The organism is Parabacteroides sp. AF39-10AC (assembly GCF_003635405.1).
Taxonomy (GTDB): domain Bacteria; phylum Bacteroidota; class Bacteroidia; order Bacteroidales; family Tannerellaceae; genus Parabacteroides; species Parabacteroides distasonis.
In genome coordinates, this window is the sequence record NZ_QTLP01000003.1 from 57,672 (window position 1) to 173,014 (window position 115,343).

The 115,343-nt window shown below is 43.7% G+C and carries 86 protein-coding genes, 3 tRNA genes and 3 pseudogenes (2 of these 92 cut by a window edge); 32 read left to right on the forward strand and 60 right to left on the reverse strand.

Features of this window, described 5'->3' with window-relative positions; genetic code table 11:
• From DW033_RS03620 to DW033_RS03630, 3 genes are all read right to left on the reverse strand, one after another.
• A protein-coding gene (locus tag DW033_RS03620; protein ID WP_122382457.1) for a DUF6057 family protein crosses the window boundary here: on the reverse strand, window positions 1–1,409 show its 5' portion. 346 nt of this gene lie to the left of the window's left edge; the window shows 1,409 of its 1,755 coding nt (coding positions 1–1,409); the start codon lies at window positions 1,407–1,409; its stop codon lies off the left edge, out of view.
• Window positions 1,410–1,565: 156 nt separating this feature from the next.
• The gene (locus DW033_RS03625; protein ID WP_122144024.1) at window positions 1,566–4,040 is read right to left on the reverse strand and encodes an outer membrane beta-barrel family protein; all 2,475 of its coding nucleotides are present in this window, start codon (window positions 4,038–4,040) and stop codon (window positions 1,566–1,568) included.
• Between the two features lie 204 nt (window positions 4,041–4,244).
• On the reverse strand, window positions 4,245–6,704 hold the full coding sequence (locus DW033_RS03630; RefSeq protein ID WP_048928123.1) for an outer membrane beta-barrel family protein: 2,460 nt from the start codon (window positions 6,702–6,704) through the stop codon (window positions 4,245–4,247).
• Window positions 6,705–6,878: 174 nt separating this feature from the next.
• On the opposite strand from DW033_RS03630, the gene DW033_RS03635 reads away from it, so the two are divergent.
• Entirely contained in the window at window positions 6,879–7,520 is a 642-nt protein-coding gene (locus tag DW033_RS03635) for a SagB/ThcOx family dehydrogenase (protein WP_009016962.1), read from the forward strand.
• Between the two features lie 189 nt (window positions 7,521–7,709).
• Here DW033_RS03635 and DW033_RS03640 read toward each other — a convergent pair.
• Window positions 7,710–7,970, reverse strand: a pseudogene (locus tag DW033_RS03640) (ATP-binding cassette domain-containing protein); the annotation flags it as partial.
• Between the two features lie 213 nt (window positions 7,971–8,183).
• Here DW033_RS03640 and DW033_RS24835 point away from each other — a divergent pair.
• From DW033_RS24835 to DW033_RS03655, 3 genes are all read left to right on the forward strand, one after another.
• On the forward strand, window positions 8,184–8,432 hold the full coding sequence (locus tag DW033_RS24835; protein WP_369974666.1) for a transcriptional regulator: 249 nt from the start codon (window positions 8,184–8,186) through the stop codon (window positions 8,430–8,432).
• A 384-nt stretch (window positions 8,433–8,816) separates the two neighbouring features.
• Entirely contained in the window at window positions 8,817–9,911 is a 1,095-nt protein-coding gene (locus DW033_RS03650) for a metallophosphoesterase (RefSeq protein ID WP_048928122.1), read from the forward strand.
• Window positions 9,912–9,913: 2 nt separating this feature from the next.
• Complete coding sequence (locus DW033_RS03655) at window positions 9,914–11,092, forward strand: metallophosphoesterase (RefSeq protein WP_005859131.1); 1,179 nt, start codon at window positions 9,914–9,916, stop codon at window positions 11,090–11,092.
• A gap of 70 nt (window positions 11,093–11,162) precedes the next feature.
• Here the strand turns inward: DW033_RS03655 and DW033_RS03660 are convergent, their stop codons facing one another.
• Together DW033_RS03660 and DW033_RS03665 are read right to left on the reverse strand one after the other, a co-directional pair.
• Window positions 11,163–12,869, reverse strand: a complete 1,707-nt coding sequence (locus DW033_RS03660) for a S41 family peptidase (RefSeq protein WP_044546013.1) — start codon at window positions 12,867–12,869, stop codon at window positions 11,163–11,165.
• Window positions 12,870–12,917: 48 nt separating this feature from the next.
• A complete protein-coding gene (locus DW033_RS03665) occupies window positions 12,918–13,895 on the reverse strand; it encodes an adenosine kinase (protein ID WP_044546014.1) in 978 nt (325 codons plus the stop codon).
• 110 nt (window positions 13,896–14,005) lie between these two features.
• On the opposite strand from DW033_RS03665, the gene DW033_RS03670 reads away from it, so the two are divergent.
• The 3 genes from DW033_RS03670 to DW033_RS03680 all read left to right on the forward strand — a co-directional run bounded on the left by DW033_RS03670 (window position 14,006) and on the right by DW033_RS03680 (window position 14,301).
• Window positions 14,006–14,079, forward strand: a tRNA-Asn gene (locus tag DW033_RS03670).
• 31 nt (window positions 14,080–14,110) lie between these two features.
• Window positions 14,111–14,184, forward strand: a tRNA-Asn gene (locus DW033_RS03675).
• 43 nt (window positions 14,185–14,227) lie between these two features.
• A tRNA-Asn gene (locus DW033_RS03680) sits at window positions 14,228–14,301 on the forward strand.
• A gap of 102 nt (window positions 14,302–14,403) precedes the next feature.
• Here the strand turns inward: DW033_RS03680 and DW033_RS03685 are convergent.
• On the reverse strand, window positions 14,404–16,302 hold the full coding sequence (locus DW033_RS03685) for a glycosyltransferase 87 family protein (protein WP_048928723.1): 1,899 nt from the start codon (window positions 16,300–16,302) through the stop codon (window positions 14,404–14,406).
• 145 nt (window positions 16,303–16,447) lie between these two features.
• Between DW033_RS03685 and trmB the strand changes: the two genes are divergently transcribed.
• On the forward strand, window positions 16,448–17,206 hold the full coding sequence (trmB, locus tag DW033_RS03690; protein ID WP_122382458.1) for a tRNA (guanosine(46)-N7)-methyltransferase TrmB: 759 nt from the start codon (window positions 16,448–16,450) through the stop codon (window positions 17,204–17,206).
• A gap of 27 nt (window positions 17,207–17,233) precedes the next feature.
• A complete protein-coding gene (locus DW033_RS03695; protein WP_005859141.1) occupies window positions 17,234–18,343 on the forward strand; it encodes an Mrp/NBP35 family ATP-binding protein in 1,110 nt (369 codons plus the stop codon).
• Between the two features lie 117 nt (window positions 18,344–18,460).
• Here DW033_RS03695 and DW033_RS03700 read toward each other — a convergent pair whose 3' ends face one another.
• A complete protein-coding gene (locus tag DW033_RS03700; RefSeq protein ID WP_048928724.1) occupies window positions 18,461–19,615 on the reverse strand; it encodes an acyltransferase in 1,155 nt (384 codons plus the stop codon).
• Window positions 19,616–19,847: 232 nt separating this feature from the next.
• On the opposite strand from DW033_RS03700, the gene DW033_RS03705 reads away from it, so the two are divergent.
• Complete coding sequence (locus DW033_RS03705; protein WP_005867817.1) at window positions 19,848–21,017, forward strand: ATP-binding protein; 1,170 nt, start codon at window positions 19,848–19,850, stop codon at window positions 21,015–21,017.
• Window positions 21,018–21,159: 142 nt separating this feature from the next.
• Here the strand turns inward: DW033_RS03705 and hutH are convergent, their stop codons facing one another.
• The 30 genes and pseudogenes from hutH to DW033_RS03860 all read right to left on the reverse strand — a co-directional run bounded on the left by hutH (window position 21,160) and on the right by DW033_RS03860 (window position 52,541).
• Window positions 21,160–22,656 carry a histidine ammonia-lyase gene (gene hutH, locus DW033_RS03710; protein ID WP_005859147.1) on the reverse strand — a complete coding sequence of 499 codons (1,497 nt, stop codon included), beginning with the start codon at window positions 22,654–22,656 and terminating at the stop codon, window positions 21,160–21,162.
• Between the two features lie 3 nt (window positions 22,657–22,659).
• Window positions 22,660–23,283, reverse strand: coding sequence for a cyclodeaminase/cyclohydrolase family protein (locus DW033_RS03715; RefSeq protein WP_122382459.1), 624 nt, complete (start codon window positions 23,281–23,283; stop codon window positions 22,660–22,662).
• Window positions 23,284–23,318: 35 nt separating this feature from the next.
• Window positions 23,319–24,569 carry an imidazolonepropionase gene (gene hutI, locus DW033_RS03720; RefSeq protein ID WP_005859151.1) on the reverse strand — a complete coding sequence of 417 codons (1,251 nt, stop codon included), beginning with the start codon at window positions 24,567–24,569 and terminating at the stop codon, window positions 23,319–23,321.
• A 3-nt stretch (window positions 24,570–24,572) separates the two neighbouring features.
• Window positions 24,573–25,478, reverse strand: a complete 906-nt coding sequence (gene ftcD / locus DW033_RS03725) for a glutamate formimidoyltransferase (protein ID WP_036611367.1) — start codon at window positions 25,476–25,478, stop codon at window positions 24,573–24,575.
• Window positions 25,475–27,478 carry a urocanate hydratase gene (locus DW033_RS03730; protein WP_122369012.1) on the reverse strand — a complete coding sequence of 668 codons (2,004 nt, stop codon included), beginning with the start codon at window positions 27,476–27,478 and terminating at the stop codon, window positions 25,475–25,477. Before DW033_RS03730 ends, ftcD begins: the two co-directional genes overlap by 4 nt.
• Before the next feature lie 235 nt (window positions 27,479–27,713).
• The gene (locus tag DW033_RS03735; RefSeq protein ID WP_121961604.1) at window positions 27,714–28,748 is read right to left on the reverse strand and encodes a Fic family protein; all 1,035 of its coding nucleotides are present in this window, start codon (window positions 28,746–28,748) and stop codon (window positions 27,714–27,716) included.
• A 344-nt stretch (window positions 28,749–29,092) separates the two neighbouring features.
• A pseudogene (locus DW033_RS03740) lies at window positions 29,093–29,770 on the reverse strand (DegT/DnrJ/EryC1/StrS family aminotransferase); the annotation flags it as partial.
• Between the two features lie 95 nt (window positions 29,771–29,865).
• Entirely contained in the window at window positions 29,866–31,185 is a 1,320-nt protein-coding gene (locus DW033_RS03745; protein WP_005867804.1) for a DegT/DnrJ/EryC1/StrS aminotransferase family protein, read from the reverse strand.
• Window positions 31,186–31,215: 30 nt separating this feature from the next.
• The gene (locus DW033_RS03750; RefSeq protein ID WP_005867802.1) at window positions 31,216–31,809 is read right to left on the reverse strand and encodes a sugar transferase; all 594 of its coding nucleotides are present in this window, start codon (window positions 31,807–31,809) and stop codon (window positions 31,216–31,218) included.
• Between the two features lie 230 nt (window positions 31,810–32,039).
• Entirely contained in the window at window positions 32,040–32,768 is a 729-nt protein-coding gene (locus DW033_RS03755) for an SDR family NAD(P)-dependent oxidoreductase (protein ID WP_122382460.1), read from the reverse strand.
• Window positions 32,765–33,982, reverse strand: coding sequence for a fatty acid--CoA ligase family protein (locus DW033_RS03760; protein ID WP_005867799.1), 1,218 nt, complete (start codon window positions 33,980–33,982; stop codon window positions 32,765–32,767). The genes DW033_RS03755 and DW033_RS03760 overlap by 4 nt, the downstream gene beginning before the upstream one ends.
• A 5-nt stretch (window positions 33,983–33,987) precedes the next feature.
• On the reverse strand, window positions 33,988–34,209 hold the full coding sequence (locus tag DW033_RS03765; RefSeq protein ID WP_005867797.1) for an acyl carrier protein: 222 nt from the start codon (window positions 34,207–34,209) through the stop codon (window positions 33,988–33,990).
• Window positions 34,210–34,215: 6 nt separating this feature from the next.
• Window positions 34,216–35,262: a 3-oxoacyl-ACP synthase III family protein gene (locus DW033_RS03770; RefSeq protein ID WP_122382461.1), complete on the reverse strand. Its 1,047-nt coding sequence runs from the start codon at window positions 35,260–35,262 to the stop codon at window positions 34,216–34,218.
• 12 nt (window positions 35,263–35,274) lie between these two features.
• Window positions 35,275–36,021, reverse strand: coding sequence for an SDR family NAD(P)-dependent oxidoreductase (locus DW033_RS03775; protein WP_122382462.1), 747 nt, complete (start codon window positions 36,019–36,021; stop codon window positions 35,275–35,277).
• Window positions 36,022–36,026: 5 nt separating this feature from the next.
• A complete protein-coding gene (locus DW033_RS03780; protein WP_005867792.1) occupies window positions 36,027–36,251 on the reverse strand; it encodes an acyl carrier protein in 225 nt (74 codons plus the stop codon).
• 33 nt (window positions 36,252–36,284) lie between these two features.
• A complete protein-coding gene (locus DW033_RS03785) occupies window positions 36,285–36,929 on the reverse strand; it encodes a hypothetical protein (RefSeq protein WP_122382463.1) in 645 nt (214 codons plus the stop codon).
• A gap of 13 nt (window positions 36,930–36,942) precedes the next feature.
• Window positions 36,943–37,830: a hypothetical protein gene (locus DW033_RS03790; RefSeq protein WP_233554130.1), complete on the reverse strand. Its 888-nt coding sequence runs from the start codon at window positions 37,828–37,830 to the stop codon at window positions 36,943–36,945.
• 4 nt (window positions 37,831–37,834) lie between these two features.
• Window positions 37,835–38,740 (reverse strand): alpha-1,2-fucosyltransferase, encoded by a 906-nt coding sequence (locus DW033_RS03795; RefSeq protein ID WP_005867692.1) that lies wholly within the window; start codon window positions 38,738–38,740, stop codon window positions 37,835–37,837.
• A gap of 3 nt (window positions 38,741–38,743) precedes the next feature.
• Window positions 38,744–39,775 (reverse strand): glycosyltransferase, encoded by a 1,032-nt coding sequence (locus DW033_RS03800; RefSeq protein ID WP_122369007.1) that lies wholly within the window; start codon window positions 39,773–39,775, stop codon window positions 38,744–38,746.
• Window positions 39,776–39,788: 13 nt separating this feature from the next.
• Window positions 39,789–40,370 carry a maltose acetyltransferase gene (locus tag DW033_RS03805; protein ID WP_122369006.1) on the reverse strand — a complete coding sequence of 194 codons (582 nt, stop codon included), beginning with the start codon at window positions 40,368–40,370 and terminating at the stop codon, window positions 39,789–39,791.
• A 32-nt stretch (window positions 40,371–40,402) separates the two neighbouring features.
• The gene (locus DW033_RS03810) at window positions 40,403–41,266 is read right to left on the reverse strand and encodes a hypothetical protein (protein WP_233554131.1); all 864 of its coding nucleotides are present in this window, start codon (window positions 41,264–41,266) and stop codon (window positions 40,403–40,405) included.
• Between the two features lie 530 nt (window positions 41,267–41,796).
• A complete protein-coding gene (locus DW033_RS03815; RefSeq protein WP_122369004.1) occupies window positions 41,797–43,311 on the reverse strand; it encodes a lipid II flippase MurJ in 1,515 nt (504 codons plus the stop codon).
• Window positions 43,312–43,822: 511 nt separating this feature from the next.
• Window positions 43,823–44,935: a GDP-mannose 4,6-dehydratase gene (gmd, locus tag DW033_RS03820; protein WP_005867685.1), complete on the reverse strand. Its 1,113-nt coding sequence runs from the start codon at window positions 44,933–44,935 to the stop codon at window positions 43,823–43,825.
• 30 nt (window positions 44,936–44,965) lie between these two features.
• Entirely contained in the window at window positions 44,966–46,159 is a 1,194-nt protein-coding gene (locus tag DW033_RS03825; protein WP_005867684.1) for a GDP-L-fucose synthase, read from the reverse strand.
• 146 nt (window positions 46,160–46,305) lie between these two features.
• Window positions 46,306–47,373 (reverse strand): NAD-dependent epimerase/dehydratase family protein, encoded by a 1,068-nt coding sequence (locus DW033_RS03830; protein ID WP_005867683.1) that lies wholly within the window; start codon window positions 47,371–47,373, stop codon window positions 46,306–46,308.
• A 3-nt stretch (window positions 47,374–47,376) separates the two neighbouring features.
• Window positions 47,377–48,717: a UDP binding domain-containing protein gene (locus DW033_RS03835; protein ID WP_005867682.1), complete on the reverse strand. Its 1,341-nt coding sequence runs from the start codon at window positions 48,715–48,717 to the stop codon at window positions 47,377–47,379.
• Window positions 48,718–48,909: 192 nt separating this feature from the next.
• Window positions 48,910–49,392: pseudogene (locus DW033_RS03840) on the reverse strand (PD-(D/E)XK nuclease domain-containing protein); the annotation flags it as partial.
• A gap of 418 nt (window positions 49,393–49,810) precedes the next feature.
• Complete coding sequence (locus tag DW033_RS03850) at window positions 49,811–51,745, reverse strand: nucleoside-diphosphate sugar epimerase/dehydratase (protein WP_122382464.1); 1,935 nt, start codon at window positions 51,743–51,745, stop codon at window positions 49,811–49,813.
• Entirely contained in the window at window positions 51,742–51,978 is a 237-nt protein-coding gene (locus DW033_RS03855; protein WP_036617756.1) for a hypothetical protein, read from the reverse strand. Before DW033_RS03855 ends, DW033_RS03850 begins: the two co-directional genes overlap by 4 nt.
• Window positions 51,979–52,109: 131 nt before the next feature.
• The gene (locus DW033_RS03860; protein WP_005859229.1) at window positions 52,110–52,541 is read right to left on the reverse strand and encodes a hypothetical protein; all 432 of its coding nucleotides are present in this window, start codon (window positions 52,539–52,541) and stop codon (window positions 52,110–52,112) included.
• Window positions 52,542–52,673: 132 nt separating this feature from the next.
• Between DW033_RS03860 and DW033_RS03865 the strand changes: the two genes are divergently transcribed.
• Together DW033_RS03865 and DW033_RS03870 are read left to right on the forward strand one after the other, a co-directional pair.
• The gene (locus DW033_RS03865) at window positions 52,674–53,162 is read left to right on the forward strand and encodes a hypothetical protein (protein WP_005859232.1); all 489 of its coding nucleotides are present in this window, start codon (window positions 52,674–52,676) and stop codon (window positions 53,160–53,162) included.
• A gap of 172 nt (window positions 53,163–53,334) precedes the next feature.
• A complete protein-coding gene (locus tag DW033_RS03870; protein WP_121961494.1) occupies window positions 53,335–53,745 on the forward strand; it encodes an N-acetylmuramoyl-L-alanine amidase in 411 nt (136 codons plus the stop codon).
• Here DW033_RS03870 and DW033_RS03875 read toward each other — a convergent pair.
• The 4 genes from DW033_RS03875 to secDF all read right to left on the reverse strand — a co-directional run bounded on the left by DW033_RS03875 (window position 53,742) and on the right by secDF (window position 59,776).
• Window positions 53,742–54,131 carry a hypothetical protein gene (locus DW033_RS03875; RefSeq protein WP_048927193.1) on the reverse strand — a complete coding sequence of 130 codons (390 nt, stop codon included), beginning with the start codon at window positions 54,129–54,131 and terminating at the stop codon, window positions 53,742–53,744. The genes DW033_RS03870 and DW033_RS03875 overlap by 4 nt on opposite strands.
• Before the next feature lie 13 nt (window positions 54,132–54,144).
• Entirely contained in the window at window positions 54,145–55,242 is a 1,098-nt protein-coding gene (locus DW033_RS03880) for a transcription termination/antitermination protein NusG (RefSeq protein ID WP_122382465.1), read from the reverse strand.
• A gap of 503 nt (window positions 55,243–55,745) precedes the next feature.
• A complete protein-coding gene (locus DW033_RS03885; RefSeq protein ID WP_005859241.1) occupies window positions 55,746–56,678 on the reverse strand; it encodes a site-specific integrase in 933 nt (310 codons plus the stop codon).
• A gap of 98 nt (window positions 56,679–56,776) precedes the next feature.
• A complete protein-coding gene (secDF, locus tag DW033_RS03890; protein ID WP_122382466.1) occupies window positions 56,777–59,776 on the reverse strand; it encodes a protein translocase subunit SecDF in 3,000 nt (999 codons plus the stop codon).
• Window positions 59,777–59,948: 172 nt separating this feature from the next.
• On the opposite strand from secDF, the gene DW033_RS03895 reads away from it, so the two are divergent.
• On the forward strand, window positions 59,949–60,923 hold the full coding sequence (locus tag DW033_RS03895) for a DUF4468 domain-containing protein (RefSeq protein WP_122382467.1): 975 nt from the start codon (window positions 59,949–59,951) through the stop codon (window positions 60,921–60,923).
• Between the two features lie 20 nt (window positions 60,924–60,943).
• Window positions 60,944–61,498 (forward strand): DUF4468 domain-containing protein, encoded by a 555-nt coding sequence (locus DW033_RS03900; protein ID WP_122382468.1) that lies wholly within the window; start codon window positions 60,944–60,946, stop codon window positions 61,496–61,498.
• A gap of 10 nt (window positions 61,499–61,508) precedes the next feature.
• Here the strand turns inward: DW033_RS03900 and DW033_RS03905 are convergent, their stop codons facing one another.
• Genes DW033_RS03905 through DW033_RS03915 form a run of 3 tightly spaced genes read right to left on the reverse strand, consistent with a single transcriptional unit; the run spans window position 61,509 to window position 64,197 of the window.
• The gene (locus DW033_RS03905; RefSeq protein WP_008779258.1) at window positions 61,509–62,606 is read right to left on the reverse strand and encodes an endonuclease/exonuclease/phosphatase family protein; all 1,098 of its coding nucleotides are present in this window, start codon (window positions 62,604–62,606) and stop codon (window positions 61,509–61,511) included.
• Window positions 62,607–62,615: 9 nt separating this feature from the next.
• Complete coding sequence (locus tag DW033_RS03910; protein WP_008777894.1) at window positions 62,616–63,494, reverse strand: rhomboid family intramembrane serine protease; 879 nt, start codon at window positions 63,492–63,494, stop codon at window positions 62,616–62,618.
• Window positions 63,475–64,197, reverse strand: coding sequence for a rhomboid family intramembrane serine protease (locus tag DW033_RS03915; protein WP_005859254.1), 723 nt, complete (start codon window positions 64,195–64,197; stop codon window positions 63,475–63,477). Before DW033_RS03915 ends, DW033_RS03910 begins: the two co-directional genes overlap by 20 nt.
• Before the next feature lie 186 nt (window positions 64,198–64,383).
• On the opposite strand from DW033_RS03915, the gene DW033_RS03920 reads away from it, so the two are divergent.
• The 3 genes from DW033_RS03920 to DW033_RS03930 all read left to right on the forward strand — a co-directional run bounded on the left by DW033_RS03920 (window position 64,384) and on the right by DW033_RS03930 (window position 67,440).
• Complete coding sequence (locus DW033_RS03920) at window positions 64,384–64,656, forward strand: HU family DNA-binding protein (protein WP_005859256.1); 273 nt, start codon at window positions 64,384–64,386, stop codon at window positions 64,654–64,656.
• A 102-nt stretch (window positions 64,657–64,758) separates the two neighbouring features.
• Window positions 64,759–66,552, forward strand: a complete 1,794-nt coding sequence (argS, locus tag DW033_RS03925) for an arginine--tRNA ligase (protein ID WP_022192004.1) — start codon at window positions 64,759–64,761, stop codon at window positions 66,550–66,552.
• Window positions 66,553–66,561: 9 nt separating this feature from the next.
• Entirely contained in the window at window positions 66,562–67,440 is an 879-nt protein-coding gene (locus DW033_RS03930) for a VIT1/CCC1 transporter family protein (RefSeq protein ID WP_022192003.1), read from the forward strand.
• 76 nt (window positions 67,441–67,516) lie between these two features.
• Here the strand turns inward: DW033_RS03930 and topA are convergent, their stop codons facing one another.
• Window positions 67,517–69,865: a type I DNA topoisomerase gene (gene topA / locus DW033_RS03935; protein ID WP_008772731.1), complete on the reverse strand. Its 2,349-nt coding sequence runs from the start codon at window positions 69,863–69,865 to the stop codon at window positions 67,517–67,519.
• Between the two features lie 161 nt (window positions 69,866–70,026).
• On the opposite strand from topA, the gene DW033_RS03940 reads away from it, so the two are divergent.
• Window positions 70,027–70,290, forward strand: coding sequence for a tetratricopeptide repeat protein (locus DW033_RS03940; protein ID WP_005859264.1), 264 nt, complete (start codon window positions 70,027–70,029; stop codon window positions 70,288–70,290).
• Between the two features lie 284 nt (window positions 70,291–70,574).
• On the opposite strand, the gene DW033_RS03945 is transcribed toward DW033_RS03940, so the two are convergent.
• The 13 genes from DW033_RS03945 to DW033_RS04005 all read right to left on the reverse strand — a co-directional run bounded on the left by DW033_RS03945 (window position 70,575) and on the right by DW033_RS04005 (window position 88,518).
• The gene (locus DW033_RS03945) at window positions 70,575–70,871 is read right to left on the reverse strand and encodes a hypothetical protein (protein ID WP_229040593.1); all 297 of its coding nucleotides are present in this window, start codon (window positions 70,869–70,871) and stop codon (window positions 70,575–70,577) included.
• A 113-nt stretch (window positions 70,872–70,984) separates the two neighbouring features.
• Window positions 70,985–72,148, reverse strand: a complete 1,164-nt coding sequence (locus DW033_RS03950; protein WP_005859268.1) for a PP2C family protein-serine/threonine phosphatase — start codon at window positions 72,146–72,148, stop codon at window positions 70,985–70,987.
• 11 nt (window positions 72,149–72,159) lie between these two features.
• Entirely contained in the window at window positions 72,160–73,011 is an 852-nt protein-coding gene (locus DW033_RS03955) for a sensor histidine kinase (RefSeq protein WP_005867658.1), read from the reverse strand.
• 2 nt (window positions 73,012–73,013) lie between these two features.
• Window positions 73,014–74,144, reverse strand: coding sequence for a sensor histidine kinase (locus tag DW033_RS03960; RefSeq protein WP_048927188.1), 1,131 nt, complete (start codon window positions 74,142–74,144; stop codon window positions 73,014–73,016).
• 15 nt (window positions 74,145–74,159) lie between these two features.
• Complete coding sequence (locus DW033_RS03965; RefSeq protein ID WP_057326177.1) at window positions 74,160–75,260, reverse strand: sensor histidine kinase; 1,101 nt, start codon at window positions 75,258–75,260, stop codon at window positions 74,160–74,162.
• Window positions 75,261–75,277: 17 nt separating this feature from the next.
• Window positions 75,278–77,086, reverse strand: a complete 1,809-nt coding sequence (locus DW033_RS03970) for a TonB-dependent receptor (protein ID WP_122382469.1) — start codon at window positions 77,084–77,086, stop codon at window positions 75,278–75,280.
• Window positions 77,087–77,095: 9 nt separating this feature from the next.
• Window positions 77,096–80,095, reverse strand: coding sequence for a tetratricopeptide repeat protein (locus DW033_RS03975; protein WP_048927185.1), 3,000 nt, complete (start codon window positions 80,093–80,095; stop codon window positions 77,096–77,098).
• A 96-nt stretch (window positions 80,096–80,191) separates the two neighbouring features.
• Entirely contained in the window at window positions 80,192–80,713 is a 522-nt protein-coding gene (locus DW033_RS03980; protein ID WP_008772740.1) for an NUDIX domain-containing protein, read from the reverse strand.
• Window positions 80,714–80,816: 103 nt separating this feature from the next.
• The gene (locus tag DW033_RS03985; protein WP_005867650.1) at window positions 80,817–81,803 is read right to left on the reverse strand and encodes an ROK family protein; all 987 of its coding nucleotides are present in this window, start codon (window positions 81,801–81,803) and stop codon (window positions 80,817–80,819) included.
• Between the two features lie 168 nt (window positions 81,804–81,971).
• On the reverse strand, window positions 81,972–82,349 hold the full coding sequence (locus DW033_RS03990) for a VOC family protein (protein ID WP_005867648.1): 378 nt from the start codon (window positions 82,347–82,349) through the stop codon (window positions 81,972–81,974).
• Window positions 82,350–82,397: 48 nt separating this feature from the next.
• Complete coding sequence (locus tag DW033_RS03995) at window positions 82,398–83,120, reverse strand: MBL fold metallo-hydrolase (RefSeq protein ID WP_057326178.1); 723 nt, start codon at window positions 83,118–83,120, stop codon at window positions 82,398–82,400.
• Between the two features lie 125 nt (window positions 83,121–83,245).
• Window positions 83,246–85,093 (reverse strand): RagB/SusD family nutrient uptake outer membrane protein, encoded by a 1,848-nt coding sequence (locus tag DW033_RS04000; RefSeq protein ID WP_057326179.1) that lies wholly within the window; start codon window positions 85,091–85,093, stop codon window positions 83,246–83,248.
• Between the two features lie 44 nt (window positions 85,094–85,137).
• A complete protein-coding gene (locus tag DW033_RS04005) occupies window positions 85,138–88,518 on the reverse strand; it encodes a TonB-dependent receptor (RefSeq protein ID WP_122144944.1) in 3,381 nt (1,126 codons plus the stop codon).
• A 559-nt stretch (window positions 88,519–89,077) separates the two neighbouring features.
• On the opposite strand from DW033_RS04005, the gene DW033_RS04010 reads away from it, so the two are divergent.
• The 6 genes from DW033_RS04010 (at window position 89,078) to DW033_RS04035 (ending at window position 101,050) form a co-directional block, all read left to right on the forward strand.
• Window positions 89,078–92,482, forward strand: a complete 3,405-nt coding sequence (locus DW033_RS04010; protein WP_057326181.1) for a TonB-dependent receptor — start codon at window positions 89,078–89,080, stop codon at window positions 92,480–92,482.
• Between the two features lie 47 nt (window positions 92,483–92,529).
• Window positions 92,530–94,383, forward strand: coding sequence for a RagB/SusD family nutrient uptake outer membrane protein (locus DW033_RS04015; protein ID WP_048927181.1), 1,854 nt, complete (start codon window positions 92,530–92,532; stop codon window positions 94,381–94,383).
• A gap of 153 nt (window positions 94,384–94,536) precedes the next feature.
• Complete coding sequence (locus DW033_RS04020; protein ID WP_048927180.1) at window positions 94,537–96,276, forward strand: DUF6057 family protein; 1,740 nt, start codon at window positions 94,537–94,539, stop codon at window positions 96,274–96,276.
• A gap of 9 nt (window positions 96,277–96,285) precedes the next feature.
• A complete protein-coding gene (locus DW033_RS04025) occupies window positions 96,286–97,755 on the forward strand; it encodes a PD40 domain-containing protein (RefSeq protein WP_048927179.1) in 1,470 nt (489 codons plus the stop codon).
• A gap of 36 nt (window positions 97,756–97,791) precedes the next feature.
• The gene (locus DW033_RS04030; RefSeq protein ID WP_048927178.1) at window positions 97,792–99,564 is read left to right on the forward strand and encodes a DUF6057 family protein; all 1,773 of its coding nucleotides are present in this window, start codon (window positions 97,792–97,794) and stop codon (window positions 99,562–99,564) included.
• Between the two features lie 7 nt (window positions 99,565–99,571).
• On the forward strand, window positions 99,572–101,050 hold the full coding sequence (locus DW033_RS04035; RefSeq protein WP_048927177.1) for a PD40 domain-containing protein: 1,479 nt from the start codon (window positions 99,572–99,574) through the stop codon (window positions 101,048–101,050).
• Window positions 101,051–101,404: 354 nt separating this feature from the next.
• Here DW033_RS04035 and purT read toward each other — a convergent pair whose 3' ends face one another.
• Window positions 101,405–102,586, reverse strand: a complete 1,182-nt coding sequence (gene purT, locus DW033_RS04040; RefSeq protein WP_048927176.1) for a formate-dependent phosphoribosylglycinamide formyltransferase — start codon at window positions 102,584–102,586, stop codon at window positions 101,405–101,407.
• A 431-nt stretch (window positions 102,587–103,017) separates the two neighbouring features.
• Here purT and DW033_RS04045 point away from each other — a divergent pair, with 431 nt between their 5' ends.
• From DW033_RS04045 to DW033_RS04085, 8 genes are all read left to right on the forward strand, one after another.
• On the forward strand, window positions 103,018–103,701 hold the full coding sequence (locus DW033_RS04045) for an ABC transporter ATP-binding protein (protein WP_005867634.1): 684 nt from the start codon (window positions 103,018–103,020) through the stop codon (window positions 103,699–103,701).
• Window positions 103,694–104,968, forward strand: coding sequence for an ABC transporter permease (locus DW033_RS04050; protein WP_005867632.1), 1,275 nt, complete (start codon window positions 103,694–103,696; stop codon window positions 104,966–104,968). Before DW033_RS04045 ends, DW033_RS04050 begins: the two co-directional genes overlap by 8 nt.
• A 20-nt stretch (window positions 104,969–104,988) precedes the next feature.
• Complete coding sequence (locus tag DW033_RS04055; RefSeq protein ID WP_008772754.1) at window positions 104,989–106,248, forward strand: ABC transporter permease; 1,260 nt, start codon at window positions 104,989–104,991, stop codon at window positions 106,246–106,248.
• Between the two features lie 33 nt (window positions 106,249–106,281).
• Entirely contained in the window at window positions 106,282–107,403 is a 1,122-nt protein-coding gene (locus tag DW033_RS04060; protein ID WP_005867627.1) for an efflux RND transporter periplasmic adaptor subunit, read from the forward strand.
• Window positions 107,404–107,415: 12 nt separating this feature from the next.
• On the forward strand, window positions 107,416–108,774 hold the full coding sequence (locus DW033_RS04065; protein WP_122382470.1) for a TolC family protein: 1,359 nt from the start codon (window positions 107,416–107,418) through the stop codon (window positions 108,772–108,774).
• 417 nt (window positions 108,775–109,191) lie between these two features.
• Entirely contained in the window at window positions 109,192–112,407 is a 3,216-nt protein-coding gene (locus DW033_RS04075) for a TonB-dependent receptor (protein WP_121960642.1), read from the forward strand.
• A gap of 30 nt (window positions 112,408–112,437) precedes the next feature.
• Window positions 112,438–113,958, forward strand: coding sequence for a RagB/SusD family nutrient uptake outer membrane protein (locus tag DW033_RS04080; RefSeq protein WP_048927167.1), 1,521 nt, complete (start codon window positions 112,438–112,440; stop codon window positions 113,956–113,958).
• An 87-nt stretch (window positions 113,959–114,045) separates the two neighbouring features.
• Window positions 114,046–115,343 carry the 5' portion of a prolyl oligopeptidase family serine peptidase gene (locus DW033_RS04085; RefSeq protein WP_122368988.1) on the forward strand. The gene runs 1,120 nt beyond the window's last position, so only the first 1,298 of its 2,418 coding nucleotides appear in the window; the start codon lies at window positions 114,046–114,048; its stop codon lies off the right edge, out of view.

Sequence of the window (115,343 nt, forward strand, 5' to 3'; positions counted from 1 at the left end):
GCCAATGCGTTCGGAAAGATCAAGGTCAGGTCCAAAGGATTATCGGTAATCGGAAGCATCGCCCGTTTTGCCGCTATCCAATCTTCTGACGCACAAGCCACGGAGTCCAATAATGGACGTTGAGCGGTTGCCCAATCCCGGTAATGCGGGTTCGATTCCAGTATCTTGATATATTTCTCCGCCGCACGATATTCGCCGGTTACCAGATAAGTCTCCACCAAACGCTTCATCAAACGAGGTTGCACGCAACGTTGTGAACTTAATACCCCCACAAAGGCGAAACGTTGGGCGGCGTTCACTTGCCCGACTTGCCAAGCCACCTCACTCGCCTCGATCAATCCCATCCGGCTTTTCGGATCGTGCGGAATAAAACCACCCTCACCGATCTGGGGGAAACGCATCAAATCGGAAGTAAAACGTCCGGTTTTCGACAAAGCCAAATTCAGATAAATCAAGGCATCCATATCCCGCACAGAATGCGCACGAGCGTGCGAGACAATCTTCTGCCATTCTCCCAGCCGTGCATAGTAATCATACCGATAGGCCTGCTCCATCGGATCTTTCTTATAGAGAATCCCGGCGACCATCGCTATCAAAAGAAAAACGTAAGAAACGATTCGTTTCCAAGATTCCTTACGGATGAAAACCCGGCTCCTTACATAATAAAGAATGAAAGCGATCAAAGGATACGCAAGCATGATATATCCTAAAGAATTAGGTATCGGATATTCGGGATGGCATAGATGTTTGCTGAAAAAAGCTTCCCGCATCGGAAGAATATAAACCGTACGCATGGCGATCAACGGTAGCAAACCTCCCCAAGCGATAGCGATAATGGCTACTCCAAAACGAGCCTTATCCTCTTTAGCACAACACTCATAAACCGCGATCAATAAGGCCAACAATAAATTAGCGGGTGCCGCAAAAAAATAAGAGCCCCCCAAAAACAAGAAGCCAAAGAGATAACGAAGCCAATCAATCTTGATTGAAGTATACAAATACGCAAGAACCTGCACGAAAGCGAGCATCGTCAACAAGGCGATTGACTCCTGCGGATAGATCCAAATTAAAAAAGAGGGAAGAATAGCCGCCAACATAGAGGCACGCACCCCACAAGCTTGTAAGTAAAGGAAAAAACAACCGGAGATCAGTCCTAATAATAAAGCGATCACTACCGAAGCCCCATAAGGATGGATAAACGCAAGCGATAAGAACTCAGTCACATATTCATTCAATCCACCCGGTTCGGCCAATCGGTCTTGGAAATAACTACCGGTAGTCTGAAACATCATATACTGCTCCAGAAAACGATACCAATACCGAAAATTCAACTCTATGAATAGGAAACTACCTATAATAAAAAGGAATAGTATAATGGTATTATTGTTAACAAATAGTCTATTCTTCATTCTCCAACTGTTTTTCGGATCGTAAAGATAGAAAGTATATAGAAGACGGCAAAAGAAAAGGTTTAATTATTATATTGAACACGGAATACACGAAACACACGGACTGATACTATATACCTCAGTGTATCGCTGTGTGTTCCGTGTTCAATCCTGTACTTACATCTGCTGCTCGCCGCCGCCAGAGCCGCCGCTCTTCACATCATCGTTATTGATACCGCGTTTTACTTTCTTGATAGCATCTTTCAAGGTACCGAAACGATAGGATACGCTAACTTGTAACATGCGCATCGTTCGGTAATTGGTCTCACGGCGGAAGAACGTATCGTCTGAAGAAGTGTTTTCCATCTTCATTCGTTTCCAGAACGGGTTCTGGAAAGACAACTGAACCGAGAGCTTTTTCTTCAAGAAATCCTTATTTACGGAGATTCCCGTAAAATAGAATGGAGAACGTTTACCCTGCAACTGAATCCAAGGAGAGAAATATCCTCCATGCAAGTTCAAGCGAAAATCCATCGGGAAATTAAACTGCGTACCGGCGAATATACGTCCGCTGAAACCACTGTTCGCCATATCATTCATATCGCTCTTCAAATCCGTATAATCCACACCTCCATTCATATAAATACGGAACAAAGGAACCGGGTTCCAATTTGCGTATACGAACAAGCCCGTAGATTGTTTCTTTCCTATATTACCATAAGTAGTCTGGAAAATACCCGGGTTCTTCGGATCGATAAAGGTATATTGCTCGATCGAATTATTCACGAACGTATAAGTAGCACTCGCGTTAATGCTGAATTTCTGGGCGAACATACTATAGTTCAAGTTAATATTATTACTTTTCTCAGAGTCCAGATTCGGGTTACCGAAGGATATATTCTGCGGGTCCGCATTGTTTACATAAGGATTCAAATACCAGATACCCGGACGCTGGATACGCATATTATATCCCAAGCGAAGCTGTTGCGCCATGCTCAGTTGATAAGAGATCGTAGCGTTTGGCACCACGTCAAAATAATGGGTGTCAAAATTCATATCGGGAGCCATCTCGTATTTCACATCCAAAGAAGTTCCTTCCGCACGGACACCCGCTTTCACGCCAAACTTATCAAACTTCATCGAATAGCCCAGATAAGCGGAATAGATATGTTGGGTATGACGGAAATGGCTATCCTTGGAAGTAACATCTTCCCATATATTCAGCGAATCGTTGAAAGCGGTACGATCTGTATTACTCCGGCTCTGGCGAAATATGTATTTCGCGCCAACCTCCAAGGTCTGGTCCTTCCATGTAGGAGTCGTATAATCCACCTGTCCGGTGTGCTCATTCGTAGAAGCCTTATTGATATTATTTTGCGGATAGCCGAGCCAAGGATTGTAATTCACGACATTCTCTAATTCCGTATAATCCTTACTATCATTCGGAGAATGGCTGAAACGGTAAGAGACCGTCAGCAACTCATCTTTCTTATGGGTAGAGTGCTGGTAATCCACGTTCACGTCCGTAGAACCAAATGTCTCTGTCGTTTCCGAGTTACGGTTATAACTGTAGACCGGATTATGATTGATATCCTGCATATTCACGTTATACTCCGAGAAACTTTTCATCTCGCCACGGAATAAGTTCGCGCCAACGGTCAATAGATTCAAAGAGTCGATCTCATAACTTCCCTCCAAATAACCGAATTGGAACGGTCCACGGCTCTTTCTACGTCCATTTTGTGTCAAGAAGTGTTCCCCGTCATTTTGCAAATCTTCCCGTACGGAGTTAGCGTCATTCCATGGGTCCCGCTCCCGATTATAGTTATAGTTGGCGGTAAGTCCTAATTTTCCGGCTTTTAGAGATACATAACCACCACCGCCGACACGCCCCAACGAACTACCGTTCACACGAACCGTACCAGTATATCCTTGTAAAGCATTTTTCGTTGTAATGATATTAATAATACCACCGATACCCTCGGCGTCATACTTAGCGCCCGGGTCTGTGATCACCTCTATGTTTTTCACGGAATTGGCCGGCATACTCTTTAATACCTCAGCAGGATTATTACTCAACAGGTTAGAGGGTTTACCATTCATGTAGATCTTGAAGTTCGTGGAACCTTTCAATTGGATTTGGTCATCTCCATCCACGGTTACCATCGGCACTTTGCGCAACATATCCAACGTATTGTTGGTCTGTGCCTCGGGGTCATCTTCCAAGCTATAGGTAAGTTTATCGATCTCAGCCTTCACCAAAGGTTTCTGCGCCGTAACCGTCACTTCCCCCAGCCGCTGGTTATCCTCCTGCATATATAACTTACCCAAATCCAAGTTCCTCTGTTTATCCGAGATCGTAAATGTTTTCTCGGCAGGAGCTTTTCCTATCGATTGCATAGAGATGATGTATTTGCCGGCACTGCTTAAAGGTGTCTGAAACTTACCATCCACATCACACGCTAAAAGCTTGACCGGCTTATCGGGGGTTTTCGCTAAAGCAATTCTCAACGTCGCATAGGGTACGGACTCGTTACTCAGCGAATCTAACACCTGTCCCTTAATTGAATAGGAACCGGTTTTATCAGCCTGCGCATACAGAGGAAGCGCAAGGAACAGTACCCAAAATAAGGCAAACAATTTTTCTTTCATACGTTCATCATCTATTACATAATACTATACTTATCTCTCAACTTTTTGTACTAAATCACACTGTTTACGATTGATTCGTACAAATAAAGACATTAATATACGTTCGTAAGCATTTTTTCCTCACAAAAAGTCTGAAAAAACTTTATTTTCATACAAAGACGAGCTTTGATACCGATAAGTTGCATATTTCCTCATCTATATCCTTTATGAACCGCTCTCCAAAGCCTTTACATCATCGTTCTTTATACCACGTTTCACCTTCTTGATAGCGTCTTTCAAATTACCGAAACGATAGGAGATGCCTATACCAAATGTACGCGTCGGAGAATAGCTGATATCTTGCCTATGGAAAGTATCGTCGTAGATCGTAGCCTCCATTTTCCTGCGTTTCCAAAACATATCGTAAAAATAGAGGGATACGGACAGTTTCTTCTTCAAAAAATTCCTACTCACATAGACTGTAGCGAAATTCAACGGCGAACGCCTCCCTTGCAGCTGTATCGCCGAAGAGATAAAGCCTCCATTCAGATTCAACCGGATATCGAGTGGTAAGTTAAACTGAGCCCCGGCGAAGACACGCCCGCTAAAGCCACTGTTCGCCATGTCATTCTTTTCGCTCCTCAAATCCGTATAGCTCAAGCTTCCATTCAAGTTAACGCGGAACAGGGGGATCGGATTCCAACTACCGTAAACAAAAAGGCCGGTAGTCTGCCTCTTCCCGATATTCCCGTAAGTAGTCCGGAAAATTCCTGGATCCGCCGGATCGATAAACGTATACCGCTCGATTGAGTTATCTATAAATGTATAAGAGATACTTGTATTGAAACTGAACTTTTGGGCGAATATACTATAATTCAGGTTCACACCGTTACTCTTCTCCGAATCCAAGTTCGGGTTACCATAAGAGATGTTCTGCGGATCCGCATTGCTCACATACGGATTCAGGTACCAGATACCCGGTCGTTGGATACGCATATTATATCCCAGACGAAGCTGCTGGCTCATACTAAGCTGGTACGATACGACAGCGCTTGGCACCACGTCGAAGTAATCGTTCCCGAAATTCATATCCGGTGCCAGCTCATACCTCACTTTCAAGGAAGTCCCTTCTGCCCGCGCACCAGCTTTCACCCCGAATTTCCCAAATTTCATCGTATATCCCAGATAGGCGGAATAGATCTGTTGCGAATGATCGAAATGGCTATCTGCGGGAGTCGCCTCCTCCCACATTTGCGATGTCTGGTTGAAGGCCTTACGATCCGTATTACTCCGGCTCTGACGGTAGATATACTTTATGCCCGCCTCCAAGCTCTGATCTTTCCAAGTAGGTGTAGTATAGTCAAACTGCCCGGTATGCTCGTTCGTCGATGCCTTATTGATATTATTTTGCGGATAGCCCAACCACGGCTCGTAGTTACGAATATCCGTCAACTCCGTATAATCCTCGTTATCGTTCGGGGAACGACTGAAACGGTACGAGAGAGTGAGTAGTTCGTCTTTCTTGCGCGTGGAACGCTGATAATCCACATTCATGTCAGCTGAGCCGGACTTGCGGCTCGATTCCGAATTACGATTATAACTATAAACGGGGTTCCGGTCGGCATCCAGCATCTTCACCGCATATTCCAAGACGCTCCTCGTGGTTCCGAGGTACAGACCAATCCCTACAGTCAATAAGTTCAACGAATCGATCTCATAACTACCTTCCAGATTCCCGAAATGATAAGGGGCTCTCGATTTACTACGTCCCACCTGATTCAGATAATGTTCTTCCTTATTATTCAGATCCTCACGCATGGAAGAAGCATCGTTCCAAGGCGTATTGTCACGGTCACAGTTGTAATTGGCAGACAATCCGAACTTGCCGGCTTTCAGCGACAGGTAGCCGCTCCCGAAGATACGCCCATTGGTGATGGTGTTCAAACTTACCGATCCCGTATAACCCTGCAAGGTGTTTTTCACCATGATGATATTGATAATCCCCCCAATTCCCTCGGCATCATACTTCACACCCGGCTCCGTGATAACCTCGATGTTCTTCACCGAGCTTGCCGGCATGCTTTTCAACACTACCGACGGATTATTGCTTAACAAATTCGATGGCTTACCGTTCATGTAAACCTTAAAATTTGAAGACCCCTTCAACTCAATCTTATCCTCACCGTCCACGGTAACCATCGGGACCTTACGAAGCATTTCAAGCGTATTATTGGTCTGTGCCTCAGGATCATCCTCCAGACAGTAAATGATCCTGTCGATCTCTGCTTTCACCAAAGGTTTCTGCGCCGTGACCGTAACCTCTTCCAAACGCAGGTTATTATCCTGCATAAACAGCACGCCGAGATCCATGACTTTCCGTTCATCCGAAAGGGTGAATACCTTCTCTGCCGGAGCCTTCCCGATAGATTGCATAACGATAATATACGTTCCGATGTTATTCAGCGGAGTCTGGAACTTCCCATCTATATCACACGCCAACAGCTTGATTGGCTTCTCCGATGTACTCGCCAAAGCGATTCTCAATGTGGCATACGGTACGGATTCATTTGTCAGTGAATCCAGCACCTGGCCTTTAACCGTAAAAGAACCGGCTTTATCCATTTGCGCATACAGCGGAAGCGCAAGGAACAGTACCATAAATAAGGTTAACAACTTTTCTCCCATACATGCGTCACTTATTACAAAACACAATATATTCCACTCATAACACTGCGTTTACGATTTATTCGTACAAATAAAAACATTATAAACATTCGTTGGCTATTATTTCTCACAAAAAGTCTAAAAAAAGAAATATATCATTATTTTTGTACATCTAATTTTCTAAATAACAACATTATGAGAACTATTTTTTGTGTATTAGCCACTTTGATGTTAGGCATAGCCGGTATGCAGGCCCAGAGTTTAAAAGCCATTAAGTTGAATGCTCCCGACAAGACCCGAGGCGCTTCGGTGATGAAAGCCTTGGCAGATCGTCATTCCGAGCGTGAGTTCGCCAACAAGAAACTCAGCCAACAAGATCTTTCCGATTTGATATGGGCCGCTATCGGTATCAACCGGGAGGATGGGAAACGTACCGCCGCTTCCGCTTTGAACAAGCAAGACATAGATGTCTATGTACTTATGGAAGAGGGCGCTTATTTGTATGATCCAAAGGCCCACCAACTAAACCCGGTAGTGGAAGGTGACCATCGTCCGTTAATCGGTGGCAAGCAAACCTCCGTGAACTCTGCCCCTGTTTGCCTGTTGATGGTTTCTGATATTTCTAAGTTCGGCAACGTGGGCACACCGCAAATGCGCGAGCGCTTTGGAGCGTTAGACGCAGGATTGGTCTCTCAAAACATCGCCTTGTTCTGTTCCGGATGTGGTTTGGTTACGGTTCCCCGAGGTAGCATGGAGGCTGATGCTTTGAAAAAAGTGTTGAAGCTATCCGACTCCCAAATCCCAATGATTAATCATCCCGTGGGTTACGCTAAATAACAGGGGTATCCCCATCGCCTCACGGCAGTAGTCCCATAAGCCAACACCACTACTGCCGTAGGCTTACGCCACTACTCCTTATGGGGCATGCCAGTAGTCACATTAAAAACACACGCTCCAAGCGAAGATCAAAGCCAGCAACGCAAAGATCACCACCAAAATCGTATTCCCCCAGCGAATCAGGAAAGAGGGTAAACGCTCGATAAATCCCTCTATATTAGCGATACGGGCTGCCAATAACAAGCGAGATTTATCAATCTCACCGTCATCCACGGCGATATTGCGTGCGATCGACTCTGAGAACAGATAACCGTCTTGCATCACTGCGCCACATTGGTCACGCCACCATAAAAGGCTGAAAGATCACAAATCATCTCCACCCACCCGGATATCGCCTTCTACCGGATTATAGTAGCCCAATAATAACTTGATCAAGGTTGTTTTCACCGTAAAAGAAAGTCTTGTTATAAATAGACTCTTCGATTTGAGACAGCAGAAATATCCAAAAAACATTTTTAGCGGTAGAGCCTATAAATGAGTTTCCCAGCAAAGGATACAAGGTTTGTTACGCCAACACGTTAAGCGGTATTCAAGACATATATCATATCTATTGGAGATTATCAGCTGGAACTTTCCACACATCAATTATTCTATAAACAAGAGCTGTTAAAGGTATTAAGCCCCAAAGATTTCAAGTTACTCTATCAGTTATCCGAACCATTGAATCAACCGGTAAGCAGAGAAAAGCTTTTCCAAGAAATTTGGGAAGGGAAAGAAACTCATGACAGCTTGAATAATAGTATCTCACGTTTACGTAAGTTATTGGAAAGGGATATCACGCTTTCAATAGATGCCGTAAAAGGAGTTGGCTATATATTACAAAAAAAGACCTATTCCCCTCATCGCAATTAAGGGAGGCTTATTGTAGATTTCTTTATACGTTCTTGTTCCCTATCGCATGATTCGGGAAAAACACGTATGACTTTTTTGAAAAACACGTACGACTTTTCCCGGAAACACATACGTGTTTTGAAAGAAAGATAGCAATGTTTTAAACATACTAATTCTCAACACATTATACACCTATGTCATTCGCTTGCTTATTGTCTGGAATTTGTCTTGGAATACAACGCATCCTTACTTGCCCTGTATTTACATCCACGTAGAGACGCAGCACGCTACGTCACTACAATTAGAGGACATAATGCGGTGAAAATCGAGCAGAAAAAGTCTTTCGCAAATCATACCATTTGCCGCATAAAGAGTTTTCATTATCTTCGCGGAAAATTAATAGAAATGTTATCGTTCTTTATCATACTTCCAATCCTGTATCTTGCAGGGAATATTTATATTTATCTAAAGGGAAAACAGGCTTTGAAAAGCCAGTCTACCGGAGTTAAAGTATTGTTATCCATTGTTTTTTGGGGAGGAGTTTTGTCATTCTTCAGTAGTTTTCTATTCAGGAACCTAGATATGCCGGCTTCTTTCGCTCAAACAGTTTCTCAAGTAGGAACAGGATGGCTCGTGTTCACTTTATACATGGTATTGGCCCTGTTGGTATTTGATATCTTACGACTTTTCCACCTACGTTTCAAATACTCATTCTATTTATCCTTATTCTTAACACTCAGCTTATTAGGATATGGAAACTATAATTACCAACATCCTGATACACGAGTTATCAACATGGTTATCAACAAACCGGCCGATACCGATGGACAGTCGCTGAAGGTCGTAGCCATTAGCGACATACACTTAGGATACGCTACCAACAAGACGATGCTTGCCGGATATGTGGATATGATAAACGCCCAACGCCCGGACATCGTTCTTATCGGTGGAGACATGATAGACAACAGTGTCGCACCTCTGCGATACGAGCATATGGAAGAGGAACTGTCCAAGATATACGCTCCATTAGGCGTTTATATGGTACCGGGTAACCATGAGTATATCAGTGGCATAGAGGAGAGCGAGAAATTCATAGCGCAGACGCCCATCGTACTTTTAAGGGATTCCGTGGCTATCTTGCCCAATCAGATCCAACTCATAGGACGGGACGACCGGCATAACAAAGGACGGAAAACTTTAGGTCAGCTTACCGCGAACCTTGATAAAAGCAAACCTGTTATCTTACTAGACCATCAACCCTACGATTTAGAGAAAACGGAAGAGGCTGGCGTAGACTTACAGTTTAGCGGACATACACATCGAGGACAAGTATGGCCGATGAACTGGATCGTGGATCATCTGTTCGAATTAAGTTACGGGATTAAAAAAATCGGAAATAGTACGATTTATGTCTCATCCGGCTTATCTTTGTGGGGACCGCCTTTCCGTATCGGGACGGACAGCGAAATGGTGGTGTTCAATATTACATTCAAAGAGTAAAGATGAAAGTATTTATTCAATCGATCGTAGCGCAGCTATTACTAAATCCGTATATTTTCTGGAGAGGATATCAAGCGCTTCCTCCTAAGAAAAGTTGCCGGATTCCTTTTATCTTGTTTTTCGTACTCGAACTATCGCTTTATTTTTTCGGATTTATTTTTAGGAATGAACTACCTGATAACGTGATAATCACGATCCAATACATCTGTAACACTTGGTATATAGCGTCCATTTATATCACTTTATCTCTCTTGGTACTTGAGTTGATCAGGCTCTCCCAACGTATCAAGCCATGGTTCCCCAAATGGATGAAAGGGCATTGGCAACAAACCAAGCTAACCCTGTTTTTTCTTATCGTATTCGGTGTTACCGGTTTAATGATTCACGCATACCATACGGTAATGAATCCGATTGTTAAGAACGTATATATCACGTTGCCCAAAGCCGCGGGGGATCGGGATAGCCTGACTATTGTCATGATGAGCGACTTACATATCGGAGAGGTTATCGGGAAGGACTTGGTACAAAAATATGTGGCACTCAGCAACGCACAGCATCCGGATATGGTGGTATTAGCGGGGGATATTATGGATTATGAATCCCGATTCGCGGAAAACGCCCACATCGAGGATGATTTAAAACAATTAAAAGCTCCGTTGGGCGTATATATCATTTACGGGAATCATGAATACCGGGCAAACCGGAACGCGAAATATCGTTGGTTGCAAAAGACCGGAGGTACGCTACTAATAGACTCGGTGGTCCAACCGGACTCAACTTTTTATTTGATAGGGAGGGATGATTTCATCCATAAGAAACGAAAATCGCTTCATTCGTTAATGGAAGGGGTGGATACCGGCAAACCGATTATCGTTTTGGATCATCAACCTTGGTCGTTCGCCGAGATGAATATGAATGGGGTGGATTTGGGACTGCACGGACATACGCATAACGGGCAGTTATGGCCTTATCCCCTGCTGATGAAACTTGTGTATGAATGCCCGTACGGATATTATAAGAAAGGACCTACGCAATTCTATGTATCTTCCGGCATTGGTATAGCAGGACCTCCTTATCGGGTGGGAACCGTCTCGGAATTGGTCGTATTGCATATCCGCTTCAAAGCCCCCAAACAGACTGGCGAAAGAGGGAAAAGCACGATGCCCATTCAAGGGAGCTGACAATGGGCATCGTAAGCTCGCTTGAATGGGCATTGTAAGGCCCTTTGAATGGGCATCGGCAGAAACCCGCCTATTCGGTACCCTTGGTGGCCGCTTCCAACTCAACCGGCACGCTCAATGTACGCCTGTATAAATCCGGATCGCCCAATACCTCCAACGCTTTCTCCAATACAAGATCATCTTTCAAGCTTTCTTGCAACTCTCCTCGTTGGTAATAATAACGTTTTACGATCTCGGCGGCCATTACTCGTTTCACCTCATCCTTGAAACGATCGAAATCTCTTTCCAGATTCGGAGTCAGCTTAGCCTCTAATTCCTTGAACGCAGTAGAATCCTCCTCCAGATACCCCTCGAACTCAGCCACTTCTTTCAAGTTCTTCAATACTTTCTCGCTTTGGCGGTCATACGTGAAATTCTTGGACTTGGCGTATTGCTTCAAAGCTTCGAAATCCTCATCGGAAACCGTAAATTCCTCGATGGGAGCGATTGTCTTATGCTTTTGTGCCCAATCCGTAACGAAGTCGAACAAGACCGTATCCGCCGCCAAATAATACATCATGGTAGGCACTTTCGGCTCCTTCACCTCAAACTCCGGACGTACGCCACCCCCATCACGAACCGGACGCTTCTTGGACGTATAGAATACGGAAGTCAAGCTATCCGGAATAGCCGCCACGCTACCATCCTCTTTCCGGTGCGAATAATCGATTTGCTGGATGCAACGACCACTCGGGATATAGTATTTACTCATCGTGATTTTCACTTTCCCATTATAAGGCAGGTCACGAGGAGCTTGCACCAACCCCTTACCAAACGAACGTTGTCCCACCAACACGGCACGATCCATATCCTGCAAAGATCCCGATACGATCTCAGCGGCGGAAGCCGTACCTCCATTGATCAATATAGCCAACGGCATTACCGTATCCAAAGGCTCCGTAGAGGTTCGGTACGTACGATCCCATTGCTTGATCTTTCCTTTCGTTGAAAGCACCTCGCTGCCTTTCGGTACGAACATACCTACGATTTGTACGGCACCTTCCAGCACGCCGCCGCCGTTACCGCGCAAATCCAGTACCAAAGACTTAATATTATGATTTTTCTTTAAATCCAAGAATGCCTCTTTCACCTCTTGAGCACTCTTGATAGTAAATGCCTTTAGATAAATATAACCGATACTGTCATTCTTAACCCCGTAGTAAGTAACTTGAGGTGTCGTGATCTGCTTACGGGTAATCTCGAACTTCCGGGGTTTCTTCTCGCCCGGACGTTGGATCGTCAAAACCATCTTCGTATTCGGAACACCTTTCAACAACTCGCTGACCCGGGAGTTTGTCGCCTTGGAAACATCGATCGTATCGATTGCCAAGATCAGATCGCCCGGCTTCAGACCCGCTAAATCGGCCGGCATTCCCTCGGTAGGCTCGGCAATCATCACGCCTCCCTCGTTGTTACGCTGACGGATCAAGGAACCGATACCTCCGTATTCGCCGGTCGTCATCAGACTCAATTCCTCCGTTTTTTGCTCAGGATAGTATTCCGTATAAGGATCTAAACCAGCCAACATTGCCTCGATTCCCCGCTGAACGGTTTTATCCACATCCACTGAATCCACGTAGAACATCTCTACTTCTTTCAATAAAGAATTGAAAATGTCTAGGTTCTTACTCACCTCAAAGCGGTTATCTTTTTGCGCCCATCCCGGCACTACGCTACTTGCGACGAACAGCAAGCAAAATAAACCTATAATTCCTCTTCGTTGAACCAATCTGTACATACAATATTTAGTTAATTAACGGCATAAATGTAAGGAATAATACGCCGCCTAAGCCAATATCCCTTTTACTTTTAACTTTATTTGTTCCCATTTATTATACGGAATCTCCGGGCCAACCACGTCGATCACATAGCCCGCCAACATCGATCCGATGCGTGCGGATTGTACCAAAGACGCTCCTATGGATTGACCGTACAAGAATCCGGCGGCGAAGTTATCACCGGCGCCTGTCGTATCAACAGGTTTGCCCCCCTCAGCCGGGACAGAATAAAATTGACCATGACTACCGATCAAGGCACCTTCCTTTCCCAATGTAACCAATGAGACCTCTACCAACTCAGACAAGGTATGTACGGCCTCAGCAGCCTTCTGCCCGGTAAAAGCCTCAGCCTCACTCTCATTAGAGAACAAAATATCCACATATTTAGGAATGATATCCTCCAGCATTCCTTTAAAAGCATTCACGATATTGAAGTTCGACAAATCCAGCGCTACTTTCAAGCCCAACTTTTTAGCCTTCTCCATCGTAGAACGAACCAACGGCTCGTTTACGAGCAAGTAACCTTCTATATAAATACATTGATATTTACTTAGCATCTCCTCGGTGATCTCATCCGGGGTTATTGTCGGGGCCGGGCCAAGGAAAGTCCCCATCGTACGTTCCCCATCCGGAGAAATCATCACCGTACAGCTACCTGTAAGTCCATCCGTCTTGATAAAATAGGAAGTGACACCCGCTTTTTCCAACGCATCCTCATAAAATCCGCCGATCGAATCATCCCCGATCTTACCGATAAAACCGGAATTCGCCCCTAAAGAAGACATCGAACGCATCGTGTTGCAGACAGATCCTCCCGGGGTTTGCGTACGTGGCAAGCCGGCTAAAGTTGTACGGATAGCGATCATTTGTTCCCTGTTAATCATATCCATAGCTCCTTTCTGTATCCCGATTTCCGATAGGACATCATCATTTTCAAGCCTCAATAAAACGTCAACCAAAGCGTTTCCTAAACCTATTGTATTCATTTTTTCGTAATTTTTTTCGCAAAGATATTGCATATTTCGAAAATACCCCGTACTTTTGCAGTGCAATTTCAGAAAGGGGTTACGGAATAACCTTTGAAAGAGCGAAAAATTCTTCCTTAGCTCAGTTGGTTAGAGCATCTGACTGTTAATCAGAGGGTCCTTGGTTCAAGTCCAAGAGGAAGAGCGAAAAGACATCGGGAAAGACTGAAAAACATTCTTCTTTAGCTCAGTTGGTTAGAGCATCTGACTGTTAATCAGAGGGTCCTTGGTTCAAGTCCAAGAAGAAGAGCGAAAAGAGTTTTCATATAGAGATTAAAAAGTTAAAAACTGATTCTTCCTTAGCTCAGTTGGTTAGAGCATCTGACTGTTAATCAGAGGGTCCTTGGTTCAAGTCCAAGAGGAAGAGCAAAAAGAGAGATACCTATTAATAGGTATCTCTTTTTTCTTTTGTTCTTTTTCCGTTATTCACAGGGTTTTCAACAGGGTTATTAACAACCCTGTAATCCTCCTACCCTCTCCAAGCGATTAAAAATAAGTTCTTTAATTCTTCCGCAAGGACTCCACGACGCATATTGGGAAGATGAACGTTATCCCGCAAATCAGCGGGCATGTCTTTAATAAGTACATCCGACTCCTGCGAAGCCTTATAAATAAACTCCGTATCAAATAAAAAGCGATTCACCTGAGTTGAGGCCAAGAACGATTTTCCCCGCTGGTTAAAACCTTTCAAACCTCCTTGAGCATCCGTATGCGTTAATCCTAGAAGCGTAAAATTCAATATACGGGAAGCATAACTCATAATCTTTCTTCGAGTACTTAAATGGGTATAATAAGTATGATTCCGCACGGCGATAACAACATCATATCCCGATTCCAACCATTCTACCATCCGGCAGATAGAATCCGTCTCATACGGAAAATCATAATCCGTATATAAAGTAATGGATGAAGTGGAATGAGACAAGCCAGCCCTAACAGCGGCTCCTTTTCCCTTATTCGTATCATAACTTACGATCATCGTATCAGGGAGAGCCTCCAGAAGACGTCCCACCGCATCCTTCGTAAATCCTCTCTTCGAAGCGTCATTCACGACGATAAAACGAAGTGAGCGACCTTTAAGCATCTTTACCAATTCCGCATGTTTCTCGATCATCAAACGTTCCCAGCCTTCTTGTGGGTTATAACAAGGCAAGATAAGGTCGATCGCCTCCTCTTTACCCGGGAGAGTCTTCGGCCGATGAAGCGGCTCTGAAAAATCCAATGTCAATTGCTCCCATACGATCTTAAACCAGATCAACACACAAGGTAGTGCTTTCAACGCATAAGGAATAACATACGTTTTCCGGATATAACAGGGAAATATATCTGTAGGGGAAAGGGATGTAAGAATAAAACAGAAAACGAATAGTACCGTATTCAAGACAGGAGTCGTCTTACGGGTAGGCGTACCTATATACCAAAGGCAGACGGCTATCATGGCTCCCAAATATCCGCTATTCTCTGTTCCGGAGCTAAAAAGAACCATGAACAAAAGAGTAGAGCAAAGAAAATGCATGCGGAACCGCCGGTTATCATATTGATTTATCCTAAAATAAGGAGCAATAAATAAAAGTAGCCCGGGGATAACCAACCAGAGATCACTATACGTATTGACTCCCAAAATCTTACGAACCATCCCCAACAAAGAGATATTTGTATAAGGAGTAAATAAATTCTCTACATTCTTATCGAGAAGTACCTCATACCATTTCACGTATTGACTTGCCACATATTGAGGAGACGTATATAACATCGGAAGAACATACAAGACTATGCCCCAGAAAATAAGTCCTTTCAAAAAGGCGATCCGGCGTTTTGAGAATAGCAGGAAAGCAAGACCGACAATGCCATAAATCTTAGTCATCGTACCCAAGACAATCATTAGCGCCGCCCAAAACTCCTGTTTCCGCTCAATAAAAATAAACGAGAATAAAATCATGCCGGCTATGGCTATGTTAAATTGCTGCATAAGAACACACGTAAATAACTCATTCAAGCATACCCAAATGACAAACGCCTGTTTCCAATCCGCCAATCCGAGTTTACGGATAGCCATATAAAGCAGCAAGCTATTCGCGAGACACCATAGCAACATCCCGATATAAGGAGAGAAGAGGGAGAAAGGCGCTATTATAGCCGTAAAAGGGATCCCGTATAAAAACCGGTCGTGGTATTCATTCGGATAATATATATAAAGGTCTTTCAACTCTAACGCATGGAAAAAGGAAGCCCTATAAATCATAAAGTTATTATAAGTCCTTCCCACAGGTAATTTCAATAAGCAAGCGACAAGGGCCGTCGCAAACCAAACAAATCCGACAAACCTCGGATTCTTAAATATCGGGCATCTAAAAAATACTCTCAACATATCCTTTTTTATTCGTTACAACTCCACTTTCAAATAAAACTTCTGACAGCCTATATGTTCAAAAGACTCGCCAACGCATAAAAACCCCTATCTAAAACAGTAGAAAAAACGTAAAAAGCATTTTTTTAAGTATTATCTTCGCGACATGGGAAAGAATAAATTAGCTAAGTTTGACGATATGGCGGGCTATCCGCACGTATTCCAATACCCTTTCGCCGCCCTACAAGAAAAAGGGTTTGATATGAAAGGACAGTGGCATGAACGTTTTTTCAAGAACGACCATCCTATTGTTTTGGAATTGGGATGTGGAAAAGGGGAATATACCGTAGGTTTGGGAAAGCTTTTCCCAAATAAGAATTTTATTGGTGTCGATATCAAGGGAGCACGTATGTGGACCGGAGCGAAAGAATCGCTGGAAGCCGGGATGAATAACGTGGCTTTCCTACGTACCAGTATCGAATTGATTTCCTATTTCTTTGCTCCGGGCGAAGTAGCCGAGATCTGGATCACATTTCCGGACCCTCAAATGAAAAAGGTCAATAAGCGTCTGACCGGAACCCGTTTCATGAAAATGTATCGGGAAATCCTTTCCGGAGATGGTATTATCCATTTAAAAACGGATAGTAACTTTATGTATACCTATACGTGCGAGATGGTAAAAGCGAACCATTATCCCGTATTGTTCAGTACAGACGACCTATATCATTCCAATCTGGCGGATGAGATCTTATCCATCAAGACCTATTACGAGCAACAATGGCTGGATCGTGGATTAAACATCAAATACATCAAGTTTGTTTGTGAGGAAAGGGAACGATTGGTGGAACCTGACGTAGAAATAGAGTTAGATCCTTATCGTAGCTTTAATCGCAGTAAACGAAGCACTTTGGCTTCCGGTAAATAAAAGAATGACTTAAAAAAATCAACAGATATGACAATCTATCCGAATCTGATTATTGAGGCGTTGAAGAACGTTCGTTACCCGGGTACCGGAAAGGACATCGTTTCCATGGGCCTCGTAGAAGACAACATTCGTATCGATGGTATGAATGTCACCTTCTCGTTATTATTCGAGAAACCGAATGATCCGTTTATCCGCTCCGTAGTAAAAGCTGCGGAGACAGCTATCTTAACCTATGTAAGCCCGGAGGTGAATATCAAGGGAAACATCACGGTAAAAGCCCGTCAGTTAGCTCGCCCGGAACCGGATAAATTATTACCGCAAGTAAAAAATATTATCGCCGTATCTTCCGGTAAAGGAGGAGTTGGTAAAAGTACCGTTGCCGCTAATCTAGCTGTCGCATTGGCCTTACAAGGATATAAGGTAGGATTGCTGGATGCCGATATATTCGGGCCGTCCCAACCCAAGATGTTCAACCTAGAAGAGGCTCGCCCTTATATGGAAGAGGTAGAGGGCAGGGAACTGATCAAGCCGGCCGAAAATTATGGTGTCAAGATGTTATCCATCGGCTTCTTCGTAAATAAAAACGACGCAGTCCTATGGCGTGGAGCAATGGCTAGCAACGCATTGAAGCAATTGATCGGCGACGCCAACTGGGGTGAGCTTGATTATTTCTTAATCGATTTACCTCCCGGAACGAGTGATATCCATTTGACAATGGTACAGACACTAGCGATAACCGGAGCCGTGGTGGTAAGTACGCCGCAAGAGGTTGCTTTAGCGGACGCTCGTAAGGGTATCAGCATGTTCACTGGAGATAAGGTTAATGTCCCTGTTTTAGGATTGATCGAGAATATGGCTTGGTTTACCCCAGCGGAATTACCGGAAAACAAATATTATATATTCGGAAAGGAAGGTTGTAAACGCCTAGCTGAGGAACTGAACGTGCCGTTACTGGGACAGATTCCTATCGTACAAAGTATCTGCGAAGGAGGAGATCAAGGTAAGCCGGTAGCGTTGAACCCGGACTCGATCACAGGAAAGGCATTCCAAGAATTGGCCGAGAATGTAGTCAAGCAAATAGACTATCGCAACGAGCATCTGGCTCCGACAGAGCGAGTGATTGTAACCAAGAAATAAAGATGATTTATACGTATATACGTGTGGTCTCGCACGTATATACGTATCGTCCTACACGTACGCTCGCATTGGCCTACGCCTATATACGTATCAGCCTATGCGAACGTACGTATAAATTCAGCCCACAATATACTTGGCTTTCTTACCGCAAATCTTCCTGATACCCAATACGATCAACCAAGATACGGCGAATGCTACCACAGAAGCGGCAGGAATCTGTAAACCCAAAGGGATATTCAAGGCTCTCGCCAACAGCACGCTGGGTCCCGTAAAGAAATAATGTACCATATAGATACCGAAACCGCATATGGTTAAGTTCGCCAACATTCGCTTAATCGTATCCGACTTAACATTTACCTTCTTCGCCAGCAAGAAGATAGGAATCGTCATCATCACCACATTGGGAGAACAATAATAGAAGAATAACTCTAACTGTTCCTCCGTGTAAGCAGGCAAAGCGGTCGTATAGCGGAAACCGAAGAAAGTAATGGCATAGCCTACGACAAACATAGGAATGCCTATCCCAACGATCTTTCCTGACGACCAATCATGATTCCGCAGATAATGCCCCAATAGCAAGTAACCGTTAAACCCGGCGAAATAATAAAGCATACTGAATTCATTCCATGAGCATCCACCCCAAATGTAAGGAGATACGAATTCCCGATAATAAGGAATAAACAAAGTCACTCCCCAACCTGCCAGAAACCATAATTTCGCCTTATCCGAAACTTTCTCGACCCAAGCGGAGAAGATCGGCAAATAAAGATATAAACCTATCAGTAAATAGATATACCACATATGTACATCCAACAATGAGAAATTGAACGGTATCTGGGCGATATAGCCTAAAGACACACTCAACGATTGACGAGTCACCTCTTCTCCCGAATAAGGGAAGAAATCAAGAATAAGTTCCGGCCTCAAACCAAGCAGTCCCGTAAACCAAGGAAATAAATTATAAATAACAGACCAAATCAAGAAAGGCCAGAATACACGCAATATCCTTTTCTTATAGAAAATAGAAGTCTCTTCCCGGACCGGTAGCAACAAGGCTCCCGTAATCATAACGAACAGAGGTACACAAGGACGAAGAAAAGCCCCATAGGCAGCTCCCCAAAACTTAATATCCCCAATAATCGGAGAATCTCCGGGATAGAAATTAAACGGGTCTGTACAATGACAGCAAACAACAGTAAACATCGCGATCAGGCGAACAACGTCCAACCATACGACATGAGTTTTCACGGTAGAGATTTGCTTTTGTTCCATATAAATAACTGTTTCATTCGTAATAGTTGGCGAATATACAAAAAAAGGAATAGTCATACATCGTATCCACGGCTATATAGCTCCGGCTCTCGCTCTTCACCCGACAGAACGGGTGATCGCAACCAAGAATCAAGAAAAGATAACATAAATTGCACCGCAAGTAGTGCAATTCTTTACGAAAAATGCACTATTCACAGTGCAAATTAGTATATTTGCGAAAACATTATAATATATGGATAAGTTACAAACAAGTTTCGATGCGATGTTACGTACTACACCTACCTCATTCCATCGATATATGTTCGACCGCATTAATTGGAACAACCGGCTATTGGGCTTAGTAGGTCCGCGTGGCGTTGGGAAAACTACTTTGATGTTGCAATATGCCAAAGAAAAACTGAACAGAAATACGACCTTGTTCGTCAACGCTGATGATTTGTACTTTTCCAGCCACCACTTAGTGGATTTAGCTGATGACTTCGTCAAGCGAGGAGGGACCCATCTTCTTATAGACGAAATCCATAAATACAAGGACTGGGCCCGCGAGCTAAAACTGATGTATGACTATCACGCAGATCTAAAGATATTCTTCACAGGTTCCTCCATCCTTGATATCAACAAGGGATCGGCAGACCTGAGCCGACGGGCTATCGTCTATTCTATGCAAGGGCTTTCATTTCGCGAATATCTTAATATGTTTCACAACATAGAGATCCAGACCCATACACTAGCCGATATCGTAGAGCACCGCATAGAACTCCCCGAGAAATTCCGTCCTTATGCCTATTTCCAATCCTATCTAGAGAAAGGGTATTATCCGTTCTCGAAAGAAGACCAATTTCATATACGCTTACAACAAGTAATAAACACGACGTTGGAAGTTGATATACCGCAGTATTCAGAAATGAGCATATCAACAGCACGAAAACTAAAGCAATTGCTCACCATCATTGCCCAAAGCGTACCATTCAAACCGAATATGAGTAGCATAGCGATTATGCTAGGAGTGAGTCGCAACAATTTATCCGATTACTTTCTTTATCTCGAGGAATCCGGATTAATCTCCCAACTACGCGATGGAGTCGGTGGCATCAGAGGGCTAGGCAAAGTAGATAAAGTTTATCTGGATAATCCTACTCTTATGTACAATTTGGGGAAGGAAATATCCAACATCGGGAACATCAGAGAAACATTCTTCTTGAATCAAACACGTGTGGAGCAAGAAGTCATCACCTCCCCTATATCGGATTTTCAAATAGCCGACTATACTTTCGAAGTTGGAGGGAAAAATAAAAAGCAAAAGCAACTGCAAGGAATAGAGAACGGCTTCGTTGTAAAGGACAATATCGAACAAGGATACATGAATGTAATCCCTTTGTGGCAGTTCGGGCTCAATTATTAAATCCGCTCATTTAGTTTCATTCGTAATAGTTGGCGAATATACAAAAAGAACACGGAGCACACAGGATACACGGCATCGCACAGATCAATATTACATATCGCAAAACAAATCCGTGTATTCCGTGTGCTCCGTGTTCCTAAAATTAATATACAAAGTCTTTCCTACGAATAAACGCCACCGTACGATGTATTTCCGTGTACATAATAATATCCTCATCGATAAATGGCACCTCTTTCCGGTAATCCTTCAAGAACTTCTCCAACACAGGGGAGGTCCTAGCCGGACGACGGAACTCGATTCCTTGTGCCGCATTCATCAGCTCGATCGCCAAGATATGATCCAAGTTGTCCATGATCTTAAACAATTTCGTCGCCGCATTCGCCCCCATACTCACATGATCCTCTTGTCCATTACTAGACACGATAGAATCGCTGCTCGCCGCATAGCAATACATCTTATTCTGGCTTACCATACTGGCGGCCGCATATTGAGGGATCATGAAACCGGAGTTCAAGCCGGGATTAGCGACCAAGAACTCAGGCAATCCCCGCAAACCCATGATCAATTGAGCGACACGACGTTCCGATATATTTCCTAACTCAGCCAAGGCAATCGCCAAGAAATCATAAGAAATCGCCAAGGGCTGACCGTGGAAATTACCGCCGGAAATAATCTTATCCTCCTCCGGGAAGATCGTCGGGTTATCCGTCACGGAATTTACTTCGGTAAGCAGGACATTCGCCACATAATTGATAGCGTCTTTCGTAGCCCCATGCACTTGAGGGATACAACGGAATGAATACGGGTCCTGAACATGTTCCTTTTTCCGGGCGATTAACTCACTTCCCTCCAATAGCCGTCGAAAAGCGGCCCCGGTCTCGATTTGTCCGGGATGCGGACGCATCTGCTGGATACAATCCATGAAAGGATCGATACGCCCATCGAAAGCCTCCAAGGATAAAGCGGCGATCAGATCCGCTTTCTTGGACAGGCTAAACGCACGCATCAAGGCGAATACGCCATTGGCGCTCATAAATTGCGTACCGTTCAATAAAGCTAACCCCTCCTTGCTTTTCAGCTTCACAGGCTTCCAAGCGAACTCGTCCAATACGCTGATCGCTTCCCGTTTGCGGCCCTTATAATAAACATCACCCACGCCGATCAGAGGCAGGAACAAATTCGCCAGAGGTGCCAAATCACCGGAAGCGCCTAAAGAGCCACGATCATACACGATCGGAAGCACGTCATTATTGAAAAAGTCCAGAATACGTTGTACGGTGATCACCTGTACGCCACTATGCCCCAACGAAAGGGCATGCGCCTTCAATAACATCATCAAACGGACGATCACCGGACTTACCTCATCCCCTACGCTACAGGCATGACTTTTCACCAAGTTCTCTTGCAAGGTGCTCAATTCGTCCGGAGAGATATTCTTATTACATAAGGACCCGAAACCGGTAGTAATCCCATACAAAGGCCCCTCTTGCTGCTCGATCTTATGATCCAAGTAATCCCGGCAACGCTGGATGCGCTCCTTCACCTCGGGTGAAAGCTCCAACTTCATATTTTGAGTAAGTATCCGTTCGATTCCCTCAAAAGAGAGAGGCTCGGAACCCACATAATAAACATTACTCATATGCTATAATTTAGTCTTCACCCAATCCAATAACTTTTGCTCTACACGGATAGCGTTCGCCTCCAGTTCATCCGCTTTCTTCCGCATCATTCCGACGAACACCTCGTCTTGGATGGACGTTAAGTTAATTCGGACATTCAATAAAGCCCCCAATACACAAGTACGGGCAGCCATCATCGCCACGCAAGCATCCGTGACGGCATTCTGATTACCTTTGTGAGCCACATAGATAATCGTCTCCATTACGGAACCGATCTCCTCCGCCACCCTCATCGGAACAATAGCCGCCTCTTTAGTAGCGCTCTGTATCGCATTCGTACGGATCACCTGTTCGTCAGGCGTTTCTTTCGGTAACTTAAAAGCGGAGAATACACGATCATAAGCCTCGCTGTCCTTATCGATATATTCAGTAAGACGCTCACGGATCAAAGCCGCCTCGGTAGCGATCGTCTTCATTTGTCCTTCCACTTCCGCATATTTCTTTTTGCCAACAGTCAGATGGGCCACCATCTCTGTCAAAGCTGCCGCTATAGCGCCATTCAAGGCAGATATACTTCCACCACCGGGAACGGGAGCACTACCCGCCGTTTCCGCCAAAAAATCTTTAATTGTCAAGTCTGCTAACATAGTATTTTGATTTAAATGATTCAACAATTCTTATCTTACATCATATAAAGTTCCCCATCCTTAATTACGGTATCCACGAGATTCATTCCCACATGATAAGGTAGGAACTTATAAGACGGGTATTTCAGCAAGATCACGTCCGCACGTTTTCCCACGCTGATACTTCCAATCTCGGAGGCACGTCCCACAGCTGCGGCTCCATTAATGGTCAATGCCGTTACCGCTTCTTCAGGGGTCATCTTCATATAGATACAGGCCAAGGCTATCATCATCGGGATCGAGGCGGAGAAACAACTTCCCGGATTTAGATCGGAAGCTAAAGCCACCGCGCAACCGGCATCTATCATTTTCCGGGCAGGCGCATACGGCTCATTCAAGGAAAAGGCAGTCAGCGGAAGTAAGGTAGCTACGACACCCGCTCTTGCCAGACGTTTGATGCCTGTATCCGATATATGTAATAAATGATCAGCACTTACACACTTCAAGGAGGCCGCCAGTTCCGCCCCTCCGAAAGGAACGATCTCATCCGCATGCATCTTCAATTTAAAACGATGATGACGGGCGGCACGAAGCAAGCGCTCACTCTGTTCTAACGAGAAAACGCCTTTCTCACAAAACACATCACAAAACGTAACCGTATGTTCGGCTCGTATGGCAGGAAGAACTTCCTCGATCATATAATCCACATAATCGTCCGTACGACCGGCAAATTCAGGAGGAACAGCATGAGCTCCCAAAAAGGTCGATACGACATCCATCGGATGAGACTCATTCAGGTCCGACATGACACGAAGCTGAACTAATTCTGTTTGCAAATCCAAACCATAACCACTTTTCCCCTCCACCGTGGTAACACCCATGGAGAATAACTCATCCAAACGTTCTTCCCCTCTGTCCCATAGTGTATCGAAATCACTTTCACGGGTAGCTTTCATCGTATTCACGATACCTCCACCACGCTCCATGATCGACATATAACTATCTCCCCGCAATCGCCAAGAGAACTCCTCCTCCCGGTAACCGCCAAAGATAAAATGCGTATGGCTATCTACAAATCCGGGTAACACCGCTTGGTTCTCCGCCCGAATCTCCAAATAATCCTCCGCATGGATGTTTCGAAGTACCTCCTCCGTAGGTCCTACATGCGTAATAACCCCATCAGACATCGCTACGGCTCCATCCTCGATAACGCCTAAATCAGACATCTCCGCTCCCCGTCGTGCCTTATCCCCATGACAAGTGACGATCTGGGCAGCATTCCTGATTAATATCTTGCTATTCTCCATACGCTATTCCATAATACGGGCTTCCAATACTTGATTCATAGAGAAGTCCTCTAATCCCAAATAGTAAGAGGCCGTATCGATCAACGCCTCCATAGGAACCAAGCCGATAATCTCGCTCCCCACCACCGGAACACCATATCTGCGAGCCTCGATACGAACTAACTCGAAGGCCCGGTACAAGGCCGTACGGGTATAATCGGTCATATTAATAGAGACCTGTACGATACCACGTTCCTTCAACTCAACCCCCATCGCTTTACAATAACGTAAACCTCCGCCGATGAAACGGATTTTCTTCGCTATATCCGTAGCGATCTGCAATTGATTCGTTCCTAAGTTCACATTATAGGCGACCAAAGGCATGCGGGCACCTATGGCGACCGTACCGGCTGTCGGATGTCTTTCGGCCGGACCAAAATCAGGTTTCCACTCCGGTTGATGGATTTTCTCTGCCATCCCTTCAAACTCTCCTTTACGGATCGCCGCCAGATTCTCCCGGTAAGGGGCGGAAGCCGATTTTTCATATAAGAAGACCGGCACGGCATAACGAGCGCCCACTTCCTCCCCTACTTCCTTAGACAAGGCGATCGCCTCTTCCATCGTACATCCGCGAATCGGTATAAAAGGAACCACATCTACGGCCCCCATTCGAGGATGTTGACCGCTATGCTTGTTTAAATCGATCAGCTCAACGGCAACTCCAATGGCCTCCAATACGGCTTGTTTTAAAGCGACTGGCTCCCCTACCACGGTAACAACCAAGCGATTGTGATCCTCATCATTACTATAGTCCAACAGTTTAACACCCGTCTTAGCCCGGAAAGGCGCTACGATCTTATCTATCTTCTCCAGATCCCGTCCTTCACTGAAGTTAGGGACACATTCCATAATCTTATTCCAAGTACTCATACCTTTTTATTTAATGATGTTTGTACGATTTCATGAATAAACGCCCTCTCCGGGATATACGGGAGGGTAATATGATACTGTTCGCCACGGTTCTCATTGAAAGTAGCGCTCGTACGCATCGCATTCGGGTTACGGGCCCATGAGCGACGAGCGACACCCCCCATCACGTCCCATATCATAGCAGAGCGAAGTATCTCGTCCACCCGCTCACTACCATCGAGAACCATACCGAAACCTCCGTTTATCGCCTTACCGATACCAACCCCTCCACCATTATGAAGAGCGACCAAGCTCATACCCCGGGCGGCATTTCCAGCGAAGCACTGCACCGCCATATCAGCCATCACATTGCTTCCGTCCCGTATATTAGAGGTCTCACGGAATGGAGAATCCGTACCGCTCACGTCATGATGGTCTCGTCCCAACATAATCGGGCCAACCTCCCCATCACGTACCATTCGGTTAAACTCAAGGGCGATCTTCAAGCGCCCCTCAGCGTCTTGATATAAGATCCGGGCTTGCGTACCCACCACCAAACGGTTCTTCTCCGCGTCACGTATCCAATTATAATTATCCATATCCTGCCCTCTTCGAGTCGGATCGATACACGCCATAGCCGCATGATCCGTGCGAATCAAATCTTCCGGCTTACCGCTTAAACATACCCAGCGGAAAGGACCGTACCCATAATCAAATAATTCCGGCCCCATGATATCTTCCACATAAGAAGGCCATATAAAACCATCTTTCTCGTCCACACCGTTACGGGAAATCTCATGTACACCGGCATCATAGATCGCTTTCATGAAGGAGTTCCCATAGTCAAAGAAATAGGTACCCCGGGCAACCAGACGCTTGATCACCTCGAAATGTCGTTTCAACGTTTTATCGACCAAAGCACAAAAATCTTCCCGGTGATGAGCCAATAATTCCGTACGTTCCTCAAACGTCACGCCTGCCGGACAATAACCACCTTCATAGACCGCATGACACGAGGTCTGGTCACTCAATAGGTCGATGGAAAGACCCTGTTTATCGGCATATTCCAATAAATCCACGATATTGCCATGAAAAGCGATAGAGATCGGTTCTTTCTTACGAATCGCCTCATCGGCTAAGGAGAAAGCTTTCCCCATATCATCCGTCACATGCTGGACCCATCCTTGGCATCGGCGTGTCTCGATACGGGAAGCGTCTACCTCGGCGATTATACTGGCAGCACCGGCAATCACGGCGGCTTTAGGTTGAGCGCCACTCATTCCTCCTAAACCGGAAGATACAAACAGATAGCCTCGCAAATCCTTATCTTGTGGAATCCCTAATTTCTTACGTCCGGCATTCAACAATGTATTAAACGTACCGTGTACAATACCTTGCGGGCCAATATACATCCAACCTCCGGCCGTCATCTGTCCATAATTAGCGACTCCCATCTGGGCGGCGACATGCCAATCCTTTTGGTTATCGAACATTCCCACCATCATGGAGTTCGTGATAATCACCCGTGGGGCATCCGGCTTGGAATGAAACAATCCCAGAGGATGCCCGGATTCGATCACCAAGGTCTGCTCCTCGGTCAGCTCCTCCAAATACTTCTTAATCAAACGATATTGCATCCAATTCTGGCAGACCTGCCCAGTCTCGCCATACGTAACCAACTCGTAAGGGTACAAAGCGATATCAAAGCAAAGGTTATTATCGATCATTACTTGAAAGGCCTTTCCCTCGATACATTTACCTTTATATTCAGAGATAGGCTTCGCTTTCAAGTCTCCCTGCGGACGGTAACGATAACCATAGATCCGTCCCCGGGTCAATAATTCCTCCATGAACTCAGGAGCTAGCTTCTCATGTAATTCAACAGGGATGTAACGAAGCGCATTCATCAATGCCGTTTCTGTTTGAGCGGGCGTAAGCGAATAGCCGCGATCGGGAGCACGGCGAATACCGGAAACGAAGGAAGGATATTCCGGCAAATAGTTATCAAGATGTATTTCCATAACGTGAATGATTTAGTAGGTGCTTACAATCTGCAAGGAATTTCACGGATTCAGCGCCGACAAGTTAGCGATTATCCAAATCCCAGCCAATTATCATTCCATGTTTAGAAGCATAAAAAAGCCCCCGTCTCTCTCATCCTCCCTAAGGGAAAGAAAGACGGGGGCATAATTATAATTGTTCAGTAGTAGAAGTTGTTTCGTAAATACGATAGTCCGTTAGTTTTCACAAAAGAAATCAAAAATAAGTTTTGACAGCAAATTCAAATTGTTCTATGAATATCTTCTTGAAAGCGGCAATGTTATTCTGTTCATAGAATATCAGCATGGCTTTTTTGTAGTCTATGGAATCAACCGTTCTGAATGAGATTGGGCAATAACCATTAGCTATCAGTATGGCATTGCTTGTGATACGGGCAGTACGTTTGTTTCCATCCGAAAATGCCTGAATATAAGAAAGGAGAACCAGTGCAAGTAATGACTTCTCAAAGATATTGTCTTTGCCATTGATAAGTTTACAGGTATCTTCCAATGCCTCACGAATCTGGAACTCGTTATCAAGGGGACGATAGTTCGTACCTGTGATACCCACACGTCGGCGTCGTATGTTTCTTTCCACACCTAAGTCCTTGGTCAGTAAAGAATGGATGTCCTCTATGCGGTGGACGGATATTTCCTTAAGATAGTCGGGCACATTGAGAACAAAATCAAGCGCATCCTTGTGATTGAGCAGCATGATAGCTTCTTCCCTTGTCTTACCAGTAGCTTCCTGTCTTTCTTTCAGCAGGCGCTCCGTTTCTAGCAGGGAATAAGTATTGCCCTCGATTTGTGAAGATTTCCACGACAGGTCAACACCCAGTCTTTCCATCTCCTTTTTGTAATCTGTTTCAGAAAGTTCTTCAAGGTGGGTTCTGAAAGTGGACTGAGCTTTATCCAAACGTTTACATTCCTCTTCTGTGAAAAGTGAAACCTTTGGCAGAATCTGTTTTATGAGTTCGAAATTGAAATTTTCCTGCACAGTACGATCATCCATTTCATTCTTGAAATAGGTATCAATATCCAAAGGCATCGTTACCTGAGCTTGTGGAGTAAGCGAGTATTTGGTAGCAGGTCCTTTTCCATACACTTCTATAAGACCTTTGCTGACAGCATCAGCCAAGAGTCTTTTCATGGTGCTGTCGCTTGGTGCATTTACCAGCATGGAAGCTATCGCTCCTCTATTTGATAGCGGATGATAGTGCAATACCTGTAGGATTTCTGTTTCGATAGTCATAACATTCCTTTCACTAAATCGGCTCAAAAGTACTAATTTTCCTTCAACTATCGGCTCAAATTGAGCCGATATTCGTATCTTTACCGCAATATTTGAGCCGATTTGCAATATTTTCCCAATACCCAATGCGTAGGAACACGATCCTAGCTCTCTCACACATGGTCATAAACTCCGCTCTCGAATAGAGTAAGACTTTGGGGCGAAGGAAAAGTTCAGCTAAAGAACACAAAAAGGGTACATCAAAAAATGACACACCCTCCTCGTAACAAAAATAAAATCTTTATGATTAGCCTTTACTTAGGCCTACGTATTGAAACGAATTTAGCTCATGAAAGCTGTTAAAATCAACGCTCAATCAAGCCCCTTATACCTCCAACAATATACTCAATATCCCGATCCGTCACATACGGGCCGGAAGGCAGGCACAACCCAACCTTAAACAAAGATTCGCTCACCCCATTCACGTAAGCCGGACAATCCTTATAAACAGGTTGCTTATGCATCGGTTTCCACAAAGGACGGGATTCTATACCCATCGCGTCAAGTCCCACACGCATCGCCTCAACATTGGCATTCGGCTCGCAATCCGTATGTGCGTTAACCGCCGCATGAGTCACACCACCCGCACCACCAACAGCACCTTGTACCGTTGCTTGATAAGCATTCTCCTGCCCTTTCACCCTCAATAAAGGATCCAAGACAATCGTATTCAACCAATAATTACTATCAAAACGACCGGAAGGATTCTCATGCAAGGTGATTCCTTTCACATCTCTCAACAATTCCCGATATAAATCACACGCATGCTTATGATGAGCCACATGAGCATCAGCCACCGTCATCTGACCACGCCCGATACCCGCACAAATATTCGACATCCGATAATTATACCCGATCCGCTCATGCTGGTAATACGGATAAGCCTCCCGAGCCTGCGTAGCGTAGAACATGATCTCCTGCTTAGCCTCCCCGTCCGGACAAATCAACGCACCACCACCACTGGTCGTAATCATCTTATTCCCAATTCTATAAATTTTGTTCGCAGCGAAGATATATCTTCCAATTAATAGCCATTTTTGACTGCTTACATAATTAAATCTACGTTAAACTGTTTCAATTATTTAGGAAGGCAACATAGAAGGTTCTCGATAATGTACTCAACGTCTTCCTCAGTCATCTTTGTGTTCAGAGGAAGTGTAATCTCGTTCTCAAAGAATTTGTATGCATTAGGATAATCCTTGATATCAAGGCCCTTTGCTTTATATGCGGTCATCATCGGGAGTGGCTTATAGTGTACGTTGGTTGCGATACCACGCTCTGCCATCTGCTCAATGATGCTGTTGCATTGCTCACGTGTTTTACCAGGAAGACGAGTGATGTAAAGATGACCACTACCAGCCCAATCTGCACCATAATGCTTCAAGCCTACAATGCCATATGGAGCCAGAGCTTCGTCATAACGCTCAATGTACTTCTTACGCTTAGCCAACATCTCAGGATAACGCTCGAACTGGATAAGCCCCAGAGCAGCCATAATGTCAGTCATGTTGCACTTGTACCAAGGGCCAATGATATCATACTCCCAGGCACCCAACTTTGTCTTAGCCAACGCATCCTTATTCTGACCATGGAGCGAGAAGAGCTGTGATAGACGATAGATGAATTCATTCCAAGTCTCACCCTCTATGAAAGGTACAGGACTTCCGCAATACACTTGCTGGCGTTCCACCTTCTCGTTTCCGAAAGGCAGGTTCCATGTCATTGCGCCACCCTCTGCAGTAGTGAAGTTCTTAACAGCATGGAAAGAGAATGAAGAGAAGTCCGCAATCTCACCAGCCATCTTACCATGGCGAGAGGCACCAAATGAGTGGGCACAGTCGTTAGAAACCACGATACGTCCCATCTTAGCCTGAATGTCATTAGCAGGACGATAGAGCGCCTTGATCTCTAGGCGGTTCACCACTTCAAAAATCTTCTCTACATTAGCGCATATACCAGCCAAGTCAACAGGTACAATTACCTTCGTACGCTCAGTGATTGCTGCAGCCAGCTTCTCGTAGTCCATCTCAAAATCCTGATGATCGTTACCATCATTCTCTGCATAAGCCGCCGGACGGATATCCACCATCTTTATGGTAGCACCCACATGATCAACCACCGAAGCAGATGCTGTATAGGTATATGCAGGCATAATCACCTCGTCACCAGGACCAACGCCCATCACATGGAGCACCATCTCCATGGCAGCCGTAGCCGAGTTCAAACATACAGTTTTCTCCGTATGAACATATTCCGAAATTATCTTCTCCAACTTCTTTGTACGAGGGCCAGTAGTTATCCAACCACTAAGGATTGCGTCACGAACCTCGTGGGCTTCAGCCTCCGTCATATCTGGGGGTGAAAAGGGAATTTTCCTTCTTTTCAAATCAGTACTCATTATACTTGTTTTTAAAAATTAATCTCGTATTTATCTCTCAGTAATAATCTCTTTAAATGTTTGGAAAATAAGTTTGATATCATACCAGAATGACGCATTCTGCACATATTCCAAATACAGCTTTATCTTCTCCTGCATAATCACGTTGATATAATAGTCCTCAGGATCTTTTGCTTTTTCCATCAACTCATTCTCATTGCGGAATTTAATTGAGGCAGGGTCGGTGATACCAGGACGAACATCCAAAACATGCATCTGTTCCTCTGTCCAGTAGTTTACATAGTGACGAACCTCTGGACGAGGACCGACAAGACTCATCTCACCAAGAAACACATTAATCAATTGAGGGAACTCGTCCAACTTATATTTTCGTATAAAATATCCAGAACGAGTAATTCGAGGGTCTCGACCTCCAATAGTTACCAAAGAGCCCTTATCTGAACCTACACGCATCGAACGAAACTTAAAAATACGGAAATCATTATTATTTCGTCCTACACGAACCTGACGATAGAACACAGATCCCTCGGAATCCAACTTAATCCAGATTGCCATAATGAGGAATATGGGACTTAATACCAGTAAACCGCAGCCACTGGCAAAAACATCAAATAGCCGTTTCATATATACGTTTGATTATTCAAAAAAAAGAGATGCTTTTCGGTTAATATTAAGGTCATCATTGTACAAAGTAAACGCTATCCAGTTCTAATATACAACAGTTGGAAGAGAACCTGTCATTGTGACTATAGCTTCATTATCAAGCGTCCACTTACTCCTAACTATGAATGTACTCAATGAATGTAAGTATTGGAGTTGAATACACTATTGACTATTTTGTCAACTTGTATCACTTATATCGTACCGTTATCAACGTGAATATTCTGACCAGTGATACTCTCTGCCTTCTCGCTTACAAGGAAAGCAACAGTTTCTGCAACTGAACGGATACTAGTAGCTGCCTTGAGTGACGTACGGGCATAAATCTTGCCTCTTTGTTCCTCTGTAAGAGTAGAGCTCATAGCGGTTGCCATGAAGCCAGGAACTACGACATTTGAGCGGATGCCGAGGGATCCCCACTCGCGAGCAGTATCCTTTGAGAATGCTTCGAGTGCACCCTTAGAAGAGGCATACATTGCCAATCCCTTGTAGCCTGTGTGAACAGAGATAGAAGAGATATGTACAATAGATCCCTTCACCTTGTGAAGAATCATGTTGCGAATAACATTCTTGGTCATCATCATTGGAGTGAAGACATTCACGTTGTACATAGCCTGAAGTCGCTCCAAATTGAGGTTGGTCACAATGTCATCGTATGCAACAGCTGCATTATTTACATAACCGTCAATCTGTACCTTGTTGCTACAAAAGCCTTTGAAGACATTATGGCGTACGTTTTCACAATCAGCAAGGTCAACACTCTTGAAGAAGACGTGATCAGGGCACTCTGCTTCCAGAGCCTTGAATTCATCGGTATAGCTACGAGCAATACCATATACGTTGTTGCCTTGTTCGAGTAGGACACGACAAATTTCGAGACCTACGCCACGAGAGCAACCTGTAACAATAATATTTTTACTCATGATCGTTTGAGTTTACCGGTTCTTGTTAATTCGAATTGTTCTACAAACTTAATTCTGCGTGGAATCTTGAAATCCTGCAGCTGTGAGGTAAGCGCCTTCTTAATATCAACATTGGTGAGTTCAGAACTATCTTCCAATTGGATGTCAGCACAAAGCACGCTACCGAGGACTGAATTTGCCCTACCATAGACAAGCACTTGCTTCACGCCATCGATTGCTCGAAGGACATTCTCCACTTCTCCTGGATTGACCTTGTAGCCTCCCACATTGATGAGCTCGTTCTTGCGACTCTTGAAGCGGAACAGTCCTTGCTCCTTGTCTACCCACTCGATGAGATCACCAGAGTGATAGTAATTACCCTCGAACTTGAAACTGTCGGAACGTCCAAGAAGTGACTTATGGATAAGCAGCTCGTCATCAACAACTGTAAACTTATCGCGAATCTTCTCTGGTATCTGGAAGCAATCGCCCTTGGCTGCGAACAACGATCCTGCCTCGGTTGAGGCATACACGTTATTAATCTTTGCCGTTGGGAAGATCTTCATAATGGAGTCATACAGATGCTGCTCAGACTTCTCGCCACCCAAAGTGACACGAATCACGCTCTCGTATGCATGCTCGAAAGGGAGGAGCAAACGATAGAATGTAGGAGTAGCTGACACATGAGTAATCTGATACTTGCCAATCAGCTCGTAAACATCAGCCCTCTGCTTGTTGAACACGTTGATGAGGGTATTCTGGTTCTCGAATGCTTGAAAGAACACCTGTAGACCTGCCATGTGAGTAGGGTTGTAGGCATACGCCCACACCTGGCCCTTGTACTTATCGCCAAGACGAACGCTACGAGTCAAGGTGTCAACGGTATGCACCACCTTCTTAGGCTGACCAGTAGTTCCTGAGGTGAAGATGGTGATCTCTGATGAAGACTGCTGAAGCGAAGCCACCACATCGTCCATCGAAGCAAATGATTTCTGCTCGATAACTTTTGTCTGGTTCACCTCATTCTCGTCCACACCATCAATCTCCGAAGGATTCAAGTCCGAATCCAATAGAACCAGAGGTCTATTTGCAGTCAGAGCACGGATTAGGTTAACGAAATAGACGTATACATCCCTAGTCTTGAGCAAAGGACAATATTCTATCGCATGATTAAGCGAGCAGAACAAGTCCTCGTATGTATAAGTCTTATCGTTATCTACAAGAAATACTGCCATTGCATTTAGCTAAGTTTTGCATAAATCTCACCAACAGTATTAACGAGACCATCCTCGAAGATGTCAATATCGAACTCATCCTCGATGCGAACGGTAAGTTCTGCAAGATCGAATGAAGTAAGGCCTAGATCGTCACGGAGCTTATCACCCTCGTTGAGGGTTACAACAGCTTCCATATTCTTAGAAGCACGAATATCATTAATAACTTCTAATACTTTAGTCTGCATAATGTTTTATTTATTAATTGGTTCATAGAATTTTGTTTCAGAAAGGTCAGCAGCGACACTACCCCAAGACAGCCCCACACCAAAACCACACATAATGGTCTTCTTGAGGTCATATTGTTTCTGACTGCAAACATCACTCAGCAGAAATGGTATGGTAGCAGGTCCAGTATTGCCATAGTCCTTGCAGTTGGCAGGGGCCACTTCAACAGCAACTTTTAGTTTTTTACGAACATAGTTTACCATAAATTCATTTGCCTGATGAAGGGCATAGAATCCTACATCTTCCTTTGCCCAATCCATGTACTCAATTAGTGAGTTCACATTTTTATGTACCTCGGTTATTGCAAAATTAAAAATGGCCATACCATCCATGAAAAGGTCATTCATAGTACGGCCATTCTTGTCCTCATCCCACTTTAGAACGCTTGTTTCCTCAGAAACTGGCAAACGGAAACCTCCAGCAGGAACTATCAAACGATCAGCTCCACTTCCATCACTTTGAATATGGAAGCCCATAGAAGTATTTCCTACAGTTACAAGGCTCGCGGTACCGCAATCACCGAACACCATACGAAGTGATTTATCATTAGGATTCATCATGCGTGATGTCGTATCACCAGCCAATACGAGTACATTCTTGCAAGCACCGATAGTTATCCAAGAAGCAGCCTGAAATAAACCATAAATAAAGCCAGAGCAACCATAATGAATGTCAATACAAACAGTGTCCTTTGACAAACCTAAACGGTCTTGAAGTGCAATAGACGTTGAAGGCAGAATCCAATCACACGTCTGGCTAACGAACACAAGTCCGTCAATCTCATCCTTATTGATTCCATCCTTTTCCATTAACGCTTCAGCTGCCTTCTGGCACATGTCAGAAGAACACATGTCTTTGTCAGCAATGCGAGCACGTTCTACACCTGTTGCCTTCATTATGTTGGCTACCTCCGTATCACCATACTCTGCACCAAGAGAAACCATTTCTAGAATATTCTTTGGCAACCATGAAGCCACGGCCTTAACCTGAACATTGTTAAGAATTACTTTCATAATTATTCATGATTATTGAAGGGTAAAACCACCATCTATCACAAGATTTGTGCCTGTAGTGAACGAAGAAGCGTCACTTAGAAAATAGATAATGGCATGTGCTACCTCTTCTGGTTTGCCAAATCGCTTTAAAGGGTATTTCTTCATTTCTTCAGAAAGTTGCTCCTCTGAAATAGTTCCTGCATCCCAAATATGTGTATTTATTATACCTGGACATACCGCATTTACTCTAATATTTTTACTTGCAAGATCCAATGCAGCATTCTTAACAAAACCACACACGGCAGCCTTAGATGTAGAATACATAACGTTGCCAACTCCTGCAATAACAGGTCCAGAAATAGACGAAGTAAATACAACAGATCCATTCTTTCCTAGTTTTTTCTTTTTCAATAATTGCTGCATCAAAAGAATTGGTGCCAAAGTATTGACAGACATTACCTGCTCCATTTTATCACGAGTGATAAAATGAGTCGGTAGTATGATGGAAAGTCCCGCATTATTGACAAGTCCATCAATTGATGGGCATTTCTCAACAATTGTTGAAATATCAACATCACATGATAAATCAGCCACAATCATTAAATGACCATTTCCCATCAATAAATCATAGGTCTGCTGTAATTTGGTCTCATTACGACCAGTCAATACAACCTTGGCACCCATCTTAGAACACTCAATGGCTGTAGCTTTTCCTATACCAGAGGAGGCTCCTGTCACCAAAATAGTTTTACCCTCAAGTGAAAAAGGATTATACATACAGTTCACTTCTTTGAAGATATTAGTTCAAAGAGTTCCTGGATAGTGTTGGTCTTGCGCATTTCGTCAGCCCTAAGCTGTACCTCATACTCATCATCCACCATTGCCATCACGCTAAGAGCAACCATGGATGACCATCCGTCTAATTCTCGGAAGTTTGTTTCAGCACTAATTGTTGAAGCATCAAGATCGTCAAACTGATCTGCAAAATTCACAATAAAATCTTTCATTGATGCAATTTTTAAATGTTAATCGTAATTTTATTATATAAATCTGAATTTTATCTTTGTTAAATCATATACCATCTCTGTTCTTTCTCTGCCGTCAGGGAGTGTAAATGTAGAAACAACCTTAGCTCCATTAATCTTATGAAATTTAAAGATCTGCTTATTAATTGTATCTACTTCAATAAATAAATCTTTCACTCCCAATGTTTTCATAATCGACATGAACATGTCATTCATAGAAATTGCGGCTTCAGGATCTTTTCTATTTGGCAACCATCCCCAATATTCACCTCGGGCACCTTTAGAAGAGACATAATGATTATTTGATTCACCTTTAGTTGATTTGAATCTATCAATTGCTGCCTTAATTAATTTCGGGTTTGATATTGCAGAGGTAAATAATGGCCACAGAAATGAAAATTTGTTATCACGCATTGATTTCATCTGCTTACTTACATCTAGTGAACCGCTGCTAAAACCTACTATCAGTCCGTTCTCATCTTCTGCACAAACTATAACTTCGTTTGGATCATTAAGCATTACCTTATAATATTGCTTAAGGAAAGAATAATTTACCTGCGCAAAAAAACCTTGGTCATATTTATCTCTGATGTGCAAGTGAACATAAGCAATTTGCTTTGCATCACTTGGCTTAGCTAATCTAAATCGAATATTTGCCATATATCAAAATATTTTACCAATAACAACCACCCTCTACCGCAAAAGCATTCTTAGGTCTATCTTTGGCATCAGGATAAACGAAATACTCATTGATATAAGGCTTAAATTCATCATTCTCTTCATATCGCTTGCAAGTTATTCCAAATAGAAACTGAAGCACACCTCCCATGTGAACAGCCTTTTTGCCCATACGTTTGATATGAGCAGCCAGCGGAAGGGCGTATGCGCCACATCCTAGCAGAGCAATATCAAAATCCTTCTTGTCAATTTCGCTTTTCATCCAGTCAAGTGCATCGAACCAAGTGTCAAAGCCAACAGGATTGCCTGCAATTGACTGCACAGCCTTAATGGTCTGCAATGAAGTAAACTCAGGCAACACCTCGCTGTTCTTGAATAGTTTCTTCTTTTTGTTTTTGTACTGACTCTCGATGGTCTCAGAAAAAGGATGCACTACAAGAATCTTTTTCCCTTTTAGAGAATAGGTCCAAGGATGTTGCTGGGAAAAAAACGAATCCAAAGTTGACTTATGGACATATTTTTTATGATTAAACCAATTACTAAAAAATAGTTCTTCGATTCGCCACCTTACGAACAAGTCTATATCTTTGCAATCTTCTTTATAAAGAAGATAAAACTGTTTAAGTGTTCTCATTGAAACTGGGAAAAAACCGGCATTCATTCTCATATTTCTCTTTGATCTTGACAATAATGGAAAACTCAAAGGAAAATATCGGATTAAAAATAATGCTTGAAACTCAACACTTCCTATTCTTGATATCATGCTTGGATTCTCAGATTCGAGCAGCCGAGATATTTCTCTGATATCAGTCTCTAAATCATGTTTTCTGGGTCCTAAGAATTCATGAATACGATCTGCAAATTCAAATGTTCTATACTTCACAATATTAAATTTTAATCCATGTAGGCAAATACAAATCAGAATATTCCAACGTATTATGCCATTTATGTGGGCATATAATAAAACAATTTTTACGCTGGTTCAAGTATGCACCCCACCAAGAGAATGAACTGTTTGCCAATATGTTGCATCTAGCGATGGACAGGAGTTGCATATCGCGATAACTATCGGCACCTCGGTTGTGTGCAATAAAATGAACCTTTGCATCACCAAACTCATTCCTCATATTTTCCATACACCATTTCTGGTCATTTGAGAAAATAAAGAACTCTGGGCTAGTAATCAAGTTATAGGCCTCACGTATTGCATTACGATAATAATCAAGTGTGCATATACCTCCAAAAGAGGAAGATCCGACATAATCACCACGACGAATGTGTACAGTCACAGAGTTATCTTGTTTGAGAAGAGGTTCCAATTCCAAATTCTCCTTTGTATCGAATGGACGAAAAGTAAACTCTTTAAGAATCCTATCACGATATTTATCAAAGTAGAGTGGAGTCATCCAGTAACCATCAAAATAGCAGTCATCTATTACAGACAAAGCCTCTGGTATAAACACATACGGCTGCTGATCTGTCACAAACTCTGTCTTTCGCTTTGGAAATATGCGACGAACAGCTCGAGCAAGAACTTGATTAGGAATATAGAACGAAACCTTCATCAAATCCTTCGGTCTGGCAGGTTCTAAAGTCGCATTCGGGAATACCTTGTCTATCTCATAACCATTATGATAAAAGTTATTGCCATGATAAACCTTAATGAAAGCATTTTTATAATGTTGAGTATCAATAAAAACCTCCTCATTGGGATATTTCGCCTTCAACGCTACAGCAAAAGCATACTGAAACATCTGGTTACCTAGACCTCCTATGATATTTACGATTTTCATATACTAATCTTCAAAAATTTTTAATCTTGCAAAGGCTTCATCTAGTATCATTTCTACATCATATTCCCTTGCTGTAAGAATTGCATTTTTCCTTAATTTTTTGCGCAAATCAATATCTGAAATAAGTCTATTCATTGCGGTAGATAATGCTACTGCATCCTTAGGGGGAATAAGCAATCCATTATAACCATCAACAAGGACTTCACCATTAGCATGGAAGTCTGACGCAATAACTGGCACACCAGCTATGAATGCATCTAACAATGTTCCAGGAAAACCTTCACCCTTGAAATATGTAGGGAATAGTAAAACATCATACTCGGATAGTTGTTTATAACCATCTTCTACACTCACATCAAGAAAGCCTTTATAATTAATATTTAGGTAATAAAAATCCTTAAAATAGCCTTCATCATATGGAGGCACTAAAGTTCCGTAAATATCTAAACAAATGTTTTTATTACCTAAAGACTTAAATGCTTGGATTATTTCTTCGATTCCTTTTTGTATTAATACTCTTGAAAAATACACAAAACGTATTTTCTCAAAAATAGCTTTATCAATTGTTGGTTTAAATATTACTGGTTTAAAATTCGGAACCATTGCACAGTTAGTAATTGATAATTCCTCTAGGTCACGTTTCAAATAATTACATTGAACTACTACTTTAGTAAACACATCATATACTCTTCGGTTTTTAAGAGATACGTTTTTGAGATCTATTGCCAAATCTCCTCCTGCAACCCAATAGAAAATTCTCCGTTTTAGATGAGTTAAATTTAGTATTTTTGCTATATAATAAGCACCTCTAGTTGATATTGACAGAATGATTGGCTCACTTCTTTTAGTTCTTACAATATATATTAGAGACATAATTAACGACAATACGGATTTTTTTTTCCAAGTATCAAAGACTCTACAGTCAACATTTTTAGAGAGTATATATCTCAAAAAATGCTGATTCTTTGTTTGCACACCACCACCTGTACTTGGGCTATTTAATTGAATACTTCCTATAAAAGTTAATCTATTCATACTTTTTTCCACCTTAATTTGTTGACAAAGTAAATCCAATTTGCTTTGCAGGAACACCTGCTACTATTACATTATTAGGGATATCCTTATTTACAACAGATCCAGCCCCAATAACAACATTGTCGCCAATTGTTATAGGTCCCAAGATTATTGCTCCGACAGAAATATAAACATTGTTTCCTACATTGATACTACATTTAGAGCCAAAATTCATAGCATTACGTTTTCCAAATAAAACATTAGGAAGAACTGTGCAATTTTCTCCAATATGAATCCAACTATCACAACGAAGAAAACCTAGATGTACAATCATGACACCTGGCCCAAAAGTATTAGGAGCAACAAACATATTTGATTTTATTCTGCTGTGATTGTATCTATATTTCCAATACAACAGAAATACCCTCTCCAATAGAGTACGTTTTTCTAAATTTAGGTAAAATTCATAATGCCTCAATACACGAAAAAATTCATATATATAATAATTTTCATATCCTCCCAATCTTTTTATCATACGCTTATAAAAAGTCTGGGAACCAAACCCTAGATTATCTCGCTTTAAATATTCTTGCAGATCTTTTCTTGTAAATATCATAAACGTGATGTTTAGTTCTGCTTATTAGGGGGTTATCGCAAGAACCCCCGATAATTGATCTTTATATTAGATAATCGAGAATATATGTAGGCTGATGGAATAAACATATAATACATATACCTAAAGAAATTCACAGACTGTGATCTCACCAATGAGAAAAAAATGCATCCCATAATTGCGAACATAAATCGATTAAATCTTTCATTATTAGTTAAAATAAAACGATTCCATATTGACAATCCTAAACCTATCACCAATCCATTATATACAAACCCTAAAAAGCCACAAAAGATATAACCTTCAGCAAAAGGATGAAAAGCCCATCCCTGAGAGGCGCTTACTTGAGAACTAGGAAAAAGAGAATCTGCAATCAAAAAATATAACCAATCACCTCCCAATAATGGAAATGTTTTTATAATCTGAGAATTAATAACCATTAATGGATCAATAATATTTTTGCCAATAACACCAACCAAATTATACGCTGGCGCTGTATAATCTTGTTTAAGTAAAATTTCTTCCAATGTCCCCTCATTAACACCTCCTCTTAACGAATAAGTAAAACTCGCTAAATATAGAAACGTAATAGCGATAAAAGACAAAACAAAAACTTGTTTAATCCTTATCTTACGTCCATATATCCATAAAAGTACAAGTCCCAATACAACTGCAAGGATATCAGAACGAGATCCTGATAGAATATTATAGATAGTATAAAGTAGAATATTATATGCAGTAAAAACTTGCATATACCATTTTTTCTGTTCCATAGCAACCATTGGGAATATCACGAAAGCAGGCAACCACTTAAACATTTGGTCAATTATAGTCATCAAAATATTCTCGTTTCCCATCGATCCATTTTCCACTAAGGATTGGTAAGAAATTTTCACCATATTGGTAACTAATAAATATGAACTTAAAAAACTAAACACAAGAACAAAAAAATAAACTATTGATTTTGAATTTCTCCTCCTATAATATACAACATTATAGACCTTATGAATTTTGGATGTATGATTTAGGACTATAAATAACGTAATCAATGAAAAGTTAACAAACCAATACAATTCACACCAAACATCTTTTCCCCAGTATGCATCATATAGATATGGAAAAAATCTATAAGTAATTTCTGTCGGTAATAAATACAAATAAAGAACCATACAAAAAATGGCATAAAATCTATTCCTATTCCATAACTTCAATATACATGATACCCATACAAAAACTTGAAAACACAACAATATTATATCCATATTAATATCATCCATAGGATTAAAAGTTTAGCAATTAATCGAATTCCAATATATATAATTAACTAAGCAAAAACATTGTACATTATCATCAACACAAGCCATTCATCACTAACAATTACAATTAGATAATCATAGCCAAACACCAATAAAATATCATCAAAAAACTTTCAAAAAAGTTTACTTTTTATCACATGTGCAATTTTTTCATTGACAGACAAAATCATTTCATTAACTAAAATCTTGCATAAAAGCAAATCTGCTAAAACTGTATACAAGACTCCACTTATCAGTAAACAAACTATATTATTCAAATAATAATTGAGAATATTTTTATAAAAGAGATACAAGAATATTGCAATTAAAATTAATAAAACAATTTGACTAAGCAACTTTACTATATCTTTAAACCAAAACACTTTTGCTAATGAATTTATATAAAATAGAGAAATCAAAGCAAACAATCCCATAGATATAGTCTCAACAAATCCAACAAAGATATAATTTACTTGTGTTGAAAATATAATCGAAGAAAAAAAGAAAATAAATGTTACTAACCCACTAAAAACCGCAAATATTTTTTGCTTATTTAATGAATAAAAAACATTCCTCGTCAAATTCATTATTGCAATCAGCACTCCATTCACAAGATATATAGGAAGAACTGAAGATAATCCAATAACAGCTTCATTATCAAATTCCCCTCTTAAAAAAAGAACACTTATTATTGGGCAAGCAAATACGGATGCAAAAACAGCAACAAATGTTGAAAAAACAACGACGGCTTCTATTTGTTTCCAAAAATTAATAAATCCTTGGTTAACTATTTCCTTATTCTTTGAAGAAAGAGACCTAGCAAGATCAGGGAAAGAAACGGTTGACAACCCCATACTTGCAGCAACAGAAAGAAAACCGCAAAAACTATGAGAATAACCTAAAAGCGAAACGCCACCTTCATAATCTAGTTGTCCGGCCCACAAATATGCAATTGAAGCAAACGAATGGAATGGAAAAAAAGATATAATTATTAGTATAATATTTTGGACAACTACAAAAGAGTCCATTTTGGTATACGATTGGGATTTCTTGAATAAATTACCATAATATCGATTTACTATATAAGAAATAAAGGCTGAAAATAGCATACCAAAAGCAATAGAATTTACTCCTATAACCTGATGAAGAATAAGCACAAATAATATGATAAAAATGTATACTAGTAACTGAGATAAAGATACAATTAAAAAATTTTTGAAATAATTTTGAACAGAAGAAAGAAAACCATTAACGATTGACATGTATGCATTAATCCACAATAAAAAAGCCAACAATAAAGAAAGATTATAATATGTTTTTTCTATGGGACCAACAATGTAATCCATATTAAAATATGTAATTACAAAGCCAACAACAGCTATAAGCAATGCTATTTTTGATACACACTCTTTTATAGTCCAAATATAAGAATCTAACTCAACTGAATCTATTCGAGCAAAAATAGGGAAAAACAAAGATGAAAAAACAGCACCAGACGCACCTGTTATAATCGCAGGAATGGAGAGCAACGAAAAATAAATATCCATCTCTTTCCCTGAGCCAAAGAAATAGGCATACAACAATTGGCAAACAAAGCCTAATATACCACAAACAATAAAAATAAGACTAATAACGAATGTTTTTTTCATACATTTACATATGTCAACCTTCAGAACATCGTATTACAAATTCCTAAATCCGACAGAAACAATGAAATTTTACTTTGAAAGAAATGTTCCGATACTAAACAGTAACATGCATATCATAAAGATCCAATATTGAGGAGTACTTTCAAGAGTCTCCCTTTTATTCATTACGCATGAAAAAAATCTTTGGAATTCTTCTTTTTCTGTAAATAAATTCTATCGCTTATGATATAACTTCATCATATCTAGGAATGGCAAAGTTCTGATTGATATTATTGTCTTCGAACATGAAGTTCTATGGCTTCTCGATGATTATGGCAAAATATCTTACTGTCTAACACCACAAGTGCCTAGTATCTACCTCCACCGAAACCATGCATTTTCCACGCAAACACGTCATATCCTTGCCTTCTATGACAGAACAACCCTCCTTTTAAGGAGCTATTTGAAGCCGTTGGTGGTATGAACCACATACAAATGTACTACCTATACAACGACTTTCCAAATTGGAATATTACTTTACGATACCTTTTTCAAGATACTCAGCAAGGTTCATCTTGCGAACACCTTCAGCAGCATGATCAGCAGCGACTTTAGCCATATCATGCTTAACCATGAGCTCGACGAGTTGCTCGAAGGTGGTGGTCATAGGATTCCAACCAAGTTCATTCTTAGCCTTGGTTGGATCGCCCCAGAGATTCACCACATCGGTAGGACGATAGAAATCTTCAGATACGGCTACAACGACCTTGCCTACAAGAAATTCAGGGCCAGATATTACAATACCTTTCTCATTAATGCCTTCACCTTCCCAACTAAGTTCTATACCAGCGTGATGGAAAGCGAGAGTAGCAAACTCACGAACAGTATGCTGTACACCTGTAGCAATAACGAAATCTTCTGGCTTATCGTGCTGGAGGATAAGCCACATACACTCAACATAATCCTTGGCATACCCCCAGTCGCGAAGGGAGTCTAGATTGCCAAGGTAGAGGCAATCCTGCTTACCCTGGGTAATGTGTGCAGCAGCGAGAGTTATCTTGCGGGTTACGAATGTCTCGCCTCTACGCTCAGACTCGTGGTTGAAGAGGATGCCTGAGCAACAGAACATATCATATGCCTCACGATACTCCTTCACAATCCAGAAGCCATAGAGTTTAGCGACAGCATATGGTGAATATGGGTGAAATGGGGTATTCTCGTTCTGGGGAACCTCCTCTACCTTACCATAGAGCTCAGAAGTTGATGCCTGATAAATCTTACAGCTCTTCTCAAGGTGATTGGTACGGACAGCCTCCAGTATGCGAAGAACACCTGTTGCATCTACCTCTGCAGTAAACTCAGGAGCATCGAAAGACACTTGAACGTGAGACTGAGCAGCCAAGTTATAAATCTCTGTCGGCTGCACCTTGTCCACAAGCTTCACAAGCGACATAGAGTCGGTGAGGTCAGCATAATGCAGGTGGAAATTTGGAGTTCCTTCGAGGTGCGCGATACGCTCACGGAAATCTACTGATGAGCGGCGGATGATACCATGGACCTCATAGCCCTTGGCCAAAAGAAATTCAGAGAGGTAGCTACCGTCCTGTCCAGTAACACCTGTGATAAGTGCAATATTCTTTGACATAATTGTATTTTTTGCGTTATTGAATTGTTTTCAACTTATGCTCTCCTCGTACCATTCGAAAAGCTTCTGAACACCATCTTCAATATCAACCTTATGTGTCCATCCAAGAAAATGAAGCTTGCTGACATCTATGAGCTTACGCATAGTACCATCAGGTTTAGCGGTATCAAACTCAACTGTTCCGGTGAAACCTACTGCCTTGACTACAAGTTCTGAAAGCTCGCAAATGGTGATTTCCTTCCCTGTACCCACATTGATGTGACAGTTGCGGATCTCGCCAAGGCTTGGGATTGCGCCACCACGACCAGTTGAGTGGTTGCGATCAACTACACCATCCGCTTTGTTGCCGTAATGGACTGATGAGTATTTCTCGATACCAATGATGTCGGAGAAGTTAACGTTGAGAAGAACGTGAACTGATGCGTCTGCCATATCCTCACTCCAGAGGAACTCACGAAGAGGCTTACCTGTGCCCCAGAGGTTCACCTTGTTGTGCTCTATACCATAGAAGGAAAGGACTTTGAGAATCTCAGCTTCTGAACTGTTGCCATCAATGACATAACGATTTTCCTTGATATTTGCTCCTACAGGACGAATATTGAGGTCTTTGCGAATAGCTTCCCAATTACCATCGTTGATGAGCTTTGCGAGATAAACCTTACGCATCATGGCTGGCATAACGTGCGAATTCTCCAGATGAAAATTGTCATTAGGACCATAGAGGTTGGTAGGCATTACGGCAATATAGTTGGTACCGTACTGGAGATTGTACGACTCGCACATCTTGAGACCAGCAATCTTGGCAATGGCGTATTCCTCGTTGGTGTATTCCAATTCACTAGTGAGGAGGCAGTCCTCCTTCATGGGCTGAAGCGCATTCTTAGGATAGATACAGGTAGAGCCAAGGAAGAGGAGTTTCTTCACATCATGAGCATATGCCTCGGAAATAACGTTGCACTGGATCTTCATATTCATCATCAGAAAGTCAGCACGATAAAGACTGTTGGCCATGATGCCACCTACAAAGGCAGCTGCTAGTACTACAGCATCAGGCTGCTCCTCATCGAAAAACTTTTTTACAGCATACTGATCTGTGAGATCAAGATCCTTGTGAGTGCGACCTACGAGATTGGTGTAGCCTCTCCGCAAGAGGTTGTTCCAAATTGCGGAACCTACGAGGCCCCTATGGCCTGCAACATATATTTTGCTTGATTTATCTAACATATGATTAATTTGAAAATAAAAAAGCGTGTTTCACTCTGAATTATTTTTATTGTGCGGAATAATCATTGAACCCACAGATCCACATACTATAATGCAGATTCAAATAAAATAATATATCAATTACTCTTTAAGGAATGCACAAATGGTCATTTATCAACGCATATATAATATGTTGAATACCATTCTGCAAATGCTCTAAGACCATCACGCAAAGAAGTTGATGGCTTAAATCCAAAATCTTGTTCAAGAGGTGTAGTATCTGCATATGTTACAGATACGTCACCAGGCCGCATTGGGACAAGTTCCTTGTGAGCCTCAAAATCGTAGTTCTGCGGTAGCACCTTGGCACGGATGAGCTCCTCCTGTAGGATAGAGACGAAGTCAAGAAGGTTTTCAGGTGAATTGTTACCGATATTATATACTTTGTACGCTGGGATTGGAAGTCCATCTTCTCCATTCTGCTTCTCGGGAGCGTGCTGCATGATGCGAACTACACCCTCGACGATATCATCGACATAGGTAAAGTCACGCTTGCAGTTTCCATAGTTAAAGATCTGGATGGTCTTGCCATCACGAAGCTTGTTGGTGAATCCGAAGTAGGCCATATCAGGACGGCCTGCAGGTCCATATACAGTGAAGAAACGAAGACCTGTTGATGGGATATTGTAAAGCTTCGAATAAGCGTGTGCCATAAGTTCGTTACTCTTCTTGGTGGCAGCATACAGGCTGACTGGATTATCCACCTTGTCATCTGTTGAATATGGAACCTTCTTATTAGAACCATAGACTGATGATGATGATGCATATACCAAATGTTCAACTTCATGATGACGGCAAGCTTCAAGAAGGTTGTAGAAACCGATAAGATTGCTCTCTATGTAGGCATCAGGATTGGTGATAGAGTAACGAACTCCTGCCTGAGCTGCGAGATTTACGACAACAGCTATCTTGTTGTCAGTAAATATCTTCTCGACAGCAACCTTATCTGAGATGCTTGCATGAACAAACTCCCAATCTCGGTTAAGAGCCTCTATTTCTTTGAGACGCTCGTACTTGATGTTGACATCGTAGTAGTCTGTGATGCTGTCAATACCGATTACCTTGATATTCTTTATATCCTTAAACAAACGCTTAACGAGATTAGATCCGATAAAGCCTGCTGCTCCAGTAACGAGAACGGTCTTGCCCTCAAGATTTACATTATACTGTACCATGAGTTAATCACGCTTAAATATGTCACGAGTATAAACCTTCTCAATCACATCATCGAGGCATGAGTCATAGCGGTTGGCGATGATGGCCTTTGACTTCTGTTTGAACTCCTCAAGATTGTTGATTACCAGAGAGCCGAAGAATGAAGTACCATTTTCAAGAGTTGGCTCATAGATTATGACCTCTGCGCCTTTGGCCTTGATACGCTTCATGATACCCTGGATTGCAGACTGGCGGAAGTTGTCAGAGTTAGACTTCATAGTCAAGCGGTACACACCGATAACACATTCATGCTCTTTAGCGGCATCCCATACAGCATTTTCATTGTAATAGCCAGCCTTGCGAAGTACGGCATCGGCAATATAATCCTTTCGGGTACGATTAGACTCCACAATCGCAGACATCATAGCCTGTGGCACGTTTTCATAATTGGCAAGAAGTTGCTTGGTATCCTTTGGGAGACAATAACCACCATAACCAAATGACGGGTTATTGTAGTGAGTGCCAATACGTGGATCGAGACCAATGCCATTAATAATTGCCTGTGAATCGAGCCCCTTTACTTCCGCATAGGTATCAAGCTCATTGAAATAAGAAACTCGAAGAGCGAGATAGGTGTTGGCAAAGAGTTTGACAGCCTCTGCTTCCTTCATACCCATGAATAGAGTCGGAACGTTCTCCTTGATTGCACCCTCTTGAAGAAGATTCGCAAAGATCTTGGCGTAATCTTCCGCATTTGGATTGCCAATAGCTGCAATTGCCGCATTCTCCTCATCCCAGTTTCTATCTTGATCAGAGGGGAGTACTTTAGGATAGCCCACGATAATTCTCGAAGGTTCCAAATTATCAAGTAAGGCCTTGCTTTCACGAAGAAACTCTGGAGAGAATAGAAGATTGAAATAATGTCCCTTAAGAGATGGATCTGTCATAAACTTGAGAGCATACTTCACATAAAGCGAACGGCAATACCCAACAGGAATGGTTGATTTAATGACCATCACGGCATCCGGATTGACGTTCAATACCAAATCGATCACATCCTCTATATGATGTGTATCGAAGTAATTCCGCAGCGGATCATAATTGGTGGGAGCCGCAATGACTATGAAATCGGCATCACGATAAGCCGCCTCGCCATCAAGCGTAGCTCGCAGGTTCAAATCTTTCTCAGCGAGATATCGCTTGATATACTCATCTTGAATCGGTGATTTCTTACGGTTGATAAGATCCACCTTCTCCGGTATCACGTCCACCGCTGTCACCGGATGATGTTGTGCCAGCAAGGTAGCGATACTCAATCCCACGTAACCGGTTCCGGCCACGGCGATCTTGATTTCTTTATTCATATTGATTATTTTTTTTTTAGCCCTAAAGTACTTTTCATCTTTCTGATTTTCAAAAAGATGATTCACAGTTAAGTTGTTTGTTTTATACCAAAAGTAACAGGTAGTAAGTATTCAATTTAGGACATACTCCTCATTAAGACACTTCAAAAGTGTCTTAACCGAGTTCAGTAAAAAATATTGCGTTTACCTTCTTTATTCAATCACCCAATCCCCCAACGTTCGCTTCTCCGTATCGAAATTGATCCCAACCTTTACGATGGGTAATCCGCAAAGGGCGAAGCGCTCCGGGTAATTGCGCAAATGGATTTGCTCAAGGGCTGTATCCGCGGTTTTATTCAACTTTAATTCCACGACATAGAGGGTGGTCGGGGTGCGCATCACCATATCCACACGGCCTTTGGGGGTACGGACCTCTACGTCCACATAATTGCCTATCAACGTAAAAATCACATAAAGCAATTGTTGGTAATGTCCCTCGTAATGCGTATTCTCGCAATAGGGGATCGTGGAGAGAACCGTGCGCATCAAAACTAAAGCGTCGTCCATATCGCCATTATAAATCTTCTCCGCCACCAACGTATTCAACTCGGCGGGGCGTTGCACATAGTTAGGCAACAAGCTGCGCATCAAGCCGATCCGAACCTCCTTGTTCGGGATATCCAACTGATACAGGCCGCTGAAACGGGGATGCCGAAGCACCGTCTTCGGTGTTTCTTTTTAATCATATAAAAGATTTTTTATAGGCGGATTTCAAGAGCGACGTGATGTCGGTTTTGTCTTCCGCCTGTATTTTTGCTATCGAAAAAAATACGATTCATTCAATTGATATAGAAGTTTTTAGGTGTAATAATACTAAAAAAGCACTTCGACTGTCCGAGTGGCAGCATCATGAAACATCTAAGAGAGTTCGTAACTTCAGTACCTGAATACCGTAGAACCGGGAAAGGCAATTTCAAGCATAAACTTGAAGACATACTTATGCTTGTCATATTGGGCAGGCTCAGTAAGTGCATTACCAAAACCGAGATACTCGAGTTTGGCAAACGTTATCCTATATGGATAATTAATCGACAGGATGAGATGGCGAATCAATTCAATCCAACTCCTCAAACTGGGAGTTCTGGCTCTTGAACTCAGGGACGAAGGCTTTCATCTCCTTCACCATCAAAAGGATTTGGACACGGAGAGACAATTCGGTTAATACATTAATATGTTCTACTACATCCTTATAGATATACTCACGAACCGCCGCTACTCGAATCTTCTCGTGAGGGGTCTCTTTCGTGTTCTCCTTGTTGTTCAGTAGCTCTTCATACAATTTCTCGCCGGGGCGAAGACCAGTATACTTGATCTCGATATCCTTGTCTACCTGCAACCCGGACAGTTCAATCATGCGCTTCGCCAAATCCGCTATCTTCACCGGCTCACCCATATCGAAGATAAAGATCTCACCGCCCTTACCCATTGTACCGGCCTCTAATACCAGACGACAAGCCTCCGGGATGGTCATGAAGTAACGGATGATATCGGGATGGGTGACCGTCACGGGACCTCCTTGAGCGATTTGTTCACGGAAACGGGGGATAACCGACCCATTGCTACCTAGAACATTGCCAAAGCGGGTCGTAATGAAACGTGTCTCGCCTTTCACCTCTCCTCGCTCAATCGCAAGGCTCAGACTCTGTACGTAGATCTCGGCCAAGCGTTTGCTACATCCCATGATGTTCGTGGGGTTCACCGCCTTATCCGTACTGATCATCACAAATTTCTCCACGCCATAGCTTACAGCGGCATCTGCCATCACACGAGTACCGAACACGTTTGTTCGGATCGCCTCGCAGGGGTTCTCTTCCATCAAGGGGACATGCTTGTAGGCCGCCGCATGGAACACCACTTGGGGGTGCCAGTTGCGGAACACATAATCCACACGGTCCGGGCTGCGAACATCGCCGATCACCGGAACAAAGTTCAGTTCCTTGTATTTCTCTTCCAATTCCAAACGAAGATTATGCATCGGGGTCTCAGCGGAGTCGAAGCAAACCAACTTCTTAATCGGAAAATGAGCCAGCTGGCGACAGATCTCGCTACCGATACTGCCGGCGGCTCCCGTGACAAGCACGGTCTTCCCTTCCAACAGATTGCCGATCTCATCCAGATTGATATGGATCTCCTCACGACCTAGCAAATCCTCGATACGGATCTCTCGAACAGAACGCTTCGCCTCACCTCCACGTAGCTCCTCCATCTCCGGGACTACCAATGTCTTCAAGGAGGCCTGCTCGCAATAACGGATCAAACGGTCACGCTCCTGATGGGCAACCTTTATATTGGGGAAGAGAACGCCATCCAAGCTGTTGCGAGGGATCAAGCGATACAGATCCTCCACGTTCTCGATCTGGTAGACCGGTAACTCCGCGATCCGGATGCTTTTCTTGGAATTGCCAAAGGAAAGGAAGCCCATGATGCTATAATTCTGCATGAATACCTGACGGTTCGCCGAGGTAGCGATCATCACGCTCTCCTCCTCCGTGCCAAAGACCAGTACCCGCTTGCGTTTCTTGCCGAGTTGCAGGAGGACGCTGTTATAGACATTGATCACGAAGACACGCAACGTGACCAACATCACGATCGTCAACGTACTGTCCATGATTCCACCCAACCAATAGATAGAAGGGCTGAAACGGGCTTTCAACAGCCAAAGCAGCAGGAACATTAAGAGCGACTTGCCGATCGCAGCACCACCGATCCGCCACAAGCCACGCAGCGTGGAATGGCGAATAACCCCATGATATGCTTTGAACAGCAAGAACGAAACGATACTGCCCACAAATGAGGAGAGGCCTACTTTCAGCACATCAGACTCTCCTATACGTATATGCAGAATGGAGAACATTCCTAGTACGCCCAGCAACGACACGGAGAGCGAAACGAAAAGGTCCGCACTAAAAATGATCCAACGGTTGATATACCGCAAATTCACCAGACGGCCTAAGGCCAATCGCCATCTGCCCTTATGAAAATCCATCATTTGTATTTTGTTTGTTTTATATTCAGTGCCCTAACTTTTCCCAACGGCGGCGCCTGTGACTCGTGGCGTCCCGAAGCGGCGGGCGTAATACAGCTTTCCGTCCGCAAGATCGTACCATCACCTTGGTGGATGATTTGGATCGCATGGGTTGCATTGGGCAGGATCTGCACATTACAACCGTAGATATGGAAGACGAAACGTGCTTGTTCCGCCCGCTCATGGTTTTCTGTCATATCGTAATTTTTTCAGTAAGGTTATCACTTTTCGTTTCCCTTGGAAAACGAGGTATATATGAATTGCCCTGTGAAATATATATCAATTGCCTAACGCAGTATATATCCTCGGGCATATGCAGTATATCTTCTCAAAAACGGCCAGTTGAGCGGTGTCTGAGACGACTGCTCCACGCATCGTTGATACGGGCACGGATGTTGCTGACGCTTTTACCCTTCGTGATTCGGGGGGTGATGGGTAGAAAGAGGCGGATGAAACGCTCTTTGACCATCTCCTCGGGGGTTATTTTCAGCTCGTTCTCTTGCATGACCAGAATGACTTGGGCCAACTCGGTAACTGTCCGGCACTCGACGATCTGCGCAAGATAGCGTTCCAGATCCTCTTCTTTATTTATATAGGCACGAAAACGGATCGTTTCAGGCATGAGACCGGATCTACCGTCCCCCTCTTCTAAGGAGGTCTCCCCGCAATATTCCCCCACATAGAAGTTCTGGATGGCTTCCGTAGCGTTGGGGAGTATCTGGTTATTGCCGCCGTGTATGGTAATTGTTATATCAGACATAAGGTATATATGAATCGTTTGTCAATGAAAAGTAAACAGTTTGTCAACGGTTATCAACGGATTTGATTTCGCTATCCGGGGGTTGTACTTTCGCATTGTCAACAATAAGTTTAATCTTTTAAAAAAAGAAGTATGATTAATTATTCAACTTACATGTGGAAAAGTCCACTGGATGAGACCGCAAAGGAACAGGCGTACGCCAAGAACCAAGTGACGAAAGTGATGAGTTTCGATGATTTCGTGAAGCACATCTCAGATCACAACGGTGTTTTCACACGCGGCACGGTAAAAGGCGTGGTAAGCGACACCTGCTCATGCCTAGTGGAACAATTGCTGAACGGCTACAAGGTACAATTCGGCGAACTAGGAATCTTTAGCATCTCCATTACCTGCGAGCCGGCCGCTACACTCAAGGACTTCTCCAGCGATAATATCAAGGCAGTGAACATTCTATTCAATCCGGGTATAGACTTCGAGAACCTACGTTCTAAGGCAGAATTCAACCTAGTAACCAGCCGTGCGATCCAAGCCGCCTCGCTGAAGGCGGTAAAGGAGAATAAAGACACGGTAGACTTGGCAGCGTTGAAGAAAGGAGACTCAGAATCTCCCGATGAGATCTAAATCCTACCATTGAGAAATACGGCTCTTAAACCATGAAGCTTATTTTATTCATTTATTTAAAGACTACAAGTATGAAAAAAACAAATTGGAAGAGCGTCTTGCTCTACATCATCCGTATTGTCGAACTGGTCATCACCGGTGCCGCCGGTGGAGCCGCTAGCGGTTGGATCGGATGAGAACCATCACGCTGATTATCGTGCATTGCTCTGCCAATAGGCAGGGCAGCACTTTACGGATGATGGACATCGACCGCCTGCATCGCTCACTCGGCTGGAAAGGTTGCGGATATCACTTCGTTATCCCGACCGATGGTACGATCGAGACCGGTAGGCCCCTTGAACAAGTGGGCGCTCACTGTAAGAACCACAATCGGTACAGTATCGGGGTTTGCTATATCGGAGGACTCGCCAACGATGGAAAGACTCCCATGGATACCCGAACGGAAGCCCAACGAGAAGCCCTACAGGGTTTGCTTCGTGAATTGCATCAGCGATTCCCCAAAGCCCTAATCGTGGGACATCAAGACTTGGACCCGTCGAAATCCTGTCCCTGTTTTAATGTAGTGAGCGAGTTTTCCGATTAGTTTAACGCAGGGAGTCCCTTCACCTCCCTCGTATGCCATGCTTGGTAGGCGGGAGCGGAGAGTTCAGGTACAGTCAATAACTTGTAATCCGCCCCGTTCTGCTTAGCTATATGTTTTCGTTCATACAAACGAAGGGAACGATCCGTTACAGAAACCATGACAACCGGAAAAGGATAAGCGTACAGGCGCATCGGCGTGATCTCACTATCCGGAAAGGCACGACGCAATTGATAAGCGGAACGTTCGAACGCAACCCAATAAGATCCCGTACAATATAAATGGATCGAGGTCTGATTCGCACACTCACGATCCATGATCTCTCTCAAATGCCCTTTCAGCAATAGCATCAAACGGATACCGGAGGGAGTTTCGCTTTCCTTTCTCATGACAGTCTACTATTTAATGTTTTAACCAAATATCGTAATCGTGTAAACGCTGTATCAACAAGGCCTTGCTTCTCTTAGGCGAAGGGTCATCCCGCCAGGGATCTACCAGCTCATGCGCCATATGGTAATACAGGTTGCTATTCGTGCAGCCGTAAAGCGTGACGAGCAGTAAGGCACGAGAATTCACTGCCTTAACCAATGGAAGCATATTGCGTAGGGTGGAATGCAAGCGTTCAAACTCCTCTTCCTGAGCCAACAGCTTATAGGCCGGAAGGAGTAATGAGTAAACCTTGCAACGCATCACATCGGTCTCCACACGAAGGGAGGCGTAGCCCTTCAGTACCTCATGAGCCAAAAGCTCGTCTTCCTTTCCCAATTTGCCCGAGAGATAATAACGCCCCAATGCCTTATGCATACCTTCCGATAAACGATCGTTATCCAAATGGGTATAAACGTGCTTGCCTTTCGTATTCAACTCGATCAGCTCATACTCGCCTTGCCTTACCTCAAATAGAGGAACCCACATACAGTCAAGGATACGTACCATGACATCCTTATGACCTCCACCCGGTTGCACCACCACCTCAGCCTCCATCCCCATGAAAGAACCCGAGGTGATACGTACACGGTCACCTTTCAGCAAGCGACCGCTATCCGGTACGTACACCGGAAGCTCATTGGAATAAGATTCAGCCATCCAGCGTAAGGTCTCCATCTCATGATCTGACAGGTAAGGAAAATAAGAGTGTTCGCCCACGGATACCCGAGGAAGAAGATTATATAAGGGCATGATACGTTTCAAACGGAAAATCTCATTCTCCGAAGCATGGATAAACACATAGTTGTATAAAAGAGGCTTCCTCGTATTGACCATCTTGCCTCCCACCTTGCGAGCCTCGACATACGAGGGGGCAAAGTACTCGAACAAGGGTTCCCCACAACGTTTACGACGGGAAAGCTCGGCATCTAATCCTTTTGACGAATAGATATTATCACGTCCCCCTATGGCGGTAGGAAACGTCAGTACGTACCAGCGTACAGCCTCCTGACTACGGCGATTGCGTATATGCACCATAGCTCTATCAGAGCTATTACTTGTCATGATATTCATTGAGGAAGATAATTCAGAGCCTTATCAAGATATTCTTGTAATACCCTGATAAATAAATACTTATGTGAAAACAAAAAAGGAATTACTGAAAATTTGCATCCCTTCAATACTCATGCTACTTGGCGAGTAGCGTTCATTTCATGCCGCAAATGTAGTAAAAAATAACATAACACAAGCAAACATTAGGCTTTGTTTGTGTTTCAACCTTAATTCTCTTTAAATCTTCGTTCTTATTTCTGATGTATAGACATGGCAATAGAAACGAAATGGCCTCGTTATTCCCGAAATCATCACGTTATCCGAAGTAAATTCCATATAACATCATGTAGAGATGGAGCGTGCTCCGTCTCCCACCGCCTGATAGTAACTAAAATACCATTGTAAGGGGATGAAACGGGACACGCTCCGTCTCTACAACTAAGGAATATCCTTTCACTCCTCTTGTTAAGGCTACTCGCCAAGTAGCAGTCAGTTTGGCTACTCGCCAAGTAGCGTACTTTTCTTCACCCTACTTTCGGCGCATAATTATACACACTCTCGAAACAAAGTTTGTTTACGGTTGAGAGTTTTTCTAAAGAGAAACTCTTCAAGTATATTTGCGTAGTCTTGATAGATTTATGCCCTAACAGTTCACTGATCATCTCAATCGGTACGTTTTGCTCCTTCAAGGTCGTGGCGAAAGAGTGACGAATCGTGTATGAGGTAACCCGAGTATGAATGCCAATGGATTCCGACAGTATTTTCAATCTGCGGTTAAAACCTCCTAATACGGTATTATATTCCTTGTAGGCATCCTCACCGGTCTTCATTCCCTCTAAAAAAGGAAACAGATAGGGCGAATCCTCGGTTGTATCGGCTGCCAACTCATTCAGCAGCCCTTGTGCCTCCGCTGGGATCTCCACCTGTATAAGGGATCCGCTTTTCTGCCGATAATAAGACAAGATCCCTTCCTTGATATCCTCCTTTCGCAAATGCGCCAAATCCACGAAAGCCATCCCGCAAAACAAAAACATCAGGCAAAAGGCTGATTGGGTCCTCTTCTGTTGTGGATCTGTCACCGGGCTTGTCATCAGCAAGCGTAAGCTTTCCGAAGGCAACGCCTTTTTACGTTTACTCTCAACCCCCGTAAACACATGCTTAAACAAATGAGGAATATAGGCAGCCTCACCCACCTCTACCGCTAAATTATAGATGTGACGAATCCGGCGCATATAAGTAGATACCGTGTTACGAGCACATCCCTTGGCCAACAGCCAAGATTGATAACGCAAAAGTGTATCCCGATTAATATACGCATAAGGAATCTCTTCCCGGCCACAAAAACATTTAAACGACCTCAACGCATCTTGATAACTCTTCGCCGTGGAATAACGCTTTTTCTCACGCAGGCAGGTGATATACGTAAGTACACCCACCACAAAATCATTCTCATTCATACTTTATCTCCTTAAGAATTAATACATAAAAAAATCCTCTATCTCTCCGTTTACACAGGAAAGATAGAGGATCTTCATAAAATCCTTAAAGAAATATATTATTTTCCGGCTTTCTCAGCAGCAGCTTTCTTATTGATCTTCTTCTTCTGCAACTCGTAAGCGATCGGAGTAGCGACGAACAAAGTAGAGTATGTACCGATAATGATACCTAATAAGATAGCGAACGTAAAGCTTCGGATCGTGCTACCGCCCAAGATGAAGATACACAATACAACCACCAACGTAGTCAATGATGTATTAAATGTACGACACAAGGTAGAGTTCAACGCATCATTGATCACTTGATAACGATCACGCTTCGGATACAAAGCGATCGTCTCACGGATACGGTCGAATACAACCACGGTATCATTGATAGAGTAACCGATAATCGTCAAGATAGCTGCGATAAACGTCTGGTCTACCTCCATTGAGAACGGAAGAACCTTCCATAACAAGGTATAGAAAGAAATGATACACAATGTAGTCGTAGCAACAGAGGCGAACGCACCCACAGAGAATGACACATCACGGAAACGAAGCAGGATATAAGCGGCCATACAGATCATGGCGAAGATTACCGCTAAGATAGCGCTATTCTTGATATCGTCTGCCATGCTAGGACCCACCTTCTGCGAACTCTGTATGAAAGTAGTCGTGAACTCATCTAATGTAGTTCCTTCCGGAAGTAAGGATTTCACGCCCTCAAACAATTTATTCTCGATCTCTTGATCTACCGTAGGATCGTTATCATTGATCTTATAGTTGGTAGACACACGTACTTGATCAGCTGTACCGATCTGGATAACACTAACAGAACCGTCTAACTGAGCGTCCAGCATATTACGAACATCGTCAGTCTTCACCTCTTGATTGAAACGGATCACGTAATTACGTCCACCCGTGAAATCGATACCATTATTCAAGCCGATCGTCATAAAAGAGATAGCACCTAAAACGATGATTGCCGCCGGAATTAAATAACCGACTTTGCGAGCACCCAAGAAATTGATCTTCGGGTTTGTCAACAAGTCTTTCGTAATAGAAGTCGTGAATGTCACGTTCTTCAATTTATCTTTCGCTAACAATGCCTCATAAACGATACGAGTCAAGAACACGGCTGTAAGGAATGAAGCGAACAAACCGATGATCATCGTCGTAGCGAAACCACGGATAGGACCCGTACCGAAATAGAACAATACGATACCGGTAATGATAGATGTCAAGTTTGAGTCGAAGATAGCGGAGAACGCATTGCTGTAACCGTCGGCGATAGCCTTTCCTAAAGACTTACCGGCACGAAGTTCCTCTTTCGTACGCTCATATATCAATACGTTAGCATCGACTGCCATACCCAGCGTCAACACCATACCGGCAATACCCGGCAAGGTAAGAACGGCTTGGAAAGAAGCAAGGATACCCATCGTGAAGAAGATGTTCAATACCAAAGCACCGTCGGCGATCAATCCCGGAATCAATCCGTAGAATGCGCACATATAAACCATCAACAGCACCAATGCCAAAACGAAAGAAATCACACCGGCATTGATAGCCTCTTGTCCCAAAGACGGACCAACGACATCTTCTTGAACGATATGTACGGAAGCAGCCATCTTACCCGATTTCAATACGTTCGCTAAGTCCTTCGCCTCTTCCGGTGTAAAGTGACCGGTGATTTGTGAACGACCTCCCGTGATCTCATCGTTTACGTTCGGAGCGGAATAAACCATCTCATCCAAAACGATAGCGATCTGGCGACCGATATTCTCTTTCGTCAAACGAGCCCAAGCCTTAGAGCCTTCGGCATTCATAACCATGTTAACCATTTGCTCTGAACGACCGGCTTGTTGCATAAAGTCAGCGTTAGCATCTGTTACTACGTCACCACCTAAAGCGGGACTTCCGTCACGGTTCGTTACCTTCAAGGCATATAATTCATAGAACTGCTCCTTATCATCGATCGCCTTAACACCCCATTTCAAAGCCAAGTTACGAGGCAATACCTCTTTCACTTGTTTCATGTTCAGGTATTCGCTGATCTTATCCATATCTTTCGCATGAGCGATACCTACCGTAGAACCCGGAGACAACTGACCGTTGTACTGACTAATCTGCAATAAGGCGAATAATGGATGTTGCTTAGCGAACTCTTCCATGCTTTGGTTAGCCTCAGTCTCTTTATTATCTTGACCAAGCTCTGCCAATAAAGAATCGGCCTCACTTACATTCGCATCAGCGGCATCAGCGATTTTCTCAACATTATCGGTAGCAACAGAATCAGCGGAAGCCTCCTTACTTAGGATAGTAGCCAATACATTATCAGCGGCAACCAATTGTTGATAGATTTCCGGCAACTTATAAGTTTCCCAGAATTCCAAGTTAGCGCTACCTTGAAGCAACTTACGAACACGTTCCGGTTCTTTCACACCCGGCAACTCAACCAAGATACGACCCGCTGTCTCCAAACGTTGGATGTTCGGAGAAACCACACCGAAACGGTCGATACGAGTACGCAATACGTTGAATGAGTTATCAATCGCACTCTGCAACTCTTGTTTCAAAACAGAAACAACCTGAGCGTCTGAGCTCTGGGGCGTGATTTTATCTTTTAACTCGAATGTACTGAAAATAGCGGAAAGACGTGCGCCGCTATCCAACTTCTTATACTCCTCAGCGAAAAGGTCGATGAAATCTTTTTGGCTAGTCGCTTGATGCGCGTAAGCTAAATCCAACGCCTTGTTGAAATTCTCGTCTTGGTTGTTGTTAGACAACGAACGGATTACATCCGCCACGTTCAACTCAAGGACAACGTTCATACCGCCCTTTAAGTCAAGACCTAAACTAATTTCCATTTCACGGCATTGCTTAAGCGTATAGCCTAACCATACCTTCTGAGTAGATAGTGAGTCTAAATAAGCACTCTCTTTCGCAGGATCTCCACCCGCATACTCAGCGGCTTTACTGTTGTAATGTTGCGTCACGAACGAGAACGACAAATAGAACAAACAGACAAGCGTAAGTAACACCGCGAAGACCTTTACAAATCCTTTGTTTTGCATCTGAATCTTAGGTTTATGTTATTACATTATTTATATTCGTTTTTTCACAGGGTGCAAATATAGACTTTTTTTCTTTGATAAAGAGCAATTAGTATAATTATTTGTCACGCTCATAGTTTATTTCAAACGCAAATGTATATCTTTGGGGCTAAAATAATAAGGAAAATATACCATGAAACAGTTATTATTCGCTCTGTTATTTATCCCCGCCCTGCTATTCGCGCAAGAGGATCAACACTATCTGGCAGGGGCCGTTCCGGTTGCAGACGGTAAAGTCGTTTTTACCCGAGAGATTAATGCCCCCTCTTTAAGCAAGGCACAAATCTACCAACAACTATTAAAATGGGGACAAGAAAATTTTAACACAAAGGACAGTAGAGTAGCTTATCAAAATGAGGCAAAAGGCGAGATCGCCATTATCGGGGAAGAATATATAGTATTCTCCAGCACAGCTTTATCCCTCGATCGGGCGATGATGAAATACCGTATTATCATTGAATGTAAGGAACATGCTTGTACCCTGCAACTTGCGGGCATCCGATATGAATATAACGTGTCTTACCAGAACGAGCCGGAGAAATACCTAGCCGAGGAATGGATCACGGACGAGTATGCCTTGAATAAGAGCAAGACGAAATTGAACCGTATCAGCGGTAAGTTCCGTAAGGCCACGATTGACTTTGCGGATAAGACGTTCGATAGCGCAGCCAACGTATTAGGCGCACAGTTACTGACAACCGCAACTGTAGAGCCAGTATCCGCTCCGCAACGGGAAACACGACCTGTGGCACCGATGGAAGGTTTCGTAGCGTTCCAAGCTGACAAAATACCTAGCACGATCCTCCAGATGTTACCGGACAACGCTTTACAGATCAAAGCCGTAAAAGGAAATACGACCGACGCAAACGTTGAATGGAAAGGCATAGGCAATATGTTCGGTAAAACGATCAGTACAATCTCCATATCCAAAGATAGTCCTGCTTATAAAGCGATTGGCAATAACGACGTATATCGATTATCCTTCTCCAAGCCCGGCACATCTGCCGATGCGCCATGGATTATTATCGAGTGCCGTAAACAAGGCGAGACCTCCGAAAGACAGCAAACGATGTTAATCGGCGAGATTACGAATGTATGGATTAAATAACGAAAAAGAGAGTTGCATTTATGAAAAAGATTCTATTATTAATATATATGATGTTCCCTGTGCTAGTCATGGCGCAGGGGCATAAAGGCGAGGTAGACGAATGCGCCCCCATGAAAAACGGGAAGGTATGCTATAGCGATGATGTAGAGATCGAGAATACCTCTAAACTAGAAATATTCAACGCTATTAACGCATGGGCTAAGAAATCTTATGGAAAAGATGTCTTCTTATCCAACGTAAACTCGAACAAGAACAAAGGGACCATCTTCGTAAGCTCTAAGGTTGAATTATTGTTGAATGATACAGACAAGACCATCATTAAATATAAAATGCGTATCACCTGCTTCGACAACCGATACACGATCGAGGCGAGCGATATCGTATATCAATACGATCCGCTAAACGATAAAAAGTACAAGACCTATAAAGCGGAAGATGTGATCGCCAATAATGGGGATAGCAATACGATAGCGCTGATCAAAGATCCTAAGCTATTCTGTAACGCTACCTTCTTCTTTGTCGAGAACTTGTTCGCCGACGTATTTGACGCTACGCAGAACGCAGAATCCGAGTGATGAAACCCTTTTATTCAAGTTTCAGATAACACCATAACGGGTAGTGGTCTGAATAAGCGACCTTATCCACGGAACAATTCATAGAGGTCATGTTCGGGGAATGCAGGATATTATCGATACGGAACCAGAAGAAATTTTGATTATAGGTAATACCCATTCCCCGGCCAGACTCGGCAAAGGCATCCGTCAAATCCCCTTGGATCGTACGGTGCGCATAAGAAATAGGCGTATCATTAAAGTCACCGCATACCAAGACATAATCTCCTTTAGCGTTCTTAATCTCTTCTGATACCGCTTCCGCTTGCTTAGCCCGAATCCGGAAAGCAGGTCCTAGCTTTTGCTCGAACGCTCCTTTCAAATCGTCCAACCCATCCGAGCTAAAGCTCTTTATAAGGGATGAATAACGGGTCCGATCCTCCATCGTCAGTTTAAACGATTCCAAATGGTTATTAATCAAGGTCAACTTCTTTCCCTTGATGTTCACTTCATGTACGGAAGAGCCGTTATAATCCGAATCGTATTTCACCATCCGGGAATTCGACAGCGGATATTTGGAGAACACAGCGATGCCGAAACTCTGGAATTTCGTGGAGCTTTGATAAAATACGGAACGATAAGGATACATGCTCAACGCATCATAGATCTTAGAGGCAGTAAGGCTCTTCTCTGACTTAGCCGTGGCATATTCCTGCAAACAAACAATATCCGCGTCCGAGTTAGCGATATATTGGATAATCTTGTTCGGAGCTATCTTCGTATGATTCTTGTACCCAAAAGCCATCACATTATAAGTCAGCACCTTCAGTACCTCTTCCCGAGGAACATCCTTATGCGAGTGAAACGGAAAATAGCGTTTCACGGGACCCCAACATAACAAGAAGGAGAATATGCCGATCAATAAGAACTTCCATTCCCATAAGAACAGCCAATAGATAATAAAGCAAAGATTGACTACACATAAGACTGGAAAGGCTAATCCCAGATAAGATAACGTCATACTCGTCTCAGGAGACACCCGATCCGAATAAGCCGAGACTATCAACAATACGACAGCCACCACATTCGCTACGACGAATAAGAATTGAAGAAAAATCCGTAGAGTTTTCATAAGTATCTGTTATTTCTTACTGGCGTCGAAAAGTCGCTTTTTCTCTTCAGCGGAAAGGCTCTCATAACCGGAACGTTTCAATTTATCCAGTATAGTATCTAGATCCACCGACTCCTGATGTTTGCGTGCGTTATACTCATAATCCGTTTCGTTACGTTTATAAGTCACACGCATCTTCGGTTTCCGTTTGCCCAAATTCACGAACCAGTCGATCAACCGATTCATTGGAGCGGTCAAGTCCTTTCCATTACGAATACGGGAAGCGAACCACATACCAAACAAAGCCCCGCCGATATGGGCGATATGTCCTCCCGCATTATCAGAAGTCATCGCCAACAAATCGATCACCAGCGTAAAGATAGCCAAATAAATTAATTTGATCCTTCCGATCAAGAATAAATTAATCTCCAAATCCTTCCGGTAAAACGACACGGCGAAAACGATCGCCATAACAGATGCCGAAGCCCCCATCAAATAGCTAAAAGAAGCCACGTTCTGGAAATAAGGGAAAATATTATAAGCAAGGACAAACAATACCGCACCGGCAAGACCTCCCAATATATACAAGCCTCCCAACTGCCGCTCACTGAAGAAATTCAAGAACAATCCCCCGAACCAATACAACCAAAGCATATTGAACAAGATATGCAAGAAGTCAAAATGAGTGAACATATAAGTAAACAACGTCCACGGACGGAAGAGCAAAAGTTCCGGAGAAGCCGGTAACTGCAAATACTGCAAAAAAGGTACCCCTTGCACATTAAAGAGCATAAACAATACGCTGGCCAAACGTATCAAGATAAACAAGCCTACATTTATATATATCAGTTTCGACAGGATATTACCCGACTGAAACATACGCTTCAAATTAGTAAAAATACCGTCCATTGTCTGCATCTTTCTTTTTCCAATAACGAATTAGGAAATAACCGAATAACATACCCCCCAAATGAGCGAAATGCGCTACCGTATCGCCACCAAAACTAGCCACACCCATAAATAGTTCGGCAAGACCATAAAATATTACGAAATATTTGGCTTTAATCGGGATCGGTATGAACATCAAGTACAAAGGAACATTCGGAAAGATCATCGCGAATGCCAACAAGATTCCGAATACGGCACCCGAAGCGCCAATGGTCACGAAATAATTCAAGAACTCGCTTTTGCTGATAATCTGGGCTCCATTCAAGTTTATCATGTCTTGGCTAGCGAAGATCACATCCCGCAAATTAAAGAACCATACCACCTCTTGTACCAAACCGGCGCCTATACCCGTCACGAAGTAAAAAATCAAGAAACGTTTGGGGCCCCATACGTTCTCCAATACCCGGCCGAACATATAAACGGCGAACATATTAAAAAACACATGCGCGAACGAATGGGTATCGTGCATGAACATATAAGAAACGATCTGATAAGCCTTGAAGTCGGTAGCACCCGGGAAGTGAAGCCCTAATAAATCCACCAAATCGATGCCGACTTTCGGCAGTGCAAGGCTGGCTACCCAAAATAGCAAGTTTATAATGATAAGATTTTTCGTTACCGGCGGGATACTATTCAAGAACCCCGAATTTGTCTGATTCATCATATACTACGTTAATTTAGCGGCAAAGGTAAATATATTTTAGCCGTTTTTGCCCATAATAATACTAAAACATATGTAAATCGGTAAAAAAAGTAGGTTTTTCTTTTGTGATATTTCAAAATAAAACTACATTTGGAGCCGTCTATCGGTTATCATAGTTTTGTTTAATATATTAACAGTCAAACCATCATGAACAAATCAGAATTTATTAGTGCAGTCGCTGAAAAATCAGGTCTCAGCAAAGTGGATGCTAAAAAGGCAGTAGAAGCTTTTGTTGACACAGTTTCTAACGAATTAAAAGAAGGCGGTAAAGTCGCTCTACTTGGCTTCGGTTCATTCTCTGTGTCAGAGAAGGCCGCTCGTAAAGGTGTTAACCCGAAAACTAAAGAAACCATTGAAATCGCAGCTCGCAAGGCCGTGAAGTTCAAGGCTGGTGCTGAATTGAACGAGCTAATCAAATAAGAAACACCATTATTCTCTATAGAAGAAGGATACGATGCAAATTGTATCCTTTTTTTGTGTACCTTCGCGTGCAAATAAAATCCGAATTATAGTTAGACGAATATGGTTATCGAACAACAGATTACCGGAGCTATCATAGCCGGCATCAAAGAGCTGTACGGAGCGGATGTCACCGCTAGCCAAGTGCAGTTACAAAAAACGAAAAAAGAATTCAAGGGGCACTTGACCCTAGTCGTATTCCCATTCCTTCGCATGTCGAAGAAATCTCCGGAGCAGACCGCTCAGGAAATCGGTGAGTACTTGTTGAGAAACGAGCCAGCGGTAGCTGAATTCAATGTAATCAAAGGATTCCTTAACCTGACGGTCGCTTGCTCTTGCTGGATCGATTTACTAAACTCGATCAATGAGCAGCCCGCTTACGGTATCATTCCGGTTACCGAGCAGTCGCCTTTGGTTATGATCGAATATTCTTCTCCCAATACAAATAAACCGCTTCACTTGGGCCATGTCCGCAATAACTTATTAGGATACAGCTTATCGAAGATCATGAAAGCGAACGGTAACCAGATCGTAAAGACGAATATCGTAAACGATCGTGGTATCCATATCTGTAAATCCATGTTGGCTTGGCAGAAATGGGGAAATGGAGCTACCCCAGAGTCTACCGGAAAAAAGGGCGACCATCTGATCGGTGACTTTTACGTATTATTCAGCAACAAATTAAAAGAGGAGACCCATGCGTTAGAAGCGAAAGGCCTTACCAAGGAAGAAGCCGAGGCTCAATCCACCTTGATGGCGGAAGCCCGTGAGATGCTTCGTAAATGGGAAGCCGGAGACAAAGAGGTGCGTGCGCTTTGGGAAATGATGAATAATTGGGTATACGCCGGGTTCAACGAGACTTATAAGATGATGGGCGTAGATTTCGATAAGATTTATTACGAGTCTCAAACGTATCTGGAAGGAAAAGGCAAGGTGATGGAAGGCCTAGAGAAAGGGATTTTCTATCGCCGTGAAGACGGCTCCGTATGGGCTGATTTGACGAAAGACGGGCTGGATGAGAAATTATTGCTTCGTGCGGATGGAACTTCCGTCTATATGACGCAGGATATCGGTACCGCCAAGCTGCGCTTCGATGATTACCCGATCAATAAGATGATCTATGTGGTAGGGAACGAGCAGAATTATCACTTCCAAGTATTATCGATCTTATTGGATAAGTTAGGCTTCGAGTTCGGCAAAGGATTGGTCCACTTCTCCTACGGAATGGTAGAGCTACCGGAAGGTAAGATGAAGAGCCGTGAGGGAACGGTCGTAGACGCCGATGATTTGATGGCCGAGATGATCAGTACCGCACGCGAGATTTCCCAAGAATTAGGGAAATTGGACGAGATGACTCCGGAAGAGGCTGAGAATATCGCCCGTATCGTAGGTCTTGGCTCCTTGAAATATTTCATATTAAAGGTAGACCCTCGCAAGAATATGACGTTCAACCCGAAAGAGTCTATCGACTTCAATGGGAATACGGGACCATTCATCCAATATACCTACGCCCGTATCCGTTCCGTATTGCGCAAAGCGGCGGAACAGGGCATCGTATTACCGGAGCAGTTACCGCTTACTTTCGCCATTTCCGAGAAAGAAGAGAACCTGATCCAAATGATCGCCGATTATGCGGAGATCGTGAAAGAGGCAGGTAAGCTATACAGCCCGGCCTGTGTCGCCAACTATATTTATGATCTGGTAAAGGAATACAATCAATTCTATCACGATTTCTCCATCCTTCGCGAAGAGAATCCGGAATTGAAGAACTTCCGTTTAGTCTTATCCGCCAATGTAGCTAAGATCGTGAAATCCGGTATGGATTTATTAGGCATCGAGGTTCCGGAAAGAATGTAACGATAGAAGATGAACATAAACGAGAAAACAAGAAAGGCTCTCCTTCGATTTCAACAAAATGAAATCACGGAGAGCCTTCTCTATACGCAACTCGCCGCTATCGAGAAAGATCCAAGCAATAAGGAAGTATTACTACAGATAGCGAATGACGAGAAAGGACATTATACGATCCTGAAAAAGTATACGGGGCAAGAGATCTCCCCGAATAAATTACGCGTCACCAAATACTACTGGTTGGCACGTATCTTGGGGATTACTTTCGCCATTAAGCTAATGGAAGATAGCGAGGAAAGCGCCAAGAATGATTACGCCTCTTATGATGAGTATCCGGATTTGCAACAAATCGCACGTGACGAGGATGAGCATGAGCAGAGGTTGATCGCCTTGATCAATGAGGAACGGTTGGAATATATGGGTTCTGTCGTACTGGGGCTAAATGACGCTTTGGTAGAATTTACAGGTGCTTTAGCTGGCTTTACCCTTGCCTTGAGCGACTCTAGATTAATAGCTTTGACCGGAAGCATCACTGGAATAGCCGCTGCATTATCCATGGCTTCCTCCGAATATCTATCTACCAAGTCCGAGAATGGAAATGAAAACGGGAAACATCCTGTTAAGGCATCGATCTATACGGGAATAGCTTATATCTTTACGGTAGTCGCCTTGGTCGCTCCATTTATCTTTATATCAAACGTATTAATGGCTTTAGGGCTTATGCTCATCATAGCGTTGAGTATCATCGCCCTTTTCAACTATTATTATTCCATAGCGAGAAGCGAGAGTTTCCGGAAGCGTTTTACCGAGATGGCAGTACTTAGTTTTAGCGTGGCCGCATTAAGCTTCTTGATCGGATATGCGTTAAAAGAATTTACGGGCATCGATGTCTAAAAAATCATAGTTATGTTTTGAAAAATTCATAGTTATGAGTTTAGTAAATCATAACTATGAATTTTTAGAGCTATAATCAAGCCTTTTTCCGTGTCGTACGTTTCTTCGTTGCGGCTGGTTTTTCTCCCGCCTCGGCGATTATCTTCTGGCATTCCTCCAAGGTCAAGTTCTCCGGTTTCTCTATCGTCTTAGGGATTCTGTAATTCTTTTTCTTATAAGAGATATAAGGGCCGAAGCGACCATTCAAGATCTCCATTTCCGGGTCCTCATCGAACTTCTTGATAAATCGTTGCTCATCCTTTTGCTTTTTTGCCTCGATCAACTCGATAGCTTCCTCGGCTGTTATCGACAAAGGATTCAAGCCCTTCGGTATGGATACGAACTTTCCGTCATGACGGATAAACGGGCCAAAACGTCCGACAGCGGCAACCATGACCTTACCTTCATATTCACCGATCGTACGGGGTAGATCAAACAATTTCAAGGCTTCTTCCAAAGTAATCGTCTCGATAGACTGCCCTTTCATCAAGGTAGCGAACTGAGGTTTAGGAGCCTCTTTATCCTCCGGGTGCGCCTGCCCGATCTGTACGACTGGGCCATAACGACCTATCTTCACGAAAACAGGTTTGCCGCTCTTCGGATCGATACCCAATTCACGCTCACCCACTTTATGCTCCGTACGGACAGAGGCTGCCTCTTCCACGATCGGATGGAATAGTTTATAGAATTTATCGATCGCGTCCGTCCATACCATCTCGCCTTCCGCTACGGCATCGAATTCCTTCTCCACGCTCGCCGTGAAGTTATAATCCATAACGCCCGGGAAATACTCCATCAAGAAATCATTCACGACCGTACCGATATCGGTTGGCATCAACTTATTCCGGTCCGCCCCTACGATCTCCGTCTTTTGGACTTCCTTGATCGTATGCTGAGCCAAGGTTATGATATTATAAGTACGCTCCGTTCCTTCCTTATCCCCTTTCACGACATACTCTCGATTCTGAATCGTCTGGATCGTAGGCGCATAGGTAGAAGGACGACCGATTCCCAATTCCTCCAAACGGCGAACCAAACTTGCTTCCGTATAGCGGGGAGGACGTTGCGTGAAACGTTCGGTAGCGACTATATCCTTCATACTCAATACCTCGTTCAAGGTAACCGGAGGAAGAAGGCCGTTTTCCTGTTCCTTCTCATTCTCGTCATCAAAACTCTCGCGGTACACCTGAAGGAAACCGTCGAAAGTAATGACCTCACCGGTAGCCACGAACTTCTCTTTCTTGCCGCCGATGCCTACGGAGATCGTCGTACGCTCCAACTCGGCGTCCGCCATCTGGCAAGCGATCGTACGTTTGCGGATCAATTCGTATAATCTCTTTTCCTGAGCGGTCCCGCTTATCTCATCATTGCTGATATAGGTCGGACGAATCGCCTCGTGCGCTTCTTGCGCTCCCTTGCTCTTGGTATGATATTGACGGAATTTATAATATTTCTCACCGTAGGTATCCAAGATAGCTTCTTTTGCCGTCCCCAAAGCCAAATCACTTAAGTTCACGGAGTCAGTACGCATATACGTGATCAATCCGGACTCATACAGGCGTTGGGCGATCATCATGGTCTGCGAGACCGAATAACCCAACTTACGGGCGGCCTCCTGCTGCAAGGTAGATGTCGTAAAAGGAGGGGCTGGTGTCTTGCGCACCGGCTTTTTCGAGATATCATCGATCGTGAAAGAAGCGTCCTTGCAAGATTCAAGGAATGCCTCCACCTCTTCCTTATCTTTCAAACGACGGTTCAGCTCTGCCTTGAGGATTGTCGTACCATCCGGCAAGATAAAGCTGGCGATCACACGGTAAGCGGCCTCCGAGACAAACTCGTTGATCTCTCGCTCCCGCTCTACGATCAGACGTACGGCAACCGATTGCACGCGCCCCGCGGATAAAGCCGGCTTCACCTTACGCCAAAGAATGGGGGATAGCTCGAAACCCACGATACGGTCTAAGATACGACGGGCTTGCTGCGCATTCACCAAATCGATATTGATATCTCTCGGCGTCTCGATCGCATGTAATATAGCGTTCTTGGTAATCTCATGAAAAACGATACGTTTCGTATTCTCAGGTTTCAATCCTAATACCTCATATAAATGCCAAGAGATGGCCTCTCCCTCCCGGTCCTCATCGGAAGCCAACCAAACCTGCTCGGCTTTCTTCGCTTCGTTCTTCAATTCGGTCACGAGTTTCTTCTTGTCAGAGGGAATCACGTATTCCGGGGCATAATTGTGTTCGAGGTCTATACTGAAATCTTTCGTTTTCAAGTCGCGGATATGACCATAGCTAGACATAACCTTATAGTCCTTTCCGAGGAACTTCTCGATGGTTTTTGCCTTGGCGGGTGACTCCACTATTACCAAATTCTTTTGCATATCTATTTTTTGCTGGTTAGAAATCGGGTGCAAACTTACACAAATAATTAACGTACGCGGTATATCGGTCACTAAAAAAGCGTTTTTTCCTATACATTATATATATAGTCACTCGTTTCTATTTACCTTCGCGAGACAAAATCAAAAGGTTATTCAAAAATATGGAAGAGATAAAGCGACTTATTTCAGAGAATAAACTAGAAGAAGCGATCCGGCTCTTGGACGCTTACCTCACGGAGCAACCGAGATCCGACGAGGCTTGGTTTCTCCTCGGAAAAGCTCATTATAAACTAGGCAACGTACGCCTAGCCCTCAACAGCTACCTACAAGCGATAGAGATCAATCCGGAAAGCCCGGCACAAGCGGCCTACGATATGGCGATCAAGGTGCTGGACTTTTATAATAAGGATATGTACAACCATTAAGAAGACAGAGCACCCGCACCCAAATAAATTCCAGAAGTACAAGTAGCCCTACTTTATACGTTTATGAAGTTAGTTGTTATTGATATAGCGTTTATTTGTATAATGCTCATTTACAACCTATAACGTAAGCTCTTCATAATAGGCATCGTTAAAGGCTTACAATGGGCATTATAAAGTGCTTATAATGGGCAATGTTAGGTGCTAAGAATGCCCATCGTAATTTGTAGAGACGGGGCGTGCCCCGTCTCTACAAGATATACAATGAATTTATGTTTCTTTAGATTTCAATCTTCCATGGGAGTAATCGTATAGTCATGCAGACAGAAGAATTCCTCTGTCAACATAGTTGGTGGAATCTTTCCCTCTTCCAAGGAATAGCCCACTCCACTGAAACGAACATTCAGCCCTTCCTGCTGATAAGCCATCGGCATATCCTCCACATAGTAATTACCCACGAAATCGATTGGTTTGGAACAAACTATGGCCCATAGATTCACCCGATCGTCCCAACGAATACGACCAAACTCATCAACTAGATCCGTCCTTCGCCCCATGCTCATGCTTATCCTCATGCTCATCATCACCGCAAGCGGTAAAGCCTAGCATGGTAATAGTACACAGGCAAAATGATAAAAATACAGAAAATGCTTTTTTCATATAAGTAAACTTTAAGAAATTACCTTTATCCAAATGATTATCCTTTATAAGTCAGCGCCAACATCGTAATATCATCGCTCTGCGTAGCGCCGTTCACGAATGATTGGACGGATTCGGATATACCTTCGATCATAGATTTGGGGGATTGGTTCTTTACGGAGCTACAAGCCTCTACCAAACGGATATCTCCATATTGCTCATTCCGCAGGTTCATCGCCTCACTGATTCCATCCGTATAGAGGAACAAGCTGTCTCCCGCCTCCAGTTTCAAGGATTGTTCTTTATAAGCTAATCCCGGCACGACTCCCAAGGCCATCCCACCAGTCATCGGCAAAAGAGATACCTTATCGTTCTTACGAATCCAAACCGGACGATTATGCCCCCCATTGCAATAAACCACGTCGCCCGTATGGATATTCAAGATCGCATAAAAAGTAGTGACAAACATCCCATTGACACTCTCACGGCACAATAGATCATTCGATTCCTTCATGCAGACCGCCGGGGAAAGCTGCCTAAGCGCCGTAGCACGGATCACCGTACGACTGATCGCCATGAAAATAGCGGCGGGAATCCCCTTATCCGACACGTCAGCGATCGTAAAACCCAGATGATTATCGTCCACCAAGAAGAAATCATAGAAATCACCCCCCACGGCTTTCGCCGCACTCATGGTCGCATAAAGATCGAATTGCTTATATTGCGGGAACGGAGGGAACTGCTTCGGCAAAATCGATTGCTGTATCTCACGTGCCACGTTCAAGTCATATTGGATCTCCTCTAGCTGATGATGTTCCTTTTGGGCCTCCTTGATAAAAGAAATCTGCTCGACCGCCTTCTCGATCGTACGTTCCAGATCCTCCATATCGATCGGCTTGGTAGCGAAGTCGAAAGCACCATGGTTCATGGCGGTACGAATATTCTCCATATCCCCGTAAGCCGATACGATGATACATTTCAAGGCCGGGTTACGCATCTCGTTAATCTTCGTCAGCAATGTCAAGCCATCCATCTCCGGCATATTGATATCGCTCAATATGATATCAAAGTCCGGATGGTCCAACATCATCCTCAACGCCTCCAAGCCATTATGGGCAAAGGAGAACTCATACTCTCCCTTACGGATCTTCCGACGGAAATATTGGGTTAGCAACGCTTCCAGATCCTGTTCGTCGTCTACGCTTAATATCTTGATCGCCATAATTCTTCTGTTTATTTCGTTAATGGAATAAGGAATATGAAACGGGTAAACTCACCTTCTTTCGATTCCACCTCTATCTTTCCGTCATGCTTCTCCTCTATAATGGATCGAGTGATAGATAGCCCCAAGCCAGTTCCCTCTCCCACCGGTTTCGTGGTGAAAAACGCGGAGAATATCTGCTCCCGGATATCCTCCGGCATACCGATACCATTATCCTCGATACTTAATCTTAAAGAATCTCCCTCCTTCCGTAGATCCACGGATATAACCGGCTCATACCCGATCGGCGAGAGCTTGGATTTACTATAGACCGCATAGCAAGCGTTATTCATGACATTCAATACCGCACGGCTCAAATCCTGCGGGATCACTTTCAGCATCGGAAGCCCCTCCTCGTAATGCTCCCGGATCGCAATATTGAAACCTTTATAGTTCGCTCGCATCGAATGATAAGCCAGCCAAACATATTCCTTCACCAGATTCTTGATATCCGTAGGGATGTACTCGTCATCCTTCCCTCTGGAATAAAGCAAGATACCCCGGATGATACTTGTCGCCCGGTTTCCATGTTCCTCGATCTTCTTCAAGTTACCATGCAAATCGTTAACGATCTCGCTAAACTCCTCATGCAAGGCGGTCAGCTTCTCCCAAGATTCCGGAGGCAAGACATCTTTCTCTTCTTCTAAAATATCTTCCAAGTCATCCACTAACTTAGAGGACAGCTTACTGAAATTGATGACAAAGTTGAGCGGATTCTGGATCTCATGCGCGATCCCGGCACTCAACATACCTAAAGAAGATAATTTCTCTAAGTTCTTCACTTGCAAACGTAGCCGTTCTATTTCCTTACTCTGGTCTTCCATATCTATTCCTCCTCTTTAGGCGGTGTAATTGTTTTCGGTTGATATACAGGGATCGTAATTAGAAACTGGGTATATTCTCCTTTCTTACTCTCCACCTCGATGGTTCCCCGATGGTTTTGCACGATCTCACGGCATAGGTAAAGCCCTACGCCGGCCGCTTCCCCCGTTGTCTTTGTCGTGAAGAAAGGAGCGAATATCTTATCTTTTATATTCTCGTCGATACCGGACCCGTTATCCCGGATCGTTATTTCCAGCATATCCTTATTGACTTTCAATCCAAGGAATATCTCCGGACTAAAAGTCACGGTCTCCGATTTCTTCAACAGGGCATACATGGAATTTTTCAATATCCCGGCCAGAACCTTACTGAACTGCTCCACGTTTACCTCCATCATCAAAGACAGCGTCAAATTATCGAAAACAATCCGGATATTCTTCTCTTGAATATCCTGCTCATACGTTTTCTTCAATTTATCCAAGGCGATCCGGCATAATCCGTTTATGTTGGTAAGCGTAAGATTACCTCTTCGGTCTTTCAGCAATTCCTCCATCGCCTTAACGATACGGACCGTATTGAAACCATGCTCAGAGATCTTCTCCAAATTACTGGTCATCATATTCAGCAAATCTACCGAGTCGTCATACACATCCGGTTTCAGATGCTCTTTCTGACTATCCAGATTTTCCCGGAGATCCTTGGCCAACCCCGATGTCAGATTTGCGAAGTTATTGATATAATTCAGTGGGTTCAAGATACGGTCCACCAAACCTTGGGTCAATTGCCCTACGGTAGCCATCCGTTCCTTACGGACCAGCTCGTCCTGCGCCTCACCCAAGGCTTTCAAAGCCGCCGCCAATTTCTCGGATTCCTCTTGGATCGCGTCTTTCTCCGAACGGATCTCCTGCGTACGCTCCTCTACCTCTTTTACCAAATACTCTTTTTGTTTGAGTTTCCGCTTGAAAACCAACTTAGAGGTCTGGCAAAACAGAATCAAGAAAAGCAATCCGATCCATTCTTGATGACCGAACTTCACAGATACACAAATACCGACCAAGCTACCCAGCGTAACCCGCTCGCAAAGTTTAATCCGCCTTTTTAACCGATCAATCTCGGTATGTAAATCCTGTATCATGATGAACCTCCTTTCCTAACTATAAATAGGCAACGTAATCGTAACTTCCGTATATTTATCTTTCTCCGACTCGATAGCGATCGTACCCTTATGGTTCAAAACGACCTCCCGACTCAAGTAAAGACCTGTTCCTGCCGCTTCCGCGGTCGGTTTGGTGGTAAAGAACGGAGAAAAGACTTTCGTCTTTATCGTTTCTTCTATACCGACGCCATTATCACGGATAACCACTTGCAGCTTATCCGCTTGAATACGCAATACCAACGAGACAGAAGGCTGATATCCCGGCTCTCCGGCCTTTTTCAAGACCGCATATATACTATTATCCAATATCTGCGACAAGGCTTTTCCCATCTGATCGATATTCACCTCGATTGTCAACGGTACGGAAAGCCCGGAGAATGATAGATCTACTTGATTCTTCTCGATCTCCTTCGCGTAATTCTTTCGCAAGATATCCAGATTGACCTTACATAAATCATTAATATCCACGCAAGTTCGATTCGCCGAATGATCTTTCAGCAATTCTTCCATCGCTTTTACGATCCGCACCGTGTTATCACCATGCTTGGCTATCTTATCCAGATTGCTGGTCAAAAGAACCAGCAGTTCTTGCGTATCATTATAATTATCGTGTTTACCGGTCTCTTCGTCCTCATCGATATTCTGCTTGATATCTTTCGCTAATACAGCAGACAAATGAGCGAAGTTATTGATATAATTCAAGGGATTCAAGATACGGTCTACCAGACCTTTCGTTAATTGGCCGATCGATGCCAGACGTTCCTTACGAACCAACTCGTCCTGGGCATCCGCCAAGGCAGAAAGGGCACGGGATAGTTTTTCCGACTCCGCTTGCATCGCATCCCGCTGGAAACGCAATTCCATCGTTCGCTGCTCCACGAGATTAGAGACGAACTGTCTTTTTCGCAGACGGAATTGCGTATAATACTTTAACAGGAATAGAAGGACTACGGCTCCCACCAAATAATAAACCAGTTCTTCCTTCTTCTGGTAAACCGCCAAGGCGATCCACGCTGTCCCGATCACGGTCAGCGTCTCGATCACCCGCATCCTCCAGCGAAGGCTTTCCAGTTGTTTGATATTTATGTCACCCATCCTTCCTATTTCAAGTGTTAGAAATTGATATTAACGCCAATCATCGCACTAAAGCTTTGCAAAGGATATCCGTAATATACCTCATACTTCTGGCAAAGGATATTATTCAACTTAGCGTAAACACCAAAGGTATCGTTGAAGGTATAGGTACCTGTTAGGTTTAGCTCGTTGATGTTGTTCATCTTGTATTCGCCAGCTCCCGCAGACACGCTACTGTGATTTTCAGCTTCCCAGTAATTCTTTACAAAAGCATAACGTCCGGTGGCCAAATAATAATCCAAGGCAACAGATAACTTATCGATCGGACGCACGGTTACATTTGCGTTAACCTCCATTTCTGGCTTTCCATAAGCATGGCTTAGTTCAACACTCTCATCCCCTTGATTTGCCTTCCAATTATTATACACCCCTTTTAAAGAGATATCCAGCAATTGCTGATAGCTATATTTCAAGTTAGCCCCTACAAAAAGCTGCTTAGTATCGACATCCGGTATCGCTTCACTGAAATTGGAAAAAAAGTCAGGTTTAGATGTGGCCACTTGACTGAAAAGCACATCGCTACTAGTTATCTTATAACCAGCGAACACGTCGAACCAAAATCCCGGTGCCACGCCACTCCGGATACCCAAGATAGCATTCAACCAGTTACGAGAAGGAGCCAACTCTTTCATTGGATACAGATAACGGTTGATCTGTGACATATCGTACATGCTGTTGGAGTAAAGCTTTCCGTCAGCCTTTACATATAGCTCCGTTTTATCAGCAACCTCCACATCAGCGGCAATATTTGGCGAGGCCATGAACTCCGCATCATCACCTGTAGCCAACATCACATTCGCACCTAATTTGATTTTCCAATTATCACCCTCAACTTTATAATATGGTGATAACATCACCTCGGCATGATTCTTAAACTCATAAACATACGAATTAGAAGCTGCCTCCGGAAAGTTGTAGTTGAAATACTCCACCAATCCACCCAAGCCAATCCGCATATTCCCATTAAAACCTGCGTTCAAATCAAACTTCGCCTCTAAAGTATGCTCCGTCGGTCCATCTATATTCTTGTTCAACCCATATTTATGGGAGAAATTTATATAACCTAAATCCAGCAAATATCCGAACGGGGCATCTTCCTTCGACTCAAATCCTATATTAGCAGCTATCGTCTGGTTTACTTGGTTTGTTTCCCGATCCACTCTATCCAAACTACCCTCTGCCATCATAGACCAAGCATCCGCAATAGGCAGTCCATAATAATTAAACGCCGAATACCCGTACTTCGCACCGATACTAAATATCGTCTTATCAAAAACATGCTTGAAATTAATGCCTCCCAGATTGTCATTGAGTTTCGCCTTTACCTTCTCATCGTCCATCTGGATATATTTCACCTTTCCATTCGTAGAACGATGCGAATACCAAATATTCAACTTATCCTTCTCGGTACTCAAGATATGATATCCCAAATCACCGTTTATATTCAGATATGTGCCTACACCGAAGTTAAAATATCCCCGGCGCTTGTTGTAGTCCATCTGCGTCATGATATTTCCGGAAGGCAACAAACTAATCTCTTTCTGCGGATCGGCGGCGATCGTATAATTCGAGTAATCGATCGGGATCTTACGAACCTCCGGCTCTTTCACCACGGGAAGCGTATTTACCTTGCTAGCGTCCTGCACGGAAGGATCATACTCCCGTTCAAGCGTCATCTCTCGGTTCAGGTTCTTTTCTTTCGTAACATCCTCTTGCGCACTCGCAGCAGCAGCCGAACCCAGCAAAGCTACCACACACAACGCCTTTACATTATATATAGTCTTCATCGCTTTCTTTTATTTCTTTAGTTTACCCAATCTGTCTTCGATCATCGCGGCGATCTCATCATCGCCCTTGTAGTTGTTTTGCAAACTGGTCAGATATTGACGAGCTTGGAAATCATCACCTTGGCGGATATAAATATCAGCCAACAAGATAAAGCCCCGTGCCAACCAATATTGGTGAGGCGTACCGTTCTCGATGAAGTTCATCAAGACAGTCTCGGCATTCTTATCATCCTTATTATCATAATACAATTGAGCCAATAGATATTTAGCCTCCGCCCCGTGTATCGTACGGGTATCCTTGCTGATCTCCTTCAAGTCGGCCAACGCCTTGTTCTCCTGCTTCAAGCTGATATAAGCCTTCGCACGGACATAACGGGCCTCGGACATAATCTCGGGAGATAGCTTCGGTTCCTTCAGCAAATCGTTGGCGGCAAGCAAAGCCTCTTGCGGCTGACCGGTCAACTCGGCGCAACGCATCAAGCCCAATTTAGCGGCCTCCTTATTCTCCGGATTCTCCGCTACCGCCTGTAGATGCTTGAAACTTTCCATAGCGGCGGCGTAATCCTTATCCAGATACTCGATCTCAGCCTTACGAGCCCAAGACTCTTCCCTGAATTTCGTATCACCGCTCTCCAATACCAACGAGAACAGACGTTTCGCCTCCTCCAGATCTTTCTTGGCAAAAGCGATACTTGCCAAATAGAAATTAGCGTTCGAGCTAAACGCTCCCTGCGGGAAGGTTTGCAAATAATTCGTCAAGCTACGACGAGCGCCCTCATTATCGCCTCGCATAAATAACTTCTCGGCCGCCAGATAGGTCAAGGAGTCTTGCTCACTCACCTCGAAACGAACATTTCCACCTAACGAATTCGCATAGGCGGCAAACGAATTGATATCGTTCAGCTCGATATATACGGACTTCAAGTCTTGCAAGGCCACTTTCGCCTCCTCGCTACCCGGATAATTGCTAATCACGCTCTTATAAGCGTCGGCCGCTTTCTCCGGCTGATTGTCGTTGAAGTAAATCAAACCAAGCTGTACGCCGGCCTTACGAGCCAGACTGCTTTGCGGGAAATCACGCATCAATTGCTCAAAGCTTGCCGCAGCCGCTTGATTATTATCCAATAACACGTAAGAACGTCCTTTCTCAAACAAGGCATCGTCCACATATTGTGATTCCGGGAACTCACGGATCAAGCGATCCATCACGCTGATCTTTCCCTTATAATCTTTCTGCAATCCCAGCAAGAAGCCCTTCTGATACACCGAATAATCTCCGGCGGACGGTTGCAATTGCGCCGCACGGGTATAATTCTCTTCCGCCATAGCGAACTGACGGTTGTGGAATAAACAATCGCCGATACGATTATAAGCGTCCGCATAAGCCGGAGTCTGCTGATTGCTTTCCAAATTCACGTATTGACGGAAGCGGTTCAACGCCTCGCCATACTCTTTCAATTTGAAGTAGCTGTAACCTAAGTTATAATGTGCCAAGGCATACATATCCGTATTACGTTGGCGGGTATTATTCAAATAGGTACGATAATCGGAAATCGCCTTGTTATACTCACCTTGGCGATAATAAGATTCCCCACGCCAGAAATAAGCGTCGTTACGAGATTCCAGATTATAAGCGCCCAACGAAATCGCACGGCTGAAAAGATCGACCGCCTTATCCAATTCCATATTCGTGAACGCCTGCGTTCCCAACTGGAATAAGATATCTTGCTTCGCCTCCAAGATCTTCGTGCTCGGATGCTTGATCTTATCGATAGAGTTCAGAGCCGCTTGATAGTTCTTGGTAGTCAAATAAACCTCCACCAGATAATCGTTTACCTTATCGGCATATTTGGAATTCGGGAAATCATTCAAGAAATCCTCGAAGATTGTCACCGACTCGCCAAAGCCAGTGAAAGCGGTCTCGTGGATCAATAAAGCGTAATTATACATAGCCGCCTCTTTCACTTGCTTATCGAAAGAAGAAGTCGCGGCAGCCTCGAAGGCCATACGGGCGTTATTCTTATCTTTTAATTTCAGATAACTTTGCCCCAGATACAGATAAGCGTTCTGCGAAAGGGCATCGTTCTCACGTACGGTCCGCCCCAAAGCGTTCACGGCGCTACTGTAATTACCCTTATTGTAATAACATACGCCCAAGATATATAAATCGCCCCTCAACGGGCTATCCGTCGAGGATACATATTTACTCAGCATATTAATCGCCTGATCCTCATTTCCCAGATGATAGTAGGCGTTACCCATGATACGGTAAACCTCGCTATTGTTCTCGCTATCCGGATAAGAGGCTAGCAATTCCTTACCTTCGCTGATCACTTTCTCGTATTTATTCTGGATAAAATAAATTTGCGTGATATAGTACAAAGATCGCTCCTTATAATCAGGCAAGTCCTTCAAGCGGGTAAATTCCACCAAGGCATTGTTGTATTTACCGGTTGCGTAATCGATATAAGCGACATAATAGGTAGATGCTTCCCGGTACTTCGTTCCGATCTGCTCGATCCGTGCGAAATAACCACGGGCCTTCTCCATATCCCCAATTTGCAACAAGGAATAAGCCAAACGGAAACAATAAACCTCCTGTTGTTCCGGACTTAGCATATCAATGTTCGATTCGTTAAACCAAAAGATAGCTTTCTGATATTCTCCCTGTCCGAAATGGGCGGAACCGATCAAGAAGTTCACCTCGTCCGCATGACGGGAAGCCGGGTACACATCCAGATAATCTTTCAATAACTCAACGGCATTGGGACGGCCTTGCTCATAAGCGGAGTAGACCAACATATAATCGGCTTCTTGAATCAAGTCGGCATCCGTGGAATGCTGTTTATACGCCTCCAGCTTATCGATGCAACCTGAATAATTCTTCAAACTAAACAACTCCTTGCCTTCGACAAACAAACGGTTCGGCGCATCAAATTGATACGATCTCTGCCCGCTTGCCATGTGGCTGCCTACTACCAGACACAGCGGAATAAGTATTCTTTTCATCACTCATTTGCTTTTTAATACAAGCACTTACTTCAGTGCCTATTCGTTCTAATTCGCAAATATAAGTAATATGCGCCAAACAGCAGGCAAGTTCTATCAATATTTACCAAGATAGATCGGTACCGCCTTTCGGATAGAGTCTAAACCGAAGTCTTCCGGATTCACATCCTCCGGGTGAAGGATCACGATCTCGGCGGCATCATCTTCCGCATGCACGTTATTGAAATCATCTACCAAACACTCATAAAACATATCCAGCGTATGCACCTCAAAGCCGGAATACATATATAAATTAGGCAAGGAAAACAAATAACGACAATTCTGGATATGCAACCCCGTCTCCTCCCTTACTTCCCGGCGAGCGGCCTCCTCCCCCGACTCAAACATATCGACGAAGCCACCGGGCAAATCCAATGTACCCTTAGCCGGCTCTTTTCCTCGGCGAACCAGCAATAACTCCCCCTTAGCGTTCTTTATGAAACAAGCGACAGCCGACGACGGGTTGAAATAATAAACAAAACCGCACGCCATACATTTTTTCGCTTTCTCGTTATGTTCCACGAAAGCTTTTGCCCCGCAAACCGGGCAAAACTGAAATTGATACAACGGATGTCTCATACTTTATGATTTATAATTCAATTAAAAACAACAAGCCGCACCTAAATATAGATGCGGCTTGCCTTATTTCGCAAATGTCTTTTCGTTATACGCAAAACCGGATTTAGACTTCCAAACCAGCGCTTTGGTCTCTTACTTCCCAACCCAAAGCACTTGCTCCTAATACGGCAGCATCGCTCTCTTTCAATTGAGAGAATAATAATTTAGTCTTACCTGCGTAAACTTTCAACATATTTTTCTCCATTGAACGTTTAATCGGGTTCATGATCAAATCACCAGCTTTCGTAAGACCGCCAAACAAAATGATAGCCTCCGGGCTAGAGAATGCTACGAAATCAGCGAAAGCCTCTCCCAACATAGAGCCGGTAGCCTCGAAAATCTCAAGAGCGATCTTATCATTCTTCATAGCTGCGTCGTATACGTCTTTTGAAGTGATTTCATCCGGATCCAAGTCGCGAAGAACACTCTCGTCCTTACGGATTTCCAGATATTCACGAGCCGTACGAGCCACACCGGTAGCTGAAGCATAAGCCTCCAGACATCCTTGGCGACCGCAACCGCACTGACGACCATTGTTACGACGCATGATAACGTGGCCCAACTCGCCGGCAAAACCGTCATGTCCGTATACCAAGTTACCACCGATTACGATACCGCTACCCACGCCAGTACCCAAAGTGATCACGATAAAATCTTTCATACCGCGAGCGGCTCCATAAGTCATCTCACCGATAGCGGCAGCGTTGGCGTCGTTTGTTAAAGCAACAGGAATACCATCGATCTGTTCGCTGATCAATTGAGCCAAAGGAATCTTACCTTTCCAAGGCAAGTTCGGAGCGAATTCGATACATCCGTTGAAAAAGTTTCCGTTCGGAGCACCTACACCCACACCTTTAATCTTATCCGGACCACCAGCCTGATCAATAACAGACTTCAGACCTTTAGCAAGTTCCGCTACATAGTCATTAACGTCTGCATATTTACCAGTCTTAATTGATCCACTATACAAGATTGTTCCTCTTGCGTCAACTACACCAAAAACAGTGTTGGTACCACCTATATCGATACCTACTACATAAGGCTTCTCCATGATTTTATATTTAGGATTAATAATGATTTTCCTCTTTCTGGGTAGCAAATATAAGAGGTTTAACACAAGTTGCAATACGATTTGAAGAAAATTTTACAGATTCCTGTCATTTTATCTTCTTTTTTCGAAAACTTATGTTAAGCAACATTGTTATATAATAATGGAGAATTATCGCAACGGTAATATCTCGATCCAATAGTCATCCGGATCATTAATAAAATACAATCCCATCTTGGTATTCTCGAAGCAAACCGCTCCCATTTCCTTGTGGTATTTACGTACCTCCTCATAATCGCCGGCTACCCGGAAACAAAGATGGCTCTCATTGTCGCCTAGCTCATAAGGTTCTTTCCGGTCACGCAGCCAAGTCAGCTCCATCAAGAAACCGGTTTGCTCATCCGTTAAATAAACCAATATAAAAGAACCGTCTTCTGCGACCTTTCGATGATGCTCTTTCAATCCCAACGCTTTGTTATAAAAAGCGATACTTTTCTCCAAATCCAATACGTTAATATTGAAATGGTCAAATCTGCCTTTAACTTCCATACCTAAATAAATTTATATGTTTTCTAAAACCTATACATTAATAATATATTATATATCGGTACCCTCACCCGGTACAGAAAGGACAACATACCGGCAACCTTTCGATTCGGCATACGGGGCAAAAGCCATGACCTCCGCCGGACGTTCCCAGAAATGCATCGGCACAAAGATACCGGTCTTTATCCGGTCGATGAATTGTTGGGCACCTCGCATAAAATCGGTCCCTAAGCGGGGATCTACCGGAAACATGACAACATCCATCGCCTGCGTATATTTCGCTATTATATCCAGTTCTTTCAGGTAATTCCCTTCCGCCTCCGCAACTTCCTGTGGAGTAGACTCATCTTTCCAATGCCAATTATTCAAGTCTCCGGCATGAAAAATCAGTTTACCTTGCGCCTCGATCAAAAAAGAGATACCGACATCGGTCGATCCGAACGCCCTAATCGTTAAATGCTCATCTTGGTACACATCTCCCTTCTTCATATAAAAAGCGTCCTCGGCTTTTGCCCGGCGGCGTTTCAAGATATCCTTGGAGAAAATATATTTGATATCGTCTTTCTCCTCTTTCCATTTCAACACGTCCGGATTAAAATGATCCGGATGGAAATGTGATGCCAAGACGTACAACGTCCCCGGACGTTTTAATAGCTCCCCACGCACAAACCCCTTCGCCGGGCCCGGATTCGTATCTTTGAAATAATCGATCAAGATGGAGAAGCCTTCCGCCTCTACAACAAACCCGCTATGATAAATATACACCAGTCTCATCCTATTCTCTTTATTTGTTTATTAAAAAACACCGAAACCCTCCGGGTTGTTGACTTCATGCCGCAAATATACAAAACGGTCAGACATATCACATGCCTGACCGATACAGATTATTAACCTACGATTTATTTCCAATTCTCATTCTGGACTAAAACGCCTTCCATGGTCACGATTTGATCATTCGGGATCGGAAGAGTTACCCATTTAGCGTTATAAACGCAGTTGGCAAACTTTCCGAGATGCCTCTTCTCGTAAGTGATATAATTACTTATCTCATCGTACGCTATTCCCCAACGAGCTAAGTCGTACCAGCGATGACCTTCCATCGCCAACTCTAATTTACGCTCGAAACGTAAAGCGGCTAAAGCACCATCCTTGCTGTTGAATTGCGAATCCGGATACAAACCTACACGATAATTAGCCGCAGCGTTCGAATCCAACTTCCCATTCACTTTATCATCCAAGACATAAGATGTAGAAGTGGGCAACATCGTGGCAGCATCAACGCCCTTCACATACGAGTTTGCCGCACGGGCACGTACCTCATTTATATACTTCCCGGCCTCCTTATAATTTCCGTCGTGAATCAAGACTTCGGCATACCAAAGTAAAACATCCGCATAACGGATCAAATGGTAATTCTTGGCTGTAGAACTCGTCTCCGTAGATACGCTCGTACCGCCTTTATCCGCTTTTTTCGGTTGCCGCTTCTTATTCATATAAGGACCACCATTCGCGATATCACGTACCCACCCATCCAAGATAGAAGGAACCGTCCAGTCCCAATAAGGGACATCAAAACGACCGGTACTGATATCCAGACGAGGATCGGTAAAAACCTCTAAATCCGTATGTGGAATATTATCTGTCAAGGTAGTCAACGCCGGTTTATCTTGATATGATTTATCCAGATACGGCAAACCACTCTCGTCTACGATATGTGAGTTTACCAACTCATAGGAAGGTTGATAGAAACCCCATCCGGATGTACCCATACCTCCCGGAGGAGCCGTATGCCATGAACCTTCGATAGAGTTCGTGATTACCTGAGAACCAGAGATAGTCCGCTGTATATCGAACACGGACTCACCGCTCCAATCGGCACTACCTGCCGTAAACAAATCCTCATAAGTATCCGCTAGTTTGAATTTCGTGCCATTATTATCCTGCCCATTCGCGATAATAGCCTCCAATAAAGCCTTGGCATCCGCCCAATGATCGGAAGTACCATTCGTACCGTTATAGGGTGAAGACTGATACAGCCTCAATTTTGCCAAGAAAGCGGCGGCGGCCCATTTATTGACACGCCCTTTATCGCTCGCCCAAATATCCGGCAAGTTATCATAAGCGAACTGTAAATCCTCAGCCACCTTATCCCATATGTAAATATAATTGCCAGACTCATCCACATTGGAAACTTTTGGGTTTACATCGCTAGCGAACTCCTCGCTTCCCACGTAAGGAATAGCGGCACCAAATAATTTCATTCCCTCAAAATGCCAGAATCCGCGGAAGAATCGGGCTTGGGCGATCGCTTCGGTATAAAAATCCTTTGATACGCCTTTTACGGAGGAAAGCTCGTCCTTGATTTTATCGATCATATTAATCACGTTGTTCGCACGATAGACACCTTCATAAACCACTTTCCATTTGGTATTCAAATATCCGTTGTCCGTAGTGATCGCATACGTTTCCAAGTTCGTAAAGTCAGACTGGTCCGTAAACGTAGACCCTTTATTCGCGCTTCCACCCAGTACATCGCCATAGGCATAATTTGTCAAAGGAGCCGCAAAATACTCCTGTGTAAGCATCGATGAATACATTCCTGTAATCGCATAATTTACGCCTTCCTGATTCAGTAACTCTTCTTCACTGACCGCACCCACCGGCTTCACATCCAAGAAGTCAGAGCAAGAGGTCATCGCTCCTAATGAAGACGCCACTAACATTGAATATATAAATAGTCTTTTCATACTGTTTTTTTTAATCGTTATCAATATCCTTATCGAAAATCCTTTTAGAAAGAAATATTCACGCCTAAAATGAACTGGCGTGGCATACCATAAGAACCGTAGTCGATACCTTTCATCATATCGTTACTGCTATCTTCATTATTGCTACGAACCTCCGGATCCAAACCTGAATAGCCTGTTAATGTAAACACATTGGAAACCTGACCGTAAACACGAATCTTCTCAAATTTGATCTTATTCAAGATACTCTTTGGCAACGTATAACCGAGCGTCAATGTCTGCATACGCAAGTATGAACCGTCTTCTATATAAGTAGAATTGGATTCATTAGCCGCCTCCGTACCTTCATTAGATGTACCAGCCCATAATGGATAGATACCATCCGGGTTTGTAACGGGATCCCAAGAGTTTTCCAAGCGATCTTTAGAGAAGTTACTTTGTAATGCCCCGAAATGCGTATAATACTGATAATGTTTATACAAGTCGTTACCTACAGAGAAATAAAGGAATGTACTCAAATCAAAACCTTTCCAACCAACACTAAGGTTCACACCTCCCGTGAAGTCCGGATGCGGATTACCGATAATCGTACGGTCTTCCGCCCCAATCTTTCCATCTCCGTTCACGTCACGAATCTTATAACGACCTACCCATGATTGAGGATTCAAGCTGGCCTCGTCCGCCACGGCATACGGTAAAATCGTTTTTCCATCCGCGGTCTTATAGTTCAGCACATCTTGTTCACTCGTATAGATTCCGTCCACTTGATAACCGTAGAACATCGCTACCGGTTGACCAACCGTGGTGATGTTTACCTTACTCAAACGCGTATTCGTAAATAGATCCGAGGAACCTAATTGGGTAACCTTATTCTTATAGGTTGAGATATTGGCGTTTACCGAGTAACTAAAATCACCGACTTTATCTCTCCAGCCCACACTGAAATCAAGACCTTTATTCTGCATATCGCCAATATTGATCTTTGGCTTAGTAGCGTTACCGGCCAAAGCGGACCAGTTAGCGTTCACCAACAAATCTGAAGTCTTCTTAATATAATAATCGATACTTCCGGTCAAACGATTATTCAACGCCGTTACGTCTAAACCGACGTTAAACATCTTGGTTGTTTCCCACTTAGCATTCACATCACCCAGATTTGAGATCGCATAGCCCGGAGACGCCCCTGAATCCGCACCTGTGATTCCATATAAATAATCATTTCCGGTCGCATATTGAAACGCATAATTATAGGCTCCGATATTAGAGTTACCGGTCGTTCCATAACCCGCACGCACCTTTAAATCATCCAACCACGTACGTGTCTTTTCCATAAAGACCTCATCCGACATACGCCAGCCTAAAGAAAGAGAAGGGAATGTACCCCAGCGGTTATCCTCGCCAAACCGGGAAGAAGCATCCCGGCGAACCGTTACAGTTGCCAAGTATTTACCTTTATAGGAATAATCGCCACGGAAAAACAAGCCGAACATCGTACTTTTATCAAACATTTTTCCTTCATTCTTCATATTGTCGGAAGAACCATTGTTTAATATCCATGTATTGGGATTATTCTCGAAGATATAATCATAGCGAATGGCTTTCATACTTCGTCCCACACCAAATTTCATAGCTTCCGTACCGATCATAAATGTCACGTCATGATCTTCATTGAATTTCGTCTTATAAGTCGCCGTATTGGTCCACTGATAATCCAACCTCCAATTCGCGTTTTCCTCCAGATAATTTTGAGATTGCCCCTCTTTATTGGTAGCGATCGTCTTCTCACTCAACGCTTGGCTCCACATACCCATCAAACGAACACTGAACTGCGTACGAAGACTCAGGCCTTTGATCGGTTTCAACTCGGCGAAAGCCGCACTTTGCAATCGCATGAAACGAGTCCAATCATCCTGTTGATTCATGGCTGTCTGATAAGCCGTATTCGCACGTCCACCTTCCGAGGCCTGTGATCCCGCATAATCGCCACCTACATTATAAACAGGTACCCATGGCTGGATCGTATATGTTTGGGCGAATACGCTCGCATCCCCTTGACGACCCCGCTCACCGCCCATCTCCATTACGGCGATATTGGAATTCTGGCCTATCGTGAAATATTTATTCGCGTTATAAGTAGAGTTGGCACGCAGTGAATAACGTTTAAAGAAAGAAGAGATAATCGTTCCTTCCCGATTAGTATAGCCTAAAGAAGCCGAGTAAGTTCCTTTCTCTCCACCTCCTAATAAAGAGATCTGATGATCCTGTACTTTACCCGTACGAGTCACCATATCATACCAATTCGTTCCTTTCTGGGCCTCCGCTTCCGAATATCCATCTTCCAACATCTGGTAATAAGCGGAGCGTGACCACGAATTACTACCATCCGGTTTATAGGAAGCCACCCACGCATCGATACTACCAAACTGCGAGATTACTTGATCTTTTGATAAACCGGCCGGTTTAATCGCATAAGGCATCGTCAATTCATCTTTATCGTTCAACGATCCGAATTGAGGATGAGCGGTGGGTGTTTGTCCGCGATAATCCCGCACGTTTCTCATACCTTGTGCTTGCCATTCCATCGCCTCCCATCCATTCAACAAATCATAACCACTATTCGCCATCTTCGCCACACCAAAGTAACCATCATAAGATACTCGTACCCGGCCGCTTTTAGTTCCTTGCTTTGTCGTGATAATGATTACACCATTCGCTCCTTGCGCACCGTAGATCGCAGTAGCGGAAGCATCTTTCAAGACTTGCAAAGACTCGATATCATTCGGATTGACCGCATCGATATCCACATTCGAGACACCGTCCACAACAATCAATGGGTCCGAACCATTCAACGAGCCGACACCACGGATACGGATAGTCGTCTCACCACTAGGTCCACCCGAGTTCGAGATATACACACCGGAAGCCTTTCCTTGCAAGGCTTCTGAGAATGTCGCTACCGGAGTCTCCTTCAACTCTTCCGTAGATACGACAGCGACAGATCCCGTAATATCTTTCTTCGCTTGGGTACCATAACCTACAACAACGACCTCATCCAAGGCTTGTGTGTCTTCCGCTAATTTTACTTTGATATTGTTCTGGCTATTCTTCAGAGAGATCTCTTGAGTTACATAGCCAATGTAAGATACCACCAATATGGTATTATCCGGCACACCATCAAGTATGACCCGTCCGTCCATATCGGAAATATTTCCGATAGTTGTCCCTTTAATAAGGACATTCGCTCCAACAATTGGTCCAGCTTTGTCTGAAATAGTGCAAGTGACTCTACGTCCATCTTGTTGCAGGGCATTGCCCCTTACGTCTGGTACTAAATCGCCTACTTCTGTGGCCATAACTGGACTTGTGCCACATAGAAACAAAGAGGCTCCTAGAAACACCTGTTTCCATAATACTACATTTCTCATACAACATTAGATTTTAAGGTATAAATCAATAAAAAACACAATCTAACAGCAAAATGATCTTTCTATATACAATAACATTCTAGATTTCAGCAAATTCTTGAATACTTATGGTCTAAATGTTTTTTCATAAAACGACTAATCGAAACGATCGTTTCTATTAGTCGTTTGTAAAGGTCTGTTTTTTTTTCGACACGTGCAACTTTTTGTTGATTTTTTTTATTTTATCTTATTGCTAATGGGAGAGATAACCCTTCATCGATCTAAAAAAAGATTTTCTTTTTCAAATCATCATTTCCTCTTTTCAAAAACGCAAGATTTAAACGATCGTTTAGACTAGTCGTTTTTTTAGTATTATGAAAGATAGCAAGAAGCGGCTTTTATCATTAAAGACATGATAATGAAGAAGCTACACAAATGAAGTTGAGAAGAAGAGAATGATGTTTGCCTATTTTGAGATGTAAACAGATGTAACATACCCTAGAGGTATGGCAGAGTAGTGAATTCATTTTGTTAAAAGTCTGTGTTTTTTATTTTATTATACCTTAAATTCTAAATTTGTATGAGAAATGTTGTATCATGGAAGCCATTAGTCTTAGGAGCTTCTTTTCTTCTGTACGGAGCCGGAACTGCTTTTGCTACAGAAACAGATTATTTGTATCCAACATCCAGTACAGGACTTATGAGCGTACAGCAAGATGGACGACAAGTTAACTGTACCATCGTAGACAAATCTGGCCCTATCCTCGGAGCTAATGTAGTCGTAAAAGGGACTACTATCGGAAACATCTCGGACATGGACGGTCGTGCTATAATCGACAATGTGCCCGCAAACGCAGTCTTAGTAGTATCTTACATCGGATACGTAACTCAAGAAGTGCATCTTAAAGATAACCAGACCTCTATCAAAATTACATTAGTAGAAGACTCCCAAGCCTTGGACGAGGTTGTCGTAACGGGTTATAGTACCCAAGCGAAGAAAGACATTACCGGATCCGTGGCCGTAGTCTCTACAGATGACTTAAAAGAGACTCCAGTATCCAACTTCGCCGAGGCCTTGCAAGGCAAGGCAGCCGGTGTATTCGTACAGGCTGGTGGCGGTCCGTTGGGTGAGACTACGATCCGTATCCGTGGTGTAGGCTCCGTGAATGGTTCCGACCCGTTAGTGATCGTGGATGGTGTATCCGGTGTAGATATCGATGCCGTGAACCCGAACGATATCGAGTCCATGCAGATCTTGAAGGATGCCGCCGCCGCCGCCATCTATGGAGCGAAAGGAGCGAATGGCGTTATCATCATCACCACCAAACAAGGAAAGAAAGATGACCGTGTAAAGGTTTCTTACAACGGTTATTTCGGTGTGGCCAAGATGGCTAATAACGGTTATGATCTATTGGACGCATGGGAAGCGATGGAATTCCAAGAAGAAGGTCAGCGTAACCTGTTGAAATATCGCGGTTTGACCACGACTCACGCACAGTTCGGCTCAATCGGAGCAGATGGTTCAGGCCATTTAACAATGCCTTACGCACTGAAACCTGCTGGTTATAGTAAGGATCAAGTCATTCAAGAGTTTGGTTCAATCGACGCATGGATAAAATCCTATAAGGATGACGGAACAAACACATGGTCTCGTTCCGCTTACTACCAAATGCTGGAGGATGGTTATTCAGAAGAAGAAGCTCGTAAAGGTACAAACTGGTACGACGAGGTAGTACAGACCGGTAAGGTGCAGAACCACGAGATCTCAGTAACAGGTGGTGGCGAGAAGGCTACCTACTCGGTAGGTTTAGGCTACATGAACCGTGAGGGTACAATCAAGGAGTCTTGGTTCCGCCGTTATTCTTTGCGTGCAAATACCAACTTCTTCGTAAACAAGTGGTTCAACATCGGACAAAATACGAATCTCGCCGTAATAGAGAACTCCGGTGAGCGGGGGCGCCAAGGTGACGACAACACATTCGGTAAGACTTTCTCCATCCAGCCGTGGGTACCTATTTATACGGTAGGTGGAGACTATGCGGGATCCGTGAACAATGAGGGTGGACGTGCGGAAAGTGCCGTGATGTCTGTTAACCACGGTAAGGATAACCGCCGTCGTTTCTTGCGTGCGCAATCCGCTATCTATGCGGAGATCAAACCATTGGAAAGCATTGGTGAGGACTTGACGATCCGTACGCAGTTCAGTGCCCGCTTAAGTGGCGCTTGGGACTTTTGGATGAACAAGCGTACTATCATGACCAACAAGGAGGGACGTAACAACAACGAGTTCTACGAGAACGCCAGTTATTGGTTAGGCTACCAATGGACGAATACGGCCACTTATAAAAAGACAATCAACGAAGACCACTCAATCGGCGTAGTATTAGGAACAGAAGCTATCCGCGAGGGCTTAGGCCGCGTGATACAGGCCGGCCGTATTGATTACCAGTTCGAGGATGACCCGAACACATGGCAAATCGACAACGGTTCTGCCGCCAACTTACGTAACAGTGGTTACATGCACTCACCCAGCACCATGTTTGGTATCTTCGGACGTGCTGATTACGCTTACCAAGGCAAATACTTGGCTACCGTGACCGTTCGTCGAGACGCATCCTCTCGATTCTCCGAGAAAAACCGTTGGGGTACATTCCCTTCCATATCTTTGGGATGGCGTATGTCAGACGAGAATTTCATGGAAAAGACTCGTACATGGTTAGACGACTTCAAGTTGCGCGCCGGTTACGGTACGACAGGTAACTCTAATATCGGAGCATACAACTGGGCATTCCGCTACGGTACAGGTAACACGTGGCTCTATAGCATCACCGGTAGTGATACGGACGTAATGACAGGATACGGTGTTACGGCCTTAGGTGATATCGATGCGAAGTGGGAAACCTCTAAGATGTTGAACGTAGGTTTCGATGCGACAGTCTTCGACCAACGCTTAGGCATCAACTTCGACTGGTACCTAAAGAAGACCTCCGATATGTTGATCGATGCGAACTGGTCTGCTTTGGCTGGTAACGCAGACAAGCCTAAAGTAAATATCGGCGACATGGAAAATAAGGGTGTTGACTTGAATTTGACATGGCGCGACAAGGTCGGCGAGGTAGATTACTCGATTGGCGTGAACCTTTCTCACTATAAGAACAAATTGACAGAGATCGGTACGGAAGCCGGTATCTTCGAAGGTACTCGTATCTCCAACATGAATGTCATGATGAAGGGGTATGCGGTTGGTATGTTCCACGGTTATCAGGTGGATGGTATCTACAAGAGCGAGGATGAGGTTCGCAACTATAAGAATGATGCTGGAGGCGCAGTATTACCATACGGTACGGCAGACGCCGCTTCGTTAAATCCGTCTCAATACGTAGGTCAATTCAAGGTGAAAGATGTGAACAACGATGGTAAGATCGACGCAAGTGACCGTACATTCATCGGTAACCCGCATCCGGACTTGACTGGTGGTGTTAACCTAAGCGTAGGCTGGAAAGGTTTCGACTTGAGCACTTACTTGTACTTCTCCGTAGGTAATGACATCTTTGCCATGTATAAATACTATACACACTACGGTTCTTTGCAATCTGCTTATTCAAAAGATCGTCGCGACAACTCTTGGAGCCCGGAGAATCCAAACGGAATCTACCCGATGTGGGCAACCGCTACAGGAGAAAGTACGATTGCGGCCAACGAATCTAATTCCAGCTACATAGAGGATGGTTCCTTCTTGCGTATGCAAACATTAACGTTGGGTTATACCTTGCCGAAAGCATGGATGAACAAGATCAAATTCGACAAGATCCGTATCTATGGTCAGATCTCTAACGTATTCACATTGACCGGTTATTCCGGATTGGATCCTCAGGTTCGTACGGATGATGGTTCCGGTAATTCTAAAGACCGTAACATGGGTACAGACTATGGTTCATACGGTATGCCACGTCAATTTATCCTTGGAGTTAATGTTACGTTCTAAAACTAGGAATGAAAATCTGATTATATTAACAATTAAGTAGAACAATAATGAAAAAAATATTTATATATTCCGCAATGGCGGCAGTTCTAGCCTTAGGAAATACGTCTTGTTCGGATTTTCTAGAGGTCAAACCCGCTGGTTCAGTAAGTGAGCAAGATTTCGTGTCAGCGAAAGGGGTAGAGCAATTGGTGACAGGTATGTATGCAAAAATGCACGACAACTCCTATTTCGAGGCAACATTGAGTAACTATGTATATGGCGACGTGATGGGCGGTAGTGCCAATAAGGGCTCCACGTATCAAGACCAACCGGACTTCACAAGTTTGGAGACCTATACGTTTACCACAGACAACGGTTACCTAAACGTGAAATGGAAAAAATGCTATAACGGTGTTTTCGTGGCAAACAACGTGATCAAGTTGGCAGACATGGCCAAAGAAGAAATGTCAACGGTCAATGGAGAGGCGAAAGACAACTATACGGAAACGATCGCACAGGCACGCTTCTTCCGTGCTTTCTGGCATTTCGAGGTTGTAAAATTATTTGGAGCCGCTGTTCCTTACGTGGACGATCTGGCTATGCAAGAGAACGTAAACCCGCAGGTTTCTAATGTAGACGAGAGTGGTAACTACATTTATATTTGGGATAAGATCATCGATGACTTACAATTTGCGTACGACAATCTTCCAGATCGCTGGACTACCGACAAGGGGCGTATAAACAAATGGGCCGCAGGTGCCTTATTGGCAAAAGTAAAAATGTATCAATCTTCTCCATACGATGGAAAGAACGGCTCACAAAACCGTTGGACTGAGGTCAAGAGCCTTTTGGAGGAAGTCATGGCGAACGGTAAAGACAATAACGGCACAAAATACAAATTGGCTGACACATATGAGGAGCTTCACATCGCAGGTGAAGCCGATTGGACTGGCGAGTCTGTATTTGATATCCAAATGGCAATCACTGGTACTGTGGAAGAAACTTCCAGTATCAACGGACCATGGCACATCGGTTTTAACGGTGCGTTAGGTACAGGAGGTTGGGGATTCTATCAGCCCTCCAACGATTTGGTAAACTCACATATCGTTGACGCAAACGGTCTGCCGATGATGGATGGTCAGTATAAAAACAGCCCTGCGCTTACGACGCTAGACGCAAACAACATTCCTCATACGGATCTAACGGTTTACACCGACCCGCGTCTGGATGTTTCAACCGGACGTTTCAATACTCCGTTCTGGGATTGGACAGTTCCTTCATCTTTGGATGGTTGGGTACGCGATTATAGTAATGGTGGCTTGTACCTGAACAAGAAGAACATCCCGCGTAAGGCAGACAAGGGTAGCTTGTCTATCGTAACAGTAACGAACTCTTCTGCGAAGAACTTCCACCTGATCCGTTATGCAGACGTATTACTATGGTACGCCGAGGCATTGATTGAAACAGGCAACCATAAGGAGGCCGGTAAATATATCAATCAAGTCCGTGCCCGTGCCGCCAACGGATATGTAAAGGCTGCCGATCCGAATAATGGTATGGCAGAGACTACATCCTCATATGTATTAGAGGACAAGGTAAACGGAAAGACTCTATCGAATGCCGCGGCTAACTACCGTATCGGCTTATATCCCGATTCTCAATTCGCTTCCAAAGCATCTGCGACGCAAGCGTTACGTTGGGAACGTAAGATTGAGATGGCTCTTGAAGGTCACCGCTGGTATGATTTGGCTCGCTGGGGTATCATCGCCGATGAGTTGAACAGCTACGCTTCTTATGAAAAGAAATTCTTATTGAAATATGCGAATAGCGTTTACAACGCAAAATGGTGCGTATTGCCTATTCCATTGAATGAGATTCAAAAGATGGACGGCCTCTTGGTTCAAAATGAAAATTGGAAATAAACAAGTGGGTTAACATTAATATCGGGTAACCAGGCATGTGATATGTGTGGTTACCCCCTCACAAAAGCGAAAAGCGAATGCTTATTCGCTTTTTTCATTTTAAATACATATCTTTGTTTGACTTTAAATCATAATGAAACGTATACTCTAGCCATGAGATATAAACAAATACTCTTCGGTTTGATACTGTTTGCCATATTAGGGGTTTTCTTGCAAATAACCAGCAAGTTTCATTTCTTTTATATCGAGCAGCTTCAACTATTCCAATTTTCCGGAGACTATCTTGCGGATAAAATCAGTTATCCGGGAGGTTTATCTTCGGTCATCGGGGAATTTTTGACACAATTTTTTATCACCCCTTATCTCGGTCCCTTTATCTTTGCCGCATTGCTCACTGGCATAGGGCTTACCATGAGGGCTGTCGTAAGACAAATCACCCCGGAAAAAGAGTTGTATCTGATTTACTTACTCCCCGTCTTATCCTTATTATTGGCTCAATACGATTTCAATTACTTACTACAAGGAACAGTGGCCTTTTTAATTTGCCTACTTTGTTTGAATGGGTGGATACGGATCAATAACTTTCGATTCCGATTATTTACGGCCCTACTTATCACACCTCTACTTTTCTGGATAGGAGGGCCTATAGCCGGATTATTCACGGTCTGCGCATTCATCAAGGAATTATTCGGCCAATTCAAACAAGGAGTTGTCTTCTTGGTGATCCCCATCGAGTTTACACTCATAGCGACCAGTTGCGTATGGGCGACAGTCATTACCGATTATCATTTCGCGTTCCTACCGGATGCCTATTATCATCCGATCTTACAAGCTCCGAATGTCATATATTTTTCCTGGGTCAGTTTGCCGCTTTCGCTGATCTTCGCATTTACATGGCCTAAAGGCACTTCGAAAAAGAGAGATTGGATAGAGATCTCCGTACAACTTATCATAATTCTCGCACTTTGCAGGTTCGGGATACCAAGATATAATGATCAAAAATCTTATCAACTAAAGGAACTAGATTATTATGCCCGAAACGGACAATGGGATCAAATCATCCGGAACTGCCAAGGTCCGATCAAGAATTACTTATACTTGACTTACCTAAACAACGCCCTTGCTGAGAAAGGCGAGTTAGGAAACCGGATGTTTGCGTTCGATCAACACGGGCCTCAAGGATTATTAGCCTCTTGGAATAAGACTTCTTCCGTATCGACCTTACTTAGCGACGCCTATTTTACGCTTGGAGAAATCGCCTTATCGCAAGAGATGGCATTTGAAGGATATGTCACCGTGATTGGGGCCGGTAATCCCCGGAACCTACAACGTCTAGTCCAAACCAACTTGATTTACGGTACATATCCAATCGCAGAGAAGTACATCGATATATTAGAGAAGACTTACGCTTATCACGACTGGGCAAAACGACATAGGGAATTTCTATATAATGATAAAGCCATAGAAGAAGATCCGGTACTGGGGATTAAACGAAAAGGACTTCCCCTTCGTAACAACCTTTCCGGTGTAAACGGGTTAGAACATGATTTATTGATCCGGGCAGAACAAAACCCGGAGAATCAGATTCCCATCCAATTTGTCGGAGCCATCTATCTTTTATCCAAGGATATGAAATCTTTCCAGACATTCATTGAGAAATATTACGGTACATCTACACTTCCTTCCCTTCCGACGAGTTTCCAAGAAGCGGTTATTTTACTAGCCGAGAAAGACTCGGATTATTGGAGACGGTTCAACGTGTCCGAAAATGTCATCCGGAAATTCACAGGTTACAGGAATCTTGTATTGCAGAACCGGAATAACCCACAGCTACCCCAATTGATAAAAAACTCTTTTGGAGACACCTATTGGTCTTATTACCTTCTTAAATGATTCATTGCCATGAAAAAGCACTATCTATATATTATATGTGTATGTTTTATCGTACTGGGGATATTTTCATGTTCAGACACGGTTCCGGTAAGCAAGGAAACCTCTGAGAAACCGATATTATACCCAGATTACGCAGATGTAACGATACCGAATAATATCGCTCCCCTGAATTTTAAAATACAGAATGCACATACGGAAGCGTTCGCTGTTTTCTGTTTTGAGGAAGTGAAGTTGCAGGTGAAAGAAAAAAAGGGGCAATTCCATATTCCTGCCGCCAACTGGAAAAAGCTACTTAGGAAAGCGACAGGCAAAACGATACAAGTAAAACTTTATGCTAAGGATAAGGAATGGCTGAGCTATCCGGAATTCTCGTTGTTTATCGCACAGGAACCTATGGATTCCTATCTAGCCTACCGTCTGATAGAGCCCGGATATGAACTTTGGAACCAGATGGGTATTTACCAACGGAGCCTGGAAACCTACGAACAAAGTCCCATTATGGAAAATAAACACAGTGGACAAAATTGCATGAATTGCCATTCATTTTGTATGCAAAACCCCAACAAGATGTTATTCCACATGAGAGATAAATACGCCGGGACTTATTTGATAGACGGAGATAAAATAGAAAAATTAAATACGAAAACGGAGCAAACAATTTCCCCCTTGGTTTATCCCTCTTGGCATCCCTCCGGGAAATACGTGGCATTCTCGGTAAACCAAACGAGCCAGAGCTTTCATTCCAATGACAAAAACAGGGTCGAGGTTTTCGATAGCCAATCGGATGTAGTGGTGTACGATACCGAGAAACATGAGATCATCAGTACTCCCGCTATTCGTACGAAAGAGGCTTTTGAGACATTCCCTACCTTTTCCCCCGACGGAAGAACGCTTTATTTCTGTACCGCCGAGGCACGTTCGATGCCCCACGAGTATTCGGAGGTAAAGTATAATCTTTGCTCCATAGCGTTTGATCCGGTAACAAGGAGTTTCGGATCAAAGATAGACACATTATATAATGTACGAGAGAATGGAAAAAGTGTCTCTTTTCCCCGTGTCTCTCCCGACGGGAAATTCTTGTTATTCACCTTATCGGGCTACGGGAACTTCTCTATCTGGCATAAAGACGCTGATTTATATCTTCTGGATATCGAGAGTGGTTTTTTCCATCCCTTACGAAACGCGAACAGCACAGACACGGAGAGTTATCATTCGTGGAGTAGCAACAACCGATGGATCGTTTTCAGCAGCCGACGAATCGACGGATTATATACCCGACCTTATTTCGCCTATATCGACGAGAGCGGAAATGCCTCCAAACCGTTCCTATTACCACAGGAAGATACGGATTTCTACCACCGGTTCATGAAATCATATAACATACCTGAATTTATCACAGGAAAAGTATCATCTAACATACGGAAAATCAGCAAACTTGCCAAAGAAAGCAAGGGGGTTGACGTTACTTATCATAAATAGATCGAATCTGGGAAACATACATAAAGTAAAAAGAACATGAATAATTCAAGCAAAAAGATCATACCTATTCTTCTGCTCTTATTGTGCACCTGCCTTCTGGGGTTACATTTACAAGCCACTCAAGAAGCAACCTTCTTCTACCGGGAACAACAGCAGATCTTCCTATTCAATAGTGAATATGTATTGAATATACTTAAGACAATTGGAGGATTGGCTACGATTTGTTCCCAATTTATTATACAGTTCTTCAAGGTGCCGCTGATCGGATCGCTGGTGACTGCATTGATCGGTGGAATCTCCGGTTGGTTATTCTGGCTGACCTTACGAAAGATACATCCAGCATTGTATCTTCTGCCCTTGGCCTTTCTCCCCATCTTATTCCAATATCTTTACCTAATGAAAGATAGCTATCATTATGAAGGGCTGATAGCCATGTTATTTTGGTCATTGGCTCTTAGCCTGTACAGTTACGGGGCACGAAAATTTAATTGGACCTACCGCACCTTAATCGGTTGCTTGCTGGCGACCGGATTGTTTTACACGATGGGATCTGTAGCTATATTATTCGCCCTTAGCAGCTTACTATTTGATGTATTACAAAAAAGCGAACGCTGGTACGCAAGCTTCATCCCGTTGATCCTGCTGCTTATCGTAGGTTCTCTATGCGTTCTAGGGGGCAGTAAACCCGATTATGACTATGTATTTTGGATGAAAGATTACGTAGAGTATTTCATTGAGCTGGAACCATTCTACGGCTTCTCTTGGCAAGTAGCGCTACTCGTTATGCTTCTATTCTTCCTATCACGTTACTTAGATCACATAAAAACCTATTTAAAAGCTTTAGTAGCCGTAGCATTACTTGCCTTATCCGGTATGTATTATACGCAAACGGCTCTTCAACAGAGGAATAAAGATTTCTATACGTTGATGCAAATGTTTCATTATATAGATACCGAGCAATGGGACGCCATAATCTCGTCCACCGATCTGAACTATAATAACTACTTACACCTAAATTGCTTAAACCTTGCCTTATCGCATAAGGGGGTCATGCAGACTGATTTATTCAAATATCCGCAAAGCGGAATACAATCTTTGGTCTCAAAGTATCAAGCGCATATAGAGGAAAGTTTCCTGTTCAGCCAGATATACTACCATGTAGGAATCACGTCCTTGGCATACAATTTCGCTTTTGGTACCTCGGTAGGAATTACATACGGCAGTCCCGTCATGACTAAATTATTAATAAAATCCCATTTGATATACGGACAGTATCCCGCGGCCGAGAAGTTTATATCCTTATTGGAAAAGACATGGGCCTATCACGGATGGGCCTCCTCGCAACGAAAGTTCTTATATAATGACCAAGCGGTGGAGAGTGACCCGGAATTAGGTACAAAAAGAAAAAGCCTATCCAGCGACAAAGACCTTTTCGCCAATATAATCGGATTGTTTGATAACCTGATGATTATATTGGAAGAGAATCCCCTGAATAAAGCCGCATTGGATTATACGATCGGTACGTTATTATTATCGAAAGACCTGCCCGCTATAAAAACGTTTGTTGAAAGATTCAGTGGGACGGAAGTACTCCCCGCATTACCCGAACCCTTGCAACAAGCCGTGATCTCTTATGCGGAGCATGATCCGGAATATTGCCGCAAGTATGGGGTAACCGATAAAGTCCTGTCCGAGTTCTCGATATTCAAGCAACGTGTATTGGGACTAAGGCATGCCCGACAAAATGTAGCGACTGGAATAGCCGACTATCAACCTACTTTCTGGTACTATTTGATACTCTCTAAATAAAACACATATGGAAAGACAGACTTACACAAATACAAACCGATATCTTTTCCTTTTTCTCATCGCCTTGATGGTTTCATGCTCCAAAAGCGACGTACAGATCGCCAAGAGTCTAAACAAGGAAATCGCCATTTATCCGGATTACAAGGATGTGACCATCCCTGTGAACATCGCCCCGCTCAATTTCTCTATCGCCGATAGCAGTGAGCACTGCCTTATCATTAAAGGGGAAAAGACTCAACTCCAAGTCTATAGCGATGAGGGGCTCTTTGAGATCCCACAAAAGAGATGGAAAGCCTTATTGAAAGAGAATGCCGGAAACCAAATAGAATTGACCATCGCTAAACGCATACAGGGCGAATGGAACGCCTATACGCCTTTTCATATGGACATCGTAAATGATTCCATTGATAAATATATAGCCTATCGGTTATTAGCCTTGAGCAATGATATGTGGAACAGGATGGGTATCCATCAACGAAACTTGGAAAATTATGACCAAAGCGTGATTTATGAGAATAGCCTAACCGACTATAACTGCGTAAACTGCCACACGTTTTCCTCCGGGAACCCGGATAAAATGATTTTCCATATGCGAGGTAAACACGCCGGTTCCGTACTGATTGATGGAAAGAAAATCACCAAGCTAAATACAAAGACTCCCGAGACCGTCTCAAACTTTGTCTACATGTATTGGCATCCGAATAGTAACTATCTGGCGGCCACCGTATGCGATACCTACCAAAACTTCTTCATCAATAATCCCAATACGCTGGAAGTATTGGATCATAACTCCGATATCGTGATCTACGACGTGAAGAAGAACGAGGTATTCTCTTGCGAAGCGTTAAATTCCAAAGACGCATGGCAAATATTCCCAGCGTTCTCTCCCGACGGGAAGAGCCTCTATTTCAGTTCGACCGCCGCCGTAGATTCTATTTCTAAGAATTTCAGACAAATGACCTACAGTCTATGCCGTGTCGGCTTTGACCCGGAAACCCGCACTCTAGGCCAGCAAGTAGATACTTTATACAATGGCCGGGCCAACCACAAAAGCGTATCCTTCCCTAGAATCTCACCGGATGGTAAATATCTGGCTTTTACCCTACAGGAATATGGCGGTTTCGGGGTTTGGCATAAAGACGCCGAATTATATATGATCCGCCTATCCGACGGAAAGACGTACCCGCTGAGCGAGGCGAACAGTACCGAAGGAGAAAGCTACCATTCATGGAGCCACAACAATCGTTGGCTGGTATTTAGCAGTCGCAGGTTGGATGGATTATACACACGCCCGTTCTTTAGCTATATCGATGATAAAGGCACGGCCCATAAACCATTCCTCCTGCCACAAAGAAATCCCGTAAAATATTATAAAGACTTGTTGTGGACTTACAACCTCCCGGAGTTTATACAAGAAAAGGTCCAAGTAGACACTCATGCCGTGATGGAAACAATGAGAAATACAAAAGGAATCCATGTAAAATAAGAACAATAGCTAGGGTGGGTGAAAGGAGATAAGGATGTCTGTTTGGTTAAATCTACCCACCCTTAGCTATTGATCTGTTTGCTCACTCTTTTATCTTCACCGAGAATAGAAATAGAGCGTTTCAAATCAACGCCCATATTTCCATTTGTCGTATTCATAAAATAAGTACAAACTTTCGGCAATCAGATTTCACTCTTTAGTGAAACAAACATATGTAATCTGCGTTTATAGATTATCAAATGTCTCTTTAAAAACTTGAGACAAAAATAAACTATTTTGATAGAAAAATAGGTCTGTAAATATTCACATTTTATTCACAACACACACCAAAACGTTCATTTATCCTAGGAAGCATCACAATTTAACATCTAACCGCTCCATCATCACTCCGGTCTTCTCCCTTGCCTCCGTCACATCCAAACCACGAGCCAGCAAGACGGCCATACGGCGATGTCCATGAACTTCCGGTTTTCCAAAGAAACGCATCTGCGTATCGGGTTGTTCCAAGACCTTATCCAGATTCCCCAAAGACAACCGGTCACTGTCCCCTTCCACTACGACGGCACGGGAAGCTCCCGCTCCATGAAACACGATATTAGGGATCGGCAAGCCAAGCACCGCACGGGCGTGCAAAGCGAATTGAGACAAATCTTGCGTAATCATCGTCACCATTCCGGTATCGTGCGGACGGGGGGAAACCTCGCTGAATATGACATCGTCTCCTTTAATGAATAATTCCACGCCGAAAATACCACGTCCGCCTAAAGCCTCGGTGATCTTACCGGCGATCTCACGGGCTTTCGCTTTAGCGGCAAGGCTCATGGCTTGCGGTTGCCAAGACTCCCGGTAATCACCGTCCACCTGAACATGTCCTACGGGTTCCAAGAAAGACGTTCCTCCGATATGCCGAACCGTCAGCTGGGTAATCTCATAGTCGAAATCCACGAAACCTTCCACGATCACCTTACCCGCTCCAGCACGTCCGCCTTCTTGGGCGTACTGCCAAGCACGATCGATATCCTTTTCCTCACGAACCACGCTCTGTCCGTGTCCGCTCGAGCTCATGATCGGCTTCACCACGCAAGGCATACCGATTACCTTCACCGCTTCCTTAAATTCCTCCTCGGTCTCGGCGAAACGATACGGCGAGGTAGGCAAGCCCAGTTCCTCGGCCGCCAAGCGGCGGATTCCCTCACGGTTCATCGTCAGCCAAGTGGCACGGGCGGTAGGAATCACATGGTATCCCTCTTCCTCCAGTTCCATCAAGGTACGGGTAGCGATCGCCTCCACCTCCGGCACGATATAATCCGGTTTCTCTTTCTCGATGATCTCCCGCAAGGCATCGCCATCCAGCATGGAGACCACATAGGAACGATGCGCCACCTGCATGGCCGGAGCGTCCGGATACTTATCCAAGGCGATTACCTCCACGCCATAACGCTGCAACTCTATTACAAACTCTTTCCCCAATTCGCCCGAGCCACAAAGCACGACTTTAGTTGCCGTAGCCGATTTGGGCGTACCAATTGTTACCATAAATCTTTCTGCTATTTGAATTTCGCCGCAAAGGTAAGGGTTTAGATAAAGATAGCCTAGGGCTTTTTTCTTTATCTATTAAGTGGAAGAAGCAGAGAGATTCATTATCTATCAGTTGTTGGACGATCATGCACCAACTGTTGGATGATCGTCTACCAATTGGTGCATGATCGTCCAACGGATGGTAGAAGATGTATACATATAGTACCGGCACGTAAAGTTACCGCACGTACAAGTTAATAGATATAGATGGTAGAGCTAAACCTTTTCGATCAAAACCTTTTGTTAATATTACATAATTATAAGTACCTTGCGATACAAGGTATCTTAGTAAAGCATATATTTGTAACCAAATGATAAAAGTGTTCACCAACAGTGTAACTTTTTTAGCAAACTGTACGTCTAATATATTAAAGTAACTACATAATATGATGATTCAACTGAGAGGAATAAACAAAACGTACTTTAATGGAGCCCCCCTGCACGTTTTGAAAGGTATCGACCTAGATATAGAGAAGGGAGAGATGGTATCCATCATGGGAGCCTCCGGTTCCGGTAAGTCAACCTTATTGAATATCTTAGGGATATTAGATACGTACGACACGGGCACCTATCAATTAAACGGACAGTTGATTCAGAATCTCAGCGAAAGTCGTGCCGCCGAGCTCCGGAACCGAATGATCGGCTTCATTTTTCAATCTTTTAACTTAATCTCATTCAAGAACGCCATGGAGAACGTCGCCCTCCCACTCTATTATCAAGGGGTCAGCCGGAAAAAGAGGAATGCCATGGCACTGGAATACTTGGACATGGTGGGATTGAAAGATTGGGCGGAGCATATGCCGAATGAGATGTCCGGTGGACAGAAGCAACGGGTAGCGATCGCCCGGGCCTTGATAGCGAAACCCCAAGTCATATTGGCCGACGAGCCGACCGGAGCGTTGGATAGCAAAACGACCGTGGAGGTAATGGAACTACTACGCAAGGTAAACCTAGAAGGGATGACCATGGTGATCGTTACCCACGAACCCTCCGTAGCGGAGGCTACAGACCGGATTATCCGGGTAAAGGACGGGTTGATTGAACGTATCGAAAAAGAAGAGAATCATGTTTGACTTTGATAATTTCAGGGAAATATGGAGCACCATCAAAAAGAATAAGCTCCGTACCTTCTTGACCGGCTTCTCGGTCTCATGGGGTATTTTCATGTTGATCGTGTTACTGGGGGCGGGAAACGGGTTGCGCAATGGCATCATGTACAACTTCAGGAATATGTCTACCAACCGGGTCGAGGTATGGACACGCTATACCACCAAGCCTTGGAAAGGTATGCAATCCAACCGCAGCATCAGTTTCAAGGAAGAGGACCTAGGCGCCTTGAAGAGAGACTTCAAGGAGGTGGATCTTTGCTCGGCTACGATCTCCCACAATGACACGATCACTTACAACGAGGAATATGTGACGGGACAAACCAATGGCGTATATCCGGATCATGCCCCGATCAATTACGTGAATGTAGAGACGCATAACGGCCGCTTCATCAATGAGCAGGACATGAGGGACCGAAGAAAAGTAATCGTGATCAGTCCCCGTATGGCGGAGGTCTTGTTTCGTGACGAGAAGCCGCTGGGTAAATACGTGAAATGCGGGAATATGATGTATCAAGTAGTCGGCGTGTACAACGATGATGACAAAAGCAATAACGCTCCCGCTTACATCCCATTCTCCGTAGCCCAATTGCTATATAATAAAGGATACGGCTTCGGATCGCTAACGTTTACCTTGAAAGGGGTGACTACCGAAGAGGAGAATGAGGCTTTCGAGGAAAGTTTCCGGGAATGGATGGCACGCCGCCACCAATTCGACCCGACAGACAAGAACGCTATCGGTATGTGGAACATGGCGAATGAGTTCTTGATGTGGAATAATATAATGAACGGGATTACCTTGTTTATCTGGATTATCGGTATCGGAACGTTGATGGCGGGAATCGTGGGAGTTAGCAACATCATGCTGATCACCGTACGGGAACGGACCCGGGAGTTCGGCATACGCAAGGCATTGGGAGCTAAACCCGGCTCGATCTTGGCATTAGTAATCGCCGAGTCCATCCTCGTAACAGCCGTCTTCGGCTATGTCGGGATGATCATGGGGATCGGGCTCACGGAGCTAATCAATCACGCGATGGAAATGGCCCAAGCCGGAGCCCAGTCCGGTGGGAATATCGGAGAAGACACGACGGTCTTCCGTAACCCGACCGTCAATCTGGCGATAGCTAGCTCCGCTACGGTCTTGATCATCGCGGCCGGTGTATTGGCGGGTTATTTCCCGGCACGCAAGGCGGTGAAAGTCACGGCTATCGAAGCCATGAGAACGGAATAATCATAAAAAAGAAAAGAACCATGTTTGACATAGACAGATGGGTAGAGATATGGGTGACGATCACCCGAAACAAGACACGCAGCTTGTTGACCTGCTTCGGCGTATTCTGGGGAATCTTGATGTTGGTGATTCTATTGGGAGCCGGAAACGGGATGAAGAACGCCATGTTCTCGAATATCAACGGATTCGCCACGAACTCCGCCTTCTTTTTCTCCGACCGGACCAGCGAATCGTATAAAGGCTTTAACAAGGGGCGTCAATGGGACATGCGAAACCGGGACGTGGAGAGCATCCGAAAACAGGTGAAGGACATCGAGGCCGTCTCCCCCATCATCTGGGGAAATCGCTCGGACAAGAATATCGTTTTCGGCCAATTAAGCGGTACTTATAACGTAAAAGGCGTGCAGCCCGATTATTTCAAGATCGAGACCCAGCAGCTTTATTACGGACGGTTACTAAACGAGATCGACGAGATCGAGAAACGTAAGGTTTGCTTGATCGGCGCTAAGGTGAACGAGGTATTGTTCAAGGGAAGTGATCCCTGCGGGAAATATATCCGGGTAAACGGGATTTACTACCAAGTGGTAGGCGTCACGAAGCAACGGGCTTCTAGCGTCAATATCGGCGGACGGGCCGAGGAAAGCGTATTCCTCCCTTTCAGTACCATGCAACAGACGCTGAACCAAGGGGATATCATTCACTTCTTGTGCGTGAGCGCCAAACCCGGCTATAAGATCGATCCGGTGATCACGCAGATCAAGGATATCGTAAAGAGCCAGAACCAGATCTCTCCTACCGATCCGCAGGCCGTGACGGTGATCAACTTGGCGGCTCAGTTCGAGACCTTCAATATGCTATTTATCGGTATCGATATCTTGATCTGGCTCGTGGGTATGGGTACGTTATTGGCGGGTATTATCGGTGTAAGTAATATCATGATGGTAACGGTCAAGGAGCGTACCCGGGAAATCGGCGTACGCAGGGCCTTGGGAGCGAAACCTTGGAACATCATCTCGCAGATCATGAGCGAGAGTCTGCTACTTACGGCCTTAGCGGGTTTGTTGGGGTTAAGCGCCGGGGTATTCCTGCTCGATCTTGTAGATAAGATCATGAGTGCCCAGCCGGCTTCCAACGGAACCATGATGGAGCATCCGGAGGTAAGCATCCAGATCGCAGTAGCGGCCACGGTGATCTTATTATTCAGCGGTCTGCTGGCCGGGCTGATCCCCGCATGGCGAGCTATGCAGATCAAGGCGATAGATGCCATACGAGAAGAATAAACAACAATTGTCAATTAATAAAACTATATAATCATGAAGAATCGCATTGTAAAAAAGATCCTGCGTATCATCTTATTAGTACTTGTGGGAGCAGCGGTAATCGGTACATTCTATTTCTTATGGAAGAAAGCGCAACCGGTCATCACCGTTTATGAGATCGTAACCCCTGAAAAAGGGGATGTGGAAACCAAGACGGTCGCTACCGGAAACGTAGAGCCTCGTTTCGAGGTGGAGATCAAGCCGCAGATTTCCGGTATCATCTCCGAGCTGAAGAAAGAAGCGGGGCAGATGGTCCAAGCGGGAGAGATTATCGCCATTATCAAGGTAATCCCCGAGATGGTACAGCTCAACAGCGCCGAATCGCGCGTGAACCTTGCCAATATCTCTTTAAAGCAAGTGGAAGAGACTTATAAGCGGGATACGCAATTATTTAAGCAAGGTGTTATCGCCCAAGAAGATTTCGATCTTTCCAAAGCGAACTACCTGAAAGCCGTGGAGGAAAAGGATAACGCGCAAAGTGCCTTGGAGATCATCCGCGACGGTATAGCCAAGAACTCCAGCGTGGCCAGTACGACCCAAATCCGTAGTACCATTACCGGTATGATCTTGGACATTCCCGTTAAAGTAGGTAACTCGGTTATCCAAGCGAATAATTTCAATGATGGCACGACGATCGCTACCGTAGCCAATATGAACGACATGATCTTCAAAGGAAACGTAGACGAGACCGAGATCGGACGCATCCACGAGGGAATGCCGATCAAATTGACCGTCGGCGCCATGGAAAGCCGTTCATTCGACGCTTTGCTGGAATATGTATCGCCCAAGGGAGTAGACAAGAATGGAGCTATTCAATTTGAGATCAAGGCGGCCGTAACGATCCCCGAAGATGCTTTCATCCGTGCGGGATATAGCGCCAACGCCGAGATCGTGCTAAAACGTGCGGAAGACGTGCTTACGATCCCGGAAAGTACGGTCGAGTTCCAAGGGGATTCCGCATTCGTTCAGTTAGTTAAACAAGAGCAACCGGAGCAAGTCTTCGAGAAGCATCCTGTAAAGGTAGGTCTGTCCGACGGTATCAAGATCGAGATTCAAGAAGGACTGGCCGCAACCGATAAAGTCCGGGGCGCAGCTATTGACCCGAATAAGAAATAAAAGAAAGATTGTATGATGAGAAGAAACTTATATATACTGGCAATCGCTTCCCTCCTGTCCGGAAACTATATTTTCGCTCAGGATGCGGTGAAGCAATGGAGTCTGGAGGAGTGCATCCAATATGCCATCGAGCATAATATCGACTTAAAGCAAAAGGAGCAGGAACAGGAAAGCCGAAAGGTAGACTTACATACCAGCAAATACAGTTGGCTCCCGGCCCTAAATGGCAGTCTTGGACAGAGCTTCCAGTTCGGACGCTCCACGTCTAAATCCGGGGTGATCGTGGACCAGAACGCCGCCAACTCCACATTGGGGATCAATCTGGACATGCCTTTATTTGACGGGTTAAAAATACCGAACGATATCGCCGCCCGCAAACTTGATCTAAAAGCGTCTATCGAGAACTTGAATAAGGCGAGAGAAGACCTATCCATCAATATAGCTTCCTACTACCTGCAAGTACTTTATAATAAAGAGCTGCTGAAAATAGCGCGACTGCAAGTGGAACTGGACAAGGAGCAGGTGAATAAAACGGAGGCCATGGTGAACGCCGGAAAGGTGCCTCTTTCCCAACTGTATGATATCAAGGCCCAATTAGCGAAAGATGAGGTCACGCTTACCGAATCGCAAAACAATGTGAACCTCGCTTTACTGGATCTGGCGCAAAGTCTGGAACTAGAGCGAAGCGACCGGAATTTCGATATACAGACTCCTGTAATTGAAGATGCGGTGGCTGATAATATGAGCAGTATCCTACCTCCGGAAAACATTTACGACCATGCGGTTACGTTCAAGCCTCAGATCAAGGAACAACAGTATTTGCTAGAGAGCCAAAAGAAAATGTTGCGTGTCGCGCAAGCGGGCTATTACCCCAAGTTAAATTTCGGGGCTAGTTACAGCAATGGATATTATCATTCTACTTCCGGAGGTGAATTTGCCGATACTCGTTCCTTTAGCGAGCAGTTTAAGCAGAATGGGCAAAAGATCGTCGGATTCTCATTGAGCATTCCACTTTTCAACCGCTTCCAAGTACGCAATAGCGTTCGTACCGCAAGGATCAACATTATCAACCGGGAATTGCTGATGGAAAATACAAAGAAAACGTTATACAAGGAAATCCAGCAAGCGTACTACAACGCAACGGCTTCCCAAGAGAAATATACGGCTTCCGACAAATCCGTCACGGCGAGCAAGGAAGCGTTCAATTATGCCCAAGAGCGTTACAACGCAGGTAAAAGCACTGTCTTTGAATTTAATGAGGCTAAAACAAAATACGCGCAAAGTCTAGCGGAACAGGCACAGGCCAAATATGATTTTATCTTCCGTACGAAGATTCTAGATTTCTATAATGGCAACCCTATCCGTTTATAAACGTTAATTAATACTTCATTTTTTTCATTATACACACAAAGTTTAAGGGAAGATGGTCTTTATGGACATCTTCCCTTTCAGCATTCATTAATGCATTTAGTCTGCACAGAACTATGTTTAAAAGCATAATTAACAGATAGATAGCTAAGACCAAAAACCCTCCTGCCAGCTATCATAATGCAACAAGATCCCCAGTACAACTAAATTGAATTTGGCAATATCAATCAATATTATATTAGTTTTAGAATGTTTTATAACAGTTTGCTTTTTTATAATAAAAATTAGTATATTTGCGGCTGTGAATTTCTAGAGTCTTGGTATGTACATTTTTTTGATAAGTATTTTAACTGTAGTTCTGTGCAGACTATGGTCTCTCGAAAAAATAATGTGTGTCTAATTAACAAACAAATTCATTCTATGAAGCACAAATTAACGCTTGTACTACTCTCATTCTTTCTGGGAGTGCAGTGTATGGTCGCCCAGCAAATGAAGGTGACCGGTGTAGTGATTAATGAAGATGATGGGGAGCCTGTTATAGGTGCATCCATCGTAGTAAAAGGAACCACTATTGGAACCATTACCGATTTAGATGGTAAATTTGAGTTAGAAACTCAGAAAGATGCTAAGCTAATTATTTCTTATGTAGGTTTACGGACTCAAGAAACTACAGCTCAGCAAAACATGAGAATTGTTCTTTCTTCAGATTCTCAAGCTATAGATGAAGTTGTTGTCGTAGCTTATGGTACCGCAAAGAAAAGTTCTTTTACAGGTTCCGCATCCACGGTGGGTGCCGCTTTGATGGACAAACGTCCATTGAGTAACGCCCTCTCCGCATTAGAAGGAAACACTTCCGGAGTACAAATGACTTCCTCTATCGGACAACCGGGAGAAGCTGCTAAGGTAACGATCCGTGGTTTTGGTTCTGTAAACGCGGATAATGCTCCTTTATATGTAGTGGATGGCGCCATCTTCAGTGGTGATATCTCTTCTATCAGCCCATCTGATATCGAATCAATGACAATTTTAAAAGATGCCGCTTCTACATCTTTGTATGGATCTAGCGCAGGTAACGGTGTGGTTTTGATCACGACCAAGAAAGGTTCTACCAGCAGTGGCGCAGGTGTTACCTTGAGTATCTCACAAGGTTGGTCTAGCAGAGCTTATAACGATTACGCAAAAGTAGGTGTATACGATTATTATCCTTTGCAATGGCAAATGTTGAGAAACGCAAATATGTCACTCGGACAAAGTGCTGCCGACGCTGCCGCTAATGCTTCTAAAGATATTATCAACAAATTAAAATATAATCCTTTCGTAGGAATCGCCAATGACGCAATCGTGGGCACAGACGGTTTATTGAATCCATCAGCCTCGGCTTTAAAATGGGGTGAGGACCTTGATTGGGAAGATGCCGCTTACCGTACCGGACATCGCCAAGAATATAATGTAAGCTACAATACAAAAACAGAAAAGAGCGACACATATGCTTCCATAGGCTATCTGAATGATAAGGGATATATGATTAAGACAGACTTTGAGCGTTACAACGCACGCTTGAACTATAATATCTATCCAGTGAAATGGTTCAAGAGTGGATTGAATTTAGGTTTAAGTCGCACAAATTCCAATTATTCTACTTCTACTTCTAGCAACTCCGCTGGTTATGGTAACTTATCTCGTTTCATTCGTTCTATGGCACCGATCTATCCGGTACATAAGCATGATATTGAGACAGGGGCTTATTTGGATAAAGAAGGAAACGTAGTTACTGATCCGGCTTTATATACCTATGATTATGAAGGAGCCCGTATCTCCAGCAATGGACGCGACGGTATCGCTGAGGCCCTGTGGAACGATCGCTTGATGTCTACCACAAACTCTAGTGCCCGTACTTATGTAACGATCACTCCGATCGAAGGATTGAACTTAACAGTGAACTACGCATTTGACAATAAGGATGAACGCCGTAGAGTATATGAGAACCCAGAGGTAGGTGACGGAACCGCAGGACCGGGACGTTTGAACATCCGAAATAGAAACTACTTGACCCAGACTTTCAACCAATTGATCAATTACACAAAGACTTTTGGTAAACATAACATCGAAGCTTTGTTAGGCCATGAGAACTATAGCTACCGCTTCCAACATAACTATGGAATGAAGACCAACGAGATCGTTTCCGGAACATACGAGTATGGTAACTTCGTAAACGTAAGCTCAATGGAGTCTTACACACGCGAATATAAGAAAGAAGGATACTTCGCTCGTTTGAACTATGATTTCGATGATAAATATTATGTAACAGCCTCGTATCGTCGTGACGGTTCCTCTCGCTTTAGCAAGGATAACCGTTGGGGTAACTTCTGGTCATTCGGAGCATCTTGGCGTATCAGCCAAGAAGATTTCATGGAAAACTTGACTTGGGTGGACAATTTGAAACTGAGAGCATCCTACGGTGAAACCGGAAACGATGCCATCTATTATACAGATGATGACACACAACAGGATTACTATCCTTATCAAACCTTGTATAATTTGGGTATCAACAACGGTTCGGAAGCAGGTCTCTACTTCCCGACTATGGCAAACAATAATTTGAAATGGGAGACACAGGTTTCTACCGACGTCGCTTTAGAATTCGGATTGTTCGGTCGCTTAAATGGTACGGTCGAGTTCTTCCGTAAGGCCTCCAGAGACTTGTTATTCAATGTTAGCCAGCCGTTATCCAGTGGTGTCGAAAAGATCGTACAAAACATTGGTAAAGTTCGTAACCAAGGTGTGGAAATCGACTTAAACTACCAAGTATTAAAATCAAAAGATTGGAAATTATCAGTCGGCGCAAACGCTACATTCATCAATAATAAGGTAACTCGTCTGCCTGATGCCAACCGGAAAGATGGTATCATCAAAGACTCTAAGAAATTGATGGAGGGACATTCAATCTATGAGTTCTGGTTACGTCAATGGTGGGGTGTTAATCCTGATAACGGAGATGGATTGTATATCTTTGATGCCGAAAACAACACCGATGCGAATGGTAATATTAAAGATGCGGTAAAAAAGACACTTGTAGAGAAAGATGGTCAAGTATTGACAAACTCTTATAGCTATGCGAAATATGATTTCAGTGGTTCTGCCGTTCCGAAAGTATATGGTGGTTTCAATATCAATTTGAGCTATAAGGCATTCGACCTTTCTACCGTATTCTCTTATTCATTAGGAGGTAAGGTGCTTGACTCGAGTTATAGAGGATTGATGGATGTAGGTGAGTTCGGTTATGCGGTGTCACCGGATCTACATAACGCATGGACAACTCCGGGCCAGATCACAGATGTACCTCGTTTGGACAATAACTCAGGTCATGCGACTAGCATCGGACAATCCTATTCTACACGTTGGTTGACAAACGCAAATTACTTGAACTTGCGTACTGTAACTTTGGCTTACAACTTGCCTAAGTCTATCCTAAACGTTATCAACATCAAGAGTGCACGCGTCAATGTCAGCGCAGAGAACTTATTCATGTTGAAAGCCCGTCAAGGTCTGAATCCGCAAGCTAACTATGCCGGAGTATCTTACAATGAATATATGCCGGCTAAGAACTTTACGATCGGTTTAAATGTATCGTTCTAAATTCATAATACATCAAACAAAGGAAAAGATATGAAAAATATACAATTATTCAAACACATCGCAGCAGGACTGCTTCTAAGTGGCTCTCTGGTCGGCACAAGCTGTTCCAGCGATTATATGGATACAATCCCAACCGAGAACGTTTCATTCACGACAGTATCCACTTCGCTCGACAATCTTTATCTTGCACTGAACGGTATTCATCGTAAGATGGTATCTCAAGACTTAGGCAACCAAGGTTTGGGAGGTGAGCCCGGTTTCATCATCGGTCGAGAAGCGTTGGCTGATGATTTGACATGGGACACGCAGACTTGGCATCAAGGTTTCTTAAACTGGAGTTATCCAACGAACGCAACAAGTTCGTACAACTCCGGTGAGTGGGAAACTTATTATAAGTTCATTTTGAATGCAAACAACATCTTGAAAGCGTTGAATGATAACTTTAGCGATGAGTCAAAACTCACAGATAGCGAAAAAGCGCTTGCGAACCATATCAAGGGCGAGTGTTTGGCAATTCGTGCATGGAGTCATTTCAATCTAGTACAATATTATGCGAAACCATATCGTAACGGACAGGACAACTCTCAACCGGGAGTTCCTTATCGTACGAGTCCGGAAATCGAGCCTATGGCACGTAATACGGTAGAAGAGGTGTACACGAAGATTCACGGGGACTTAGACGAAGCGTTGAACTTATTGGCAGACTATGAGCCAAATGATAAGAATCATTATAGCCTAGCATCGGTTTACGGATTGAAAGCACGTGCTCTTCTGACTCAACAGAAATACGCAGACGCAGCTACGGCCGCAGTGAATTCTATCAATGAAGCAGAGAAAGATGGCTGTAAGATCATGTCTCAGTCTGAATTGATGAATGGTTTCGCTAATATCACTTCCGCTACGAAAGAGGCTATGTATGCCGCTATGACGCAGAATGACCAAACAGTTTATTTCTACTCTTTCTATGCGTATATGTCTTGGAACTTCAACTCCAGCTCTATCCGCACAGGTATCAAATGTATCAGCCAAAGTACTTACGACTTAATGTCGCCAACCGATCTTCGCCGTCAATGGTGGGATCCGACAGGAAAGGCAGAAGTACCCGCAACTTCTTACAACCAGCGTGTTTATCAGAACCGCAAGTTCACGGCACGCTCTACAGCTGATGCTGTAGGTGATTTTGCCTTCATGCGTATCAGCGAAATGTACTTGACAGCAGCCGAGGCTTTCGCTCGTTCCAATCAAGACGCAAAAGCAAAGGAATATTTGCAAGCCTTGTTGAAAGAACGTGATCCAGAGTACAAGGATTTGGGTAACACAGGCGCAAAACTAGCGGATGAGATCATGACACATCGCCGTATCGAACTTTGGGGCGAAGGTTTCCGTTGGTTCGACTTGAAACGTCTAGGTTTGCCATTGGATAGAACCGGTTCTAATTTTGACGCTACTTTCTGTGGCTTCTTGCACAAGGATCCGAATGCTGATGGCTGGATCTTCGAGATTCCAAAAAAGGAAACAGATTTCAACGACTTGATCGAAAAGAACTATTAACACTCTTTTTACGTTAACTTACATTAATCACAATCCCCAAAGTATACTTTAACAGGTTATCTTTGGGGATTTCTTATATCACTATTTATGAAAACAAATCATTTATTTTCAGCTCTGCTCTCTTTAGCGCTTATATGTCCTGGAATAGCGCAAGAAACACATTATCAACGTCCTCCTGCAGTTATCGAGGAAGTGGCCTTGGCCAAGCTTTCTCCTATCATCCGAATTAGTGATAACAATCAGTGGGCACTCCAGTTAGAGCGTTCCCCGTACCGGTCTATCGCCAAGCTTGCGCAACCGGAGCTTAAATTAGCGGGAATGCGTATCAGTCCCGAAACATTCAATACGAGCCGGCAAGCCGAATATACGGGTGCCAGTTTAATGAACATCGCTACTCAAGAAGAAATCAAGATAGAAGGAATTCCTGACAACGCAGTAATCACAGAAGCCTCATTCTCTCCTTCATCCAATAAGGTAGCTCTATTCGTGGAAGAAGCGGATGGCGTATACCTTTATATCTGTACCCCGGAACAGCCCATAGCGCAGAAAGTAAGTACCCGTAAAATCAACGCGACAAGTGGAGCGGAGATCTTATGGATTAGCGACAATGAGTTTATTACGCTTATGGTTCCGGGAAACAGGGGTAAGGCACCAAAGAAACCCACAGTTCCATCCGGTCCCATCATTCAAGAAAGTACTGGAAAGGTGATGCCCGCTCGTACCTATCAAGACTTGCTGAAAAATCCATACGACGAGCAATTATTCGACTATTATTTCACCTCCCAATTGGTACGTATAAAAGAGGGCATTGTGTACGAGATCGGAAAACCGGCAATCTACGGCAGTACGCTTTCATTATCCCCGGATAAATCTTTGTTACTTATCGCGACAGTTCATCGTCCGTATTCCTATCAAGTACCGGTATATAACTTCCCACAAAAGTTCGAGGTCATAGACTTACAAGGCAATTCCATTTATACGTTAGCGGATAATCCAACCGTCAATATTCCGATGGGATATGACACGACCTCGCCTTATCCCCGTCAATTCGGATGGAGATCGGATCAACCGGCTACCGTTTACTGGGCGGAAGCGCAAGATAAAGGAGATCCTAAGCAAAACAAGACCGATTTCATGGATATTATCTACCAAATAAGCTATCCGTTCAACAGCGAGAAACAGGAAGTCGCAAAGACAGAGAAACGTTTCCGCAACATCCTGTGGAATGACGATGCTTTCGCTTTATTGATCGAGACTTCCCGGGAGACTCGAAAAAACAGGACATTTACTTTTAAGCCTTGCTCTTCTGAGTCTCCGGTTCTATTATTCGATGTATCCACCGACGATAATTACAACAATCCGGGAAATCCACTTACGGTTAAAAA

What these genes read in the sequence shown, in the direction of transcription:
- DW033_RS03625 (WP_122144024.1), bottom strand. Translation starts at nt 4,040, where the DNA reads ATGAAAGAAAAATTGTTTGCCTTATTTTGGGTACTGTTCCTTGCGCTT.
- DW033_RS03630 (WP_048928123.1), bottom strand. Translation starts at nt 6,704, where the DNA reads ATGGGAGAAAAGTTGTTAACCTTATTTATGGTACTGTTCCTTGCGCTT.
- DW033_RS03635 (WP_009016962.1), top strand. Translation starts at nt 6,879, where the DNA reads ATGAGAACTATTTTTTGTGTATTAGCCACTTTGATGTTAGGCATAGCC.
- DW033_RS03650 (WP_048928122.1), top strand. Translation starts at nt 8,817, where the DNA reads ATGTTATCGTTCTTTATCATACTTCCAATCCTGTATCTTGCAGGGAAT.
- DW033_RS03655 (WP_005859131.1), top strand. Translation starts at nt 9,914, where the DNA reads ATGAAAGTATTTATTCAATCGATCGTAGCGCAGCTATTACTAAATCCG.
- DW033_RS03660 (WP_044546013.1), bottom strand. Translation starts at nt 12,869, where the DNA reads ATGTACAGATTGGTTCAACGAAGAGGAATTATAGGTTTATTTTGCTTG.
- DW033_RS03665 (WP_044546014.1), bottom strand. Translation starts at nt 13,895, where the DNA reads ATGAATACAATAGGTTTAGGAAACGCTTTGGTTGACGTTTTATTGAGG.
- DW033_RS03685 (WP_048928723.1), bottom strand. Translation starts at nt 16,302, where the DNA reads ATGTTGAGAGTATTTTTTAGATGCCCGATATTTAAGAATCCGAGGTTT.
- trmB (WP_122382458.1), top strand. Translation starts at nt 16,448, where the DNA reads ATGGGAAAGAATAAATTAGCTAAGTTTGACGATATGGCGGGCTATCCG.
- DW033_RS03695 (WP_005859141.1), top strand. Translation starts at nt 17,234, where the DNA reads ATGACAATCTATCCGAATCTGATTATTGAGGCGTTGAAGAACGTTCGT.
- DW033_RS03700 (WP_048928724.1), bottom strand. Translation starts at nt 19,615, where the DNA reads ATGGAACAAAAGCAAATCTCTACCGTGAAAACTCATGTCGTATGGTTG.
- DW033_RS03705 (WP_005867817.1), top strand. Translation starts at nt 19,848, where the DNA reads ATGGATAAGTTACAAACAAGTTTCGATGCGATGTTACGTACTACACCT.
- hutH (WP_005859147.1), bottom strand. Translation starts at nt 22,656, where the DNA reads ATGAGTAATGTTTATTATGTGGGTTCCGAGCCTCTCTCTTTTGAGGGA.
- DW033_RS03715 (WP_122382459.1), bottom strand. Translation starts at nt 23,283, where the DNA reads ATGTTAGCAGACTTGACAATTAAAGATTTTTTGGCGGAAACGGCGGGT.
- hutI (WP_005859151.1), bottom strand. Translation starts at nt 24,569, where the DNA reads ATGGAGAATAGCAAGATATTAATCAGGAATGCTGCCCAGATCGTCACT.
- ftcD (WP_036611367.1), bottom strand. Translation starts at nt 25,478, where the DNA reads ATGAGTACTTGGAATAAGATTATGGAATGTGTCCCTAACTTCAGTGAA.
- DW033_RS03730 (WP_122369012.1), bottom strand. Translation starts at nt 27,478, where the DNA reads ATGGAAATACATCTTGATAACTATTTGCCGGAATATCCTTCCTTCGTT.
- DW033_RS03735 (WP_121961604.1), bottom strand. Translation starts at nt 28,748, where the DNA reads ATGACTATCGAAACAGAAATCCTACAGGTATTGCACTATCATCCGCTA.
- DW033_RS03745 (WP_005867804.1), bottom strand. Translation starts at nt 31,185, where the DNA reads ATGAGTACTGATTTGAAAAGAAGGAAAATTCCCTTTTCACCCCCAGAT.
- DW033_RS03750 (WP_005867802.1), bottom strand. Translation starts at nt 31,809, where the DNA reads ATGAAACGGCTATTTGATGTTTTTGCCAGTGGCTGCGGTTTACTGGTA.
- DW033_RS03755 (WP_122382460.1), bottom strand. Translation starts at nt 32,768, where the DNA reads ATGAGTAAAAATATTATTGTTACAGGTTGCTCTCGTGGCGTAGGTCTC.
- DW033_RS03760 (WP_005867799.1), bottom strand. Translation starts at nt 33,982, where the DNA reads ATGGCAGTATTTCTTGTAGATAACGATAAGACTTATACATACGAGGAC.
- DW033_RS03765 (WP_005867797.1), bottom strand. Translation starts at nt 34,209, where the DNA reads ATGCAGACTAAAGTATTAGAAGTTATTAATGATATTCGTGCTTCTAAG.
- DW033_RS03770 (WP_122382461.1), bottom strand. Translation starts at nt 35,262, where the DNA reads ATGAAAGTAATTCTTAACAATGTTCAGGTTAAGGCCGTGGCTTCATGG.
- DW033_RS03775 (WP_122382462.1), bottom strand. Translation starts at nt 36,021, where the DNA reads ATGTATAATCCTTTTTCACTTGAGGGTAAAACTATTTTGGTGACAGGA.
- DW033_RS03780 (WP_005867792.1), bottom strand. Translation starts at nt 36,251, where the DNA reads ATGAAAGATTTTATTGTGAATTTTGCAGATCAGTTTGACGATCTTGAT.
- DW033_RS03785 (WP_122382463.1), bottom strand. Translation starts at nt 36,929, where the DNA reads ATGGCAAATATTCGATTTAGATTAGCTAAGCCAAGTGATGCAAAGCAA.
- DW033_RS03795 (WP_005867692.1), bottom strand. Translation starts at nt 38,740, where the DNA reads ATGAAAATCGTAAATATCATAGGAGGTCTAGGTAACCAGATGTTTCAG.
- DW033_RS03800 (WP_122369007.1), bottom strand. Translation starts at nt 39,775, where the DNA reads ATGAATAGATTAACTTTTATAGGAAGTATTCAATTAAATAGCCCAAGT.
- DW033_RS03805 (WP_122369006.1), bottom strand. Translation starts at nt 40,370, where the DNA reads ATGATATTTACAAGAAAAGATCTGCAAGAATATTTAAAGCGAGATAAT.
- DW033_RS03810 (WP_233554131.1), bottom strand. Translation starts at nt 41,266, where the DNA reads ATGGTGAAAATTTCTTACCAATCCTTAGTGGAAAATGGATCGATGGGA.
- DW033_RS03815 (WP_122369004.1), bottom strand. Translation starts at nt 43,311, where the DNA reads ATGAAAAAAACATTCGTTATTAGTCTTATTTTTATTGTTTGTGGTATA.
- gmd (WP_005867685.1), bottom strand. Translation starts at nt 44,935, where the DNA reads ATGTCAAAGAATATTGCACTTATCACAGGTGTTACTGGACAGGACGGT.
- DW033_RS03825 (WP_005867684.1), bottom strand. Translation starts at nt 46,159, where the DNA reads ATGTTAGATAAATCAAGCAAAATATATGTTGCAGGCCATAGGGGCCTC.
- DW033_RS03830 (WP_005867683.1), bottom strand. Translation starts at nt 47,373, where the DNA reads ATGGTACAGTATAATGTAAATCTTGAGGGCAAGACCGTTCTCGTTACT.
- DW033_RS03835 (WP_005867682.1), bottom strand. Translation starts at nt 48,717, where the DNA reads ATGAATAAAGAAATCAAGATCGCCGTGGCCGGAACCGGTTACGTGGGA.
- DW033_RS03850 (WP_122382464.1), bottom strand. Translation starts at nt 51,745, where the DNA reads ATGATGGATTTTCATAAGGGCAGATGGCGATTGGCCTTAGGCCGTCTG.
- DW033_RS03855 (WP_036617756.1), bottom strand. Translation starts at nt 51,978, where the DNA reads ATGACAGAAAACCATGAGCGGGCGGAACAAGCACGTTTCGTCTTCCAT.
- DW033_RS03860 (WP_005859229.1), bottom strand. Translation starts at nt 52,541, where the DNA reads ATGTCTGATATAACAATTACCATACACGGCGGCAATAACCAGATACTC.
- DW033_RS03865 (WP_005859232.1), top strand. Translation starts at nt 52,674, where the DNA reads ATGATTAATTATTCAACTTACATGTGGAAAAGTCCACTGGATGAGACC.
- DW033_RS03870 (WP_121961494.1), top strand. Translation starts at nt 53,335, where the DNA reads ATGAGAACCATCACGCTGATTATCGTGCATTGCTCTGCCAATAGGCAG.
- DW033_RS03875 (WP_048927193.1), bottom strand. Translation starts at nt 54,131, where the DNA reads ATGAGAAAGGAAAGCGAAACTCCCTCCGGTATCCGTTTGATGCTATTG.
- DW033_RS03880 (WP_122382465.1), bottom strand. Translation starts at nt 55,242, where the DNA reads ATGAATATCATGACAAGTAATAGCTCTGATAGAGCTATGGTGCATATA.
- DW033_RS03885 (WP_005859241.1), bottom strand. Translation starts at nt 56,678, where the DNA reads ATGAATGAGAATGATTTTGTGGTGGGTGTACTTACGTATATCACCTGC.
- secDF (WP_122382466.1), bottom strand. Translation starts at nt 59,776, where the DNA reads ATGCAAAACAAAGGATTTGTAAAGGTCTTCGCGGTGTTACTTACGCTT.
- DW033_RS03895 (WP_122382467.1), top strand. Translation starts at nt 59,949, where the DNA reads ATGAAACAGTTATTATTCGCTCTGTTATTTATCCCCGCCCTGCTATTC.
- DW033_RS03900 (WP_122382468.1), top strand. Translation starts at nt 60,944, where the DNA reads ATGAAAAAGATTCTATTATTAATATATATGATGTTCCCTGTGCTAGTC.
- DW033_RS03905 (WP_008779258.1), bottom strand. Translation starts at nt 62,606, where the DNA reads ATGAAAACTCTACGGATTTTTCTTCAATTCTTATTCGTCGTAGCGAAT.
- DW033_RS03910 (WP_008777894.1), bottom strand. Translation starts at nt 63,494, where the DNA reads ATGGACGGTATTTTTACTAATTTGAAGCGTATGTTTCAGTCGGGTAAT.
- DW033_RS03915 (WP_005859254.1), bottom strand. Translation starts at nt 64,197, where the DNA reads ATGATGAATCAGACAAATTCGGGGTTCTTGAATAGTATCCCGCCGGTA.
- DW033_RS03920 (WP_005859256.1), top strand. Translation starts at nt 64,384, where the DNA reads ATGAACAAATCAGAATTTATTAGTGCAGTCGCTGAAAAATCAGGTCTC.
- argS (WP_022192004.1), top strand. Translation starts at nt 64,759, where the DNA reads ATGGTTATCGAACAACAGATTACCGGAGCTATCATAGCCGGCATCAAA.
- DW033_RS03930 (WP_022192003.1), top strand. Translation starts at nt 66,562, where the DNA reads ATGAACATAAACGAGAAAACAAGAAAGGCTCTCCTTCGATTTCAACAA.
- topA (WP_008772731.1), bottom strand. Translation starts at nt 69,865, where the DNA reads ATGCAAAAGAATTTGGTAATAGTGGAGTCACCCGCCAAGGCAAAAACC.
- DW033_RS03940 (WP_005859264.1), top strand. Translation starts at nt 70,027, where the DNA reads ATGGAAGAGATAAAGCGACTTATTTCAGAGAATAAACTAGAAGAAGCG.
- DW033_RS03945 (WP_229040593.1), bottom strand. Translation starts at nt 70,871, where the DNA reads ATGATGAGCATGAGGATAAGCATGAGCATGGGGCGAAGGACGGATCTA.
- DW033_RS03950 (WP_005859268.1), bottom strand. Translation starts at nt 72,148, where the DNA reads ATGGCGATCAAGATATTAAGCGTAGACGACGAACAGGATCTGGAAGCG.
- DW033_RS03955 (WP_005867658.1), bottom strand. Translation starts at nt 73,011, where the DNA reads ATGGAAGACCAGAGTAAGGAAATAGAACGGCTACGTTTGCAAGTGAAG.
- DW033_RS03960 (WP_048927188.1), bottom strand. Translation starts at nt 74,144, where the DNA reads ATGATACAGGATTTACATACCGAGATTGATCGGTTAAAAAGGCGGATT.
- DW033_RS03965 (WP_057326177.1), bottom strand. Translation starts at nt 75,260, where the DNA reads ATGGGTGACATAAATATCAAACAACTGGAAAGCCTTCGCTGGAGGATG.
- DW033_RS03970 (WP_122382469.1), bottom strand. Translation starts at nt 77,086, where the DNA reads ATGAAGACTATATATAATGTAAAGGCGTTGTGTGTGGTAGCTTTGCTG.
- DW033_RS03975 (WP_048927185.1), bottom strand. Translation starts at nt 80,095, where the DNA reads ATGAAAAGAATACTTATTCCGCTGTGTCTGGTAGTAGGCAGCCACATG.
- DW033_RS03980 (WP_008772740.1), bottom strand. Translation starts at nt 80,713, where the DNA reads ATGAGACATCCGTTGTATCAATTTCAGTTTTGCCCGGTTTGCGGGGCA.
- DW033_RS03985 (WP_005867650.1), bottom strand. Translation starts at nt 81,803, where the DNA reads ATGGAGAAGCCTTATGTAGTAGGTATCGATATAGGTGGTACCAACACT.
- DW033_RS03990 (WP_005867648.1), bottom strand. Translation starts at nt 82,349, where the DNA reads ATGGAAGTTAAAGGCAGATTTGACCATTTCAATATTAACGTATTGGAT.
- DW033_RS03995 (WP_057326178.1), bottom strand. Translation starts at nt 83,120, where the DNA reads ATGAGACTGGTGTATATTTATCATAGCGGGTTTGTTGTAGAGGCGGAA.
- DW033_RS04000 (WP_057326179.1), bottom strand. Translation starts at nt 85,093, where the DNA reads ATGAAAAGACTATTTATATATTCAATGTTAGTGGCGTCTTCATTAGGA.
- DW033_RS04005 (WP_122144944.1), bottom strand. Translation starts at nt 88,518, where the DNA reads ATGAGAAATGTAGTATTATGGAAACAGGTGTTTCTAGGAGCCTCTTTG.
- DW033_RS04010 (WP_057326181.1), top strand. Translation starts at nt 89,078, where the DNA reads ATGAGAAATGTTGTATCATGGAAGCCATTAGTCTTAGGAGCTTCTTTT.
- DW033_RS04015 (WP_048927181.1), top strand. Translation starts at nt 92,530, where the DNA reads ATGAAAAAAATATTTATATATTCCGCAATGGCGGCAGTTCTAGCCTTA.
- DW033_RS04020 (WP_048927180.1), top strand. Translation starts at nt 94,537, where the DNA reads ATGAGATATAAACAAATACTCTTCGGTTTGATACTGTTTGCCATATTA.
- DW033_RS04025 (WP_048927179.1), top strand. Translation starts at nt 96,286, where the DNA reads ATGAAAAAGCACTATCTATATATTATATGTGTATGTTTTATCGTACTG.
- DW033_RS04030 (WP_048927178.1), top strand. Translation starts at nt 97,792, where the DNA reads ATGAATAATTCAAGCAAAAAGATCATACCTATTCTTCTGCTCTTATTG.
- DW033_RS04035 (WP_048927177.1), top strand. Translation starts at nt 99,572, where the DNA reads ATGGAAAGACAGACTTACACAAATACAAACCGATATCTTTTCCTTTTT.
- purT (WP_048927176.1), bottom strand. Translation starts at nt 102,586, where the DNA reads ATGGTAACAATTGGTACGCCCAAATCGGCTACGGCAACTAAAGTCGTG.
- DW033_RS04045 (WP_005867634.1), top strand. Translation starts at nt 103,018, where the DNA reads ATGATTCAACTGAGAGGAATAAACAAAACGTACTTTAATGGAGCCCCC.
- DW033_RS04050 (WP_005867632.1), top strand. Translation starts at nt 103,694, where the DNA reads ATGTTTGACTTTGATAATTTCAGGGAAATATGGAGCACCATCAAAAAG.
- DW033_RS04055 (WP_008772754.1), top strand. Translation starts at nt 104,989, where the DNA reads ATGTTTGACATAGACAGATGGGTAGAGATATGGGTGACGATCACCCGA.
- DW033_RS04060 (WP_005867627.1), top strand. Translation starts at nt 106,282, where the DNA reads ATGAAGAATCGCATTGTAAAAAAGATCCTGCGTATCATCTTATTAGTA.
- DW033_RS04065 (WP_122382470.1), top strand. Translation starts at nt 107,416, where the DNA reads ATGATGAGAAGAAACTTATATATACTGGCAATCGCTTCCCTCCTGTCC.
- DW033_RS04075 (WP_121960642.1), top strand. Translation starts at nt 109,192, where the DNA reads ATGAAGCACAAATTAACGCTTGTACTACTCTCATTCTTTCTGGGAGTG.
- DW033_RS04080 (WP_048927167.1), top strand. Translation starts at nt 112,438, where the DNA reads ATGAAAAATATACAATTATTCAAACACATCGCAGCAGGACTGCTTCTA.